Below are 112831 nucleotides of genomic sequence, written 5' to 3'. Positions count from 1 at the left end.
AGGAGATCGCCACGCCGCCACTGCGGCGGGGTCGCAATCCCAGCGGCGCGAAGCGCGTTGCGCTCGAAGAATGGCGTCTCATACGCGATCGACAGGGGCTGGCGCTCAACGAGGGTGAGCCCCAGTCGCTTGGCTAGGGTGATCGCAGCCTGGCGATCAGTTGCTGCGGTCGGTCGTGCGCCATCCGGCGGCAGGCTGATAAGCACGAAACCGCCAAGGCGACAGGCGTGGGCTGCTGCGGTGAGCATCGGTCGGACGAAATCAAGATACCAGGGTGGATCTAGAAGAACTGCATCGGCGCTGTCCCGCGGAAGGCCACCGGAGCAGAATGCGATCGCGAGCGGCGAACCGGTGGCGCGGTTGAGCGCGACTAAGCGGTCGGTGACACTGTTCGGCTCGACTAGAAGTGACATTCGGCGGCTGATCGGCAGGGTGAGCGCCTCTGCCGCCAGCCCCGGCGTCCCGAATAGCAGGACCTCGCTGCCGTCAGGCGTCAGGTCGGCGGCATGGTTGAGCAAAGCGCGCGAAGCATCGGCGGTGAATCGCCACTCGTAATCGAGCGGATGCGGCAACGGCAGCAGCGAACGGCCCTCGGCGCCGCTCGGCGAAACTGGCTTCGCCTCTTGGCGGGCCGTGGCATACAACGCTGGGTCGATGGCGCGGCTTGCGGCGAGGCGCTCGAGCGACGCCAGTAGCTCTGTCGGATATACGCCTGGCAATCGGCGTAGGAGCCCGGTGTAATCGGCAATTCCGTCGGCCACCGCGTCAGTGATCCAGGTTTCGACCTTGCTACTGAAAAAAGCATGGGACGCCGTGCGTCGAGAGACGATCATGTCGGCCTCGTCTTCAAGGGCACGTCGCAGATTGGGAGTGCGCGCTGCTCGGCCTCAAAGCGCTGCTGCAGCTCGTCAATCCATGCGGCAATCGCCTCCTCCTGTACAGAGAGGCTACGCTCGCGGGCCTCATCTCTTGCTAGTCGTTGCTCAACAGGCGTGAAGACCTGTATCCGCAACGGGATCACGCGAAGGGGGAAGTTGGGGTCGATCGCTTGGAGCCGATCCACGAGGTTTGAGACGTCCTGGCGGACTCCGTCCGCGTGCGGAGAGGTCAAAGTGACATAGCCATAGACGTCGAGTCCTAGGCCGAGCACGCGCCGCAGAATGTCGAATTGCCGGTCATAGTCCTCCGGAGCGGCGCGTGTGTTGAAGGCGAATGACCGGGCGTCGAAGCCCTTGACGCAACAGACCCGGCCGTAGTTTCGATAGCCCTGAACCTGGGTAAGCTCTTCGCGCGAGAGGGAGTCGAACAGATAAGTGGTGCTAAGGTTATCGTCGGTCCACAAATAGGTGCTGTCGGCGAGGCCTGCATCGGTGAGTGCACGCATCATCCACGGCGTCCATTCAGGGACGAGGTCGGGCGAGCCACCCGACAGGTCGATGATCCGCGGTGGGTCGGGGATCTGCTGATACAGGGCGACCAACTCGTCAGCGGTGAACCAAGCCGATTGCTTGGGATCGGCCTTCAGCAGCTCCTCGGGCACGAAACAGTACCAGCAGCGCCAGGCGCAGGCTGCGTTCTGGAAGACGAGCGCCGTCATCATGTCGGGAACCGGCGCGATGCCGAGTGTGCGGCAGGCGGGCGCAATCGGAAGCGGATTGGCTGGCCAACTTTCAGCCGTGGCCATCCGGAAATGCCGCACACGGCCATAACCGTTACAGTTGGCCGGGAGCGTGAGATCCATCTCCTGACCAGATCCCGCCAGGCGGGAGATCAGGACGCGTCGGCCGTCGACATCGATCGCGCGCGCCCGGAGGCGCGCTGCAAAGCGGGGGGTGTCGATCGGCTTGGTCGCGCTGATCACGGATGCGAGCCCTCCGTCTGGGGCGGCAAGCCGCGCCGCCGACGCGGCACCTCGATCGGCTCGTCGGCGAGATCGGGCAGTTTCTCATCGAGAAAGAGGTCGACGAGACTCACGCAATAGTCGAATTCGGTCTCGGACAGCGGTCGGCCCTTCGGGATGTCGTGCCAATATTCGAGGCAAGTCCGGCAGCAGGTGGCGGTGGCGTGCTGGGCGTAACAGATCGCGTTGCCTTCCAGGGGCGTCTGACGGCCATCGCGGGGCGGCTCGGCGACGGCGAGATATTTGCGCAGCCGGTCGCGCGCGGAATCCTTAAGCTGGTCACGACCCTTGCGCTGTGCATGCCTCATCGCCGCGTCATCGACTGGGCGATGGAAGAAGTGATGGCGGATCATCTCGTGCTGGAGCGCTTCAAATGTATGCGCCGCGTCGCCTCTGTCGCGGCGATGCAGCCGCTTCCAGTCAATGAGGTTGGCGCCGCAAGCGCGGCATTTCCCGCGCTGATCCGGCGTCATCTTTTTCAGCTGCTTGAAGCAGTGGAGATCGTTGTCGCAGTCGGTCGACGTGCACTTGATGTCGAGGGGCGGCGGCTTCTGGAACTCGGCCATTTCAAACCTCAATGAAGGGCGCGATCGAGCAGCTGCCGATCGAGCTCGTTGTCGATTTCGTAGGGAAAGCGTTCGACGAAGACGTCGCGCGCGATTGTCCAGGGGTCACCGTCGTCGGCCTGAAGATTGGCCGCCGTGCCCCACCAATTCACGCCTTGCCAGGAGAGCCGAAAGGCGAGGTAGTTTGCGAGTGCGCCGACGCTGACCCCGTTGTTCGCCGCGATGGTGGGAACGACGCTCTTCAGCCGCTCTACGGAATTGCGGGCCGCTTGAACGCAAGCCTGAGCGAGGGTCTCAGCCTTACCGTCGAGCACGACCTCACCGGCAAACTGACTGGCGGCGATCTCCTCATCTGAATTACGCCGCTCGGCAGAGGTTTCGTCTGCCTCGATCACCTCCAGCGCTTCAGCTTCAGGGCGCTGGCCAGCGTGGAAAAGCTCGTGCAGGAGATCAAACAGCCAGCGCGCCTCGTGCTTCGAGGTTTGCTTTAACACGACGACGTTGCGTCCCTCGTAGCGCCAGCATGCGCCGTGGAAGGCGCCGCGGTCGCGGAGCGGCAGCACGACAACGCCCAGGTCCCAGGCGGTGTGAAGTGCGCTTCTGAGATCGACAGTCTCGTGCTGATCCAGGATGCAGCGATGCATAGCCGCCGCGTCGATCGGGATTTCGCTCTTTGGTAGCGAACGCGCACCTTTCAGCGCGACGACCGCCAAGTAGTTGGCGTAGGCGGCATAGAGGCTGGTCGACGCGCGCGCGCGATTAGCAGGCATTTTGAACCGCGCTTCGGCCGCGGCAAAGCGCGGCGCGATGAGCGCCTGTGCTCCAAACATGTTGTCGCGAGTCCAGCCAAACACGCGCTCTAAAACCGCGCCCGCTTTTGAAGTCAGCGCATAGTCGTCATCATCGCTTCCAACTTCGCCACTGGCACGGGCGGCGTCGGGCGAAGGCAGCAGCCGTGATAGTAAAAAGTCGCGTTCGAGCCCGACCTGCCGCAACTTGCTGACCAGCCCGCCAAAGCTGTTCGGCGCAACCGGCAGCAGGATGTCGTTCTTGATGCGAACGCCGAGCGCGTTCGCGATCTCGCGCAGACGCTGATAGCTGGCGGACGCGTAGCGTTCCGCCTCGTAGCGCTGAATCTGCTGCTCCTTCAGGCCAAGCCGGTCGGCCAGCGCCTTTTGGCTTAATCCGCCGGCAATGCGTGCTTTGATGAGGCCATCGGCCAACTCGTCGAACGAGTTGATAGAGATAACCGAAAGATCGGCTGACTTCAGACGATCATATTCAGCGATCTCGGCCTGAAGGTCAGCGAGCTGACTTTCCATTGCCTCGCGCTCAGCCTGCAACAGACGCGGATGCACATCTGCACGCGCCGGCGCCCTGGCAAGTTCGCTGATCGCCTTGCGGAAGCGATCAGCTTCGCTGCGAGTGATCTTGTACTGCCGTTCATTGGTAATCATGGCAGGCTCCCAAGGTCGATGTTGACCACGCCCTTCGGCACCCCGTTGCGGTCCTTCATGAAGAAGTCGCGGTAGAGGATGCCCGGGGCGGCTGACGCAGTCGCCGGAAAGAGCTCGCCCAGATACTTGGACTTCATCGCAGCGCGTGCGTTTGTGAAGTCGAGCAGAACGGGATCGAGTCGGTAGGGATCAACCCCATTGGTATCCCAAGCTCCATCATAGTCCTCCGGCAGGTCCTTTAATGAAACGAAGCTTCCGTCGAGCAGAACCGAACGGCAGCCTGCACCCGCAAGGTTCTGTAGCGCCGCCAGTAAGCCGCCAACCAAGCGTGCGCGATGGCCGTTCAAGCTAAAGCGAGGCGCAACCTCGCTCCAGGAAGCGTCGTGCACACCGAAGGGCAGGTAGCCGGTCAAAGGATCCGCATCGGGAAGCATGACACAACAATATCGTTGTGTCTGATGTTCGTCAAGCGTTCTGGTCGTCGACAATTGGTGGGGTCTAGCCGCAGCCAAACATCTAAACTGAGCAAGGCCGCTCGATCCGACGGCTGAGTCCTGCTACGTATGAATGACGGTCCTTTCGGACATCCGTGTGAGTGATGCCGGGCAGCCAAGAAGCTGGGTCTGCGGGCCGGTTGACCTCGATAGATGCCGGAACCACAAAAATATTTTTCTGGCAGTTTTCTTAAGGAAATCAAAAGCGTAGCATTCTGACGGCCTCTCAGTCGGAAGATGGCCGTCAAAATGGGTGCTTATTATAGGATTTTCAGAGACTTATGAGAACTTCAGACAATCGAATGGGGCAGTGACGAGAAACGGATAAAGGGGGCAGGGATTGGCGGCAATGGCGTAGAATTTCGCAGCGCATCGCCGTGCCATCAGAAACGTTGCCCGCTTTGCAGAAATACTGAAGGATTGTTGCTTCCTTTGCTGTTGCTGACTGGACGCTCACTCAGACTTTACCAAACTGGCTGCAATTTTACTCAGAATCCTGTCCAGCGTTTCCATCTCGTCGTCGGATATGCCTGCCCAGGTTTGATCGTGCAGCCGATCCGCCTCATGGCGCAGCAGCGGCACCAGTTGATAGGCCGCGTCGCGAAGATGCACCTGCCACACTCTGCGGTCAGTGTGATGCGGTCGCCTTTCCACCAGGGCCAGTTCTTCAAGGCGGTCGATCGCCTGTCCGACCGTGGCGCGCTCCAGGTCAAGCAGGCGGGCTAGATCTGATTGGGTCAGGCCCTGTTGCCGGAGAAGATAGGCAATGATCCGCCATTGCGTCCTTGTCAGCCCGGTGTGGGCGATGCGGCGCTCAAAGGCTTGTCGCAGGGCGCGCGTGATCTCCTCCATCCGGAAGATGATGTCGTCACGCGGCGTCAGCAACGGCTGGGCCGGGTCCTGTTTTGTCGAAATCGCACGCAGCGGCATATCGTCATCATGCTCGGGCATTGACGATATGGCAAGGCGCTTTATTGTAAGGCGATATACAGAAAGACGTGTGCTTGATTCAGCGGATCATATTCTCCGGAGCCGAAGGGCAGTTGCTCGCGGCGGATGCTGTTGGGGAGGCTGGCTCACCACCGGTATTGCTGGCGCATGGCGGCGGGCAGACACGGTTGAGCTGGCGCCGCACGCAGGAACGGCTCGCGGCTGCGGGATTTCGAGCCATTGCAATCGATCTGCGCGGTCATGGCGAAAGCGACTGGGCGCCTTCGGGCCATTATCGCATCGAGGATTTTGCAGACGATCTTCTTCGCGTGGCGGACCGGCTGGGCACGCCCCCCGCGCTCGTCGGCGCCTCGCTGGGCGGGCTGTCCGGGCTGATTGCCGAAGGCGAGATCAGGCCGGGCAGCTTTGCCTCGCTCACCCTCGTCGACATCGCGCCCAACATGGAGCCCGCCGGCGTTGCTCGGGTGATGGGCTTCATGGCGGCCCATCTTGAAAGCGGCTTCGCTTCGCCCGAGGAGGCCGCCAACATTGTTGACATCTATCGCCCGAGGGAAGGCCGGCGGACACCGGTAGAGCGGATCGCGCCCTATCTGCGGGAGGGCGCCGACGGGCGCTGGCGCTGGCATTGGGACCCGCGCTTCATCACCTCGGTGATGTCGAGCCGGGGCGAAGCCCGCATGGAGCGGCTTGGCGATGCAGCTGCAGGGCTTTCCTGTCCAGTGCATCTGATCCGTGGCGGTTCCAGCGATCTGGTGTCGCCAGAAGGGGCGGGGGCGTTCCTTGAACTTGTGCCGCACGCCCGCTTCACCGACATCGCCGGCGCCGGCCACATGGTGGTGGGAGACCGCAACGATGCGTTCGCCGAAGCCATCGTGGGTTTTCTCCGCGACGCACAGACTCGATCGGAAACTGCAGATGTCCGTTGACCGGAGCGCCTTGACCACCATCGAAGGGTTGCAGGCGGCGCTGCACATCGCCCCCTTCCATCGCTGGCTGGGCCTAGATCTCGTGTCGGCATCACCGGCGGGCATCGTGATCGCCATGCCGTGGCGCGACGATCTGGTGTCGAATCCGGCGATCGGCGCGGCGCATGGCGGCGTGCTCGCCTCGCTCATCGATCTGGGCGGGCTCTATGCCGTGCTGGCGGCCGGTGGTCTCGCGCAGGCGACAGCTGATCTTAGGGTCGATTATCATCGCCCGGCATTGGCAGGCCGAATTCTGGCGCGAAGCCGGGTCGTCAAGATCGGCAAGCGGCTGAGCGTCGCCGATACAACGGTAGAAAGTGAAGCCGGGGACCTGCTGGCGTCCGGCCGGGGAGCCTATCTTGGTGCTTGATGCTGTGTGGAAACGGAATGCTGCGCGTGCCGCTGGTCTGTGCGCGGCCATTCTGGCGCTAGCCGGCTGCTCGTCGGAGCCCAAGCCGGAAGATGCGCCGGCGGCTGCGCCCCGGGCGATCGAAGTGCAGGCCGCTCCTGCGCGCGCCGAGCAACTGTCCCTACCGGTGCGCGCATCGGGCACGGTTGCTGCGATGCAGACGAGCAACGTGACCGCGCTGGTAGAAGGGCCGGTGGACCGCGTGTTCGTGCGCGTCGGCGACCGCGTCAGCAAAGGTCAGCCCTTGCTGCGCATCAGGCAGGCCGATTATCAGCGCCGTGCCAGCGAAGCCGAAGCGGCCGTGCGCCTGGCCGAGGCCGAGGCGGTGCAGACCGAGCGGGCCTACCAGCGGGTGCGGGAACTGAAAGCAAGCGGATTTGCGCCAGCCGCCCGGCTCGACGAGGCGGAAGCCGCGCGCGACGTGGCGCGCGCCCGCCGCGACCAGGCCCGTGCGGCGCTGGCGACGGCGCAGCAGGCGCTGGCCGACACCGTCCTGCGCGCCCCCTACGACGGCGTCGTCACCCAGCGCATGGTGGACGAGGGCATGTTCCTCAACAGTCGCTTCTCGATGGGCGGGCAATCTGCGGCGCTGCAGCTGCAGGAACTGCGCGTGGTGGCAGCCATCGTCGCCGTGCCCGAAGCCCGAGTGGCGGACCTGCGCAAGGGCCAGCCGGCGCGGCTGTTCATCACCGGCCAGCCCGAACCGCTGCCCAGCGAAGTCTACATCATAAACGATTTCATCGACCCCAAGGCGCGCACGGTGGAGGTGCGGCTGCCGGTGCGCAACCCGGGCTATGCGATCAACAGCGGTGTGTCGGTAGTGGCCGAGATCATCACCGACCCGGTCGAGGCGATCATCGTGCCGCGCCGTGCCCTGCGCGGAGACGGTGCCAATGTGCATCTGTTCGTGCTGGCAGGTGACACGGTCCGGCGCCGCGCGGTCAAGACCGTCGATGTCGATCTTGACCGCGTGCGGATCCTGGAGGGCGTGGCGGCCGGCGAGAAGGTCGTGCTCGATCCGCCGGCCACGCTGGCTGATGGGGCAAAGGTGCGCGTGCGCGCGACAGATGCGCGGCCGGGTCCTGCGGCCGGCAGCGCGCCGGGCGCGCGGTAGGAGGGCGCCGCCATGTGGCTTGCTGATGTCTCGATCCGCCGACCGGTGTTTGCGACGATGATGATCGGCGCGCTGGTTGTGTTGGGCCTGATCAACTTCACTAGGCTTGGCGTCGATCTCTTTCCGCGTGTCGAATTTCCCTATGTCTCGGTCAGCACGTCGCTGGAAGGCGCGGCGCCGGGCACCATCGAAACCGAGGTAAGCGATGTTCTGGAGGAGGAGCTGAACAGCATCTCCGGCATGCGCCAGATGCGCTCGGTGAGTGCCGAGGGGCTCTCCCAGGTGTTTCTCGAGTTCGAGCTGGAGGAAGACGGCGATGTGAAGGCGCAGGATGTGCGCGACAAGGTGAGCATCGCCCTGCGCGGTCTGCCCACCGACGCGGACCCGCCCGTGGTCGAAAAGGTCGACCCGGACGCCAGCCCGATCCTGTCGATCATGCTGTCCGGGGACATGCCGATCCGCGAACTCACCACCTATGCCGACGAGGTGGTGAAGGAGCGCATCCAGCGTGTGCCCGGCGTCGGCTCGGTCACCCTGGCCGGGGGGCGCGAGCGAGAGATGCGGATCTGGCTGGATGCCGCACGCATGCGCGCGGTTGGCGTGACAGCCGACGATGTGGTGCGGGCGGTGCGCGGCGGCAATGCCGAACTGCCCGGCGGCCGCCTGGAGATCGGCGGCGCGGCGCGGGAACTGGGCGCCCGCACCATGGCCGAGGCGCGCGCGCCCGAGGAATTCGGGGCCATTATCGTCCAGTGGCTGCCCAACGGCGCCGCCGTGCGTGTTCGCGACGTTGCCCGGATCGAGGATGGCCAGCAGGACGAGCGCAGCTTCGCCCAGTTGAACGGTGCGCCGGGGGTGGCGCTCGAGGTACGGCGCCAATCCGGGCGCAACACCGTCGAGGTCGCCCGCGCCATCCGCGCCGAGGTGGAGGCGCTGGCGAAATCAGCACCGCCGGGCGTCAGCATGGTTGTCGCGCGTGACACGTCGCGCTTCATCGAATCCTCGATCAAGGACGTGCAGTTCGAAATCGCCGTTGCCATCGTGCTGGTGGTGCTTGTCACCTTCTTTTTCCTGCTGAGCTGGCGGGCGACGATCATCGTCACGCTCGCCATTCCGACCTCGTTGGTCGCCACCTTCATCGCCTTTGGCGCGTTCGATCTCACCATCAACATGATGACGCTGCTGGCGCTCACTGTGGCGATCGGTCTGCTGGTCGACGATGCGATCGTGGTGACCGAAGCGATCCAGCGCGATATCGATGAAGGTGCCGATGCGCGCACGGCGGCCTTTGCCGCGACAAAGCGCGTGGCGCTTGCCGTGCTCGCCGGCACCTTCGCCACGCTGGCGGTGTTCGTGCCCATCGCCTTCATGGAAGGCATCGTCGGCCGCTTCTTCTTCCAATATGGCCTTGCCATCGTCTTTTCGGTCAGTGTTTCGCTACTGGTCGCCTTCACCCTCACGCCGATGCTGGCAGCCCGCCTGCTGAAGGCCGGCGATCATGGCGGGCCGTGGCTGGCGCGCATCGAAGCCTTCCACCAGGGAACGGAGCGCCGCTATGCCCGTATCGTGCGCTGGGCGCTGGAACGGCGCCGGCTGGTGATGGCTATCGCCCTGGGCAGCCTGGTCGTGGGCGGCGTGGCGGCCTCCATGGTGCCATCAACCTTCATGTCGTCCACCGACCGCAGCGAGTTTCTGGCGACGGTGAAACTGCCGCAGGGCACGGGCATCGCCGGGGCGCGCGCGGCGGCGGCGCGGGCGGACGCCGCGCTGCGCGCCATCGATGACGTGAAGCTGGTGTTCGTGACGGTTGGGGCCGGCAGCCGCCAGCGCAGCAATGAACTGGAGTTCTACATTGCCATCACGCCCAAGCAGGCGAGGTCGATCCACCAGATGGAGGTGATGGACAAGGCCCGCGCTGCGCTGCGACAGGCCATTCCCCAAGCCAACGAGATCGTTGCCTCGGAAGTGCCCTGGGTTTCAGGCGGTGGCATCGGGCAGGCTGCGATCGAGCAGGTGGTGATGGGCCGCGATCTGGCTGAGGCCGAGGCCTATGCGGCAAGGCTGGTGGCGGCGATGAAATCGCGGCCGGAGTTCGCCGACGTCCGGTCCAGCTATGAAGGCGGCCGGCCGGAACTGCAGTTGCGCATCGACCGCACGCGGGCTGCCGATCTTGGCGTTTCGGCGCGCGACCTTGCCAACTCGACCCGGATTCTTTTGGGCGGCGTGGAGGCCGGCACGTTTGAAGAAGGTGGCCGTCGTCACGATGTGAGGGTGCGCCTCGAAGAAGCGCAGCGCCAGTCGCCTGACATGGTGGCAACCCTGCAGACCCGCAGTCTTGACGGCCGGCTGGTCGATCTGGGCCAGGTGGCCGATCCGCGCATCGGGACCGGCCCCGTGCAGATTGACCGCCAGGACCGGGGCCGCAAGGTCTCGGTGCTGGCCAACAGCGCTACCGGAGTGTCGCTGGGGGCGGCCGTGAATGCCATGGACGCCCTCATTGCGGCCAATCCGCCGCCGCCTGGGATCGAACTGGTTCTGGAGGGGCAGGCGCGCCGCATGGCGGAAACCGCAACGGCTATCGGCTTTGCCTTCCTGCTGGCGCTGATCGCGCTCTACATCGTGCTGGCCAGCCAGTTCGACCGCTTTGGCCAGCCTTTCCTCATCATGTTGACGGCACCCCTGTCATTCTCGGGCGCCTTTATCGCCATGCTGATCGGCGGGCAGGAAATGAGCCTGTTCGGCCAGATCGGGCTGCTGGCGCTGATGGGCATTGTGATGAAGAATGGCATCCTGCTCGTCGACCGCGCCAACCAGCTTGTGGAGGACGGGCTTTCGCAGGCAGATGCAATGGCGCAAGCTGCGCCGGAACGGCTGCGCCCGGTGCTGATGACGGCTTTCGCCGCCATTTTCGGGATGATCCCGGTGGCGCTTGCTGCGTCCGATGGTTCCGAATGGCGCAATGCCATGGGCTTCATCGTGATCGGCGGCCTCATCACCTCGACAATGCTGACGCTGATCGTTGTCCCGGCCGCCTGGATGCTGCCGGAAGATGTCGCGCGGCTGTGGCGGCGTACGATAACGCGGAAAGATGCGGGCAAGAGCGATGCGAAGTCGGTTGCTACCCCTGCACCGGCCGAAGGCACGGGTCACGATGAGGCCGCCTTGTCTCCTGCACGCGCCCGCGCGGCAGAGACTGCCTAGCGGCCAGCGCCGCCGCAAGGGCAAGGAACCCGCTGGACCGTGCCCGACCGGCGCTGTCGGACGTTGTCCTAATCGACGGGTGACGGTCCTTTTTCAGCATGGCCGAGGTCGCAGTCGGTCCAAGGAATCCGCTTCCGTCGCGGAATAGCCAGCGATAGATGCTGGACTCGCCAAAAAAATTTCGTGCTGATTTTCTCAATGAATTCAATAGTGCAGCGATCTGGCGGACCACAGGCCGGCCAGCAGGGCAGGAAAGTTCAAATAGGCGTTTAAAGACAGACAGTTAGGGCATTGTGGAACAATGGAGTGGGAATAATTTTTGCCCATCCGGGCATATCCAATAATACGCCATGATGCGAAATAAGTGACTGAAATATATAAATAAATATCTCTGAATCTTTCGGCATCTATCGCTGGGTTAGCCTCCGAAATGACGGTATGGCTGACGGTATGGTGCATCTTGTCTCAGCCGAAAATCGCATATACCGTCAGGGTCAAGAGAGCTTCTGACGGTATATTTTTTGGCGTAACATCCTGTAAAAACGGGGAAAATATCCGATCAGAAGGGCCATTTATGGCCTGACTGTTGATTGTCGCTGAGAGTTGACCCGGGAGGGTTATAAATTTCCACTGAGATTTGACCCATGTTGAACTCATCCCTGGCTTTGATGAGCGAGGGATCATGGAGTGTTGGACATGGCGTTATTGAGCATTATTCGGCGCTGGCATTTGCGCGATCATTTACCGATCCGGGAGATAGCGCGACGCACGGGACTATCCCGTAATACCATCCGTAAATATCTGCGTGCAGGGACTGTGGAGCCCCGGTTCAAGGTGCCGGAGCGGCCGAGCAAGCTGGATCCGTTTGCCGAACGATTATCGGCATGGCTGAAGCGGGAGATGGGACGCCCGCGCAAGCAGAAGCGCACGATGAAGCAGTTGCACGCCGATCTGGTCGCGCTGGGTTATGACGGTTCCTATGGCCGGGTTGCTGCCTTTGCACGAGCCTGGCGCGACGATTACCGGCAAGCGCAGCAGATGAGCGGTCGCGGCACCTATGTGCCGTTGGCGTTCGCGCCGGGAGAAGCGTTCCAGTTCGACTGGAGCGAGGACTGGGCGATCATCGACGGGGTACGCACCAAGTTGCAGGTGGCGCACTTCAAGCTCAGCCACAGCCGGGCCTTTCTGGTGCGGGCCTATTTGTTGCAGACGCACGAGATGCTCTTCGACGCCCATAATCACGCGTTCCGTGTGCTGGGTGGCGTTCCGCGCCGGGGCATTTACGACAATATGCGCACCGCCGTCGACAAGGTCGGGCGCGGCAAAGAGCGGACCGTCAATGCCCGCTTTCTGGCGATGGTCAGCCACTACCTGTTCGAGGCCGAGTTCTGCAACCCGGCAGCAGGATGGGAGAAAGGCCAGGTCGAGAAGAACGTTCAGGACGCCCGCCATCGCCTGTGGCAACCTGTCCCTCAGGCTGAGAGCCTTGATGCGCTCAACCTGTGGCTCGAACAGCGCTGCAGGGCCTTGTGGCAGGAGATACCGCACGGGATCGAGCCGGGTTCGGTCGCGGACGCGTGGGCCGACGAAGTGCAAAGCCTGATGCCGATGGGCAGGCTGTTCGATGGCTTTGTGGAACTGGGCAAGCGCGTCTCGCCGACCTGCCTCGTCCATCTGGACCGGAACCGCTACAGCGTACCGGCATCCTTCGCCAATCGGCCCGTGTCATTGCGGATTTACCCTGACCGTATTCTGGTCGCTGCCGAAGGTCAGGTGATATGCGAGCACCAGCGCATCATCGATCGGTCGCATCATCTGCCGGGCCATACTGTCTATGACTGGCGCCATTATCTCGCCGTCGTCCAGCGCAAGCCCGGAGCGTTGCGCAACGGTGCGCCGTTCCTCGAGATGCCCGATGCCTTCCGGCGGTTGCAGACGCATCTGCTGCGCACCCCTGGTGGCGACAGAGAGATGGTCGAGATCCTGTCACTGGTGCTCCATCATGACGAACAGGCCGTGCTGACTGCGGTCGAACGGGCACTGGAGGCTGGCGTCCCGACCAAGACCCATATCCTCAACCTGCTGCATCGGCTGCTCGACGGAAAGCCCACCGCTACGCCGCCGGTGACGGCACCGCAGGCATTGAGGCTGGTCAGTGAACCAATGGCCAATGTCGAACGCTATGATGCGCTGCGTCGGGAGACACGCCATGCGTCATGATCCTGCCAGTGGCGCTATCGTCGTGATGCTCCGAAGCCTTAAGATGCACGGTATGGCACAGGCCGTTACCGATCTCATGGCACAGGGATCGCCGGCGTTCGAAGCCGCCGTGCCCATGCTCTCACAGTTGCTCAAAGCCGAGACGGCCGAACGGGAGGTGCGCTCCGTCGCCTATCAACTCAAGGTCGCGCGGTTCCCGGCCTATCGCGATCTTGCCGGCTTCGACTTTGCCAGTAGCGAGATCAACGAGGCGCTGGTTCGTCAGCTCCATCGTTGCGATTTTATCGACGTTGCCGACAATGTCGTGCTGGTTGGCGGCCCGGGCACCGGAAAGACCCATGTCGCCACCGCGCTCGGTGTGCAGGCCATCGAACATCACAGGAAGCGGGTGCGGTTCTTCTCCACTGTCGAACTGGTCAACGCCCTCGAACAGGAAAAAGCGCAAGGCAGGGCCGGACAGATCGCTAATCGGCTCGTGCACTCCGATCTCGTGATCCTCGATGAGCTGGGCTATCTGCCGTTCAGTGCATCAGGCGGCGCATTGCTGTTCCACCTGCTCAGCAAACTCTATGAGCGCACCAGCGTCGTCATCACCACCAACCTCAGCTTCAGTGAATGGGCCAGCGTGTTCGGCGATGCCAAAATGACCACCGCTCTCCTCGATCGCCTCACCCATCACTGCCACATCCTCGAAACCGGAAACGACAGCTTCCGCTTCAAAAATAGCTCTGCCCAGCAGGCAAAACCAGAAAAGGAGAAAACATCATCTTGACCCACAGGACGTAACCGAAACATATATCCGAGACGGGTCACTTCTCAGTGAAAATCCCGGGTCAACTCTCAGCGACCATCAACACGCTCGGCCTCCTTGGCCATGTCGCCCTTCTTCAGATGGTCGATGAGCTGGGCAGCCCGCTCGCCCGCACCTTCGCGCACGGCTTCGAGGATGCGGGGCTTGGTGACGCGGCCGAGATAGTTGCCGACCGTCGGCCTCCAGCCCGCCGCCACCATGTCGAGGCCGGTGGCTCGTGCCAGCCGGTCAGCCTGCGAGAGGCGCACGTCCAGCCCATGCTGGCTGACGCCCGATCCGCTGAAGGGATTGGGCCGCTCGAACAGGGCGTTCACGCCGTAGCTGACGCAATGGGCGAGCAGATCGAGGCGCGTGCCGGGGTCGAGCAGGGACAGCCAGTCCCACAGAGCCTGGTCATCGTCGGGAACGTGATTGCCCCAGCGCTCCTGTCGCTCGGCGACCTCGCGCGCGGGTGGGCTGTCCTTCAACTCCTCGGACTGTGCCGAGAAGAAGATATGATTGACGCGGGCCTCGAGGCAGCCGGCCGGTGCGGTGCGCCGGAAGGTGTCGCTGACCAGCTTGTGCAGCAGCATGGTCATGGCGACGTCGGGATGTTCCGCAACCGCGTTGCGCAGCGCCAAGGTGCGATGTGCGGTCAGCTCGATGACGAGGCGCTCGGGCAACGGCTTGATGCCGTCCTCCTCATCGTCCTCCGGCTCCGCGGGCTGGCCGCCGATGGTGATGACGGCGCGTTGAACGGCGGGCGCGGCCTGCTGGCCCGCTTCACCGTCAACCTCCTGCGCATCTCTGCCTTCGGTCTCGACGGGACGTTCATCCTCGGGACGGACATAGCCGCGATCCACCGACAGCGAGCCGTCGGCATCGAGGCTGATGAAGACGCCGGCGACGGCGATGTCGGCCGGATCGTAGATCGTCGGGCGCTGCTCGAAGGCGTCGAGGGCCTGTTCGATCTCGCCGAGACGTGCGTCGATCTCGTCCGGCAGCTCGTCGGCTTCGGCATATTCGGCTTCGAGTCGGTCGTATTCGTCGCGCAGCGCTTCGCGGGTGGCGCTCTCCTCCTCGGTCAGGTCGACCGTGACGCCAGCCAGTTCGCGAAGCCCATGCTCGTGGCCGTAGGGAAAGCTCAAGGCGGCCTCGACCCATTTCCAGCCTTCGCTCGCGATCTCGTCGGCGGTGGTCTTCAGCTTCTCGGCCACCAGGCGGTCGAGCAGGGCCGGATCTTGCAGCCAGCCACCATCGTCCGACTGGAACAGGTCGCGCAGCACGACGCCGCCGGCCGCCTCATAAGCCTCGACGCCGATGAAGACGGCCCTTTTGTCGGAGGCGCGTACCGAGGTCTCGGTCAGCATCCGGCGGATCTGATAGGGCTCCTTCTGCCAGCTATCCTTGACTGCCTCCCAGACCTGTTCCTGACGGGCATGGTCGGAGCTGACGGTGAAGGCCATGAGCTGTTCGAGCGTCATGCCGTCGTCGGCATAGATATCGAGCAAAGTCTGCGAGACGGAGGCGAGGCGCAGGCGCTGCTTCACGACATTGACGCCGACGAAGAAGGCTGCGGCGATGGCTTCCTCGGTCATGCCCTTGTCGCGCATGGCCTGGAAGGCGCGGAACTGGTCGAGCGGATGCAGCGGCGCGCGTTCCATGTTCTCGACCAGCGAGACCTCGTCGACCAGGATGTCGCTGTTGGCGTCGCCGACGACGCAGGGCACCGGTGCGGTCTTGGCCAGGCGCTTCTGCTTCGCGAGCAGTTCGAGCGCGCGATAGCGACGGCCGCCGGCGGGCACCTCGAACATGCCGCTCTCGGCGCCATCGGCGTCGAGGACGGGACGGACATGGAGGCTCTGGATGAGACCGCGCCGGGCGATGGACTCGGCCAGCTCCTCGATCGAGACGCCGGCTTTGACGCGCCGGACATTGGACTGGCTCAGCACCAGCTTGTTGAAGGGGATGTCGCGCGCCGACGACAGGATGATCTTCTGAATGGCAGTTGCCATGTTCGTTACTCCGCGACGGGCGGCCGGGAGCCTTTCTCTCGACCTCCAACCCGTCACGAAGCGAAGCGCCGCCCTCTCACTCTCGGAGGGCAGCGCCAGGCGGGCGGCAAGGCGTCAAGCCGGAAGCCCGCTTCTCCGCCTTTCAGGTTTTCAGGCTCGTTACGCCGCCTGTCGTTCGTGGTCGGCTGCATCGACGTCGGCGCCCGGCAGGAAGTCGAGCAGCCAGTCGGCCGCCTTGCTGGCCTGGGAAGCGGCGCGCACGATGGCGCGATTGTCCTCACGCAGCACCTCGAGTAATCGCGAGGTGTCGATAATGTGAAGGAACGCAGTTTCAGTGTCTGAAATGCGCAGAATTGCGACGTTATCTGACGGGCTTTGCTCCGCATTATTTCTCGACGAACCTCTGCGGTCGTTTGACCAGCAGAGGAGCCGTCAATGCCGAATACCGATTGCGAACTGATCTCCGAACTCAGATCCGTACTGACCAGCCAACGATACAGCCCGGTGGTGGCCGGGAACTACTGCGCCTATGCGCGCGGGTTCCTCGACTATCTTGCCCGGCGCAGCATCCCGATCGCGGAGGTGACCGAGGCGCAGGTGGGGTACTATTTGCACCATGCGATCACGATGTTCCGCAAACGTCATGGCCGACCACCAGGGCCGTGTTGGCACTCCATTCCGCGTTCTGGAATCCACGCCCTACTGCGGCTTGCACAGGGCCGTTGGCCACCCGCGCCCAAAGCGACATGTGCTGCTGACACGCTGCGCTTTACGATTTGCGACGAATACGAGATCTGGCTGCGCGAGGAGCGGGGCCTTGCGGAGCGCAGCATCTACGCATTGATGTGGGAAGGTCGGAACTTCCTGACCTGGCAGCTTGATCGATGCGGCGTCGACAGCCTGGTGGAAATGAGCGTCGGCGACATCGACCGTTACATGGATATGCGCAGCCCGCACCAAACGCGCAAATCGGTGAAGGACGTGGCGGAGCGTCTTCGCTCGCTGTTGCGTTATCTGCACCGTACGCGCCGCACCGCAATCGACTTGTCGCCGCACGTCATCGCCCCGCTATTGTATGCCTATGAAGGGGTGCCCTCGATCCTGGAGCGCGATCAGATCGCCGCCGTTCTGGAAACCGCGAGCAAAGACACAACGCCTATCGGGCTCAGAGATCAGGCGATCCTGCAACTGCTGGCGACTTATGGTCTGAGGTCCGGCGAAATCCGCAATCTGAAGATCGAGGATATTGACTGGCGGACGGAATCGATCCGCATCCTCCACACCAAGACCCGTGCCTGTTCCTATCTGCCGTTGATGGCTCCGGTGGGCGAAGCCATCCTCAGCTATCTGCGCTCGGGACGACCGCAGACCGACGCCCGCGAAGTGTTCGTGCGGACCCGTGCACCCTATGGAAGGCTCCGGGTGCTGCATAGTGCCGTCTTCCGGCGAATCCGGGATGCCGGGGTCAAGCCACCGGGGAAGTGTGGGCCACACATCTTCAGACATGCCCGCGCGGTCGAGATGCTGCGCGCCTCGGTCCCGCAAAAGGTGATCGGCGATATGCTGGGTCATCGTTCGACGGAATCTACCGCTCCGTATCTCAAGCTGGCAACCGAAGACCTGCGGGCCATCGCGCTCGACGTTCCGGGATCGGAGGTGCTGTCATGACGCCATGGCCCGATCCCGAACGACTGTTGATCGCGCGCTATCTCGCGGACCTTGGCCTGCGCAGCAAGAACAGCCGCACCTATTACAAACAGGTGCTCTACAGCTTCCAGGACGTCGCCGCGCGCCACACCGAACTCGGCCAAGATGTGCTGGTAGCCTGGTTGCGGGCGTGGTCCGACCGTTGGACAGCGACGACGCTGCTCCACCGCACCCGCATTATCGACCGGTTCCTCGATCACCTTGTGCAAACCGGGGCGATCCACCGCAATCCCGTCGTCGTCCTGCGCAAGGAGTGCAACGTCAAGCAGTGCATGCCGGTCTGGCGCGCTCTGGCTTCACGCGATCCAGAACAAGCCCTTGCCGAACTGCATCAGCCCAAACCGTTCGGCAGCGTGCTGGGCGCGATCATGGCCGAGCACGTTACGCTGATGCGCAACAGGGGGTACAAATATACCACGCAGCCTGTGTGGCTTTTGCGGTTCGACCGGTTCCTACAGCTGAACCCGGCGCTGCAGGATGAACCGATCGGGGTGATGCTCGAACACTGGGCGGCGGCGAAGGCCACGCGCAATCATCCTGCCGAATGCGAAAAGCTGAAGCGCGTCCTTGCGAAGATACTCCGCCACCGGGATCCGTCGATCCCACCGCGCCGACCGGACCCACGTCCGGGGAAGGAAGTGGCCAAACAATGGCGCAAACCTCATATCTATACGCCCGCCGACGTGCAGCATATGCTCGACATTGCTCGCTCTTACCCCTCTCCGCGAGCGTCGCTTCGCCCGTTGAGTGTCTACACGATGCTTCTGCTCGCCTATTGCGCGGGCCTGCGGCGCAGCGAGGTTGCCCGCCTTGATCTGGGGGATGTTGATCTTCAGGGCGGCACGATCACTATACGGCAGACCAAGTTCTACAAGACAAGGATACTGCCGCTGCCCGACACTGTGATGGCCGAACTTCGGGCGTACATCGATGTGCGGCGTCGCGCGGGTGCCCCGCAGGATCCGAGGTCAGGTCTGTTCTGGCACGAGCAGCGGAGCGGCCGCTATACGAAGCAAGCCGTCGCCTGGCTGCTCGTTGACGTCATACGCCGTGCCGGGCTGAAGCCACCGCAGGGGCGAACGGGACCGCGTTTGCACGACCTGCGCCACTCGATGGTCGTGAACCGGATCCTCGAATGGTACAGGACGGGCATCAACCCGCAGGACCGTCTGCCATTCCTCGCGACCTACCTCGGCCACCGGGATATCAACTCTACGCTGGTCTACATCACGGTCACCCAGGATCTGCTGCATTACGCAAACGAGCGGTTCCGCATGGTGGGCGCACCTTGCCTCAGCATGGAGCGGGAGGTGCAGACATGAGCAAGGCCAACCCGTTCCCGGTACTGATGCGCGCGTTCTTCTACGAATGGCTGGTCGAGCAGCGCAACGCATCCATCCATACAGTCCGATCATACCGCGATACCTGGCGGCTGTTCTTGCGGTTCGTCGCACAGCGGGCTGGAAGGAAGGTGGCTATGATTACGATGACTGATCTGGCCGCAAGCGAGGTCTCCGCGTTCCTCAGTTACGCTGAACATGAGCGCGGCGGCACGATCGGCACGCGCAACTGCAGGCTTGCCGCAATCCGCAGCTTCTTCCACTTCGTGGCGACCAGGGATCCTGCATCGATCGCGCAATGCGTCGAAATCCTCAACATACCCGTCAAGCGCACGCCGGTATCGGAGCCCTGCTATCTGGATCCGGCGGAAGTGACGGCAATTCTTGCCCAGCCTGACCGTTCGACGCTCGAAGGCATGCGCGATCATGTGCTGCTCTCGTTCCTCTACAACAGCGGCGCACGAATACAGGAAGCGCTCGACTTGTGCCCCGAAGCAATCCGGTTCGAAAGTCCGAGCTGCGTGCGCTTGACCGGCAAGGGACGGAAGGAACGCATCTGCCCGCTCTGGCCTGAAACAGCCTTGCTGCTGAAGAAGCTGCTCGAACGGCAACCACGGGCGCCTGACCAACGGCTGTTCGTTAACCGCTATGGCGAACCGCTCAGCGCGTCGGGCGTCCGATTCAAGCTTGCCGCCTACGTAAAGGCGGCGACCGAAGCCACACCAACGCTGCGTACCAAGCACGTGACGCCGCACGCCTTCCGGCACGCCACCGCCGTGCACCTCATATCTGCGGGCGTCGATGTTACAGTCATCCGCAGTTGGCTCGGCCACGTGAGCCTCGACACGACCAACCACTATGCCAGGGCCAATCTTGAAACGAAGCGAAAGGCCCTGGAACAGGTCGCCGTTCCGACAACACCCGGCGGTCAGCCTTCGTGGAAGCGCGATACAAGCGTGCTCGCCTGGCTCGACACGCTTTGAAATAATGTGAAGGAACGTTGGCAGGAAACCCCAGAACTCGGCCAATCTGGCCGCGTTCCTTCACATTATCGACACCTCGCGATTAGCCAGGTTATGGCGAGGTGAGCATAACGCCAGCCAGGAGCCGATATAGTCGGCATGGCGGACGGTGGGTGTGATGCCGAGCGAGGCGCAGCAGAAGGCCGCGTTGATCTCGGCCACATATCCTGACAGTCCAGCCCCAATCCGGGGTTCGAGGAAGAAAACCATCGGCTGCCTCCAGCACTGCCCAAAAACCGCATCGGCCTCCCCCGAGGCGGGGGTGGGCGGCGAGAGCGACCGAAGAGGCCCGTTCGAGCGGCGGGCTGCACCCGCAGGGGCGAAATGAAATGGAGCAGCCCGGCGAAGCCGGGGCTTGCAGCCCGCCGTGGCGGGCCTAGCAGGGAGCGCCGACCACCTCCGCGTCGGAAGGGAGGCCCAAAAAGTAGCGCCGCCGCGTCAGCGGCGTCCGCAGATCAGGCGGGCGACAGCCCGCTATCGTCTTTCGCGACAGGCTGCCGCCCGCCCGCGGGCGAGCACTGGTGACGGATCGTGCGCGGCGTCGCCTAGAGCATGTAGCCGATATCCGAGGCGCCGGTCGGATAGGCAAACATGGTGGAGCGTAGATCGGCCGCGGTGAGGCCGTGGCGGATGGCCAGGCCGAAAAGGTTGATCACCTCGTCGGCGTTCGGCCCGACGAGATGCGCGCCGAGGACGAGGTCCGTCCGCTCGTCGATCAGAACTTTGTGGCCATAGACCGGCTCGGCGAGCCGGCGGGCGGTGAACCAGTCCGGCGTCGAGGCCGCGTTAACCCGGAACTTGAGGCCGCTGCGGCGCGCCGCCTCTTCCGAAAGCCCGACGGCGGCGATCGGCGGCACGGTGAAGGCGACGCTCGGAACACCGCGATAGTCGGGCTCGCGCGATGGACCTTGCAGGAGGTTCGCGGCGACGATCTTCGCGTCGTGGCTCGACACCGGGGTCAGGGGCGGCCCGACGCCGGCGGCGTCACCGGCGGCATAGACCCGCGGGTTGGAAATGCTGCGCAGATGCGCATCGAGCTGCAGTCGTCCGTCTTGCACCGCGACCTGCCCGGTGGACAGGTCGAGGCTGCCGAGATCGGGACGACGCCCGGCAGCATGAATGACGAGATCGCAGGCGACCTCCAGGTCCGGCGCTCCCTGGCGAGAGGCACGCACCTGCAGGCCGTCCCCGTTCCGCTCGACCCGTGTGACCGCGGTGCCGGTCTCGATGCGAATGCCGAGCGCCGTGAACCGCGGTGTGAGCCAGCCCACCAGGTCGGGATCGAAATGCGGCAGCAGCCGGCTAGCGCGCTGCAGGATCGTGACTTCGGCGCCGGCACGTGCGGCCAGATGCGAGAACTCCGCGGCGACATAGCCGCCGCCGATCAGCACGATCCGGCGCGGCAGCGTCTCCAGCTCGAGGAAAGCGTCGCTCGTGCTGACCAGCTCCTCGCCTGGAATGCCGAGCGGGATCGGCCCCGCGCCGGTTGCGATCAGGATATGCTGGGCCTGCAACGTCCGACCGTCGACCGCGACCGCGTCCGGGCTTGCGAAGCGCGCTAGCCCGTGGAAGGCGTCGACGCCCAGCTTGGCGTAGCGGCGTTCCTGCTTGGCGGGGACCGGATCGGTAAAGCTGCGCTTGAACGCCATCAGGCTCGGCCAATCGATCGCCAGGTCGCCGCCGACACCATGTCCGGCCATGCGAGCGGCGGCATCGATCGCCTCTTCGCCGCTGACCAGCATCTTCTTGGGATCGCAGCCCCGTAGCGCACAGGTGCCGCCGAACGGGCGGTGGTCGATGACGGCGACGGACCATCCGGCGGCGCGGACCTGGCCGATCGCGACCTGGGCGGCTGTTCCGCTGCCGATGACGATCAGGTCGTAATGGGCCATGGCAATATCCCTCCGAGCATCGGTGCAAAGATCGCGCGGCCGACCTGGAGGGCCTCGCGCAGGGTCAGGCGAATGCCGTCGCGGGCGGTCACGGAACCGTCCATACGCCAGGCTTCAAGATGATCGGCATGGCAGAAGAAAGCCTGCTGAGTGCAGAGCGAAGACGCTGCACAGCCGCCGGTGTAGCGATGACCGGACCAGACGAGAATCCCCTCGGGCACGACGTCGCCCAAGGTGCAGCCCCGGTCGTGGACATGGATCGCAAGCGAGCGCCGGCATTGGCGGCATGACGAGCGGATGAGGCTGGCGTGCGGTGCGATCGTGCAGATCCCCAGCGCGTCGAGGGCGCACATGGCTCCCATCGTGATACCCGCGGCCTCCACCTGATGCTCACTGGGAGCATCGGTGAAAGGATAGGCGCCGCTCACTCGGCCGTCGCCGTCGAGGACCACGAGATCGCGTCCGGCGAGCCGGTGGAGCGCTGCGGCCACGTCGCCGGGCGGGAGCGCAACCGCGGCAGCGATCTCCACCGGCGCCGGCGCGTGGCCCTGGGTGACATAGGCCCGGAGGATGGCACGCCGCACCTCGTCCTCGGTGCTGTCGATGCCATGCCACCTGCGGCCGATAAATGCCGCGAACAGCGCTGTCAGGGCCGAATGGGCGCTTGGCGCGGTGACCGCAGTCCAGTCCGGGACGACGGTGCCGTCGGGGAATGCAACCGTCGGTTCAGGGGCAGCGTCAGCGGGGGTGGCAAGCGTCACGGCTTGTCTTCAGCCGCAGCAGGACGCGCCCTTGCCCTCGATCTGGATCGGCGGACACGGAACGTCGCCATAGGAACAAAAGACGCAGCAATCGCCCTGCTTGGGCTTGAGGACCGCGCCGCAGCCCCGGCAGTCATAGAAAAACTGGCATGCGTTGGTCGGCATCGTCTCGGTCGCCTGATGTCCGCAGTGCGGACAGGTCAGGGTCGAGTGCAGCTCCGGAACGACGTCAGACATAGCTATAACCCGCCCAGAGCAGTGCCGCGCCGACCAATAGGCCGGCGAGAGTGAGGATGCGCGTCCAGCGCGGCGTGCACACGCCGTCCGGGCCGCAGCGCATGGCGGCGAGTTGCTGGCGCAATAGCAGCGCGGCGCCGGCGACGAGGCATAATGCGCCGATCACGAGGAGCGGCGTGCGATAGGGCGCGGAGACGACGGCCACGCCGCTGAGCCAGGCCGCGCCGATGCCGGCGGATGCCAAGAGGATCGGCAGTGCGCAGCAGGCAGCGACGCCGAACGCGGCGGCGATCCCCGCCAGGGTAAGCGCGGCGGTACTTATCCCCTTGGGCGGGCTTGGTGTCTGGGTCACGGGCGACTCCTTGTGGCGGGCATGCAGCTATCCTACCATCTGTAGCGACTACAGACTCAAGAGGTATTTTGAAGATGGCCGCAACCGCCGCGATCCAGATCGGCGAACTCTCGCGCCGTACCAGCTGCAACATCGAGACGATCCGCTATTACGAGCGGATCGGGCTGCTGCCCGTTCCGCCGCGGCGGGGCCGTTACCGCAGCTACGGTCGGGAGGACGTGGCTCGCCTGGGCTTCGTGCGCCGTGCGAGGGAGCTGGGCTTCACCCTTGACGAGGTGCGCGCCTTGCTCGGACTCGCGGCCGGCGGCCAGGCCTCCTGCACCGAAGTCCGCGAGCTCGCGGCGTCGCATCTGCAGGATGTGCGCGCGCGGATCGCGGACCTCAGGCGGATGGAACGGGTTCTGGCAGACTCGGTGCGAGCCTGCGATGCCGGTCAGGATCCGGGCTGTCCGCTGCTTGATGCGCTCGGCGCCGAGGTGCGGGCCGCGTGAGCGTCACGGCTGCTGGGCGTGCATCCAATCGGCCGCCGCCTGCGCCTTGCTGGCCGCAGTGAAGATCGCGCGGCTGTCGTTCTTCAGCACCTGAAGTAATCGCGAGGTGTCGATAATGTGAAGGAACGCAGTTTCAGTGTCTGAAATGCGCAGAATTGCGACGTTATCTGACGGGCTTTGCTCCGCATTATTTCTCGACGAACCTCTGCGGTCGTTTGACCAGCAGAGGAGCCGTCAATGCCGAATACCGATTGCGAACTGATCTCCGAACTCAGATCCGTACTGACCAGCCAACGATACAGCCCGGTGGTGGCCGGGAACTACTGCGCCTATGCGCGCGGGTTCCTCGACTATCTTGCCCGGCGCAGCATCCCGATCGCGGAGGTGACCGAGGCGCAGGTGGGGTACTATTTGCACCATGCGATCACGATGTTCCGCAAACGTCATGGCCGACCACCAGGGCCGTGTTGGCACTCCATTCCGCGTTCTGGAATCCACGCCCTACTGCGGCTTGCACAGGGCCGTTGGCCACCCGCGCCCAAAGCGACATGTGCTGCTGACACGCTGCGCTTTACGATTTGCGACGAATACGAGATCTGGCTGCGCGAGGAGCGGGGCCTTGCGGAGCGCAGCATCTACGCATTGATGTGGGAAGGTCGGAACTTCCTGACCTGGCAGCTTGATCGATGCGGCGTCGACAGCCTGGTGGAAATGAGCGTCGGCGACATCGACCGTTACATGGATATGCGCAGCCCGCACCAAACGCGCAAATCGGTGAAGGACGTGGCGGAGCGTCTTCGCTCGCTGTTGCGTTATCTGCACCGTACGCGCCGCACCGCAATCGACTTGTCGCCGCACGTCATCGCCCCCGCTATTGTATGCCTATGAAGGGGTGCCCTCGATCCTGGAGCGCGATCAGATCGCCGCCGTTCTGGAAACCGCGAGCAAAGACACAACGCCTATCGGGCTCAGAGATCAGGCGATCCTGCAACTGCTGGCGACTTATGGTCTGAGGTCCGGCGAAATCCGCAATCTGAAGATCGAGGATATTGACTGGCGGACGGAATCGATCCGCATCCTCCACACCAAGACCCGTGCCTGTTCCTATCTGCCGTTGATGGCTCCGGTGGGCGAAGCCATCCTCAGCTATCTGCGCTCGGGACGACCGCAGACCGACGCCCGCGAAGTGTTCGTGCGGACCCGTGCACCCTATGGAAGGCTCCGGGTGCTGCATAGTGCCGTCTTCCGGCGAATCCGGGATGCCGGGGTCAAGCCACCGGGGAAGTGTGGGCCACACATCTTCAGACATGCCCGCGCGGTCGAGATGCTGCGCGCCTCGGTCCCGCAAAAGGTGATCGGCGATATGCTGGGTCATCGTTCGACGGAATCTACCGCTCCGTATCTCAAGCTGGCAACCGAAGACCTGCGGGCCATCGCGCTCGACGTTCCGGGATCGGAGGTGCTGTCATGACGCCATGGCCCGATCCCGAACGACTGTTGATCGCGCGCTATCTCGCGGACCTTGGCCTGCGCAGCAAGAACAGCCGCACCTATTACAAACAGGTGCTCTACAGCTTCCAGGACGTCGCCGCGCGCCACACCGAACTCGGCCAAGATGTGCTGGTAGCCTGGTTGCGGGCGTGGTCCGACCGTTGGACAGCGACGACGCTGCTCCACCGCACCCGCATTATCGACCGGTTCCTCGATCACCTTGTGCAAACCGGGGCGATCCACCGCAATCCCGTCGTCGTCCTGCGCAAGGAGTGCAACGTCAAGCAGTGCATGCCGGTCTGGCGCGCTCTGGCTTCACGCGATCCAGAACAAGCCCTTGCCGAACTGCATCAGCCCAAACCGTTCGGCAGCGTGCTGGGCGCGATCATGGCCGAGCACGTTACGCTGATGCGCAACAGGGGGTACAAATATACCACGCAGCCTGTGTGGCTTTTGCGGTTCGACCGGTTCCTACAGCTGAACCCGGCGCTGCAGGATGAACCGATCGGGGTGATGCTCGAACACTGGGCGGCGGCGAAGGCCACGCGCAATCATCCTGCCGAATGCGAAAAGCTGAAGCGCGTCCTTGCGAAGATACTCCGCCACCGGGATCCGTCGATCCCACCGCGCCGACCGGACCCACGTCCGGGGAAGGAAGTGGCCAAACAATGGCGCAAACCTCATATCTATACGCCCGCCGACGTGCAGCATATGCTCGACATTGCTCGCTCTTACCCCTCTCCGCGAGCGTCGCTTCGCCCGTTGAGTGTCTACACGATGCTTCTGCTCGCCTATTGCGCGGGCCTGCGGCGCAGCGAGGTTGCCCGCCTTGATCTGGGGGATGTTGATCTTCAGGGCGGCACGATCACTATACGGCAGACCAAGTTCTACAAGACAAGGATACTGCCGCTGCCCGACACTGTGATGGCCGAACTTCGGGCGTACATCGATGTGCGGCGTCGCGCGGGTGCCCCGCAGGATCCGAGGTCAGGTCTGTTCTGGCACGAGCAGCGGAGCGGCCGCTATACGAAGCAAGCCGTCGCCTGGCTGCTCGTTGACGTCATACGCCGTGCCGGGCTGAAGCCACCGCAGGGGCGAACGGGACCGCGTTTGCACGACCTGCGCCACTCGATGGTCGTGAACCGGATCCTCGAATGGTACAGGACGGGCATCAACCCGCAGGACCGTCTGCCATTCCTCGCGACCTACCTCGGCCACCGGGATATCAACTCTACGCTGGTCTACATCACGGTCACCCAGGATCTGCTGCATTACGCAAACGAGCGGTTCCGCATGGTGGGCGCACCTTGCCTCAGCATGGAGCGGGAGGTGCAGACATGAGCAAGGCCAACCCGTTCCCGGTACTGATGCGCGCGTTCTTCTACGAATGGCTGGTCGAGCAGCGCAACGCATCCATCCATACAGTCCGATCATACCGCGATACCTGGCGGCTGTTCTTGCGGTTCGTCGCACAGCGGGCTGGAAGGAAGGTGGCTATGATTACGATGACTGATCTGGCCGCAAGCGAGGTCTCCGCGTTCCTCAGTTACGCTGAACATGAGCGCGGCGGCACGATCGGCACGCGCAACTGCAGGCTTGCCGCAATCCGCAGCTTCTTCCACTTCGTGGCGACCAGGGATCCTGCATCGATCGCGCAATGCGTCGAAATCCTCAACATACCCGTCAAGCGCACGCCGGTATCGGAGCCCTGCTATCTGGATCCGGCGGAAGTGACGGCAATTCTTGCCCAGCCTGACCGTTCGACGCTCGAAGGCATGCGCGATCATGTGCTGCTCTCGTTCCTCTACAACAGCGGCGCACGAATACAGGAAGCGCTCGACTTGTGCCCCGAAGCAATCCGGTTCGAAAGTCCGAGCTGCGTGCGCTTGACCGGCAAGGGACGGAAGGAACGCATCTGCCCGCTCTGGCCTGAAACAGCCTTGCTGCTGAAGAAGCTGCTCGAACGGCAACCACGGGCGCCTGACCAACGGCTGTTCGTTAACCGCTATGGCGAACCGCTCAGCGCGTCGGGCGTCCGATTCAAGCTTGCCGCCTACGTAAAGGCGGCGACCGAAGCCACACCAACGCTGCGTACCAAGCACGTGACGCCGCACGCCTTCCGGCACGCCACCGCCGTGCACCTCATATCTGCGGGCGTCGATGTTACAGTCATCCGCAGTTGGCTCGGCCACGTGAGCCTCGACACGACCAACCACTATGCCAGGGCCAATCTTGAAACGAAGCGAAAGGCCCTGGAACAGGTCGCCGTTCCGACAACACCCGGCGGTCAGCCTTCGTGGAAGCGCGATACAAGCGTGCTCGCCTGGCTCGACACGCTTTGAAATAATGTGAAGGAACGTTGGCAGGAAACCCCAGAACTCGGCCAATCTGGCCGCGTTCCTTCACATTATCGACACCTCGCGATTAGCCAGGTTATGGCGAGGTGAGCATAACGCCAGCCAGGAGGCGATATAGGCGGCATGATCGGGACGCGGATCGTGCGCGATGCCGAGGTCGGCAAGCAGGAACGAGGCGGTCAGCTCGGCGGTCGCTTCCTCCATCGCGAGCGCGTCCTTGGTCCACCTGGCGCTGAAATCCCGGTCGAGCCGATGCGCCGCGCCGCTGGCATGGGCACACTCGTGGATATGGGTGCCGTAGAATCCATGCGCGCTACGGAAGGTTGCGAAGTGCGGCATGTAGATGCGGTCTTCGCCGAGATGGTAATAGGCGCTGCTCGACCCGTAGACCGTGTCGATACCGAGCGCGGCGATGAAGGCCTCGGCGGCCGCAAGGCGCTCGCTCTCGGGCAGGACCGGCCCGGGCTCGGGCGCGTAGCCGTCGACCTGATCGGCGTTGAACAGGCTGAACGCCCGGGCGAAGAGCCGCCGTCCCTTGCCGCCATCTTCGTCATCCTGCTCGTCGTCGCGCCGGCTGATCTCCTTCCAGAGGACGCCGAGGCTGGCCTGCTCGCCCTTGCGGACCTGGGCGCCGCGGTCCTGCCACTGACGATAAGTGCCCCAGACCCCGCTCGCATAGCCGCCGCCATAGGCCGCCGCCCAGAGCGACACCGTGTTGATGCCGCGATAGGGCTTGCCGCTGGCGATGTTGGTCGGCCGGGTGACATCGGCGCCGCTGTGATGCCATGGCATGCGCCAGTTGCCCGTACCGGCTTCGATCGCTGCAAGGATCGCCTCGGTGACCCGAGTATAGACGTCGGCTCGTACCTGAGTTGGCATGATCTGAACTCCGCTTGCCCGTCGGGGGCCATCCCCGGCGGCGGAGCTCGACTAGCGCCGGGCACAAGCGCGGTTGCGCACCCGTAGGGCCGCAGCGAAGCGGAGGACGGCAACGCCGTTGCGCCAGCGCGCCGACCGGCGCAGAGCTTCCGCCGTCAGCCGGGGTTGGCCTCCGGCGGCGCGGGGCCGATGGCGTCGATCACGGTAGTGAGCCGGTTGATCTCGGTGGCGAGTGCATGGCGTTGAAGATCCGACAGACGTCGTTCGCGCAGCAATGCCCTGGCATCATCGGCCGCGCGTTCCCAAGCTGGCCTGTGACGGGCGGTGATGCAGGCGTTGGGACAGCGGGTCGGCTCGCACAGCGCCGTGAGCGGCTGCTTGGGATCGGGGGTGGTCACGCGCTTGAGGCAGAGCGCGGTGGCGGGATCGAAGAAGCAATCCGCGAGGAGGCCGACATGGAGGGTTCGCGCGACGCTGGCGAGCATGACACGTAGCCGGGAGCGGTCGGCGATCATGGCGGGCAAGGGCCCGAGCTGCACGGCCGCATCGTCGAGCGTCCGCGCGATGCGTGGTCCCGCCGGCCCCGCGAGTGAGGCACCGCCCTGCCGCCGGTCGAAATAGTCCAGCAGGTCGCCCTGCTGACCGAGCCGGCGCTGCGCCTCGACCTCGGCGCGAAACCCCGATGCGCTGGTTCCGGCATAGCCCTCGAAAGCGGCGACCGAGGCGTGCTTATACTGGATCATGCCGGCGATGGTGCCGAACGGACGGTTGGCGATGTGCCATGCGATGGTGCGGCGGAACTGCCGCGTCGTTATGCGCCACGGCTTGCCACCGGGTCCGGACGGGATGACCGGCACATCAGGGCTGCCGAAGGCAGCGTTGAGGTGGTCGCGGAAGGCGTTGAGTTGGCGGACCACCTCGCTCGACAGATGCGTCTTGGTGGCGGCGCCGGGGCGTAGCACCGGCCAGAGCGTATCGCTGCCGCTGGCGCGCGTCGGTCTTGCCGACAGGCGTTCAAGCACCGCTATCGCGTCTGCGACCGGCTCGATCGTCACCCAGCTCGCCGCCTCGCCCATGGTCGACCGACGCTTGTAGATGGTCGATCGAATGCGATGCCGCTCGACCAGGCCATCCTCGCTGCGCGCGATCGAGAGGCACCCCCGCCGCATCGCCTGCACCTCGCAGTCGCGCATGCCGGTGAGGTAAGCGCACACTATATAGGCGGCCGCCTGAAGCATCCGTTCCTCTTGTGCGAGCGTCTTCGCATCGAAGCGTGCGCGCCATGGCCGACCGCTATCGGGATCAATCGAGATCGGCGTGTCCATGCCGCCCACTTCGACGCCCAGGTCGGCGGCAGCGGCTTCGATCAGGGCGGAGACGCCCTTGGCGAGTCCGAAATGCATGGCCGGTTCCGCCTCAGCATCGACACCGGCATGAAGATGGAGAAGATGGACGTTGATCGGCGGCGTCGCTTCTCCGGTGCGGGGATCGGTGCGCGTGACGCCGTTATGCGCGGTCGTCCAGATCGGCACGCCGCGGCCTTGCCGGGCTCGACGCGCGATATGGCGCTCGAGGCGCGCGCGCTGCCGCAGGCGGCGCTCTGCGCCAGGCAGTCCGCGCTCGGCGGCAAGCAGCCGGGCGCGGCGCGCCTCGAGCCGATCCAGCGCGGCCCGAGCCGATAGAATATCGTGCGCGAAGACGGTGACGTAGCGCAATGACCAGGCGAGCAGTGCGGCGATGACATCTTCCGGAAACCGCGGGGTACGGTTCTCAACGACGTGCCGATAGCCTGCGACGCGGGCGGGTGCCTGTCCGGCCCAGGGCTCAAACGCGAGGCCTCCGCCAGCGAGGCGGTCACGATAGTGATAGAGATCGGAAACCACTTCGAGGAGGTGGCCGACTATGACGGGTCGCCGGGCAGAATCGTGGCGAAGATGCCTGGCATAGGCATCGGCCAGCGCCTGATCGATGCGGCCAAGGTCGAGCCCTCCAAGCGTCAGGCGCGCGAAGGCGAAGAACCGGCGTGCGCGGTTGAATGCCTGGCGGATGCTCGCCGGCGGCAGCTTCGGGCGGTAGCCGGGAAGATCGACGTTGAGGCGGGCGTAGAGATAGGCACGCATCGCCGCCTGCACATCGGCATGTTCGAGCACGTCGAAATGCACGGTGACATGGCAGCGCCGCGCGTTCTCGCGGAACACGGCGGGACCGAGATCCCAGCTTGAGTCGCCGACCCGCGACAGCTCTTCGCGGGCGTGGCCCGCCTTGAGCGGCGCAGTGGCCAGCACGGGCCGATCGTCGAACGCGGGTGCGCGGGCATGGGCGGGCGTGATCATGCGCGTGCTTCCGGCGGCAGATAGAGCCGCTCGCTCTCCATCTGCCAGCGCGCATCGGCGATAACGGCATCGGAGAAGACCGGCAGGACCTGGGTCGTGATGCGGGAATGGACGCGGCCGAACTTGGCCGCCCAGTCGCTCGCCGGGAGGCTCGGTCGCTGCTCTTCGACGAACGCGAGGAAGGCGAGGATCGCGGGAAGCTTGCGCGCGGTGATGACGGCGTTGGGGCAATCGAGGCAGCCCCAGAAGGGCTGCGCGCAGGGTGAGCCGGCCTCGGAGAAGGGGCTGCTATGGAAGCCCGAGCAGGCGGCGAGCCAGACATCCTGTTCGCCGTCGAGCAACGGCCCCACCGTATCGGCCGACATCAACGGCGCCGCCTGCTCGGGCGCTTCGCGCAGCGCCTGCTCGGCCGTGGGCGCGAGGACGGTCGGCATCGCGGCGGCGACCGCCTCGCGAAAGGCATCGGCGACGGCCGCCTCGTGCAGGGGCCGGAGCGACGGCAGGTCGGCATAATGGCGCGCCGCGACCTCGCGCGTGTGACCGACCGCGAAGCGGGCCATGTGCCCCTCGGTCTTGGTGTACCACAGCGCCTTGTGGGTCTTGCGCAGCCGGGAAAGCAGCAGATGCAGCGGCTTGCCGTTATCGTCGACAATGCCACAGCGGCGAGCCCAGGCGGGGAGCGGATACTTGAGGTCGACTATGCCGGCGCGAAGGCCGCCGACGTTGTGATAGGCCCACAGGCAATCGCCGGGCAGGTGCTCGCGGGCAGCCGCCGTGGCGTCGATCAGGCGGCGGATCAGCCCGCCCGGCGTGCCGCCACCGCCGTCGCGGATGCGCATGCTCTTGTGCTCGGCGCCGCGAGCCCGGCGCTTCAGATAGCGCAGCTCCACCGTGCCGGCATGGGCATTGGCGAGACAGTCCACGGTCAGCGTCTTCAGGCACTCGGGCTCAAGGCCCGTCTCAAGCGTGAGCAGCACGAGCAGCGCCGGCAGGTCGCGCGCGAGCAGATGATGCCGGCCATGCAGGTCGTCGATGAGCGTCGCGGTTGGCAGGTTGCGGCGCATGCGCATGAAATAAAGGCTCTTCAGCTCGGGCTGGTCTGCGACGATAAAGCCCTGCCGCGCGATGATCGCTTCGACATCGGCGCGGGCGGCGGTGATGGCCGGATCACCCTCGTCGGTCCGATCGTCGGCGCCGAGACGGCGGAACATCGCTTCGACATCGGCTCGCGCCGCGTCGCGCAGCGCGCGGGCGACGAAGGGGCTGTAGGCATCGCGCGGGGTCGAGCGGCCCGCCGAAGTGGCCAGCGTGTAGCGCAGCCGCTCATGCAGCTCGGGTGCGATCCGATCGGGCCGGTCTGCTTCGATCGCGCGCAGTGTGTTGATGATCTTGCTGACCGTCATGTGACGGTGGATCGCGCCCATCCCACGCCGTTCGAGCGCGGATGCGAAACCATCGATATGGACCGCGCGCAGGTCGCTGACGCCAACCACCTTCAGTCCTTCGTCGGCAAGCCAGGCGAAGAAGTGACGATAGACCTGGACATACTGCTTGATGACGCTGGCCGCACCGATCGGTCCCCCGAGCGCGGCCGACCGACGCAGCGCACCGGCAAAGGCGATGGCGAGCGGGCGAGGATCGAGCGCGGTCATATCGACCAGGACCGTCCCGCCATGCCGCGCCTCGATGGTGAACTTGAGGCCGAACACCGGATCGGGCTGCGGTCGCTCCGGCGTGATGGGCGCGAAGGCGACAGGCCGGCCCTTGCGGGGACGCTCGCTCATGCGCCCTGCGGTCCCGGCAACAGCGCCAGCAGCTCCTCGACGGCCGCATCCACCGTATCGGCGCGGGTCGCGATATGGTCGAGATAGACATAGGTGGTGGCGAGGCTCGCGTGGCCGAGCAGGCGTTGCACCTGTTGCAGCGGGTCGCCCAGGATCAGCCGATAGGTCTCCACCGGCCCCACCGGCAGTGCGGCCTCGCGCAGTCGCTGCTGGATCAGCAGAGCGAGCATATGGACTGCGAAGGTGTGGCGAAGCTGGTGCGGGCTGATCGACAGCGGGAAGCCGTTCTCCTCGCACCGCTTGCAGGCCCGGGTGAAGATCACCTCCCACGAGTTGGGGCGGACAGGCTGCCCGACCTCGGTCAGCCATAGCGCCACCGGCTCGCGGGGCGTTCCATCCTCGTCGCACAGGATCAGGCGGCATCGTTCCTCCGGGGTGCAGACATCGCGCATGCGGTCGAGACCGGCGCGGGTGACGTGGATCGGTCGCTCGAACCTGGCCGCACCGTCGCGCGCGGCGAACTTGGTCACGCCCGCGGCGCGCTCGACGGCGACATAGGCGGTGATCTGACGAAGGAGCCGGCGCGGGACCAGGACGCTGCGTCCGCGGTCGCCCTTGGTGAGCGGCGGCGGCAGGCGCAGCCAAAGCTGCTGAGCCTGATCGTGGTCGTGATCGATGGCCGCAAGCTCATCGGCGAGCAGGCCCGACGCCTCTTCGAGACGCAGGCCGGTTGTGACGAGAAGATCGGCGAACAGCGCGTTGCGCAGCCCGTTGCGATCGCGAGCGCCGGGGCGTTCCGTACCGTCAAGGGCGAGGCCGCGCAGACCGACGTCGCGGAAAATGCGGTAGTCGTCCATCGTGACGAACCGCACATCCGATCGCTTGGCAGTGCGTTCATAGGCGTCGTTGCGCGCGGCGATCATGCCCCGACGCCCCCCATGCGCCGGTCGCCATATAGCGCGCCGACTGAACGGCGCTTCGGCAATCAGCCCTTGGCTCTTACCCCAGCGGTAGAGGCGATCGAGGCTGGCGACTGCCCGGTTCCAGCTTGCCGCGCTGATCCGCTGGGCGGCGTCGCCGCGCCGCCGCGCGCGGTGATAGGCGGTCACATCGTCGCGGGCCGCGTCCCATATCGTCGTGCCGCAGGCATCGAGGAAGCGAAGCCACACCGCAACGTCATAGGCGTAGGCGCGCAGCGAATGGCGCGAGCGGATCCCCGCTAGCGGCAGGTCGACAAAGAAGCGGTCGAGATCGGGATCATAGAGAGCGTCTCCCCGCAGGATCAGCGGCACATGCGCGTCGAGCCCCCTGGCGTCGCGGCGCTCGCAAACGGTAATGATCGACACCGGCACGAAACCCTCCCCCCCGGACCCCCCACCCGGAAGCTGACCTCACACCGATGCGCCCTATGGCCCGGCAGTTATCAGGCTGGCCTCCGCCAGCTCTTGGGTCAGCGCTACGGCCAGCCTGATAACTGCCTACCGTGGGCGTCCATCGCCGACCTTACTGCAATGTTGCGGGCGGCGCAGACTGTCCAGATAAGGCGACCAGCTCCTCGAAGGCGTATTTCTTCGAGCCGAAGGAACCCGAGAAATCGCGGTTCATGCGCGAGGGGTGGCCCGTGGCGTGCCCCAGCTCGTGCAGGGCTGTCCTGTGCCAGTTGATCGGCTCGAAATACGCCTGGGGCGGCGGCACCTGCACATAATCGAGCGCTGGGACATAGAAAGCGCGGTCCCCGCCGATGCGGAAGTCGATGCTGGTGGCCCGGATCAGGGCCTCGACCTGCGGCTCGATGAGGCCGGGCGGAGGTGGGGGAGCGACAACGGCGACATCCTCCGGCAGGCCGTCGCATTGCGCCGCGTTGAACACCGTGAATCGTTTGAGAAACGGGATCGCGGCAGCTTCCTCGCCGGCCTCGCGGGCGCGGCGCTTCTCGTCCTCCGGGGTGAAACGGTCGGCATAGACGACGGTGGTGCCGCGTTCGCCCCGGCGGACATTGCCGCCGAGTGACACGGCCTGGCGGAAGGTGAGCCAGCTCTGGCCGGGAAAGCCGTGCTGGATCACCGCACCCCAGAGGATCAGCACATTGATCCCCGAATAATGCCGCCCGGTCGCGGCGTTCCTCGGCATGGCGAGGGGCGCCTTGACCGAGGCCGATCCCCAGGGCTGGACCCAGGGGAAGCGGCCCGCCTCCAGCTCGGCGATGATCTTGCCGGTGATGTCGTCGTAAAGGCTCGCCCGATCCGAGCCGGGGCGTGCGCTGGCGTCTTTCCTGAACATCGCGGTTCTCCGCGACGGGCGCCGGAGACCTCTTCTCCAGTCCTCAACCCGTCATGGAAAACCCGGTCTGCACTCTCACTCTACCCGGGGCGTTGCGGGGCTCTCCCCGCAGAAGGGGTGGGCCGAGACCCCGGCTCGGCCGCAGGGGAAGGCCTTCCCCCCTTATCCGGTCCTGTCCCTTCTGAAGGGTTCCTTGAAAACTGTCAGAAAACCACGTATTTTTCTAACAGGAGAAAGACTATGACTCGGCTGACCGAACAGATTTTGTCGCATGCGACGGGCCTGCCCGAAGGCGCTCCTGTGTCCGCCAAGAGCCTGCTGCACCTCGGAAACCGGGCGGCCGTGGATCAGGCGTTGTCGCGCCTGACGGAGCGCGGGCAGCTCATCCGCGCCGGTCGTGGCGTCTATCTGCGCCCCATTACCAGCCGGTTCGGCACGCGCACGCCTTCGGTCGAGCAGGCTGTCGAGGCCCTTGCCACCCAGAAGGGGGAGGTCATCGTCTCGAACGGCGCCGCCGCGGCGAACGCCCTTGGCTTGACGACGCAGGTGCCCGTCCGCTCGGTCTATCTGACCTCCGGGCGCAGTCGAAAGATGCACCTTGGCAAGCAGGTCGTTGAATTGCGGCACGCGCCGCGCTGGCAACTGGCCTTGGCCAACCGGCCGGCAGGGGAGGCCGTGCGGGCGCTGGCCTGGCTCGGCCCGGAAAAGGCAGAGGCCGCGCTCAAGACATTGAAGCGGAGTATGCCGCCTGGTGCGTTCGGCGAACTGGTCGCCGCCGCGCCGCAGCTTCCGACATGGCTCGCGCAAAGCGTTGGCAGGGTCGCGTATGAACCGAGAGAAATGACGAGATGATGCCTAGAAAGATCGAACTTCGCACGGGAGGGTGCAATGGCTGAAACTCAAATAGAATGGACGGACGCGACATGGAATCCTGTTGCCGGCTGCTCGATCATCTCTGCCGGCTGCACTCATTGCTATGCCATGGAGATGGCTAAGCGCCTTGAGGCCATGCACATCCAGAAATATGCCGGCCTGACCCGCAAGAGCGGGCAGAGATCGGTCTGGAATGGTGTTGTGCGTGAGGATCGGGATGCGCTCGCGATTCCCTACGCTTGGCGCAAGTCGCGCAAGATTTTCGTCAATTCGATGAGCGACCTGTTCCACGAGCAGGTCACGGACGCCTTCATTCTCGATGTCTGGAAGGTAATGCGTGAGACGCCACGCCATAATTATCAGATTCTGACGAAGCGGCCCGAGCGCATGGCGGAACTGGTCGCCACCAAGATCGGAGAGGTGCTGCCGAACGTCTGGCTCGGCACGAGTATCGAAGACGGGGACGTGGTGGGCAGGATCGATGCCCTCCGTGCTGCGCCGGCCGCGATCCGTTTCATATCGTTTGAGCCCTTGATCGGGTCTGTGGGGACCGTCGATCTGCGCGGCATCCATTGGGCTATCGTGGGTGGGGAAAGCGGGAAGTCAGCCCGTCCCATCCGGGAGGAATGGATCGACGAGATTTATGTCCAGTGCCTGTCGGCTGGTACGGCCTTTTTCTTCAAGCAGTGGGGGACCTGGGGCAAAGACAACAAGAAGCGATCGAAAAAGGCGAACGGCCGCGAATATCGCGGTCAGACCTGGGATGAAATGCCCACGGCGGCGCAAGCGTTCGCGTGATCGTCAGATAGGCTCGGGGGGGATGCTATGGTTGAGAAGCGATACGAGTGGGCTGACGGCGCAAAGCTTGAGGAGCATTCGCGGCGCAAACACAAGATTCTCCGTGAATATTGCTTCGATTACCTGACCGTTCGCTGCAAGCTGCCGCAGCAGGAGCGTTTTCGGCTGGCCATCGTCGATGGCTTCGCCGGGGGCGGCCGCTACCAGTGCGGGACATCGGGCTCGCCGTTGATTTTCATCGAAGAGTTGAAGCGAGCCACCGAGGCCGTGAACACGCATCGCGCGGCACAGGGCTTGAACGCGATCGAGGTCGAGTGCCTGCTGGTCTTCAACGATGCCAGCCGTGATGCGATCGAACTTCTAAAAACGCATGTGGCGCCGCTCCAGGCCGACATCGTCGCGACCTGCCCGAAGCTCCATCTGCGCGTCGAGTATCTCAACGAGTTTTTCGAAACCGCCTATCCCAAAATCAAGCGTTTCCTGGAGCAAGGGCGCTATCGCAGCGTGATCTTCAACCTGGACCAGTGCGGCCACAGCCATGTCGAGCGGAATACGATTCTTGACATCATGCACTCGTATCCTGCGGCCGAGATCTTCTACACCTTCGTTATCAGTTCGTTGCTGGCGTTCCTCCAGAAAGACCAGCCGGAGCGCCTGCGTGCGCAACTCGATCATCTCGGTCTCGCCAGCGGCGATGTCCAGGCACTGGACGGGTTGATGAGCCAGAAGGATTGGCTCGGAACCGCAGAGAAGATCGTCTTCGACGCTTTCCGGCTTTGCGCGCCCTATGTGAGTCCGTTCTCGATCAACAACCCTGGCGGCTGGCGCTATTGGCTGATCCACTTCGCCAACGCTTATCGGGCACGGCAAGTTTACAACAATATCCTCCACGACAATGCCAGCCTTCAGGCCCACTTCGGCCGATCGGGCCTCAACATGTTGTCCTATGACCCGCGCCATGATGAGGGGATGCTCTATCTCTTCGACGACAATGGCCGTGCCTCGGCCAAGACCCAGCTTCTTGATGACGTCCCCCGTCTCGTGACTGAAGCTGGTGATGCCATGTCGGTGATGGAGTTCTATGAGAGCATCTACAACGTCACGCCGGCGCATGCCGATGACGTCCATGCCGCGATCATCGAGAACCCCGATCTTGAGGTGATCACGCCAGCCGGTGGCGAGAGACGCAAAGCGAACACGATCGGCGTCAATGACATCATCAAGGTGAAGACCCAGCGCAGCTTCTTCCCGATGTTTCTGGATGCCGGAAGGAGCCCACAGGGGCGGAAGGAATAGTTATCGCCATCATCCTGAGGCCAGCCAGGTTGGCCAGGCACTAGTCAGATTTTGCCTTCTACCGAGAGAATGGTAAGGTATGTTTCCGGTTGTTCCGCGTTCACATGGCCACCATGACCTTGACATAACTCGTCAAATATGACAAATATGGCCCGATAACTTACCAGATTTGGGGCATTGTCATGGGCTCTCCAAAGGTCGGACCAGCCCTCGAAAGGCTTGGCCAGGACATTCGAAATGCGCGGCTACGGCGCAGTATTGCGGTTGCGGACCTGGCCATGCGGGCCGGAACATCGGCCAGTTCTATCGCGCGGCTCGAAAAGGGCGACCCTGGCGTTGCTATTGGGACGCTTGCGGATGTGCTGGTAGTCCTCGGGCTTCTCGAGCGGCTGGCCGATCTGATCGATGTCCGCAAGGATGACCTGGGGCTTGCGCTTTCTAACGAGCGCCTGCCGCAGCGAGGCAAGTCTTTCGCGACGAGGATCAGAAAGCAAAAGGCCAAGTCGGATCCGACGCGCGCGCTCGATGACGTGGTCGATCCTGACGGAGCGTCGTTCTGATGGCGGAGTTTGCTGCCCAGGTTGTTCTTGGCGACAGTCGTGTGCCCGTCGGTCAGCTGCGTTTCACAGCAGCGGGGCCGCGGCAGTTCTCGACCTTTGCCTATGACGCTGCCTGGATAGAAAATCCCCGGGCCTTTGCCGTGCAGCCGGATCTTCCCCTGGAAGGCGGCCCTTTTCATACGTCGGGCCAGCCGGGGAACATGCGTGATGCACTGGCGGGCGTCTTCGCCGATGCCGCGCCGGACAGTTGGGGACGGCGCCTTCTCGAACGTGCCTATGGCAATGGTCTGAGCGAGTTTGAGTATCTGACGCTGTCCGACGACGCTTGTCGTCAGGGCGCACTGCGATTTCAGGGCGACGATGGAGAGATCATTCGTGGTAAAGCGGGTGACGCCGTGCCCCGCCTCCTCGAGCTGGAAGCGATAACGGCCATTGCCCGCGCCTATGAGCAGGGTAAGGAGATCTCTGCTGAAGAGATGCAGGCGTTGGCGGGCGCGGGCGGTTCGGGCGGCGCCCGGCCGAAGGCCAATGTCCAGGACGGCGATACGCTATGGTTGGCTAAATTCACCTCGGTCCACGATCAGCAGCCGATCGAAAGGGTCGAGGTCGCGACGCTTCGGCTAGCCCAGGCTTGCGGCATTCGCACGCCTACGGCCAGGCTGGAACTCGCCGACACTCCCTTTCCGGTCGCGCTGATCCAGCGGTTCGACCGGCGAGGCAGTTCCCGGATTCCCTATATCTCGGCGCGCACGGCACTTGGGAAGACCGGGACGGAGTTGGGCTCTTATACGGAGATCGTCGATTTTATCCGTGCCTATGGCGCCGATCCCAAAGCCGATTTTCGCGAACTTTTCCTGCGCCTGATTTTCACGATCCTCGTGTCCAACAAGGACGATCATCTGAAAAACCATGGCTTCCTTTATGTTGGAGGAGGCCAATGGCGGTTGTCGCCCGTGTTCGATGTGAACCCCGCACCGGATCGAAATCCGCACCTGGAAACTGCTATCCTGGAGGGCGGCGCGCATGATCGGTCCATCGCGCTCGCGCTTGAAGCCTGCGAGTTTTTCGAGCTCCCGCCCGAGGAAGCGAGGCAGATCATTCGCGATACCGCACGGCAGATATCGGAAGGCTGGCGTGAGACTCTGCGTCAGGTGGGCGTGTCAGGTGCATTGGCGCGGGATTACGAACCGGCGTTCATGAACGCGGAGACCGAGCTCGCGCTAGGCATGTAGTCAAATATGACCGACGATCGATCAATATCAGTCAGATATGGGGATTTGAAACGATGCTGCTGTCGGGCCGGCTTAACGGCGGGTTGAAATGGTAGATCGAAGCGGCGGTTTGACGTGCTTGGGAGCCAAGAGCGCTTAAGAAGGAATCCTTCTACGAGGATGGCAAACCGGCTCATGAATCGATACGATAAAGTTGTCGCGAGCATGTTCGCCATTCGTACTGCTCAAATGGCATCGGCTTCGTCACCGGCGATAGATGGCGAAGTCTTTCCCATGCCAATGAGCCGAAAAAAGCCAATGTTTTCATAAGCGGTAGCTTTTCGACGGTAAGGGTGACGGTATAATCATTCTTGAAAAAATTTTTTCGCTTTGTTTTTCAATTAGATAGGCCATTCAGCCGATAATTGAGTGGGAATGACGCGGGGCGCGCGCGATGGCTATCGGGGTAGGCTGATCTTCTGACCTTGGCCTTGCCGCCGCGGTGCGTTAGGATGAGGTTTCTGCCAACCGGACTGCCCCCGTCTTGAAACCGCGCTTGTTTCTCTCCGTAGTCGCTGCCCTTGGTGGGGCACTGGCCTGTGCCGGTTGCAGCGACAGCGATGATCAGCCAGTGCGGGTGAGCGCGATCGGCTCGCCGCGCGAATTTGCCGCGCCGCTGACTCATGCGGATAGCCGCGCAGGTCAGATCATGCTCGCCGCCACCGCGCGCGGGCTGGTCAGCGTCGATGCCGACGGAGCGGTCGTGCCCGCGCTGGCTCAACGCTGGATCGTGGTGGATGACGGGAAGAGCTATATCTTCCGTCTGCGCCGGGCGCGATGGGCCGACGGCGCGAAGGTCGACGCGCGCGAGGTCAAACGGCTGTTGCAGGCGCGGATGCGCCCGTTGCTGCGGCGGGATCCTTATGGGCCGCTCGCATCGATCAACGAGATCCGCGCGATGACGGACGATGTGCTGGAACTGAGGCTCAAGGCGGCTCGGCCCAATGTCCTTGCGGCACTTGCGGTACCGGACATGGCGATCGCGCGCGGTACAGGCGGCTCCGGCCCTTATCGCAAGCGGCAGGAGGATGACGCGGGCGGCTCGGTCTGGCGTTTGCAGCCGATCACCGCCGTAGGCGCGCTGGCGGAAGAGGCGCCACAGCGAGAGATGCGCACCTTGCGCGCGGAGCGGGCGGCCAAGGCAATCGTGCGTTTCCGGGAAGGGGAGGCTGATTTGCTGCTGGGCGGCACGCTTGCAGAGCTGCCCTATCTTTCGGTCGCCCGGGTGAAGGACGGCTTTATCCGCTTTGATCCGGTGCAGGGCTTGTTCGGGTTCGCAGTGGCGAAGGACAGCGCGCTGCTGAGCGACCCGTCGCTGCGCCGCGCGCTGGCGATGGCGATAGACCGGACGGCGCTGGTCAGCCGCTACGCTGTCGCCCGCTGGAAAATCGCAGAGCAGATTATGCCCGCGCAGCTCAATCTCCCGAGAATTCCGACCGCTCCGGACTGGGCGGCGCTCCCGCTGGAGCGGCGGCGGGAACTGGCTCGCGATGTCGTCTCGCGCTGGCGCCTGCAACAGGGCGGCGCGCCCTTTATTCTCTCGATCTCTCTGCCGAGGGGGCCGGGCATGGAGATATTATTCGCAGAACTGCGCAGGCAATATGCGGCTGTGGGCGTGGTGCTGCGCCGGGAAGACAAAGGGGCAGACCTGATCCTGATCGATGAGGTCGCGCCCTATGACAGCGCCTCCTGGTATCTTGGTCGGCTGAGCTGCGCGGCGGGTGTGCAGTGCGACCCGGCAGCAGAAGAACTGTTGCGGGCGTCGCTCGATGCGCCTGACATGGCCGAGCGGCTCGCGCTGCTGGGTCAGGCCGAACCGCTGATCGTCGCACATGGCGGGTTTATCCCGCTAGCGCAGCCGGCGCGCTGGTCGCTGGTGAACGGACGGCTGGATGGCTTCACGCCCTCGCCGCGAGGGATACATCCGCTTGACCGGCTGATGAAATAGCCGCGCTCAGGCTGGCGCTGCGGCCTCGCGCTGGGCGATGAGCGCTTCGTCTATCTCCTTCGCGCGCTTGAAGGTAGGCCGCGCGGTGATGCCCGCAATATAATCCGCAAATGCGGGGCGCGGGGCGAGCATGCCGAACGTGGTGAGGAAGTTGATCATCGAGCCGACATAGACGTCCGCTGCGCTGAAGCTGTCGCCCGCGACATAGGTCTTGCCCGCCACCGCCTTTTCCAGCGTGTCCGTCGCGCGCTCGAACGTGCCATAGCCGAACATCGCCTGCTTGTCCTCGGGCGGAATGAAGCCTGCCGCCTGGTCGGCGAACGCCGCTTCGATCGGCCCCGCGGCAAAGAATATCCAGCGATAATAATCGGCCAGCGCGCCACCCTTCGGCTTGAGGCCCGCCTCGGGATATGCTTCGGCCAGGTAGACACAGATGGCCGCCACTTCGGTGACGATGTTTCCCTTGTGAACGATCGCGGGTACCTTGCCCATCGGGTTGATTGCCAGATAGTCCGCGCCCTTCATCGTCGTGCCATAGTCGAGGAGCACAGTTTCGTAAGGCACGCCGAGCTCCTCCAGCATCCAGCGGACCGTCTGCCCGCGCGACATCGGATTGGTGTAGAACGTCAGATCGGCGGCCATGACTCGGTGCTCCTGTAGGGGAAGAATCGCACCATCATGCCGTTTCACGCGCAAAAGAAAAGGGCGGCCATTGGCCGCCCTTCTGTATTATGCTGAGCGCGGGTCAGGCGGCAGGTTTAGGTGCCGCCTTGCCTTTCGCCTTGGAACCGCCCTTGCCTTTGGCGACGCCATCCTTCTTGGGCTTGCCGGTGCGCGGCGCGGCGGGCGTGACCTCGAACGTGAGCGCGTCGTCCTTGAGGCCGACCACCACTTCGCCGCCGTGCACGAGCTTGCCGAACAGCAGCTCTTCGGCGAGCGGCTGCTTGATCTTCTCCTGCATCAGGCGGCCCATCGGGCGGGCACCATAGAGCTTGTCATAGCCCTTGGCGGTGAGCCACTGGCGCGCTTCGTCAGACAAGGTGATGTGCACGTCGCGGTCGGCCAGTTGCAGCTCGAGCTGGAGGACGAACTTGTCGACCACGCGAGCGACCACCTCGGTCGGCAGATAGCCGAACGGCACGATCGCGTCCAAACGGTTGCGGAACTCCGGCGTGAACAGCTTCTTGACCGCCTCGTCGCTCGCATCCTCCTTGCTGATGACATCGCCGAAGCCGATGCCCTCGCGCGCCATGTCGGATGCGCCCGCGTTGGTCGTCATGATAAGGATGACGTTGCGGAAGTCCACCGTCTTGCCGTGGTGATCCGTCAGGCGACCATTGTCCATCACCTGCAGCAGGATGTTGAACAGGTCCGGGTGCGCCTTCTCGATCTCGTCAAGCAACAGCACGCAGTGCGGGTTCTGGTCGATCGCGTCGGTCAGCAGGCCGCCCTGATCATAACCAACATAGCCCGGAGGCGCACCGATGAGGCGCGAGACCGAATGCCGCTCCATATATTCGGACATGTCGAACCGCTGGAGCGGGATGCCGAGCAGGGTCGCGAGCTGGCGCGCTACCTCGGTCTTGCCGACGCCGGTGGGGCCGGAGAAGAGGTAGTTGCCGATCGGCTTGTCCGGATCGCGCAGGCCCGCGCGGCTGAGCTTGATGGCCGAGCTGAGCACCTCGATCGCCTTGTCCTGCCCGAAGACGACGCGCTTCAGATCCTGCTCGATGGTGGCGAGCACCGTCTTGTCGTCGCTCGACACCGTCTTGGGCGGGATGCGCGCCATCGTCGAGATGACCTGCTCGATCTCCTTCGGGCTGATCACCTTCTTGCGCTTTGAGGGTGGCACCAGCATCTGCATCGCGCCGACCTCGTCGATCACGTCGATCGCCTTGTCGGGTAGCTTGCGGTCGTTGATGTAGCGGGCAGAAAGCTCCACCGCCGCCTTCAGCGCATCCGCTGTATAGCGGACATGGTGATGCTCCTCGAAGCTTGGCTTCAGACCGGTGAGGATCTTGATCGTATCGTCGATCGTCGGCTCGTTCACATCAATCTTCTGGAACCGGCGCAGCAGCGCGCGATCCTTCTCGAAGTGGTTGCGGAACTCCTTGTAGGTGGTGGACCCGATGCAACGGATCGTGCCACCCGACAATGCCGGCTTGAGCAAGTTGGACGCATCCATCGCACCGCCCGAGGTCGCGCCCGCACCGATCACGGTGTGAATCTCGTCGATGAACAGCACCGCGTCGGGCATTTTCTCCAGCTCGTTGACGACTGCTTTCAAGCGCTCCTCGAAATCGCCGCGATAGCGCGTGCCCGCGAGCAACGCGCCCATGTCGAGCGAATAGATCACGGCTGGTTTCAGCACATCGGGCACATCACCCTCGACGATCTTGCGGGCGAGGCCTTCCGCGATCGCGGTCTTGCCGACGCCGGGATCACCCACATACAGCGGGTTGTTCTTGGAACGGCGGCACAGGATCTGGATCGTGCGGTCAACCTCGGCAGTGCGGCCGATCAGCGGATCGACCTTGCCCTCCATCGCCTTCTCGTTGAGGTTGACCGTGAACTGGTCGAGCGCGCTGTCCTTCTTGTCCTTGGACTGCTGCTGTTGCTTCTTGTCTTCCTCGCTTGCCTTGGCTGCCTGCGGCTCGGGCGTGGAGGTGACACCCTTGCCGACGCCATGCGAAAGGAAGGAGACGGCGTCGAGGCGGCTCATGTCCTGCTGTTGCAGGAAATAGACGGCATAGCTCTCGCGCTCCGAAAACAGGGCGACGAGTACATTGGCGCCGGTCACTTCATCCTTGCCGGAGGATTGCACATGCAGGATCGCCCGCTGTACCACGCGCTGAAAGCCGCTGGTGGGCGAGGGGTCCGTATCGCTGTCGACCTTGAGGCTGTCCAGCTCGGTATCGAGATAGTGGGTGACGGCATCGGTGAGCTCGCCCATGTCCACGCCGCAGGCCTGCATCACGCGCGAGGCGTGCTCGTCATCCACGAGCGCGAGCAGGAGGTGTTCCAGCGTCGCATATTCGTGGTGGCGCTCTGCGGCATGGCCCAGCGCGTTGTGCAGCGTGGTTTCAAGGGCGGGGGCAAAGGACGGCATATTCGTTCTCCCGGCATCCAAGTGGGATGCCATTCACCACTATGTCGGCGCACCGGAAGCCAGCTTCAAGTGCCTGGCCGAACGCATTGTCCTCTCCGTGTCGGCGTGTGCGCCATCGGGGAGGAGGCAAGCGCGCGGTCATTTCCTGAATAGGGCCTCTGCGCTTGCCTTATGGTTAACAGATTGGTTTATTTTCGCCCGCGTGCGAATTATTTCGCCTTCCAGCAATGCGATACGGTCATGCAGCTCGGCGACGGAGAGCGGATCGAGATCCTGCCGGGCCAGCAGGGCGAGAGGATCATCCGCCTTTCTTGGAAGATTGTCATCCATATCCATGGGGATGTTGTTGACCCGATCCACGGTCCTGTCAATAAGAGCTTATGACATTGCAAGTCATCACCAAGGAGATGCGCGCCATCGGCTTTGAAGCGCCGGGCGGGCCGGATGTGCTCATCGCAACGAGCGCGCCCATCCCCGTACCGAAGGCGGACGAGGTGCTGATCCGCGTCCATGCCGCGGGGGTCAACCGCCCCGATGCGTTGCAGCGGGCGGGCAAATATCCGCCGCCGCCCGGCGCCTCTCCGTTGTTGGGGCTGGAAGTGTCCGGCGAGGTGGTGCAATTGGGCGCGGAGGCCGAGCAGTCGCTGCTGGGTCAGAAGGTGTGCGCGCTGTGCAACGGCGGCGGCTATGCGGACTATGTCGCCGTGCCTGCCGGGCAATGTCTGCCTGTGCCGGATGGCTATGACATGATCGAGGCGGCAGCGTTGCCCGAGACGCTGTTCACCGTGTGGACCAACCTGTTCGAACGGGCTTACACGGTGGAGGACGACACTGTGCTGGTGCACGGCGGCACGTCCGGCATCGGCACGATGGCGATCCGCCTGTGCAATCTGTTTGGCGTCAAGATCATTGTCACCTGCGGGTCCGACGAGAAGTGTGCCCAGGCGCTGGAATGGGGCGCGGACCACGCCATCAATTATCGTACCCAGGATTATGTCGAGGCGGTGCGCGCCATCACCCATGGACGTGGTTGCCAGGCGATACTCGACATGGTGGGAGGGGATTACCTGCCCCGCAACCTGCAGTGTCTCGATATTGAAGGCCGGCATGTGTCCATCGCCGTTTTGGGGGGCAGCCGGGCGCAGATTTCCATTCCGGACATCATGGCCCGGCGGCTGACGCTGACCGGATCGACGCTGCGCCCGCGCTCGAACACGTTCAAGGCGTTGGTGGCGGACGAGATCGCGCAGCATGTCTGGCCCTTTGTCGAGCAGGGCAAGCTGCGCCCGGCGATGGACCGCGTCTTCGCGCTGGAGGATGCTGCCAGCGCCCACGCGCGGATGGAGGCAGGCGAGCATTTCGGCAAGATCGTGCTTAAGGTGGCCTGACCAGGGTCCCACTCCGCTTCCCCCTTGCCCTGCGCACGGGTTTCGCATAAGATTGTCCATCATGCGGCCACCCTGCCTGGGTGGCCCTTATCATTTCTAGTTCCGGAGCATGGATCATGTCCCACCCGCTGATGCCCCACGCCACCGCCGCCTGGCTCATCGAGAATACCGGCCTCACCTTCCCCCAGATCGCAGAGTTCTGCGGCCTGCATATGCTGGAGGTGCAGGCGATCGCGGATGAAACCGCGAGCACGCGCTACACCCCGCGCGATCCCGTCCGCGCGCATGAGCTGACGCAGGATGAGATCAGGAAGGGCGAAGCCAACCCGGATTACGCGCTGAAGATCGCCAAGGGCAACGAACCGGCCCGCCGCACCAAGGGGCCGCGCTATACGCCTGTTTCCAAGCGGCAGGACAAGCCGGACGGCATCGCCTGGATCCTGCGCAACCATCCGGAGATTTCCGATGGTGCGATCGGCCGCCTGATCGGCACAACCCGCACTACCATTGCCGCAATCCGCGACCGCTCTCACTGGAACATCTCCAACATCACCCCGAAGGACCCGGTGACGCTGGGCCTGTGCTCTCAGCGTGAGCTGGACTCGATCGTCGCCAAGGCAGCGAAGAAGGCCGGGCTTGAGGCGCCGTCCGACACGCGGCTCGATGGTGCGCGCGCCGCGCTGATCGAGGAGTTGCGGCGCGAGCGTGATGACGCCCATCGCCTGGAGGGTGAAACGCAGGGCGAAGTGGCCGACATGCCCGTGCCTACGCCCGCCTCCTCTGCGGTCGATCTGCGCGCCGAGGCCGACCGCCTTTTCGAACGCTGAGCCCTGCCACTGCGGGCAAAAAAAGAGGGCGGGGTTATCCCCGCCCTTTCAGTTTCGCTGTGTTGAAACGTGTCAGCCAACGAGGCTGAGCGATTTTGCGATGCCGTAGAGCGAGGTGGCGGTCAGTACGACGCCGACGAGAAGCAGGAGTCGATTGGCGGGGATATGCTTGGCGAGCATCGCTCCGAGCGGCGCGGCCACCACGCCGCCGATCAACAGGCCGAGCGTGGCCGTGGTGAACGTTTCCCAGCCGAGGTGAAAGAGGAAGGTGAGGCTTATGGACAAAGTCAGCAGGAACTCTACGGTGTTCACCGTGCCGATGGTCATGCGGGGGTTGCTGCCCTGAAGCAGCAGGTTCGAGGTTACGACCGGCCCCCATCCGCCACCGCCCGTGGCGTCTAGAAAACCGCCGAACAGGCCGAGTGGCGTGACGATACGCGGGTCTTCCGTGCGCCGGATTACATGGGTGCTGCGCCAGATCAGCCACAGCCCGATTGCGGTCAGATAGCTCTGTACATACGGCTTGATCGCGCTGCTATCGACATTGGAAAGCAGATAGGCGCCCACTACGCCACCGATGATTCCCGGCACCGCCAATTTGGCGAATAGCTTCCAGTCGACATTGCGGTGGTAGATGTGACTGAGGCCGGAAATGGCGGTGGTAAATGTTTCTGCCGCGTGCGTGCCTGCTGACGCAGCTTTGGGCGGCAAACCGATGGTGAGCAACAGGGTGGTCGAGATAACGCCATAGGCCATGCCGAGCGCACCGTCGATCAATTGGGCAGCGAAGCCTATCAGAATGAACGGCAACAACACCGGCAGATATTCCCAGATCGCGTCCATCAACATCTCCCCTGTTTTGGCGCCGAATCGAATGTCTATCCAATAAATAGAAAATATTGCAGGCGCGAGTCAAATTTCTATCGAAGTGGTAGAGAAGATGGTTATCGAGGAGTAACGCATTGAAATTGAATATATCTATTGTCCGAGACTGGCGCGCGCACGATAAGGCGTGGGGATTATACGCCGCACAGAGGGGTTAGGCCTCACATGAAGCTGTAAGGATCAACGTCGACGCTTACGCGTACACTGTTGGGCCAGCTCGCTTGATCGAGCCATGACCGGATCGCTTCCTGCACATTCACGGCCCGGGCGGCATGGACCAGCAGGCGGTGGCGATAGCGCCCTCTTAGCTGCGCCAGCGGGGCGGGTGCGGGGCCATAGACGTGGAAGCCGTCGTGTTGGGGCGCGCTTTTGCCCAGCCGCCGCGCCGTCTCGGCGGCGGCCTCCGCGCTCTCGCTCGAAACGATGATCGCGGCGAAGCGGCCATAAGGCGGCGCTTCGGCGTGGCGGCGACTTTCGGCTTCGGCGGCATAAAAGCGCTCGGCATCGCCAGAGAGCAGCGCCTTGATCACGCCTGCGCCCATCATTCGGGACTGAATGAACACCCGCCCCGGCTTCTCGCCCCGGCCCGCGCGCCCCGCGACCTGGCTGATCTGCTGAAAGCTCCTTTCCGCGGCCCTCAGGTCTCCGCCCTCCAACCCCAGATCGGCGTCGATCACGCCGACCAGCGTCAGGTTGGGAAAGTGATAGCCCTTGGTGACGAGCTGGGTGCCGATGATGATGTCGACCGCGTGCCCCTCCACCGCAGCGACGAACTCCGCCACCTTTTCGGGTGACCAGAGCGTGTCGGAAGTCACGATGGCGATGCGCGCCTGCGGAAACAGCGCCTTCGCTTCGTCCGCGATGCGCTCCACACCCGGGCCGCAGGCGACGAGCGCGTCTTCCTCTTTGCATTCCGGGCAGGCGCGCGGGCTGGGCATCACATGGCCGCAATGATGGCAAGCGAGCCGGTGCGTGATCTTGTGCTCGACCATCCAGCTCGTGCAGTTCGGGCATTGAAAGCGGTAGCCGCAATGGCGGCAGAGCGTGAGCGGCGCATAGCCGCGCCGGTTGAGGAACAGCAGAGCCTGCTCGCCGCGTTCCAGCGTCTCTTCAATGGCCGAGACCAACGGCGGCGCGATCCAGCGTTGCCGGTCGGGGGGAGTTTCGAGCAGGTCTATGCCGACAATCTCCGGCATCTGCGCGCCGCCGAAACGCGCGGCGAGCTTGATCTCCTCATAGCGGCCGAGGCCCACCTGATGGCGGGTTTCCAGCGCGGGCGTTGCAGTGGCCAGCACCACCGGGCACGCCTCGAACTTGCCGCGCATCACCGCCACATCGCGCGCGTGATAATGGACGCCGTCCTCCTGCTTGAAGCTCGTCTCGTGCGCCTCGTCCACCACCAGCAGGCTTAGCCGAGGGAAGGGCAGGAACAGCGCCGAGCGTGCCCCGACAACGACCTGCGCTTCCCCACGTGCCACCGCATTCCATGCGCGCCGCCGCTCGCTCTGCTTGAGGCCGCTGTGCCAGGCGACGGGCGCGACGCCGAAGCGCGCCTCGAAGCGCTTTAGAAACGGCTGGGTCAGCGCTATTTCCGGCAGCAGGACGAGCACCTGGCCGCCTGCGCGCACCGCCTGCGCGATCCCCTCGAAATAGACCTCGGTCTTGCCCGATCCGGTGACGCCGTCGAGCAGGAAGGTGTGAAACGCCTGCGCGTCCACCGCCTGCATGATCCGGTTGGCGGCAGCGCGCTGTTCCTCATTGAGCGAGGGCGCGGCGTGATCGGGCAGCGGTGCGGGGTAGGCGGCGTTCGCGCTCGCCTCCACCGCCATCAAAGCGCCTGCCTTGATCAGGCCGCGAATGACCGCGACGGAAACCCCGGCCTTGTCCGCCAGTTCGCTGACAGATGCCTGAAATGCGCCGATGCGCTCCAGTGCCTGCGCCCGCTGGGGCGTGAGGCGGGCGGGCAAAGCATCCGAAAGCCGATATTCCGTGATTACGCGCTCTCCCGCTGCTGCCCCGGAAGGCATGGTCATGCGCAGAACGGCGGCGAGCGGCGCCATGTAATAGTCTGCCACCCACTCCACCAGCCGCCGCAGCGGCGCGGGCACGGGCGGCACGGGCAGCGCAGCGATGATCGGCCGCAGCTTGCCTTCGGGTACGGGATTGCCTTCGGGCAGGCGATCCTTGTCCCATACCACGCCAATGATGCGGCGCGGGCCGAGCGGAACCTCCACGATACTGCCCGGTCCAACCCCGTCCAAATCCGGCGGCACACGATAGTCGAGCGGTCCCAGCGCGGCGTTCAGGATCAATACACGGACACGAGTCATCATGCGGTATGTAAAGACTGCGCGCGCAATAAAAACCCGCTTCCTTTTCGGCGGCAAAAGAACGAGACTTGGTGAGGTAATAATGGAGAGTGCTATGGAACGCAGGCAATTCCTCAGTGGTAGTTCGGCGTTGGCGCTATTGCTGCTCGGCGGATGTTCGCAAGGCCTGGGTTATAGCCTTACCGAGGCGATACGGCGCTTGCTTTCGCTCTCGTCACAGCGGGCGCTGGCGCGGCTGATGGCGCCCGGCGGCTTTTACGACAGCCAGGTGGCGCGGATCACTTTGCCCGATCAGCTCGGCGGCAATGGTACCGGGTCGATGATCAGTCGCGTGCTGCTCAATGGACTGGTGCGGGACCGCTTGCTCAGGCAGGTCAACCGCGCGGCAGAGCGCGGGGCTGAGCGTGCCGCGCCGGTTATCGCCGACGCGATCCTGTCCACCTCGCCGCAGGATGCTGCCGCGATCATCAAGGCGGCGGGCACCCCGGCAGCTACCAACCTGTTGCGGCAGCATATGGGCAACACCCTCGTTGCCGCTATCCTGCCCGGCATAGACGAAGGCCTTCGCGTGTTCGACAACGAGGTGGTGACGGAGGCCTTGCGTGCCGCCACCGGCATCAACTTTGCGGGCCTGCGCGACGATGTGACCCGCAAGGCATCTGACGCGATCTATGCCGAGATCGGGCGGGAGGAAATGGCGATCCGCGCCGATCCGCGATCGACCGGTGACCCAATGCTGATCGCAGCGCTGACGGCGGCGAGCGCGTTGTAGCAACGGCCCGCGTCCGGCTATAGGGTGCGGCGACTCGCATTGCCGCAGAGAGAGGGGCGCATCCCATGAAGTTTTTCGTCGACACCGCAGACACCGCAGACATCCGTGACCTCGCCGCCACCGGCCTGCTGGATGGCGTGACCACCAATCCTTCGTTGATCGCCAAGTCCGGGCGGCAGTTTCTGGAGGTGGTGAAGGAGATCTGCGCGATCGTTGAAGGTCCGGTCTCGGCAGAGGTCGTTGCGCTCGATCATGAGACGATGATGAAAGAGGCCGAGATACTGCGCAAGCTGGCCGACAATGTCTGTATCAAGGTGCCGCTCACGGTCGATGGCCTCAAGACCTGCAAGGCGCTGACTTCTGACGGAACGCAGGTGAACGTAACGCTTTGTTTCTCCGCCAATCAGGCGCTGCTTGCCGCCAAGGCCGGAGCGACCTTCATCTCGCCGTTCGTCGGGCGGCATGACGACAATGGGTTCGACGGCATGCAGCTCATCGAGGACATCCGCCTGATCTACGACAATTATGATTTCAAGACCGAGATACTGGTCGCGAGCGTGCGCCACTCGGTCCATATCCTTCAGGCCGCGAAGATCGGCGCTGATGTGATGACCGCGCCGCCCGCCGTCATCAAGTCGCTGTTCAACCATGTGCTGACCGAAAAGGGCATCGCCGGGTTCGTGGCGGACTGGGCGAAGACGGGGCAGTCAATCCTGTAACGCGGTGCGTTAGCCCAGAGACGCGCACCGCGCCGCGACCGCTGCAAGATCGCGCGCGAAGGCGGCTTCCTCCTGCTCGCGAATGGCATCGGGCACGCGCAGCAGATAGCTGGGGTGCACCGTGATCCAGAGTTCACTGCCATCGGCCAGGGCGATGGCGCGCCCGCGTTCGCGCTGGATGCTCGGCGTGCGGCCCAATATGCCACGCGCGGCCGACGCGCCCAACGCCACGATCAGGCGCGGTTTTACGAGCGCGCGCTCCGCGTCGAGCCAAAAACGGCACGTGTCGATCTCGCCCGCCGTGGGCGTCTGGTGGATGTGGCGGGGGCCGCGCGGCGTGAACTTGAAATGCTTGACGGCATTGGCGAGGTAGAGCCGGTCCCGCTCCAGCCCCGCGCGCTTCAGATGTCGATCGAGCACCTGCCCCGCCGGGCCGACGAAGGGTCGCCCGGCCAGTTCCTCCTGATCGCCGGGCTGCTCACCAACCAGCATGACGGCGCTGTCGGCTGGTCCCTCGCCCGGCACGGCGCGGGTGCCGTTGCAGCCGATCGGGCAGCGAGTACAAGTAGAGACCGCGCTGGCCACCGCGTCGAGACTGTCAGGCTGCTCCATCTCGAAACTGTCCTCACCCTGCGCGATCATCGCCAGCTCCCGGTTGCGCGCATCGGCGATCAGCGGGCCGATCAGCGCCGTCTCCGGCATGTTTTTCCAGTATCGGCGCGGCATTTCCTTCAGCATCGCCTTCACCTTCAAACGGGCGGGGTTGAAAATGGATGCGTAATAACGCTTCCACAGATCTTCCAGCGGGTCCCCTTGCGGTGCGTCGCGCGCGCTGGCGCCCGGCCCTTCCAATAGCTGCGCACCATCCCAGTGGATCGACAGTTCGGGGGTGAGGATTGACCAGCGCATCGCGGCGAAGCGATCGGTGAAGAAGCGCGCGTTGGCGCGGACGATGTTATGATCCGGCTCGAACCAGGCTACATAATGCTCGCTCGCGCCATCCTCGCTTTCCACCAAACGAAAGCGGACGAACGCGCGCATCTTGTGAATGTCCCGCCGTACCTCCTTTGCCATGGCGGCCATGCGGCGCACATTGGCGTCGGCCTGGTCTTCCATCAGACGCGGCTGGCGCTGCAAGCGCCAGAGCACCCGGTACAGCAGGGCGAATCGTTCCGGGTCGCGATGGCATATGACGCTGCGTGCCTGCTGGAGGAAGGCGCGGCTGGCGCGCGGTGGCGGCGCATCTGCGGCGGCGGGGAAGGGCGCGCTCGCGAGCAGGCCCAGCAGGTTGCCCGTCTCTCCCGGTTCACTCCACATCACCCGCTCTGGCGCTACCCGCGCCTGCATAAGCGCGCGCGCATGCGCGCGCCACGCCTCGAAATCGTCCGGCGCGTCCATCTGCACCGAGACGGTTGCGTCCGCCTCTCGCGCCGCCGTCATGCAAACAGTTCCAGCTGCTCGCTCGGCTTGGGCTTGACCAGCGAAACCAGATCGGCCCGGTCGGTCAGCAGCGTCGGTCGCCAGTCTGCCGCGACGATGAACGGCCGCAGCTTGGCAATCGAGACGGTAAAGCGCGCGATATCGTCCAGCCGCAGAGTCCGATGGCGGCGCGAGGCGAGGATCGACTGCACCGCCCGCGTCCCCAGCCCTGGCACGCGCAACAGCATCTCTCTCGGCGCGCGATTGACGTCGACCGGGAAATGCTGGCGAAACTTCAGTGCCCAGGCGAGCTTGGGGTCGATATCGAGCGGGAGCATCCCGTCCGTACCCGCCGCCTGCTGCACCTCACTGGCCGAATAGCCGTAAAAACGCATCAGCCAGTCCGACTGATACAAACGATGTTCGCGCACCAGCGGCGGGCGCTTCAACGGAAGGATTGCGCTGGCATCCGGGATCGGGCTGAACCCCGAATAATAGACCCGGCGCATGCCATAGGCGCCGTACAGGCTGTCAGCTCTGGTGATGATGTCGGTATCCGATGCCCCGTCCGCACCGACGATCATCTGCGTCGATTGCCCGGCAGGTGCAAAGCGCGGAGCATGACGAAATCGTTTGCGCGCGTCCTTAGCCTCGACGATCGCGCCATGGATCCGACCCATCATCCCCTCGATCCGGCCGGAGTCCTTGTCCGGCGCCAGGCGGCTCAATCCGGCCTTTGTGGGGAGTTCGATGTTGACGGAAATCCGATCCGCCCACAGTCCTGCATGCGCGACCAATTCCGGGTCGGCCTCTGGGATGGTCTTCAAGTGGATATAGCCGCGAAAGCCGTGATCCTCACGCAGACTGCGCGCCACTTCGATCATCTGCTCCATCGTGTGGCTGGAGGATTTGACGATGCCGGACGAGAGGAACAGCCCCTCGATATAATTGCGCTTGTAGAAGCTCAGCGTGAGGTCGACCACCTCCTGCGGTGTGAAGCGCGCGCGCCGCACGTTGGAGCTTTTGCGGTTGATGCAATAGTGACAATCGAAAATGCAGTGGTTGGTCAGCAATATCTTGAGGAGCGAAATGCAGCGGCCATCGGGCGCATAGGCGTGGCAGATGCCGTTGCCGGTGGTGGAGCCTATCCCCTTGCCATCGCGGCTGGTGCGACGCGCGGTGCCGGATGAGGCGCAGGAGGCATCGTATTTCGCGGCATCGGAAAGGATTTCCAGCCTTTTCGGAAGTGGTATCTCGCGCATTTGTTCTTTTTATGTTCTTTTGCGCATGCGCTCAAGGCGGCGGTAAGTAGTTTGCGACGAACGGAAAAACTCTGCGGTGAAAACTCGCGCTAGAACGGCTATGGAGGGACAACCTCGCATAACAAAGGGTGAGCCATTGCCGCAGAGAGCGCAAAAGCGGGTGGTCCGGCTCAGTCTGGCGGGCGTGATTTCCAGTTTCGTGTTGGTTCTTCTGGCATTCTATTTCGTGGTGCGGGGTTTCGATGCGAACGAGCGCGCCGACGCGCTGGTGGCTCATAGCTATGATGTGAAAGACACGATCTCCGACATAAGCCGGTACATGGAGCGGGCAGAAGCAGCCCGTCGCGGCTATCTGCTCGATCGCAATCCCGCGAGGGTGGAAACGCTTAAGGACAGCGTGGCGCACCTTGCACCCAATATCGAGCGACTGAAGAGCAAGACCGTGGACAATCCGGAGCAGCAGGCGCGTATCGAGGCGCTGCACCCGGTAATCCAGGCACAGCTGGACGATATGCGCCAGACCATCCTCCTCGCCCAGCGAGGTGATATGGAGGGCGCGGTGGCGCTCTTCAGGAAGCAGGCTGAGTTGCAGCGGCTTGGCACGATCCGAAGAATCGCCGGCGAGTTTGAGAATACCGAAAACCGGCTTTTGGCATCGCGGGGCGCCATGGAACAGAGCGCCCTGGAAAGATTACAAACTTATCTGGGCTTGGTGGTCATAGCTCTGCTCTTTACCGGGGCGGCGACGTATATGGTGCTGAGCCGCCACTCGCGGGAATTGCTGGCGAGTCGCATGACGCTGGCGGGGCTGAACGAAGGCCTGGAAGCGGCTGTCGCCGAGCGCACAGCGGACTTGAGGCGGGCAAACGAGGAAATCCAGCGGTTTGCATATATCGTCAGCCACGATCTGCGTTCGCCGCTCGTCAATGTCATGGGATTCACCGCCGAGCTCGCGCGTGCCGACCGGGAGATCTCCGAGTTTGTGGACGAGGTCGACTCCGCACAACCGGGCCTTGTTCCCGACGCCGTCAGGGCGGCGGCTAAGGAGGACATGCCCGAAGCTATCGGCTTCATCCGCTCCTCCACCCAGAAGATGGATCGGCTCATCAACGCGATTCTCGTCCTCTCGCGCCAAGGGCGCAGGGCGCTGGCGCCCGAAATGCTCGATATGGACGGGTTGTTGTCCACGGTGGTTGATACCCTTTCCACCTTGCGAGACGAGAGCAACGCAACCATCAAGATCAGGACGCCATTGCCGGCCCTGAAGCATGACCGGCTAGCTGTGGATCAGATATTTTCCAACCTGCTGGAAAACGCGCTGAAATATCGGCGGCCGAATGTTCCCGGGCGGATCGAGGTGCGGGGCCATGCCAAGGGCGGGCGTGCGATCTTTGAAGTTGAGGACAATGGCCGCGGGATCGAGGAAAAGGACCGCGAACGCATCTTCGAACTCTTTCGCCGCTCAGGCGTGCAAGACAAGCGCGGAGAGGGGATCGGCCTTGCGAACGTCAGGGCGCTGGCATACCGCCTGGGCGGAACAATAGAGGTGCGATCGGTGTTTGGCGAAGGTTCGACTTTCGTTGTGAACTTGCCACTCGAATATGTTGACGATGGAAAGATTGGGGAATGACGAAACATAAGCCGGTCCAGATCGTGATGATCGAGGATGACGAAGGGCATGCTCGTCTCATAGAAAAAAACATCCGGCGTGCCGGCATATCGAATGAGCTCGTACATTTTACGGATGGGACCGCTGCGCTCGACCATCTGGTCAATGCCCCGAATGGCCCGGCCCTGAATGGGCCTGCGCTGGTCCTGCTTGACCTCAATCTGCCCGATATGAGCGGCACGGATATCCTTGCGAGGATCAAGGCTGATGAGCGGCTGCACCGCGTGCCGGTGGTGGTGTTGACGACGACCGACGACAAGCGCGAGATTGCGCGCTGTTATGATCTGGGCTGCAACGTCTATATTACCAAGCCCGTGAATTACGAAAGTTTTGCCGATGCGATCAGGCAGCTGGGCCTGTTCCTTTCGGTTATCCAGCTTCCCGATGCTACAGAGGGCTGATGGATCAGCCACGCCGCATACTTTACATTGATGATGATCCCGGCCTGTGCCGGCTTGTGGAAAAGCTGCTGGGCAGGCGGGGGCATCATGTCGTCACCGCGCCATCTGGTCGCGAGGGGCTGGCCCGCGCTGCCTCGGAAGATTTCGAACTGATCGCGGTCGATCATTATATGCCGGAGATGGACGGCCTGGAGACCTTGAGGGCGCTGCGGGCGCTCCCCGGCTGCCCGCCGATCGTCTATGTCACAGGGTCGGAAGAGAGCAAGGTCGCCGTCGCCGCGCTCAAGGCCGGGGCCTATGACTATGTTGTGAAGTCGGTAGGCAGTGACTTCGTCGAACTGCTGGAACAGGCCTTTGCCCACGCCCTGGCGCGCGTGCGGCTGGAGCGGGCAAAGGAGGAGGCGGAGCGGCAGATGCGCATCGCCAACGATCGGCTTTCCGCCCTGCTGCACGAGGCCAACCACCGCGTTGCCAACTCGTTGCAACTCGTCATATCGATGATCGGGATGCAGGCGCGGATGGTGACGGATCCCGCAGCCCGCCTTGCGCTCGCCGACACCGAACGGCGCATCCGGGCCATCGCGATGGTGCATCGCAAGCTCTACACGTCCGAAAACGTGACCAGCGTGGTGATGAGCGACTATCTGGAGGCAATTGTGGAGGAGCTGCGCAATTCGTGGCTGTCTTCCGATCGCCGCACTCACATCTCGCTCAGCGCCGATCCCATCGAGCTGAAGACAGACAAGGCGATTTCCCTTGGTGTGGTGGTTTCCGAGCTGGTTTCGAACGCCGGCAAATATGCCTATCCGCCCGAGAAGGATGGCGAGGTGCGGGTGCGGTTGTTCGCGCCCGAGCCGGGGCAGTTCCAGCTGGTGGTGGAGGATGATGGCATCGGGATGACGCCGGACCTTGTCCAGGGCACGGGGTTGGGTTCACGGCTGCTGAGCGCTATGGCGCAGAGTCTGGGATCCCAGATCAGCTATGATGAATCACACAACGGATGCCGCGCGGTTCTGACTGCTCCCGTGTAGGCATCTGCTGCGCGGTTTACTCAGGCTCTTACTGTGGATGAGACCATGATCCACGTTTCAGACGATTCAGCCTGAAACGATCACGGTCTAAGGAGTTGAACTCGCCACCGGGATCGCTGCAGGCGCGACCGTCGCCTGAGCGCCATAGCGCGCTTCCCATGCAGAAAGCGCGGTCCGATACTGATCGTAGCTGTTGAAGAAATCGAGATAGAGCTTCTCGATCCGCGCCAGTTCCAGCACAGACCGCGCCTCCAACTCCTTGGACGGAACGGTGCCCAGCGGCGGCCCCAACGCCAGCATTGTATCGCACAAGGCGGGAAGCACGGGCGGAAGCGAGAAATAGTTGTATACCTGCGTCTGAAAGATCTCGCGCTTCCGGATGTAGTCCGCGCCCTGCTCTTTCTTGAACTGCTTGTCGAGGTCCTTGTAGACGGTAGCGAGCAGCTTTTTGTTGCTCTTCAGGAATGCGGCATATTGTGCCGCGATCGGCTGGTGCACCGGTTTCTGGCAGCTGAGCGCGGCGACATTGTAGGCCGAGCGCAGGTTCCAAAGAGCTTGCCCGCCGGAGACGCCATAGTTGATCGTGAGACGCGTGCCATCGGGCGCGAGCGGAGGCACTGCAAGATTGGGTGCGGCGCCCAGCGGAGGCAGCGGCCTCGGCGGGATAAGGACCATCGGCGGAGGCGCGGGCGGAGGTGGGGCGACCGGCTTGGTTGCACAGGCAGCGAGCGCGGCGAGCGTACCGGTCAGGCAGAGTCGGGCTGCGCCCCGGCCCACTATCTTTTGGTTCATTGCGTTCCTTCCCTGGTGGCATCCGCTCATGTCATGCGTTCCGCTGGCGACGGCGCTTGCCGCTCCGCTTAAAAAAGGGCGGTGCCCGGTTCATCTCAAATGCGGTCTGGCATCAGAATAATCAGACGAAGCGGCTGTCGGGAATATGAACAAAGCGCATCGCGCCGCTCCATCCATCGCATCGGCGCTCATCGCCCACCCACATCCTTGCGCTTTTTACCCTTTGATGTGCGCTGCGCCGCCGCCTGCGCGCCTTGCAGCACCGGGCCGCAATCGGCTGCCTTCGCGTCACCGAAATCTACGAATGCGAGGATGCCTGCCAGTGGGGAGAGCCCCAGCCCCAGCCCCAGCGCCGCCCCGCCGCGCGTGAGCAGTTCTGGGCTGATGACCTGCATGCCGGGCGCGGCAAAATAGCCGTTTACCCCGATCGGAGACTGGGCGGAGAACAGGCTGAATTTCTTGGCGTCGGCACGCAAAGACAGGTCGAGGCTCTCATCGCGAAAACTGAAGCCGCCGCGGCCGAGCATCACATTCTTGCTGGTGTCGATAAGGATCGGGTCGGCGACCGCCACCCCGTCCCGCACCGTGAACGCCACCAGGCCGCAGTTGATCTGGATAGGGTCCTTAAGCCGCTTTTGGAACATGCGCTGCACAAACACGCCGATGTCCAGCTCAGACAGCTGGACATTGCGTGCCCACATCGTGCCCTTGGGAATGATGATGGCGATGCGCCCGGTGGAGGTCGCAAGCGAATCGTGGACTGTGTCCCCTCGCCCTTTCAGCTCCACCCGGGCCTTGATGGTCCCGGAAGTGCCGTTTTCCTCCACGCCCCAGCGAGAGAGCAGCTTGCCCATCGGCGTAGGCGAGAGGCGGATGTCGTAATCCGTCAGCACCGGCGTGGAGCGTGCGTTGACGATGATGTCTGACGAGACGAACCCACCGGACATATCGAAGGTGAACGGCGAGAGCTTCATCAGCGAATGATCGAGCTTCAGTGTCAGGTCGACATGCGAGATTGGAACGTTGTCTGCGCGGATGGTGCGCACCTTGTACCGCACGTCCGCGTCATAGCGGGACAGGGCCTCGGCGCGCAGCGGGGCATCGGGCAGCACGCGAGGTGCGCCGTTCACACGGGTGACGACAGCATCTGCACCCATGCTGTCGATACGGTCTGGATCATAGCCGACCATCGGCCCGACATCGCGAATGTCCATCACCTGCGTCGTCAGGTCAGCGTCGATGAACAGCCGGTCATTGGGTGTCGAAATGCGCATTGCGCCTGCGAGATCGCTGTCCCCGAACCGGCCCTTCAACCCGCTGAATTTCCATATTTTGTCTTCATACACTAGCCGGGACGAGAAACGATAGGCGCGTGTTTCCGGCACCGCGATGCCGAGCAGGCCGAATGGCTCGGCGAGATTGCTCCCGCGCAGCCGGAAGGCCAATTGCGCCCCCTCGAACTGTGTGGCGCCGGGGAGCAACCCATCGACCGCCAGCCTGTCACGCGCGGCGCGTGCGTTGAGCAGGAAATGGGTCTTGCCGCCCTGGACGGTCTCGTTGGGTGATAGAATCGCGCCGTCGAGCGTGAAGGGCCGGCGGCGCAGGGTGCCGGAGCCCTGGAACCCCACGGCCTCCGCGATCCTCTTGTCGCGCGAGGCGACCGTGCCCACCGCGATCCTGGCAAAAAGGAAGTTGCGCGGATCGGTGTAGCGCACCGTGGTGTTTGTCACCTGCGCCCGCACGATATCGGGCAACTCCAGCGGTTCGCCACGCTTGTCAGGATCGCCCATCGTCCAGTTGTTGCGTTTTCCGTCAGCCGACCAGGCAAGGTCAAGCGCTGCGCCATCGACGTTGAGCCGTTTGAACAGGCGCTCCCCAAACAGCAGGCGAAAGGTTGCGATGCGCGCATCAACATGTCGGCTGTCAAGGAGATAGCGGCGGCCCACCCAGCGCGGGTTCGCGATCGTCATATCGTCGGCCACGAACTTGATGGTGACGGGATCAAGATAGAGCTGGAAGTCGCCACCCACGCGGACTTCACGCCCGAGCATGCCGCTTGCCACCCGCTGAAACGTTCCCTTGAGGAAACGCCCTTTGGTCACATATTGGAACAGCCACAGCACTGCCAGCACCAGCAACAGATAGACTATCCACCGCAGGGGACGAGGAACGCTTTTCCTGCGATCCCAGAAGCGCGCATGCTTGCGCAGCGGGTGGATGTCGCTTTGGTCGCTCATTTTTACTGAACGATTGCAGTGACAAAATGTTGCGGCGCGCCGCGGAGACAGCCTCGCGTGCAAAGTACAGAGCTTAGCTGATGCTCAGCAACGCATCCCGAATCTGTATCTGGTTGTATGGCTTTTGCAGAAACGGAATCCCGCTGAATTTGGGGTCCAGCCCCTCCTGATTTGGATATCCGGATGCGAAGACAAACGGGATGCCGAGGGTGAGCAGCGTCTCCGCTATGGGGAGGCTTGTTTCCCCCTCCAGATGCAGATCGAGCAATGCGACATCGAAGCTGTTATTTTTGAGGAGGTCGAAAGCCTCCGCCACGGAGCTGGCGATGCTGACCTGCTCGATGCCTATTGCGAGCAGCGCATCCTCCGCATTCATCGCGATCAGCATGCTGTCTTCGACGAGCAGCGCATGAGAAAGGCTGAGACCATTGGTTTCTGTCGTCATGAGCAGGTCTCTGTCAGGCTAGCTGAACCGAAATAGACCATGTCAGGGAACTGACAGGCAGATCGGATTGTTCGACGCGTTGCCAGGCAAAAAGTCGGGGCTGGCGTGCTGACTGACGGATTGAGCATTCGATGAGCACGCTTTCCCGGCGATGACTGGCCGACGGGCCTCGCTCCGCCAAGGGCCAGGGTCCGCCGAAGGCCCTCTTTTGCACACATGGGGCGCCGGGTATGCGCACAAGTGAGCATAACGGGCGCAGGAGAAAAATATGGATCTAGGGAGCAATCTGCTGGCGGCGTTGCGAGAGCAGGATCTTGCCAGGATCGAACCCCATCTCCAGCCGTTGAAACTCTCTGCAGGCGATGTAATCTACGATCCCGGGGACGAGGTGCGCCACGCCTATTTCCCTCTGGGCAGTGCGATGGCGTCCTTTCTGATCCCGATGAAGGAAGGCGAAACCGTGGAAACTGCGATGGTCGGCCGGGAGGGGGTCGTCGGCGGGATCGTGAGCAACGGTCTTTTGCCTGCCTATGCGAAGTGCAGTGTGATGCACGGTGGCGACTTTTTGCGTTTGCCCTCGATTGTGCTCGACGAAGCGAAACGGCAATCGGTGCACATGGGCAATCTCTTCGCGCGCTATGCCGATTGCCTGGTCGCGCAGATTTTCCAGTCTGTCGCCTGCAACGCCCTGCACAGCATCGAACAGCGCGCGGCGAAATGGCTGCTCTTTGCCCTGGACCGCACCGGCAGAGACGAGCTGGTGCTCACCCAGCAGCAACTGGGATCGTTGTTGGGGATCGGACGCAGCTATGTAACGCGGGTGGTCGCGCGCATGAAAGCCAGTGGCGTGATCGAGATCGGCAGAGGGAGGGTGCGAATTCTCGATCGACACCGGCTCGCTTACCTGAGTTGCGACTGCAACCTCCTTGTGGCCGAGCATTTCGATATTGTGTTGCGTGGGGTCTATCCCGACGGTGCGTGAGGCGCCGGGTGGGAAGAGAGCGGAATCGGCTGGGCCAGAAGACCGGTTGCGCCTTCGCTCAGTGCGAGCTTGTTCAGTTCCTCCACCAGCGCGCACTGCCCCGGTATTACGCGCTCGGCGGAAACACGCGCATCTCCCGAGCAGGGAACAACCAAACAGCCGCCCTCCGCGAAGTTGGCCTTCGCCTTATCGGAGAGAGGCCCGTCATAGCGCAGCAGGCGAAACAGGGGGCCATCAACAAGCAGATATTCTCCTCGCTCCGGCACATGACGGTGCCGCGGATCGGCATAGGGCACAGCCGCCGCAACGTCGACAGCCTCGTCGAGATGGAGCTCCCTGGGCCTACCATAGTCGTAAAGACGATAGGTGATGTCGCTGTTTTGCTGGACTTCAATCAGGCTGATACCAGCACCGATGGCGTGCACGGTATTGGCGGGAATATAGAAAAAATCACCCGGCTTCACGTTGCGCCAGACCAGCCGCTGCTCAATCGAACCGTCCAGCGCAGCTTGGCGCAAGGCGGCTGCATCCAGTTGCTCACGAAATCCTATGCCCAATTTTGCACCCGGTTCGGCCCCCAACACTAGCCAGCACTCCTCTTTGCCCTGCCTGCCAAGCCCGCGCTCCAGCGTCTGTTTGTCGGAAGGATGCACCTGCACGGACAGTTTCTCGCCCGTGAAAATATATTTGACCAGCAGAGAGTCGAGCGCTGAGGGCGGCTCGAACCACACTTCGCCGATGCGAGCATCGGCCGCACCGCCGACCCATTTGGGCAAGGCGGTGCGGCCCCACGGCTTTTCCACAGTGCGAACGGGGAGGAGGGCGCTCAAGCGGGTATCGTGGCGCGATCTTCCTCGTGCGCTTGGCCCGCATCCTTGCCTATCAGCTTATAAGCGACGGCTTTGAGGAAACCGCCAGTGCTCGCGCGCCAGACCTCGAACTCCGGCGGAGTGAACCGCAACAGCACCAGATCGGGGTCGGAGCGCCCCTGGTCATAATAAGTGGCGGCCATCGGCGTCCACAGCTTGTCGATCATCGCCTGATCGTTAACAGCGGCGATCGGGCCCATGGCGCTGGCGAGTATGCCATTGTCCTTGGACTGGAAGGTGAAGCAGGCTTGACTGGTTCCGGCCAGCACTTCTCGACCGATGCCTTCACCGCGCGAGGCGAAGAAATAGACGGAGCCGTCCTTGATGTCCTCGTCGGTCTGTGCCGTCATCGGTCGTGCCGGGGCATTGCCGGTGCCGATTCCGGCGAGCATGACGACGCGAGAGTCATCAAGCACTTTCCAAAATTCCTCTGTCAGCTCTGCAATATCTTCGTGATCCATGGGGATGCTCCTTGCATGAGGGTGGCGCCACGGGCGCGTGGCGCGCATGCAAGGGATAACCCGGCGTCGATCCTCCGGTTCCGGCTTTGGCCCCCGGGTTGCGCCGAACCGTGCGTCAGGCGGCCTACCTTTTATAAGGGTCGCTTCCCCACGGAAATGATGCGACATCCGACAACCTCGGCGAACGCACAACGGGCGTGGGTGCCGCCTAATTCAGCACAAACCAGCCGCGTGCTCACCGACTGGCTCGCTCAATCTGCGCAATGTCGATCGGCTGGGCATTCAGAGACAGGCCTCCCGATACAGATGGCCTCAACCCGCATCAGGGCAGGTGCCTCCGGTTATGTCATGAGCTGGAGAAGGTCCGATATCGAGACGGAAGCAAAGCCAACGGCGCTGTCGGAAATGCCGTAGGGCACCAGCAATTTGTCACCGACCTTCATCACGCCGCACGTGTAGACGACATTGGGCACATAGCCGGAGCGGTCCGCATTTTCCGCTGTAAGCACAGGGTGACGCGTACGGCCGATAACCTTCCATGGCTCATCGCGATCCAGTAGGGCACAGCCAAGCGCATATTTGCGCATCGCACCCACGCCATGGGTGAAGAGCAGCCAGCCTGCATCGGTGAGGATAGGCGACCCGCAATTGCCGATCTGGATGAACTCCCACGGATATTTCGGTTCCATCAGGAGAACACCCTCGTCGTCCCAATGATCACAGCGGTCGGATGTCAGTAGGAACAGGTTCTTTCCGTCCTGCCGCCCCACCATCATATAGCGCCCATCGACCCTTTGGGGGAACAGCGCCATGCCCTTGTTGCGCCCGGCCGCGCCGGTGATCGGCTCGAGCACGAAGCTGCGGAAGTCCTTGGTGCGCAGGAGTTCGGAGCGGATCGAGCTGCCGGAATAGGCCGTGTAGGTGCCGATCCACTCGACTTCCCCGTTGTCCTCTTCGAAACGGACCAAGCGCAAATCTTCAAGCCCACCGCGCTGCTGCTCCGTGATCGGGAAGATCACGGTGTTGGACAGGTTGCTCTTGGGGTTGCGGTGGACGGTGACGGCGGCGTCGCTGTCGGTGAGTGAGGCGTCGTCCAGCTCAACAGAGGTCGCGAACGCGCTCTGCGGCCACAGCTCGAAGCTGCCGTCGGGATAGGCGATGCCCTCGCGGAAGGCGATGGTGCTGATATGCCCCTCGCCCACGGCGCGCAAGCTCATCACGAAACGGGCCGCCCCGTCTTCCATGCCGCTCTGGTCCGGATGCGGCACGATCGACGGATTCATCAGCGCCGCGGCGGCATAGGTATATTCATGGCAGAAATAGGCGCCAATCAGCCGTTTGCGGGCGCGGGGCAGCCCGGCATCTTCGAGGCCCAGCATGGTCTCGACCTCTGCGTAACGCTCATCGAACATCGCCTCGGTCTGCCAGTGGCGATCGGCAAAATCCTGAACCACGCGCTCATATTCTTCCCGTGCATCGCTGTCGGACAGCGCGCAGATGTCCTTGACGAGGCGCATGGCGCGGTCGCTCGGCGCACTGGCAGATTGCCAGCCGAGGTGGAACGGGCGCAGCACGACCCGCGAAGGGTCAGCATGCAAGCGGGTCTCAAGAATGCGCAAGGGCGACGGGCTTGCCTGTGCTTCTCTCAATCAACATCCTTTCCAAGCCATCGGTCTTGGCATTGCTCAGCATCTCTATCAGCGAGGCGTAGGCCAGATGGAAGGCAAGAATGGACTCGGCCCCACAATTTTCATTTACCCCCCTTCGATTCACCCCGTCGCGGCAGCGCCCGGTTTTGAGATCGGCCAAGGCCTCTCCCCGGTCGTTCGCTCCGAAATACCAGCGATAGGCAATAAGCCCATGATCGATCCAGCGCCGGTCTCCCGTAGCCAGGAAGGCGCTGTGTGCTGCTTCCACGCTGGCTTGCGCTTCAAGCGGCTGCTGGTCGAACGGATACTGTTCGTATTCCTTTTGAAACGTGTCTGATCCGACCGGACGGAAATGGCCTTGGGCGGCGGTCTGGCGCTCGGCAATCCACGCAAGCGTCTCCAACCCGGCTTGAAGCCAATCCTGCCGACCGAACGCGCTTCCCGCCTCGATCAGCGCCTGCGGGAGGCGCGGATTGTCATAACCCAACACAGCCTCGAACCACGCCCAGTTCGGGCGGCGCGAATGGTGGAGCAGGTGAGCCAGCATGGCGCCCCCGCGCTCCAACAGGGCCTTCGCCCCAACATGGCCAGGCTCCGCGCTCAGCATATGCACCGCGCCCAGCATCGCGAAGGCGATGGCGCGGGGCGAATCGACCTTGGCGAAACCGGGCAGGGCGGTCTCGAACCAGCGGCGACCCCAAGAGCGGATGTCGGCGTCTGCTGCGCATGCGGCGGTGTGTCCTAGCGCCCAGATTGTGCGCCCATTTGAGTCCTCTGATCCAGCGTCTTCGCACCATGCCCGGTCGAAGGCCATGAAGTTGCGGAAAACCTGCTTGTCCGGGTTCCAGGCGTGCTGGATGAAACTCGCGAACACAATGCTCCACCGCGTGCGCTCCGAAGGGATAATGTCCCGCACCTGGTTCATCAGAATCAGCGCACGCGCATTGTCGTCAATGCAATAGCCATGCCGTCGGTCCGGCACGATGCCGATGCCATGCTGTAACATGCCGGTGTGATCGCACATCGTCCAGACTCCGGCCAGCGAAGGCGCGGCAGTGACCGGCGGTGGCGCGACCCGACGGTTTAGCGTGTTGCGGACAAGCCCTGCGGATGCTGCCGCGAAGTGCGGCCAGATCGTCTTGCGCCCCGCAGCAAAGGCACGTTGCTTGGTACCGTTGAGTTCGTCGGCATCGTCCAGCAGGCGGTTGACTGCCTGCGCAATGGCTTCGCTCGATTTAGGCTCCACCAGCACGCCGGCACCATCTGCCAGCAGCTCGCGCGCATGGACATAGGGCGTAGATACCACAGCCTTACCGAGCGCCACCGCATAACTCAACGTACCGGACGTCGCCTGCTGGAGATTGAAATAAGGCGTGAGATAGATGTCGCATGCTTCAAGCTGATCCAGCAGCTCGGGCGTGTCGAGGAAGCGGTTTTCCCATTGAATATGGTCCGCCACCCCCAGCCGCTCGGCCAATGCCTGCAAACCGTCACGATAGCCTTCGCCCTGTTCGCGCACGAGGTTGGGATGCGTTGCGCCAACGATACGATAAATGGCGTTCGGATGGCTCGCGACGATGGCAGGCAGTGCTTCGATCGCGTTTTCCAGACCCTTGCCGGGGCCGATCAGCCCGAATGTCATCAACACCTGCTTGCCGGAGAGGTTCAGCCGCTCCTTCATCAGCTCTTCCCGCCCGAAAGGTCGATCCGGTGCGCCGTGGGGGATGACTTCAACCAACGTTGCGGGAGCATGGAACTGGTCCACAAGCAGATCGCGCCCATGTTGCGACATGACCATGATGCGCGAAGCCCGGGTCACCAGGTGCTCGGTGATGCGGCGCTGGTTGTCTGAAGGCGACTCCAGCACGGTGTGGAAGGTCACTATCAACGGCGCGGCAAGACGGTCCACGAAATCGCACACCATCTCCCCGTCGGGGCCGCCGAAGATGCCAAACTCATGCTGTAGCCAAACGGCATCGTAGCCTGCCGCATTGATACGCTGCGCCGCCTGCGCATAGGAAGCGGGACTGTCGCAGTCGATAAACCCTGTGACCGCTTCATATTGTGCGGCGTTCACTCGTGTATCCAGCGCATAGACCTGCGCAGTGATTTCCGGCTGGTGGATCAGCAGCTGGTCGAAAATGTCCTTGGTGAATGTTGCGATGCCGCATTTTCGAGGGGCAAAGGTGCCAATCAAGGCGATGGCGCAACGGGTATTCGTAGCGCGCTCAACACGTGAAGCAGCAAAAGGGATAACGCGTTCCGTCTGGCTCGGATGGGAGGGAAATCTGCTATCCGGAATGTCGTGCTCCATGATGAAAATCCCGTGCTGGACAGTAACATAGGTTCAAACATTTGCCGGGGATTAAGGTTCCGCCGCAGTGCGGTATAGAACGTGGCACAAAGACGGTTCGCCGCAGCACAGCAGAAAGCAAACCTAAGCCGATGAGCGTGCCGCTCGCCGATCGTCAGCTGCCAACGATCGTTCCGCCGTTGGGATGCAACACCTGCCCGCTCATGTAGCTCGAGTCCTCGCAGGCGAGGAACAGAAAAGCTGGCGCGACTTCATTGGGCTGTCCCGGCCGACCCATCGGCGTACTCTCGCCGAAGTGAGCGAGCTTGTCCTTCGTCGCTCCGCCAAAGGGGTTGAGCGGAGTCCAGATGGGACCGGGCGCTACCGCATTGACGCGGATGCCCTTGTCGACGAGGTTTTCGCTTAACGAGCGCGTGAAAGCCGTGATCGCTCCCTTGGTGCTGGAATAATCCAGCAGCTCCTTGGAGCCTTGATACATGGTGACGGATGTGCAGTTGATGATGGCCGCGCCGGATTGCAAATGGGGCCGGGCCGCCTGCGTCATGAAGAACATGCCGAAGATATTGGTCTGGAAGGTCCGGCGCAGTTGCTCCTCGCTTATGTCCTCAATATTTTCATCGGGGTGCTGTTCCCCCGCGTTATTCACCAGGATATCGAGCCTGCCGAACTTTTCGATGACCTTGGAGACCGCATCTTCGCACATCTGCGCAGATCCGATATCCCCTTTGCACAACAGCGCGTCGCGCCCTTCGGCTTCAATGATGCGCCTGGTTTCTTGTGCATCTTTATCTTCAACGAGGTAGACGATCGCTACATTCGCGCCCTCACGCGCAAACAACGCGGCGACTGCCCTGCCGATACCGCTGTCGCCGCCGGTGATGAGCGCGACCTTGCCCTCCAGGCGGCCAGAGCCTGGATAACGCGGCTGCCACTCCGGTTTTGGTTCGAGCTCGCTCTCGTTGCCGGGGAGCGCGTCCTCGTGAATCATTTCGTCGAGGTCGGCCATGATCAGTTCTCCAATCGGGTTACTTGACGCGTGCCGGCTTGCCCTTGCGCTTGGTGCTGGCCAGCTCCTCCAGTTCTTTCTCGCTCATGGATTTCTCCATCGAGCGCGAGGCGCCTTTGAGGGCGCCCTTCTTCGTTTCGCCGCGCTTGGCGGACAAGGCGGCCCCCGCCGCCATCTGCTCGGCTTTCGATTTTGCGGGCATCCTATTCTCCTGAACCTCGACTATTGCTCTGGGCGGGTTAGGCGGTAACGGGGGGTCTAACGGCAAGTTCCTCGGGATATTCGGAAACCGTGGGCGACGAGACGAACCGGGGGCCTTTGGTGGCCAAGCGTTGCTACCCCTTGTTGCGCTGGTTCTCGGGGTAATCTTCCGGTGTCACCCGTCCGACGACCGGGCGGTCTTCCACATCCTCCTGCGGTTGCCCCCCGCCGGTGCGCGCATCCTTGGTCCTACCCGGAAGGATATCGCCGAGCGGGCCTTCCTTTTCCTTTGCCGGTCGCGCGTTGGCGCGGCCGCTCGGTTTGGAATGATCGGTCACGGTCCATTCTCCAATAATGCCGTTTTTCAGCTTTCAATCGACCAGCCTGACGAAGGTTCCTGCCGATCCGCCCCGGGATACATTCAGACCCATTTTTCCTTCTCATATCCGGAAGGTGGCACCGCAGATAAGCGAGGCGCTCCGATGATCGTCAGATGGTGAGGTAAGCTCCGGCGTTTCACGCGGCGGTCTGGGTGAGGCCGGCGGGCAGCAGCGCCAGCCGACGCAGTGCCTCCATGTTCTGGATGCTCAGCCATTTCGAGCGCAGATCCATTACCCTGTGTTTACGCAGACCCTGTAATACGCGGTTGACATGGACGGATGTGAGGCCGCCGATATCGGCGATATCTATTTGTGTCAGCGGCATCGCACACTGGTTGCCATAGGTGAGACCGGCGGCCTTCATGCGGTCAAACAGATCGCAGAACAGCCCTGCGAGCCGTTCGGTTGCGCTTTTTCTGCCAAGGCTGACGATCCATTCGTTCTGCCGATCGAGCATCGTTACCAGCGCCTGAAGCACCAGAGCGCTTGCGCCGGTGTCACTCATCGGCTCGCTGTAGGCACGCACAGTAGTCAGTGCGACTATCGGTTGGCGCGGCGCCTGACCCAGTCCCCATTGCGGTTCGCAATATTCGCCGGGAAGGAACAGGGCTGTGATCTGCCTGCGTCCATCGGTCAGCAGGCGAAAGCGACACGCCCATCCCTCCACCAGCTTCAAATAGGCATGCGGCGTTTCTCCAGGTTGCACCAGATACTGGTTCGGGCGAAACTGCCTGATCTCGGCTGCGGACGGGGATGGGAAATGTTTCATCGCATGTCCCGTTCACCGGCGATCAACTCCCCGGTCCCCAAAGTGCTACACCGCACTTGAAGCCACTGGGATTTTGAACAGGACGGGTGATGTCGACCATCAGATGAGCGGATAGCTCAGGCCATAATAGCCATAGACCGTACGACCATAGTCATCGGTATATTCCGGGCTGTCGTCGCCATTATAGCGGGGTGCATTGTCGAGCTGATCCCGCGTGAGATTGACGACATAGCCACCCTTATCGGTGTCGTAAGTCAGCATGTTCCAAGGAAGCGGATACCGATCTGTGCCGAGGCCGAACAGCCCACCAAATTCCAGCACCGCATATTCGGCTGTGCCAGAGCGCTTGTCGACCATGAAGTTCCTGACAGTGCCCAGCCGGTCGCCCTGCGGATTATAGACTGCCGTGCCCTCCACCTTGTCAGAGGCGATCAGGCGCTGTGTCTCGTTGGTGTCAAGTTGATCTGCCATGGGTTACTCCTGCGAGGCTTTGAGGATGAAGATGGCCGCCCCTTCAATGACGCAGGCTCATCATCTGTTGGGCTGGTAACGGGGGGGTGGCACGGGGGTTCCGCATCTCGTCTCAAATCGGGACGGTATGCGACGGGCTGTACGATAGCCAACGGCAGAACGCATTTTCACAATGCGGGCCGGTGCCAACGGCCGGAGCAAAATCGCTAAACCAAGTTAAGAAGGGGAAATTTCGCCACCACGTTGCGTTTGCGGTTTCGGTCTCATTTCAACCATAGCGACGCCCAATTCGGGCTGGGAGAGTTTCTGATGACGCATCGATGGAAAACAGGGGCATCGCTCCCGTTACTAGGGCTGGCGCTTTTCACGCTTGCAAACTGCAATGGCCGGGAAAACGAAGAGAACAACAGCACCGTCTCTTCTGCGGGTAACGCAATGGAGAATATGGCGACCGCTGCCGGTAACGCCATAGAGAACACGGGGCAGGCAATGATGACGACCCCAACCGCCCAGGAATTTGCCGATCAGGCAGCAAAGAGCGACGCTTTTGAAATTGCCGCCGCCAAGCTGGCCGCCACCAATGCAACATCCGCTCAGGTCAAGGACTTCGCTCGCATGATGCTCGCGGCGCATACGGAGTCTACCACAAAGCTGAAGGCGGCGGCCTCCTCCTCAAGCCCGGCTGTTTCACCTAGTGCTGAGCTGACCGGTGATCAGCAGGACGACCTGACCGAACTGCGCGGCATGAAGGGCGCAGCGTTTGACGAGGAGTATATCGACGGGCAGGTCGATGCGCACGAAGATGCGCTGGCGCTCATGCGGAAATATGCCGCTGACGGCGCCGAAGGGCCTCTTAAGTCTGCAGCGCGGGAGATGGTGCCGATCATTGAGCAGCATCTTACCCGTGCGCGAGAGCTGGATAAAACCAGCGGCTGACCATTTCGGTCGTCCAGCTTCGTTTGGATGTAGCGGCGAACATTTCCCGATGGTGTGGCGTTGTTTCCGCACCGGTGCATGTTCGGGAGGTGCCTGATGAAGAAATATGCTTATGGCTGGATAACAGCCGGGTTTTTTCTGGTCTCAATTGTCGGCCACTGGGTTTTCGGTTGGTATGCGTTCGTCGACGAAGCGCAAGAGCATCATCAAACGGCGGAGGTATCTGCTTATCTGGTGGAGATGGGGCGAGATACCTTTGAAAACTGGCAGTCGGAATTTCTGCAGCTGCTGTGGCAAGTGCTCGGCCTCGCCTATTTTCTTTATGTCGGCTCGCCATCATCCAAGGAGAACGACGACCGGCTCGAGGCGAAGATTGACGAGCTCATCCGCATGACGGCCGGTGAAGAAAAAGCGCGCGCCCTGATCGGCCAGATCGACGAACGGTATCTCCGGGTAGGTGGCCATGCCAAGCCGCACGGCCATGGAGATGTCGGTCATGAATGAAGGCAGCCTCTCGCTGGCATCGGGTGGGGTGAATCGCATCGTCGACCAGTTGCCTGACGATGTGGAGGCGGCGGTAAAAGACCTGTTGGCAGTCGCATGCGAGCGCGACGTGACACTGGCAACGGCTGAGAGCTGTACCGGCGGCTTACTGGCTGCGCTGCTTACAGATGTGGAGGGCTGTAGCCATGTCTTTGAGCGAGGGTTCGTGACCTATACGGAAGACGCCAAGACCGAAATGCTGGGCGTAGACCGGCAGCTCATCGATGCAGAAGGGGCGGTGAGCAAGGCAGTCGCGTGGGCAATGGCCGAGGGCGGCCTCAAGGCCAGCGAGGCGGACATCGTGCTCGCGGTCACGGGCTTTGCCGGGGAGGCGGGGCCGGAAGGTGAGGCGGGTCTGGTGCATCTTGCCTGCGCCCGGCGTGGCGGCTCTCTCATCCATCGCGAGGAGCATTTCGGCAATGTGGGGCGTGGAAGGATCCGCATCCAAACAATCCGCGTAGCGATTGAGATGATGCGGGAGGCGATGAGATAAGCGGCAGCGCTTAACAGGCCTGCGGGCCATTTCTAACATAGGTTACCGGCTCCACCCATCGCACGGAACGCAACCCGGCCTGCCGCGCTGTAGTGCTTCAACCGAAAGCGGCACATCTTACTGGCCGCAAATGGAGCGAAAACATGAATGATAGCGAGAGAAAAGCTGCCGGCATCGGGCTGGCTGCAGTGTTGACCGCGGGGGCTGCCGCAGCCGCGCTGGCGATGGCTCGCCGCAAGCGCGAGGCGGCGCACGGCAGTCCTGACAGCGCGCCTGGGCGGACCGCGCGACGAAATTTTGGCGATTATGATGTTGAGGGGCGTTCGGTCACGATTGCGCGGCCTCGGCAGGAGCTGTTCGAATTCTGGCGCGATTTCCAAAATCTGCCGACCTTTATGGAAAACATCGAATCCGTTGAGCACACCGGCCCGAAACGCACGCTCTGGCGGATCAAGGCGCCCGGCGATCTCACGGTCGATGTCGAGACCGAGATCGCCCGCGAAATTGAAGGCGAATTGATCGCCTGGCGCTCGGTGCCGGGTTCGGACATCGACACCAAAGGCAGGGTTGAATTCCGCGATGCTCCGGGCGAGCGGGGCACTCGCGTCACCGCCATCGTCGCCTACGATCCGCCGGGGGGAGCCATCGGAAAAGCCATCGCCAAGATGTTCATGCGCGAGCCTGCCATCCAGATGCGGCATGACCTCAAGCGGTTCAAGATGCTGATGGAGACCGGCGAGATCGCCACCTCGGCCCGGCGGCGCGACGCAACACGCGCGGCCAAGCAGGAAGAACAAACCCGTCACCATGAGAAAGAGGAGGCCTGAACGATGCGCGCACTCACCTGGCATGGCAAGCACGACGTGCGGGTCGACACAGTGGACGACCCCGAAATCATCAACCCGCGCGACGCGATCATCAAAGTCACCTCGACGGCGATCTGCGGCTCTGACCTTCATCTCTATGACGGCGTGATACCGGGCATGAAGTCCGGCGACATACTGGGGCATGAATTCATGGGTGAAGTGGTGGAAACTGGCCCCAAGAGCAGCCTCACCAAAGGGCAGCGCGTCGTGGTGCCCTTCACGATATCCTGCGGGGCCTGCTTCTTTTGTGAGCAGCATCAATATTCGGCCTGTTCCAACAGCAACCCGGTGGAAAAGCAGGACCTGGCCGCACCTGTCTATGGCCATGCGATGGCAGGATTGTTCGGTTATTCACACATGACTGGCGGTTATTCGGGTGGGCAGGCGGAATATGTGCGCGTCCCCTTCAGCGACATCGGCCCGGTGGTCATTCCCGATGGCATGGACGATGAAGATGTGCTGTTCCTGTCTGACATCCTGCCCACGGGGTGGATGGCTGCGCTGAATGCCGAGATCCAGCCGGACGACACTGTTGCGGTGTGGGGATGTGGCCCGGTGGGTCTGTTCGCGGTGCAGAGCGCCTTGCACATGGGCGCTGCGCGCGTGATCGCCATCGATCACTGGCCGCACCGGTTGGAGCTGGCACGCGGTCTGGGCGCTGACGTCATCAACTTCCGCGAGACGGACGTGCGCGAGGCGCTGATGGAAATGTCGGGCGGGCTGGGTGTCGATGCGGTGATCGATGCCGTTGGCATGGAGGCACATGGGTTTGCGATCGACAATATGCTCGACACGGTGAAGCAGAAGGTCGGCATTGGCGCAGACAGAGCTTCGGCGCTGCGGCAGGCGCTGCTCGCCGTGAGGCGGGGCGGGCGGGTTTCCATTCCCGGCGTTTATGGCGGGCTGGCCGACAAGTTCCCGCTCGGCGCTCTCATGGAGAAGGGCCTCAGCCTGCGCACCGGCCAGACCCATGTACAGGCCTATACCGCCGAGTTGCTGGAGCTGATCCAGCAGGGCAAGCTCGACACTACTTTCCTTATCAGCCACAGACTGCCGCTGGAGGATGCGCCACGCGGCTATCAGTGCTTTCACGACAATCAGGACGAGTGGACCAAGGTCATTCTGAAACCCGGAATGAAGATGGCCGCCTGAGCGCTTTTCATCGCGGAGCAAAAAGGGGAGACATAGCGATATGTCTCCCCTTTCTTTGGTCGATGGGAATGAGATCAGACCTGGACGGTGTCGAATGTTCTGACTTCAGGGCGCGGCAGTGACTTTTTGTACTGGGCGGTCAGCTCTTCCTTGCGCGCGGCGAGCTGCTTGCCCAGCGCTGCCAGATCGAGGTCGCTCTTGCGCGCCTGCGAGAACATGCCCTTGAGGAACGCCTCTTCCTCGTGGACATGATGCTTGATCATCTCGGAGAGCACCGAAATTTTCGCATCATAATATTCGCCTGAAGGTTTCCCCTGCTTGATCTCCGCGATAAGCACCTTGGCGCTGTCATGTTCGACATAGGCCTCGGGCAGCAGATCCTCTTCGACCTTGCCCTTGCAGGCGGGGTAGAAAATCTCCTCCTCAATCTGGGTGTGCACCGTGAGTTCGAGGCAGATTTTTTCCGCCAGCTTGCGCTTTTCCGCTGCGCCTTCCGCGTTTTCATATTCGGAAAAGAGATTTTCGACCTCGCGGTGGTCTGCCTTCAATAGGGCGATTGCGTCTTGGGTAGCCATGAATGTTCTCCTGCTATGATTGGGAACTGAAACGCATGTGTTCAGAATTCAGCCGTTCGCGGCGATGGCCCGAACAGGCAGCACGCCTCCAGCTTGGCTAAGCACACTCGGCTCCTTGGCCGCAGCAAAGCGTCGCCGATATGTTGCGAGCGCCTGCCCGACCACCTGATCCATATTGTAGTATCGATAGGTTGCGAGCCTCCCCACAAACACCACGTCTGGCCGGGCAAGCGAGAGCGCCTCATATTTTTTGAACAACGCCTGATTTTCCGCGCGGGGGATTGGATAATAAGGGTCACCCTCCGCGCTGGGAAATTCGTAGGTGATGCTGGTCTTCGGCGCGTCTTGGCCTGTCAGATGCTTGTATTCGGTGATGCGGGTATAGGGCACATCAAGGCCGGGATAGTTGACGGTCGCCACTTTCTGAAACCGGGGAGCGTCGATCGTCTCGTGCTGAAACTGCAACGAGCGGTAAGGCAGCTTGCCGTAACGATAATCGAAAAACTCATCGATCGGCCCGGTGAACACCAGCTGGTCATGCGGGTAGGCCGCCTGCGCTTCGCTGTAGTCGACTCCGAGCAGGACATCGATATTCGGATGATCGAGCATTTTCTCGAACATCTTGGTATAGCCGTGCTTGGGCATCGCCTGAAAGCTGTCGGTAAAATACCGGTCGTCACTATTGGTGCGGGTGGGAACACGTGACGTGACGGACTTGTCGAGCTCCGACGGGTCCATGCCCCATTGCTTCCGGGTATAGCCCTGAAAGAACTTGCGATACAGATCCTGCCCGACGCTGGCGATCACGACGTCCTCGGATGTGAGGATTTCCTGTACCGGCTCCGCGCGGGAAGCGAGATAGGCGGCGGCGTCCTCGTCAGTCTTGAGGTCGAGACCATAGAGCATGTTGAGCGTCGTGCGGTTGATCGGCATCGGTACTTCCATGCCATCAACCGCCGCGAGCACGCGATGCTCATAGGGGCGCCAATCCGTGAAGCGCGAGAGATAGCGGACGATCTCGTCGCTATTGGTGTGGAAGATGTGCGGCCCATATTGATGGATGAGGATGCCTGCCTCATCGAGCCGGTCATAGGCATTGCCGCCGATGTGCGGTCGCTTGTCCACCACCAGCACGCGCTTGCCAGCATCATTGGCGAGCCGCTCGGCCATGACGGAACCCGCGAAGCCCGCTCCAACGATCATCACGTCATAGGCTTTGGGCCGTTCCCCTGACCACACCACAGGCGACACGATCGGGTGCACATGGGCTGGGTGGCCCAGAATGGCCTCTATCTGCTCGAGCATCTGGTCGACCGTGCGGTCCCAGCTCAGTTCGGAAAGAACGCTGTCGACTTCCACCAGCCATTCGGAAGCGGGTGCGGCGGAGAGCTGCAGCGCCGCATCGCAGGCGGCGGCAAATGCGTCAGCCGTGTCAGCAATCGCAACCGCCTCCAAGCCACCATAATGGCGGATCACGTCGGTAATCGGCGTCGAAACGACCGGGCAGCCCGCAGCCAGATATTCAGGGGTTTTGGTGGGGCTGATAAAGCGCGTCGCCTCATTGATGGCAAACGGCATCAGGGCGACATCCCAGCCGCGCAGGTAATCCGGCAATTCGGCGTAGCTTTTGCCTCCAAGATAATGGAGATTGGAACGCTGGGGCAGATCTTCCTCGCGGATTTTCACAACCGGGCCGACGATGACAAACGACCAGTGTGGGCGCGCGTCTGCTACTGCTGCCAGCAGCTCGAGATCCATGCGCTCGTCCACCACGCCATAGAAACCGAGACGGGGATACGGAAGTGCTGCCTGATCGGCAGGATCAACACCGGGATCCCGTGCCTGGGCGAAATGGCCGACCTCCACGCTCGAGGGAAACGGATGAATATTGGCATGCCGTTCCTTCTTCGCTTCATAAAGGCTGTAGCCGCCGGTGAAGACGAGGTCTGCCTGCCGGAGCAAGTCCTGCTCCAACGGTATTAGGTCGGCAGGCGCATTCTTGAAGTTGGCCAGCTCGTCCATGCAGTCATAGATGATGCAATCGGCGACAAGATGCTCCGAAAACGGCAGCATCATCGGCGTATAATACCAGCATACCAGCGGATTGTCGGCGCGCCCTGCCATGTAAACATCCAGCTGAGCCTTGAGGATCTGCTGTTCCCGCTCGGTAGTCAGACTCCCCGGCAGATGCGGGGTTGCGACCATCACTCCCGTGGTCGGGCACCTGTGAACCTCCAGGCGGGCCTCGCTCAGGCCATCGGGATAAACCGGTTCCTCCCAGAATGTGACCGCATGTTGCTCTGCGAAACGGCTCATCAGATGTTGCGGACGCTGATAAACGAAGTTCCATCGCAGATGGCTGAAGCAAATCAGGTCGAAAGAGCCAACGGCGTGACTATTTTTGCGGGCACGCGCAGTCGCTGCCCAAAAAATCGGGAGATCATTCATGAATGGAAACCTCTTGGGTGGTGCTAGGGTAACCTTCCACCCGGCCTCGCGGTTCCGCGGCCCGGCGCAAAGGCACCATATTTCGGCGCTTGACGCTGACAGGCCGGGCGGCTCCACGTTAAAACGTCGGAGGATGCAACTATCCGACCCGCTTCTGGTTATGTGCAGTGGGTGGCGCTGCCCGGAAGGGATGCGATGCACGATTTGGAATTATGGGGCGGCCCGGAATGCACGGTCAATCGGGTGGGAGACCGCTATCGGGACCAGATTGTCGCGAGCGGCCATCATGAGCGAGCTTCTGATATCAGCCTTATGGCCGACGTGGGTTTCGCTGCAGTGCGATATCCCCTGCTGTGGGAACGGATAGCACCCTACAACCCTGATGAAAGCGACTGGAGCTGGACCGACGCTCAGCTCGACTTGCTCCGGTCACGCGACATCCGCGTGATTGCAGGGCTGATCCATCACGGCAGCGGGCCGGTTTACACCGATATACTGTCAGATGATTTCGCGCCGGGACTCGCCCGTCATGCGCGGAATGTGGCGGAGCGATATCCGTGGATTGAAGACTGGACGCCGGTCAATGAACCCGTGACCACCGCCCGCTTCTGCGCGCTTTATGGGCTTTGGTATCCCCACGTGCGTGACGAGGCATTGTTCTGGCGCGCGCTGCTGAACCAGATCGACGGTGTACGGATGGCGATGGAAGAAGTGCGTCGGGTCAATCCCGCCGCGCGGCTGGTGCAGACGGACGACCTCGGCCGGACTTATGCCACAGCCGCCTTGCGTGAACAGGCCGCCTTCGACAATTCACGTCGGTGGATGGGGTGGGACTTGCTGTGCGGCATGGTCGTGCCCGGCCATGCTCTGTGGCGGCGCCTGTGCAGCTTCGGGCTGGAAGCGCGCTTGCGGGCGATCGCGGAGGCTCCTTGCCCGCCCGACGTCATCGGCATCAATCATTATCTCACCAGCGACCGTTTTCTCGATCACCGGTTGCAACGTTACCCGGCGCACAAGCACGGCGGCAACGGGCGCCAGCGCTTTGCCGATACCGAAGCGGTGCGGGTGCTGGACCCGCCGCCGCCGGGCCTGCGTGGCGTCACCCTTGAGGCATGGGACCGCTATCAGCTCCCGCTGGCAATAACAGAAGTGCACAATGGCTGCACGCGAGAGGATCAATTGCGATGGACGGCGGAGGCGTGGGAGACAGCCCGAGACCTCCGTCAGGAGGGCGTCGATATCCGCGCGGTCACGAGCTGGTCACTGTTTGGCAGCCATGGCTGGAATACGCTGCTCACCGCCGAGGGGCGCTATGAGGCGGGATCGTTCGACGTGAGCGGTCCCGCTCCCCGTCCTACCGCTGTCGCGGGATTGTTGCGAGGATTGGGTGATGGCCCTGTTGTTGGCCATCCTGTGCTCGAAGGCGCAGGATGGTGGCGCAGGCCGATCCGCCTGCTCCATCTGCCCGCGCCGCGCCCTGCTCCGATCCGCGAGCATCTGAGCGCGCCAAGCTGGGCGGCGAGGACCCGCCGCCCGTTAATGATCCTGGGGGCGACTGGAACTCTCGGTCGTGCGATCGCCGCCGCCTGTCGCCATCGCGACATCGCCCATGTGCTGACCGCGCGCGATCAGCTCGATCTTGAGAGCCCGGGCGGAATTGCGTGCGCGCTTGATGCGCATCAGCCATGGTGCGTCGTCAACGCAGCGGGCTGGGTGCGCGTGGACGAGGCCGAAGCGCATGCAGACGCATGCTATGCCGCCAACGCGGCTGGCGCGCTGCGGCTCGCCGAAGCCTGCGCTGCGCGGGGCATCCCTACGGTCAGCTTCTCCAGCGATCTGGTGTTCGACGGGCAGGCGGAGCGCCCCTATCAGGAGAGCGACGCCGCAATCCCGTTGAACGTCTATGGCCGCTCCAAACGCGAGGCGGAGGAGGCTATTCTCGCCCTTTCAGGAAGCCACCTCATCGTTCGCACAGCGGCTTTCTTTTCAGCGATGGACCCGCATAATTTCGCTGTTCATGCTCTTCAGGCGCTGGCATTGGGTAACAGCTTCAGCGCCGCCGACGACCATGTCGTCTCGCCCACATTCGTACCCGAGCTGGCCGATGCCGTGCTCGACCTTGCCATAGATGGCGCAGATGGCCTCTGGCACCTGACCAACGGCGAACCTGTGAGCTGGGCGGCGTTCGGGCGGAGGCTGGCGGATGCCTGCGGCGTCGGCAGTGAGGGGATCGAGTCGGTCCCCGGCGCGTCGCTGGACTGGGTGGCCCCGCGCCCGCCTTATGTGCCGCTCACGAGCGAGAAGGGCAGGCTGATGGGGTCGCTAGACGATGCAATTGCGCATTTCGCCCATCTGCTGCGCGAGACCCGCCCCGATCTGGTCTGAGCATCGTCTGTGTCAACGCTGCGTCGCTAATCTATAAATAAGGAATTTCAGCTATTTATGCGGTGGACCGTGCTCATTCACCGCAAATACAATATTGCGTGGATAGAATGCGATCCGGTAAAACAGCAATGGGTTAGGTTGGGGATTTTGACCATGAGGATCGTGAAAGACTATATCGAGATTACCGATTACACTTCGCTTGATGCGCTGATCGACACGTTGGTGTCGCTGCGGCAGACGCTGGGCGAGGACGCGGGGGCGGAACTTCGTCTGCGAGGGGATGATGTGTTCGGGCGCACGCTGAGCATCTCTTACATGCGACCGCTGACGGAAGAGGAGGCTGCCTGCGAAGGCCGCTATGCCCATCTGTGTGAGCCCATTGGCAACCGCTTGGATCTGGCGGCTTAATCGCCCCAGACGCTGAGCTGCTGCTCAGGCGGCAACCGTAAGCGGGTCACCCGGCCCGCTTACAGTGCTTCTTGGTGCATGATCAGGTGACAGTGCTGCCCGGCGTTCAGGCAGCGACGTCGTAGGGCACGATCTCGCCTTCGAGATACAGCGTGCGTGCCTTGGAGCGGGAAAGCTTGCCCGAGGATGTGCGCGGCAGCGTGCGCGGTGGGATCAGCTCGACCACGCAGTTCATGCCGGTAATGGCGCGCACCCGGTCGCGTATCTGATCGCGCAGCTTCGCGCGCTCTTCCGCATCAGATGTGCGGCAATGCACCAGCACGGCGGGTGCTTCCTCGCCGCCCGGCGTGGTGATGGCGAAGGCGGCGATATCACCCTGCTTGAAACCGGGGAGTTGCTCTACCGCCCATTCGATATCCTGCGGCCAGTGGTTCTTGCCGTTGATGATGATCATGTCCTTGGCGCGGCCGACGATGTAGAGATAGCCGTTCGACATATAGCCCATATCGCCCGTATCCAGCCAGCCGTCCGCCATGCAGGCTGCCGTGGCTGCGTCATCGCGGAAATAGCCGACCATCAGCGACGGTCCGGTTGTCCAGACCTTGCCGATCTGCCCATCGGGCAGCGGCGTGCCGTCCTCCTCGCGAATCTCGACCGTCATGTTCCGCGCCGGCCTGCCGCAGTTTACGATGGCGCGATAGCGCTGTGGACGCCCCTCCGCAGCGTCTCCGCCGGAAAGATCGGTCTCCCCGACCAGCTCGACAACGATCCCTTCGCCCGGCGGCATGATGGTTACGGCAAGCGTCGCCTCGGCCAGCCCATAGCTCGGCAGGAAGGCGGAAGGCTTAAAACCGGCATCGGCAAACGCATCGACGAAGCTCTGCATTACATCGGGGCGGATCATGTCCGCGCCGTTCCCCGCAAGGCGCCAGCGTGACAGGTCGAACCGCTCTGACGCCTTCATCTGGCTCGACATGCGGCGCGCGCAGATATCGTAACCGAAGGTAGGCGAATAGCTGATCGAGGTGCCCTCGTTGCGGCTGATGAGATCGAGCCATGCGAGCGGGCGGCGCGCGAAGTCCTCGGTCTTGAGATAATCCACCGTCACCTGGTTGGCGACAGGCGAGAGGAAGCAGCCGACAAGGCCCATATCATGATACCACGGCAGCCAACTAATGCAGCGGTCGCTCTCCTGCACCTGCATGCCGTGGCTGTGTGCCGCAAGGTTGGACAGCAGTGCCTTGTGGGTTACGGCGACGCCGTGGGGAAAACGGGTCGAGCCGCTGGAATATTGCAGATAGGCGATTTCGTCGGTGCTTGCCTGCGGCAGGGTGCAGGGTGCAGCGTCACGAGCGATGAAATCCTCGAACGCGATGCCCTCCACGCCGTTTGCGGCTGCCGCCGCCCCCGCCATCTCGGCCAGTTCGGCGGGATAGAACAGGATCTTGGGGTCGCAGCTTTGGAGCTGGACGGAAAGCTGGTCGATGTAGCTGTCCTTGCCGCCGAAGCTGGTGGGCAGCGGAAGCGGCACCGGCCATGCGCCTGCATAGATGACGCCGAAGAACATCTGCGCAAACTCAACGCCGGTTTCAGCCACCAGTGCGATACGATCCTGCGGCTGGATGCCGGCGGCTATCAGCCGATAAGCGCAGGCAAGCGCATCAGAGCGCAACTCGGAATAGGGGTAGGGCCGGGCGAGATTACCGCGCGCATCATGAAAATTGAGGCCACGCGCGCCGGTGGCGGCGTAATCGAGGGCCTCGCCCATCGTGGCGAAGTCTGAGAAGCGGCGGGGCAGGCTGTCATGCGTGGGCAGCGGACGTAGTGCGGTTGCCCCCTTCGAGGCGGCAGCGGCGTCGGGCCGCGTCAATACGGCGCTGTCAGTCATCTCGTTTCCGGCCAATTCCAGTCCCTTCATATGCGACCCCGAACAGCTCATATGGCCATTTCGGCATGCTTTACGCCTCTAGCGCATAACTCAAGTTCAAATTCGGACGCGACTGTGGCACAAAAGTGGCGCATGGCACGATATCGCGCCCAAAACAAGCGACCTGCGCTGGATGAGGCGGCTCTGAGGGAGCTGGCTTTGGCTTATGTCGGGCGGTTCGCGACCAGCGGAGCGCGGCTGGAGCGCTATCTTGCGCGCAAGCTCCAGGAGCGCGGCTGGGCTGAGGCGCGGGAGCCGGATGTCGCGGCATTGTGCACCCGTTTTGCGGAGCTGGGCTATCTCGACGATGCCGCTTATGCGCGGATGAAGGGCGCGGCGATGGCGCGTCGTGGGCTCGGCGCGGGGCGGATCAGGGGCGCGCTGGCGGCGGACGGCATCGCGGAGGATGCCCGCGCCGCCGCGCTGGACCAGGCGCAGGCCGGACGGTGGGATGCGGCGGATACGCTCGCCCGCAAAAAGCGCATCGGCCCCTATGCGCTGGAGTTGGCCGATCGAGCGGTGCGGGAAAAACAGATTGCGGCGTTCGTGCGCGCGGGCCATGACTTCGCCACCGCGCGCGCCTGGGTCGATGCGGCACCGGGTGAATTTCCCGAACGGAGCGAAGAATGAGATTGTCCGCCATCGCGCTGGCCCTGTGCGCCCTGACCCTGGCCTGCTCGCCCGCGCAGGACAAGGGTGATACCGCGCCAGCGCCCACACAGTCGACAGGCGCCGGGCAGCATCTCGATAAGGTGCCGGTGCTGATCCACCACCAGGATGGCCGGGCGCCGACCCGGCTTGCCATAGAGCTTGCGCTGTCCGCAGAGCAGCAAGAGCGCGGACTGATGCACAGAACGGACCTCGCACCGGGCGACGGCATGCTCTTTCCGATGCTGCCCGCGCGGATGCCAGCTTTCTGGATGAAGGACACGCCGACATCGCTGGACCTGATTTTCATCACTATGAATGGCGGCATCGCGCGTATCATTGCCAACGCCCGCCCCTATGACCGCACTCCTCTATTCGCGGAAGAACCGGTGGCCGGCGTGCTGGAGCTGCGCGGCGGCGACGCGGCCCGGTTGGGGATCAGGGAGGGTGATCGCATAAGCTGGGGCCCCTGCACCGACAGGCCGGCCGTCAAACAGGCGACGGTGGATCAGGCCAGTTTCTGCCCCGCCGCAGACTAGAAGCCGCTTGCCAAGCGCCTTTGCGCGGCTTAATCCGCGCCTCATGGGACTGCTCAAGAACATCTTCACCTGGTGGGAAGGCGCCACCATCGGCACCGCGCTCTTTTCGGCCATCAAAGGCCGACGGGTGGGCGAGGATCATATGGGTAATGTCTATTATGAGGGCGGCAGGGGGCTGGACGGCAACCCGCGCCGCTGGGTGATCTACAACGGCTCCAACGACGCGAGCCGCGTGCCCGCCGAATGGCATGGCTGGCTGCACCACAGTATTGAGGGCGCGCCGGAGAGCTTTCTGCCCCCGCCGCGCGTCTGGGAGGCGGATTACACGCCGAACCAGACAGGTACGGCGAGCGCCTACCGCCCGCGCGGCGCTATCGAGGCCGGGGGGCTACGTGCCGCCGCGACCGGAGATTATGAGGCATGGACGCCCGACAGGTGAGTCTGCGGGCTGTGCGTCATGCCGCGCCGCTGCTCGGGCTTATCGCGGCACTGGCCGGTTGCGGCGATGGCGCGAATCAGCTGCCACAGGGGGACGCCTCGCGCCCGGTCGCTGCGGATGGTTCCCCACTTTCTCCTGAAGCCTTGAGCAATATGGCGGGCGTGACCCCGATGGCGCAGCGGGTGGCTGTGGTCGGCCTCTTGAACAAGCGCAACGGCCTTACCCGCGATCTGACGATGAAGCCGGGGCAGGCACTGCGTGTGGGCGATGCCATCGTGCGGCTGCGGGCCTGCGAGGCGACCGCCCCGTGGGAAGGCGAGAAGGAAGTCGGCGCGTTCGTTCAGCTCGATGTGCGCACTCCCCGCAAGGAAGAATGGCGCCGCGTTTTCTCCGGTTGGGTATTCCGCGAACGGCCGGAGCGTAACGTGGTGCAGCACCCGGTCTACGACGTCTGGGTGAGGAGCTGCGCGATGAAATGGCCAGATACCGGTCCCGATACGGTCAAGGTGGGCGACAGATCCGGCGCGAATGCCGATGCCGCCTCAGGCCCCGGCCCTGCAGACAACAGCGTCGACTCGTCGGCGAGCGAAATGCCGGACAGCGCTGTATCCAACAGCGCGCGGTAATTGCGCTGGCTGATCTCGATGGCGCCCAGCGAGCGCAGATGATCCGTCATGAACTGGCAATCGAGCAGGGTCATGCCACCCAGCCGCATCCGCGCCACCAGCCACGCCAGCGCAACCTTGGAGGCATCGGTGCGACGCGAGGCCATGCTCTCGCCGAAGAACGCACGGCCCAGCGCGACCCCATAGAGCCCGCCGACAAGTGTATCACCTTCCCAGCATTCCACCGAATGCGCAAAGCCGAGGGTATGCAGGCGGGCATAGCTCGCTTCGATGGCGTGATTGATCCATGTGGTCGGGCGGTCGGCCGCGGCCTCTGCGCAGAGTTGCACGACGCCGCGAAAATCCTCGTTCACGCTGACGCGGAATCGGTCTGCCCGCACCGTCTTTGCCAGCGAGCGGGAAAGGTGGAACTCATCCAGCGGCAGGACTGCGCGCTGCTTGGGCTCCACCCAGTAGATTTCGTCCGCGTCGCGGTCGTCTGACATCGGAAAGACGCCGATAGCATAAGCGCGCAGCAGCAGAAGCGGATCGATCAGCATGTTCGCCCCGGTGTGGCAGAGCCAATGCGTGCTTCCAAGGGGTATTTCCGGTTGCGCTGGCTGGTTTGCACGGCTAAGGGACGCCCCTTCGCCAGCCGAAAGTGCAGGAGTGTAGCTCAGCTGGTAGAGCGTCGGTCTCCAAAACCGAATGCCGGGGGTTCGAGTCCCTCCACTCCTGCCAAAACTTGCGCTTTTGCGAGTGCGGGGCTAAGGCGTGGCGATCGTCGCGAAGAGGCGGCTTCTATCCGGCCATGAAGGACCGGAGGGAGGCTTGTCGCTTCGCGGTTTGGTGTTTGTGTTGGAACAGGTGGGTTTAGCGTGGCGAAGTCCAGTCCCGGCGAATTTTTCAACCAGGTCAAGGTTGAAGCGCGCAAGATCGTCTGGCCCACCGGGCGCGAGACGATGGTGACGACGGTGATGGTGCTGATCATGACCACGCTGCTCGGCCTGTTTTTCTTCGGGATCGACAGCTTCTTCGGCTGGGTGGTCACGCTGCTGCTCAACCTGGCCTCAGGTCAGGGATGAGCGAAACTGGGGTATTGGAACGGAGCACTATGGCGCGCTGGTATATCATTCATGCCTATTCGGGCTTCGAGAACAAGGTTCGCGACTCGATCCTGTCCGAGGCGGAGCGCCTGGGCCTGTCGCAGCTCGTCGAATCGGTGGAAGTGCCGACCGAGACCGTGACCGAAGTGCGCCGCGGCAAGAAGGTGCAGTCCGAGCGCAAGTTCTTCCCCGGCTATGTGCTGGCGAAGCTGGCCATGAACGATGACGTATATCACCTTGTGAAAAATACGCCGAAGGTGACGGGTTTCCTCGGTTCCTCGGGCAAACCACAGGCGATTAGCGAGGCCGAGGCCGCGCGCATCCTCAACACCAAGGAAGAAGCCGCCGCTGCGCCCAAGCACAAGATTTCCGTCAACTACGAGATCGGCGATCAGGTGAAGGTGACGAGCGGCAACTTCGCCAGCTTCACCGGCACCGTCGAAGAACTCGATTTCGACAAGAGCCGGGTCAAGGTTTCCATCTCCATCTTCGGTCGCGCCACGCCGTTGGAGCTGGCGTTCGAGGATGTCGAACTGGCGAAGTAGTTTAAAGAGATTTCCGGGGTAACAGCCGGGGATAAGCGCGGGAGGATGCCTTCGGGTTTCCGTCAACACCGCTAAACTTGAACCGGGCCAAGGCGTGGCGACGCGCGGCGGCCCACATATAGAGTGAGTGACACATGGCTAAGAAGATTACGGGCTATATCAAGCTCCAGGTGCCTGCGGGCGCCGCCAATCCTTCGCCGCCGATCGGCCCGGCTCTGGGTCAGCGCGGCGTCAACATCATGGAATTCTGCAAGGCGTTCAACGCGCAGACGGAAAAGATGGACAAGGGCACCCCGCTGCCCACGATCATCACCGTCTATGCCGACCGCAGCTTTTCCTTCATCACCAAGCAGCCGCCGGCCACCTACCTGATCAAGAAGGCCGTGAACCTCAAGTCCGGATCGAAGGAGCCGGGCAAGGTTTCCGCCGGAAAGATCACCCGCGCACAGCTCGCGGAGATCGCGCAGGCGAAGATGGCCGACCTCAATGCCAACGACATCGAGGCCGCTACGAAGATCATCGAAGGCTCCGCTATCGCGATGGGCCTCACTGTGGTGGAGGGCTAAGGACATGGCAAAGCTCAGCAAGAAGGCAAAGGCTCTGGCCTCCAGCATCGACCGTGACAAGCTGCACGGCGTTGACGAGGCGATCGCACTCATCAAGAGCAACGCGACCGCGAAGTTCGACGAGACGGTCGAGGTCGCGATCAACCTCGGCGTCGATCCCCGCCATGCGGACCAGATGGTGCGCGGCGTCGTCACGCTTCCGGCTGGCACCGGCAAGACCGTGCGCGTCGCGGTGTTCGCCCGCAACGAGAAGGCCGCCGAGGCAACTGCTGCCGGAGCCGACGTCGTGGGCGCCGAAGATCTGCTGGAGAGCATCCAGGCCGGCAATATCGACTTTCAGCGCGTGATCGCCACGCCGGACATGATGGGCCTCGTCGGCCGCCTCGGCAAGGTACTCGGCCCCAAGGGACTGATGCCGAACCCGAAGCTCGGCACCGTGACGCCCAATGTCGGCGAAGCGGTGAAGGCGGCGAAGGGCGGCCAGATCGAGTTCCGTGTCGAGAAGGCGGGAATCATCCATGCCGGCCTCGGCAAGGCGAGCTTCGCGGAAGGCGACCTACGTAAGAACTTCGACGCGTTCGTGGATGCCATCGTCAAGGCGAAGCCGAGCGGCTCCAAGGGCAAATATGTCCGCAAGATCGCGCTCAGCTCCTCGATGGGCCCCGGCGTGAAGGTGGACGTGGCCCAGGTCGGCGGCGTTGTCTGATCTTGACCCCAGCGGGGTGATCCCCCGCTGGCTCATGTTTCAAACCCCCTCGGGCCGTACCTGAGGGGGTTTTTCGTTGCGTGTGTATTTCGCGGAGGAGCTGTACCGTGCACGGGTCGGTGATGTGTCGGTGGCTGGTCAAGGTCATCCGCACGCTGAAATGAATTGATCTGGCCGACAAATCATGCGCTGTTCCATGCCGGATTCGGCGGGGGAGCGCATGGAGAACCCATCATTCAGGGATATGGTCCGCCTGTTCGGGCGGATCGGTTGCCTCAGCTTTGGCGGCCCGGCGGGGCAGATTGCGCTGATGCACAAGGAGCTGGTGGCGGAGCGCCAGTGGATCGGCGAAGAGCAGTTTCTGCGCGCCTTGAACTTCTGCCATCTGCTGCCCGGCCCTGAGGCTCAGCAGCTCGCAACCTGGATCGGCTGGCGGCTGCACGGTGTGCGTGGGGGGCTGGCGGCGGGCAGTCTGTTCGTACTGCCGGGCGCGGCCGTGATGCTGGCATTGTCGATCATCTATGTTTTGGCGAGCGGGGTCGGCTGGGTCTTCGCTCTGTTCCTCGGCGTCAAGGCGGCGGTGCTGGCGCTGGTCGTGCAGGCGGTGTTACGGATCGCGGGGCGGGCACTCACTACCCCGTTCAAGCGCATACTTGCCGTGGCGTCCTTCATTGCCGTGTTCTTTTTCAATCTACCCTTTCCGGTAGTGGTGCTGGGCGCAGGCGCGATCGGCATGATCATTGCCGCGTGGCGACCTGAATGGCTGGCGCTCAAGGTCGCGTCTGAGGGCGGCGGGGCGTCGGCGCCGACGCGCGTGTCGGGCACGATGCGGATCGCGGCGATCCTGATCGGTGCCTGGGCGCTGCCTTTCGTTGCCATTGCGCTTACAGTCGGCCCGGACCACGTACTGATGCAGATCGCCGCCTTCTTTTCGCGCCTCGCGGTTGTCACATTCGGGGGGGCCTATGCGGTACTCGCCTATATGGCGCAGGAGGCGGTGCAGACCTATCACTGGCTGCGCCCCGGCGAGATGGCCGACGGGCTGGGCCTTGCCGAAACCACGCCCGGCCCGTTGATCATGGTGACGCAGTTCGTCGGTTTCCTCGGGGCCTATCGCCTGCCCGAGCCCTTTTCGCCGCTGGTGGCGGGCATGTTGGGCGCGCTGGTGACGACATGGGTGACGTTCGTGCCCTGCTTCCTCTGGATCTTCACCTTCGCGTCATGGATTGAGCGCCTGGAGCATGCAAAGCGGCTACAGGGCGGGCTGGCGGCGCTGACAGCGGCGGTGGTCGGCGTGATTGCCAATGTCGCGCTGTGGTTTGGGGTGCATGTGCTGTTCTGGCGCGTTGGCTTGGTCCGCTATGGCCCGCTGCGTTTTATCGTGCCGGATGTGCACAGCCCCAATCTCACGGCGATGGTGCTGGCGGCGCTGGCCTTCGGGCTGCTGTTCGTCGGGCGGATAGGGGTGGTGGCGATGTTATGTCTGTGCGGCATGGCTGCGCTGATGCTGCGCGTATTCATGCATATGTGAGCGGCGAGGCGCTCGGTCTTAGCGCTTGGCCAGTCGTCGCTCGATCGCCTGCCAGAGATATGCGAACTGTTTCGCAGCCGGGCTAGTGGGCGCGAACTCGCCGATCGGCTTGCGGCGCGCGGCCATCTGCTCGACCGCGCTTGCCATCGGCACGGCGGGCCAGTTGGGATTCTCCTCCGTCGCGGTGCGATGCAGGCTGCGGCGGCGGTCGACCATCGAATAGACCGGCAGGATCGGGGAATGGCCATCGCCGCGTTGCACCAGATAACGCGCCACCTCGCCCAGCGCGCGCTGGGACAGGGGGGAGGGGATCACGGGCACGATCACGATATCGGCAGCGCGCAACACCTGTTCTGACGTTTCGGTGAGGCCGGGCGGGCAATCGAGGATGATGCGGTCGTATCGCTTGGAAAGGCCTTCGATCAGCTTCGCCAACCGCTTTTTCTTGCCCAGCTCGAAGAAGAGCCGATCCAGCCCGCGCAGCGATGTGTCTGCCGCGATCAGGTCTATCCCCTCCACCGTCGACGGGCGGATCAGCGCCTCGACATCGACATCCTTGCTGAAGATCGCCTGCGCCTCGTCTCGCCCCTTGGCGTTGGCGGAGAGCATCCAGGTCGCGGCCGCCTGTGGGTCGAGATCCCACAAAAGCGTGCGGCGCGCGCTGTTCTTCGCAGATGCCCACGCGAGATTGACCGCGAAGGTCGTCTTGCCAACGCCGCCTTTCAGGGAATAGACCGCGATGGTCGCCAAATCGTCGCCCTTGCTCATGCTGCAGATGCTAACGCGCGAACGGCGCGTTCCGCAAGAGCTAGATCAGGTGAATGTTACCGGCCTGTGACACCGTGTGTCACAAAATCTCGCGCACCACATCCTGCGGGCGGCAGAAGCGCACGCCTTTGTCTGTCTCCACGAACGGGCGGTTCACATAGGCGGGGTTCGCAGCCATTTCATTGAGGATGGCGTCATCCTCCATATCGGGCAGGCCGCGCTCCTCTGCGTCAGTGCCCATCTTGCGAATGGCCTGCGCCGGGGTGACGCCCGCGTCACGGAACAGCTGGACCAGCTTGTCGCGCGTATAGGGGTTCTTGAGATATTCGATGACGGTGAGGTCAACGCCCGGCGTCTCCTCCAGGATCGCCAGCGTCTTGCGCGAAGTGCCGCAGTTGGGATTATGCCAGATCGTCGCTTTCATGCCTTGTCTTCCTTCATGAGCCAGCCGGACAAAGCCACCGCCGCGCCCGCGCCCAGCAGCTGCATCAGGACGAATGCGGGTGCATCGACCGGGCGGATGCCCGAGAAACTGCCGGTCAGCGTGCGCGCCAGCGTGACTGCCGGATTGGCGAAGCTCGTAGAACTGGTGAACCAGTAGCCTGCCGTGATCCACGCCGCAACCAGCGCGGGTAGAGCCTCCGCCCGATAATGCAAGCCAAGGCGGATGGTGAGCAGCAGGCCAAAGGTGGCGACCGCCTCCCCGAGCCATTCGCCCTGAGTCGCTCGGGCATGGACGCCCTGCTGCACAGGCTCCAGCCCGAACATCGCGTGTGCCAGCATCGCGCCCAACACACCTCCGGCCACCTGCGCGAGGATGACCGCGCCGCGATTGTGCCTGCGGTCCAGAAACAGCGTCACTGCCGGGTTGAACTGTGCGCCGCTGATCGGGCCGAGAAGCGATATGAGCACATAGAGCACCGCCGCTGTCGCCGCTGTGTTGCCGAGCAGGGCGAGCGCGTCATTCCCACCGCTGAGCCGGTCTGCCATGATGCCAGAGCCGATGACGGTCGCCACCAGCAGGGCGGTGCCGAGCAGTTCGGAGGCGAGGATGCGTTTCATGGCAGAGCCATTCATCGCAAATGTTACAGTTTGATGACATTTTGTGTTTGGGCAGGCACCGCATATCCGAACGCTGCGAAGCTGCCTGTTTCGGATCAATTATCCTTCGCCAGCCACTCTTCCAGCCATTTGATGGTATAGTCGCCGTTCTGAAATTCGGGATCGCGCAGCAGCTTCTGGTGCAGCGGGATGGTGGTTTTCATCCCCTCGATCACATATTCCTCTAAAGCCCTCTTCAGGCGCATGATGCAGCCCTCGCGCGTGCGGCCATAGACGATCAGCTTGCCGATCATGCTGTCGTAGTAAGGCGGCACCCTGTAGCCCTGATAGAGTCCGCTATCGACGCGCACATGCATGCCGCCCGGCACATGATAGCTGGTGACGGTGCCGGGCGAGGGCGCGAAGGTCTGAGGGTCTTCGGCGTTGATGCGGCACTCGATGGCGTGGCCCGTGAAGCGCAGGTCCTCCTGCGCGACCGAGAGCGGCCGCCCCTCTGCCACCCGGATCTGCTCACGCACCAGATCGACGCCGGTGATCATTTCGGTGACGGGGTGCTCAACCTGAAGCCGCGTGTTCATCTCGATGAAGTAGAACTCGCCGTTTTCCCACAGGAATTCGATCGTGCCCGCGCCGCGATAGCCCATATCGGCCATCGCTTTGGCGACGATGCCGCCCATGCGATCGCGGTCGGCGGCGGAGATGACGGGGGAGGGGGCTTCTTCGAGCACCTTCTGGTGGCGGCGCTGAAGCGAGCAATCGCGCTCTCCCAGATGAATGGCGTTGCCCTCGCCGTCGCCAAACACCTGAAATTCGATATGGCGCGGGTTGCCCAGATATTTTTCCATATAGACGGTGTCGTCGCCGAACGCCGCCTTGGCTTCGCTGCCGGCCTGTTGGATCGAAGTTTCGAGCTGGTCCTCGCTCTGCACCACCTTCATGCCGCGCCCGCCGCCGCCGGACGCGGCCTTGATGAGCACGGGATAGCCGACCTCGTGCGCGAGCTTTTTGGCTTCGGCCAGATCCGTGATCGCGCCATCGGAACCCGGCACGAGTGGCAGGCCGAGCGCGCCTGCCGTGCGCTTTGCCTCCACCTTGTCGCCCATGATGCGGATGTGCTCCGGCTTGGGGCCGACGAAGATCAGGCCATGCGCCTCGACGATTTCGGCGAACTGGGCGTTTTCGGAAAGGAAGCCATAACCCGGGTGGATGGCGTCGGCACCTGAGATTTCGGCGGCGGAAATGATATTGGCGATGTTGAGATAGCTGTCGCGCGCCGCCGGAGGGCCGATGCAGACGGCCTCATCGGCAAGGCGCACATGCATTGCGTCTGCATCCGCCGTGGAGTGCACCGCCACGGTCTTGATACCCATTTCATGGCAGGCGCGGTGGATACGCAGCGCAATCTCGCCGCGATTGGCGATGAGCAGTTTCTCTATGCCCATGGTCAGCCTTACTCAATGACCACGAGCGGTTGATCGAACTCGACCGGCTGGCCGCTCTCGACCAATATGGCCTTCACCGTTCCAGCCGCGGGGGCGTGAATCTGGTTCATCACCTTCATCGCCTCGACAATAAGCAGCGTGTCGCCCGCCTTTACCTGATGCCCGACATGAATGAACGGCGCTGCCCCCGGCTCGGGGGACAGATAGGCGGTGCCGACCATCGGCGATTTGACCGCATTTCCCGCAGATGCCGCAGGGGCAGACGCGGCGTCGGCTTGCGGCGCGGCAGGTGCTGCGGCGGCCTGCGGTACGGGAGCCGGAGCATAAACCGGCGCGCCTGATGCTACCTGAACCTTCCGCGCGACGCGGATCTTGCGGTCCCCGTCTTCAACCTCGATCTCGGTGAGGTTGGTCGAGTCCAGCATATCCGCCAGTTCGCGCACCAGATTGACGTCGATCTGCATTGCGCCCTTGTCTGCTTTGTCGTTCATATGCCCTCTGAATAGGATATTTGGCGATTGCGCCTATTGCGGATTGGCGCAGAGCGCAACCGGTTAAAGCTCCAGCGCTGCCTCAAGTGCCAGCATGTAGGACAACGGCCCAAAGCCCGCGATGGTCCCCTTGGCGCCCATGCCGACATAGGATTTGCGACGAAACTCCTCGCGCGCATGGGGGTTGGAGAGGTGCACCTCTATCACAGGCACGGTGATGCTGCGGACAGCATCGAGCAGCGCCACCGAGGTGTGTGTCAATCCGCCGGGGTTGAGGATCACGGCATGCGCGCCGCTTGCCGCCGCCTCGTGCAGCCAGTCGATCAGATGTCCCTCATGGTTGGACTGGCGAAATTCGAGCTCGACATGCGCACGCGCGGCGACATCGCTCATTCGCTCTGCGATGTCGTCCAGCGTGTCATAGCCATAGATTTCCGGTTCCCGGCTGCCCAGCAGATTGAGGTTGGGCCCGTTGAGCACCCATATTGTCCGGTCTTCTGCCATGTATTCCCCTGTCCGCGTGCAAGAGCGGTTGCGATGCACGCCTAAGCGTCCCTATATGCAGCGTCTTGATATGGCGGTTTTGGCGGAAGGTCTAGAGTTGAGCATTGACGGGAATATTTCGATCCGGATCAATGGCGAGCATCGCCGGGTGCGCGAGGGGCTGAGCCTTGCCGCGCTGGCGAGCGAACTGGGCTTTGTGCCGGAAAAGATCGCTGTCGAGCGCAACCTCGAGGTCGTGCCGCGCTCGACCCTGGCACAGGTCATGGTCGAGGATGGCGACGAGCTGGAAATCGTGCACTTCGTAGGCGGTGGCGACCATGCGGCGGCGGTGACGGAGGACAGCTGGAGCGTTGCGGGCAAGACCTTCCGCTCGCGCCTGATCGTGGGCACCGGCAAGTATAAGAGCTTTGAGCAGAACGCCGCTGCCGTAGAAGCGTCCGGCGCGGAAATTGTTACGGTGGCGGTACGTCGCGTTAATGTGTCTGACCCCAATGCGCCAATGTTGACTGACTATATCGACCCGACGAAGATCACCTATCTGCCCAACACTGCGGGTTGCTTCACCGGCGAGGAAGCGATCCGCACGCTGAGGCTGGCGCGCGAGGCGGGCGGCTGGGAGCTGGTGAAGCTCGAGGTGCTGGGCGAGGCGCGCACGCTCTACCCCGATATGGTCGAGACGCTGCGCGCGACCGAGGTGCTCGCGAAGGAAGGTTTCAAGCCGATGGTCTATTGCGTCGACGACCCGATCGCGGCGAAGCGGCTGGAGGATGCGGGCGCGGTGGCGATCATGCCGCTGGGCGCGCCGATCGGTTCGGGCCTCGGCATTCAGAACAAGGTGACGATCCGGCTGATCGTGGAGGGTACATCGCTCCCGGTATTGGTCGATGCGGGCGTCGGCACCGCGTCCGAGGCTGCGGAAGCAATGGAGCTGGGCTGCGCTGGTGTGCTGATGAACACTGCCATCGCCGAGGCGAAAGACCCGGTGCTGATGGCCCGCGCGATGAAAGCCGGTGTGGAGGCGGGCCGGATGGCTTACCTCGCCGGGCGTATGGGCAAGCGCCTGTATGCTGACCCGTCAAGCCCATTAGCAGGGCTAATCTGACCGGCCGGGCGCGCGGCCAACCGCTCGTCGCAACTGCCGGAACATCGCCCTGACATCGTCCGTTTTCCTTTCGTTCCCAACGAAGGAGACGAACGATGGGTGAGTTGATCGACAAGGCAAAAGGTGCTGCGAACGAGGCCGTTGGCAAGGCAAAGCAGCAGAGCGGCAATCCCGATACGCGCGACCGTGGTGCGGCGCAGGAAGTCAAGGGCAAAGCCCAGAAGGCTGCTGGCAGCGTGAAAGGTGCGTTCGGCAACAAAGTCTGACGGCCTTCCTGTTACTCCCGATGAAGGGCCGTTCCGATGGGACGGCCCTTTCATTAAGATGCTAGGGGCGTTGACATGGCGCGAATATCCAGCTGGCCCGCGCGTTCGAATATGTGAAGGATGAGTGGGTCAGTCTCCCCCGCGCGGATCGCAACCTGAAACTCGACCGGCGGAATGTCCATCGCTCCAGGAACCAGCGCCAAAGCGCCGTCCTCAAGCGCCTGTCGGACCATCGAATGCGGAAATATGCCGATCCCGCCGCCCGCCGCGACAATGTCGATCATCATGCGCGCATTATTGCACAGATTTACGGAGCGGGAAGTGATGCCCGAAGCGGCGATCGCCTGTTTCATAATGTGATAGAGCGGAGAGTGGCTGGAGAGTGACCATATCGGGAAGTTTGTTGCGTTCCCCTGTGCCTCGATCGCGCCAATCGTGGTCGGGCTGGCGAGCAGGAGCAGGTCCACCGCGCCGATCGAGGTGGTCCGAAGCGCTGGATGGGCGATACGCCCCGCTCCGAAGACAAGATCGGTCCTGCCGGTAAGTATCTGCTGGATAAGATCAGCTGTCAGTGCGATCTCTATCTCTAGCGAGAGATTGGGCCATGTCCTTTGCAGCTCTGCTACAAAGCCAGGTAGACAGCTGGCCGCCGCAATTTCTCCCGCGCCGATGCGCACGATACCTGCCGTCTCCGCCGTATCTCCAGCGCTATGCAGCAGGCTCTGGAAGCCCGCCATCAGGGGTTCGCTTTCACGCACCAGTTGCCGCCCGGCGGGTGTCAGCGTCATTGTCCGGCCTTCCCTGCGAAAAAGAGAGGTGCCGAGATGATGTTCCAGCTCACGCACCCGAGCGGAGATGGCGGGCTGGGTCGTCTTGAGCCGCTCCGCCGCAGCCCCGAACGTGCCTAGCCGAGCAATCCATAACAGTGTCTCGATATGGTAGAATGCAATTCTATTGATAGACATTACTTATCAATATCACAAAATATAAATCATTGGTAATGATGATTGTCGTCGGCTATGACAATGTCTGCGCGTGAACCCAAGGATCCCAATGTCAAAAAAACTCTTTCCTGACGCTGCAGCGGCGCTCAATGGCCTGCTCAAGAATGATATTCTCATCGCCAGCGGTGGCTTTGGCCTATGCGGTATCCCGGAACGGCTGCTCGATGCTGTGCGCGACAGCGGAGTGACGGGCCTGACTTTCGCAAGCAACAATGCGGGCATCGACAACGAAGGCATCGGCAAGCTGCTGCGCACCCGGCAAGTGAAGAAGATGATCTCTTCCTACGTGGGCGAGAACAAGGAGTTCGAGCGGCAGTATTTGGCTGGCGAGCTGGAGGTGGAATTTTGCCCTCAGGGGACGCTGGCAGAGCGTATGCGCGCGGGCGGAGCGGGCATTCCCGGCTTCTACACCAAGACAGGTGTCGGCACGCTTGTCGCCGAGGGGAAGGAAGTCAAGAATTTCGACGGGCAGGATTATGTCCTCGAGCGCGGAATCGTCGCCGATCTTGCGCTGGTGAAGGCCTGGAAGGCTGATGAAACCGGCAACGTTGTATTCCGCAAGACTGCACGCAATTTCAACGTGCCTGCCGCCACTTGCGGCAAGGTCTGTGTGGTGGAGGTGGAGGAAGTGGTACCCGCCGGCAGCATCGATCCCGACAGCATTCATCTGCCGGGTGTCTATGTGCAGCGCATGATCGTCGGCGCTCCCTATGACAAGAAAATCGAGTTCCGGACCACGCGTAGCAGGGAGGCCGTTTAAATGACGACGCATGATGGCCTGACCCAAGGTTGGACCCGCGACCAGATGGCCGCCCGCGCCGCCAAGGAGCTGCAGGACGGGTTCTACGTCAACCTCGGTATCGGCATCCCCACGCTGGTGGCGAACCATGTGCCTGCCGGCATGACCGTGACGCTGCAATCTGAGAATGGCATGCTCGGCATCGGCCCGTTCCCGTTTGAGGGAGAGGAAGACGCCGACCTTATCAACGCCGGCAAGCAGACGATCAGCGAGCTGCCCCACTCCGCCTATTTCGATAGCGCCCAGAGCTTCGCGATGATCCGCGGCGGCAAGATCGACCTTACCGTATTGGGTGCAATGGAGATTTCGGAGGGCGGCGACATCGCCAACTGGATGATCCCCGGCAAGATGATCAAAGGCATGGGCGGCGCGATGGATCTTGTCGCCGGTGTCAAGAAGATCATCGTCGTCATGGAGCATTGCGCCAAGGATGGCAGCCCGAAGTTCATTCCGGCCTGCACCCTGCCGCTTACCGGCAAGAATGTGGTGGATATGGTTATCACTGACCTCGCTGTGTTCGCCCGGCCCGATCACAATAGCCCATTCCGGTTGATTGAGACCGCGCCCGGCGTCACGCCCGAGGACGTCGCCGCCAGGACGACGGCCCACTACATCCGCTAGTTTCGCTTGGCCGACGGCCAGGCATACGAGCCTGCACGGGGTCGAGCCGCTCGCAAGGGCGGCTCGACTTTTTGTGCCGCCCGCGCGTCGGCAACACTATATAATATGTAAGACTATCGTGCAGAAAACCCCGCCGTGCGTTGACTCTTGGCCCTTATCCGTTATTGCGCTGCGGCATCGGGTTAACCTGCTTTGACCGCCGGTTGATGGGCGGGGGCGATACAGATCAGGCAAGGCTGCTCCGCGCGGCTCGCCTTCACGGTCGGTCGCTCCACTCATCCTCCCCATCCGGCCCGGCCCAGGCACTTTTTGCGATGGAGAAGCACGCAATGACAGCAATCGGACAGGACTCTCTGGGCACGCGCCAGACGCTTAGCGTCGGCGGCAAAAACTACGCCATCTACTCGCTCAAGAAGGCGGCGGAAAAGCTTGGTGACGTTTCTCGCCTCCCCTTCAGCATGAAAGTCCTGCTCGAAAATCTGCTGCGCTTCGAAGATGGCGGGTTTACCGTTTCGACGTCCGATATCCAGGCGGTAGTCGACTGGCAAAAGAACCCCAGCGAATCTTCCAACGAAATCCAGTATCGCCCGGCGCGCGTGCTGCTGCAGGACTTCACCGGCGTGCCGTGCGTGGTGGACCTTGCCGCCATGCGCGATGCGATCGCGAAGCTCGGTGGAGACACCAGCAAGATCAACCCGCTGGTACCGGTCAACCTCGTGATCGACCACTCGGTCATGGTCGATGAGTTTGGTCACCCCAAGGCGTTCGAGCAGAACGTCGAAATCGAATATCAGCGCAACATGGAGCGCTATGACTTCCTCAAATGGGGCTCCAAGTCGCTCGCCAATTTCTATGCGGTGCCGCCGGGCACCGGCATCTGCCATCAGGTCAACCTTGAAAATATCGCTCAGACGGTGTGGACGAGCGCAGACGCCAGCGGAGAGATCGTCGCCTATCCCGACACCTGCGTCGGCACGGACAGTCACACGACGATGGTGAATGGCCTTGGCGTTCTTGGCTGGGGCGTTGGCGGCATTGAGGCCGAGGCGGCGATGCTGGGCCAGCCGGTTTCCATGCTCATCCCCGAAGTCGTCGGCTTCAAGCTAACCGGCACGCTGAAGGAAGGCGTCACCGCGACAGACCTCGTGCTCACCTGTACCAACATGCTGCGCAAGCATGGCGTGGTGGGCCGCTTCGTCGAATATTATGGCCCCGGCCTTGCCGCGCTGACGCTGGCCGATCGCGCGACGCTCGCCAACATGGCGCCCGAATATGGCGCGACCTGCGGTTTCTTCGGCATTGACGACAAGACGCTCGATTATCTGCGCCTCACCGGCCGCACCGAAGAGAATATCGCGCTGGTCGAGGCCTATGCCAAGGAACAGGGCTTCTGGATCGACCCCGCTGTCGAGCCGATCTTCTCCTCCACGCTGGAACTGGACCTCGGCAGTGTCGTTCCCTCGCTCGCCGGACCGAAGCGGCCGCAGGACCGGGTCGACCTCAACGAGGTGGACGATGTGTTCGCCAAGGACATGGCCGAAACCTACAAGAAGGCCAATGCGCGCGTGCCTGTTGAGGGCAAGGACTTCACCATCGGCGACGGCGACGTCATGATCGCCGCGATCACGAGCTGCACCAACACGTCGAACCCCGGCGTGCTGGTCGCCGCCGGTCTTGTCGCTAAGAAGGCGGACGAGCTGGGTCTCAAGCCCAAGCCCTGGGTCAAGACATCGCTGGCTCCCGGATCCCAGGTCGTCACCGATTATCTGAACAAGGCAGGTCTGCAGACCCACCTCGACAATGTCGGCTTCAACCTCGTCGGCTATGGCTGCACCACCTGCATCGGCAACTCCGGCCCTCTAGCGGACCCGATCAGCAAGGCGATCAACGACAATGGCCTCGTTGCCGCCGCCGTGATCTCCGGCAACCGTAACTTCGAGGGCCGCGTTTCGCCTGACGTGCGCGCCAACTTCCTCGCCAGCCCACCGCTGGTCGTCGCCTATGCGCTGAAGGGCACGGTCATCGACAATTTCACCACCACGCCGATCGGCCAGGGCAAGGACGGGCAGGACGTGTTCCTCAAGGACATCTGGCCGACCAACGAGGAGGTCTTCTCCACCATGGCGGGCTGCATGGACCGCGCGATGTTCCAGGCACGCTATGCCGACGTCTACAAGGGAGACGCGCATTGGCAGGCGATCGACGTCACCGGTTCGGAAACCTACCAATGGCGCGCAGGCTCCACCTATGTCGCCAATCCGCCCTATTTCGAGGGCATGAGCATGACGCCCGCCCCGGTGCAGGACATCGTCGGCGCCAAGCCACTCGCGATCCTGGGCGACTCGATCACCACCGACCACATCTCGCCCGCCGGCAACATCAAGGCGGACTCGCCCGCCGGCAAGTGGCTGATGGAGCATCAGGTGAGCAAGGCGGACTTCAACAGCTATGGTGCGCGGCGCGGTCATCACGAGGTGATGATGCGCGGCACCTTCGCCAATATCCGCATCAAGAACGAGATGGTGCCGGGCATCGAGGGCGGCATGAGCCGCTATGGCACCGAAGTCGCGCCGATCTATGACGTCGCGATGAAGCACAAGGCCGATGGCACGCCGATGGTCGTCATTGCGGGCAAGGAATATGGCACCGGCTCCAGCCGTGATTGGGCTGCGAAGGGCACCAACCTGCTGGGCGTGCGCGCGGTCATTGTCGAGAGCTTCGAGCGCATCCATCGCTCCAACCTCGTTGGGATGGGCGTGCTGCCGCTGCAGTTCAAGAACGGTGAGACGCGGGAGAGCCTCGGCCTCACCGGCGACGACACGTTCACGATCACCGGCGTGGCGGACCTTCAGCCGCGGCAGGACGTGACCGTCGTCGTGACGCGCAAGGACGGCAGCGTATTCACCTTCACCGCGCTGTGCCGGATCGATACGGCCAACGAGGTCGAATATTTCCGCAACGGCGGCATCCTGCACTATGTGCTGCGCAAGCTGGCGTCATAAGCCAGCTAGGCGTCGTTAACGAAACAGGTGGCGGGGCGAGGCTTGGCTTCCCCCGCCATTTTCTTGGAGAGATATATGAGCGGGATAGCTATCGAGGCTGCGGGCTGGATCGGCGCAATCTGCGTGTTCGCGGCTTATGTTGCGCTATCTACGGGGCGCCTCACCGGAAAATCAGCGCTGTTTCACTGGCTCAACATGGTTGGGGCGGTCGGCTTCGTCATCAATACATGGGCGCACCGCGCCATCCCCTCGATGGTCCTCAACATCGTCTGGGCAGGAGTGGGTGCTTATGCACTGCTCAGGATTATGCGTCACAATCAGCCTTGAAAGGGAATGTAATGTCGGTTCTGATCGAGGCGGTAGGCTGGGGCGGGGCTAGCCTTATTCTGAGCGGTTATATCGCCAACTCCAACGGCTGGCTTGACCGTCAGGACTGGCGCTATCAGCTCCTGAACCTTGTCGGCGCCTGCTCCTTCGTCGTCTATACCGCCGCGCACAGCACTTGGGCCACGATGACGCTGAACGGCATCTGGGCCTGCGTGGCTGTCGTAGCGCTGGTCCGCATTTTGCGCGGCGAAAGGCGCAAAGTTTCGGCGGAATAGCCTATTTCTTTATCGGGCAGGTGCTCAGCCCTATCAGGCTGTAAAGCGGGCAGGTGCCGAATAGCCCGGTGACCAGCGGCACGATGCCGATCCAGCTCCACGGCACCAGCTTGCCCGTGACAGCCAGCGCGATCAGCACCAGCCCCAAGATGATTCGCAGCGCGCGGTCTACACCCCCGACATTGCTCCTGAACATATTCGTTCTCCTTCCTGCCGCAACGGTAGAAAGGCGCTGAGGTCGTGCAATGATCTGGGTCAAGAGCGCAGATTGTGGCGCGCTTATCGCTCCTTGGTAGCGCTGAATTTTACCTCAGGGTTGCGCTCCTGCTGATAGCCGACGTCCCAAGCCGATTTCGCTAGGAACACGGGGTTGCCGTCTCGGTCTTTGGCGAGGCTGGAGCGGTTTATGTCAGTAAAGCTCTTTAGCGCCGCATCCGTACCGGACAACCAGCGCGCGGTATCGAACGGCGACGCTTCCAGCACCGCCTCGACCTTATACTCCGCCTCAAGCCGCGAAATCAGCACCTCGAGCTGGAGCTGGCCCACCACGCCGACGATCCACTGGCTGCCGATCTCCGGGTAGAACACCTGGATCACGCCTTCCTCGCTGAGGTCATCCAGGGCCTTTCGGAGCTGCTTGGTCTTGGTCGGGTCCTTCAGTGCCACCCGGCGCAATATTTCGGGCGCGAAGTTGGGCAGGCCGGTTATGCGCACGTCCGCCTTTTCGCTGAGCGTATCGCCCACCCGCAGCGTGCCGTGGTTGGGAATGCCGATGATGTCGCCGGGATAGGCCTCGTCCGCCAGCTCCCGGTCCTGCGCGAAGAAGAGGATAGGGGAGTGCACCGCCATCGGCTTGCCGGAGCCGGAAGGTGTGAGCTTCATGCCGCGCTTGAACCTGCCCGAGCACAGCCGCATGAAGGCGATACGGTCCCGGTGTTGCGGGTCCATGTTCGCCTGCACCTTGAAGATGAATCCGGTGACGTCCGCCCGCTCCGGCGAGATCGGCGCGGGCTCGGCCGGTTGCTCGCGCGGAGGCGGGGCGAAATCGGCGAGTGCATCGAGCAGCTCTGTCACGCCGAAAAGCTTGAGCGCGGAGCCGAAATAGACCGGCGTCAGGTCGCCATGGCGGTATGCGGCAAGATCGAACCCCGCGTAGCCGCCCTGCGCCAGCTCGCCTTCCTCGCGCAGGCGGGCAAGGCCACCGGCCGAAAGCGCGCTCGCCAGCCCACCGTCGTTCAGCCCGGAGAAGGTGGCGGCCTTGCCCTCGAACTCCTTCGAAGCCCCGGTCGGCTGGCGCAAAATGCCGGTCGCAAAATCGAAGATGCCCTCAAACTCGCCACCCATGCCGACCGGCCAGCTCATCGGGCAGACATCGAGCGCCAGCGCATCCGCCACCTCATCGAGCAGCGCGAACGGATCGCGCCCCTCGCGATCCACCTTGTTGACGAAGGTGATGATCGGCACGTTGCGCAGGCGGCACACCTCGAACAGCTTGCGCGTCTGCGGCTCAATGCCCTTGGCTGCATCGATAACCATCACCGCGCTGTCGACGGCCGTGAGCGTGCGGTAGGTATCCTCCGAAAAGTCCTCGTGGCCGGGCGTATCAAGCAGGTTGAATACGATCGGGTTGCCATCCCTGTCCGGCCGCTCGAACGTCATCACTGAACTGGTGACGGAAATGCCGCGCTGCTGCTCGATCTTCATCCAGTCCGACCGAGCGCGCCGGTTCGCCCCGCGCGCCTTGACCTCGCCGGCCAGGTGAATCGCCCCGCCTTCAAGCAACAGCTTTTCGGTAAGCGTGGTCTTGCCCGCGTCCGGGTGGGAAATGATGGCGAAGGTGCGGCGCGAAGCGATTGTCATGGCCCCGCGCCATAGAGGCTGAGGCGCTGGTTTATCAACGCATTTCGACTCTGCGTTTATGGGCTTGGCGATGGGGAGGTATACCCCGCTGTGGCCGGTCGGCGTGAGGAGGCAAGGAGGATGGGGCGGGCTGCGGGTTCGGAGAAATCATAAATCAACTGCGTGCGAACATGGTTCAGCGTCATCAGCGCGAAACCAGGCGGTACACCCGCGACAAATTATCCGCGCACATGATTTCCCGTTTGCAATGCCCGCCTCCCCATGCTACCGGCCCCGCCTCGGCAGCGCAAAGCCGCCGATTGCAGGCCCTTAAGCCGCATATGGACGCATAGCTCAGTTGGTAGAGCAGCTGACTCTTAATCAGCGGGTCCTAGGTTCGAGCCCTAGTGCGTCCACCAAATTTTCAATGACTTAGAGGTGATTTGAGTGCTGTGCCTTCCGGCGGGGCACCAATGGGGCATCACATTGTGCTCTGCCCTCAGCTGGGGCACTTCGCGGCGGAAGCGATCGATCCATCTATCTGCCTATGTCCGGAAGGCACGGTCAGAATCGGTGGGAAACTCCTTCCCCCATTCGCGCCGCATGGTCGTGTCCCAGGTGGTGGTGTAGGAACCGTCGATCCACGGCAGGATCAGGTATGTGTCAGGTGGCCAGTGCTGGCAGGCTGACAACGGGGTTATGGCTCACCGAGCCGATTGTTTCCAGCGTCATGTAGCGGCGCGATACGGCCCACTCGTCATTTTGCTCCAGCATCAGCGCGCCGACGAGGCGGATCACGGCGGCATCGTTGGGGAAGATGCCGATGACGTCGGCTCGCCGCTTGATCTCCTTGTTCACCCGTTCCAGCGGGTTGGTGGAGGCGATCTGCGCCCAATGGTCCTTCGGGAGCGCCATGTAGGCGAGCACGTCCTCGCGCGATGCGTCCATCATGTCGGCCAGCTTCGGGAACTTCTCGCGCAGGGCATCGGCAACCTGCCCCCACTGCTGGTGCGCCGCTTCAGTCGTCTCCTGCGCGAAGATCGTCTTGATCATGGCGATGACGGCAGGTCGCTGTTTGGGTGCAGCGTGTGCCAGCGCATTGCGCATCCAGTGTACACGGCAGCGTTGCTGGCTCGCGGCGAACACCTTGCTGGCGGCGGCGCGCAGCCCCTTGTGATCGTCGGCGATGACCAGCTTCACTCCGCGCAGGCCGCGATCCGCCAGCGAGCGCAGGAAAGCTTTCCAGAAGGGCTCCGCCTCCGAAGGGCCGGTGGCAACGCCCAGCACTTCGCGGCGGCCATCGGTGTTGACCCCGACAGCGATTATCGCCGCCGTCGAGACGATCCGCCCGCCCTCGCGGACCTTGAGGTAGGTAGCGTCGATCCACAGCTAGGGCCACTCGCCCTCAATCGGCCGCATCAGGAAGGCGTTCACCCGCTCGTCGATCTCGGCGACCAGACGGCTCACCTGGCTCTTCGACACACCGCTGGCGCCCATCGCCTTGACCAAATCGTCGACCGAACGGGTCGAGACGCCATGGACATAGGCCTCCTGAATCACCGCCGCCAGCGCCTTCTCGGCCGTGCGGCGCGGCTCAAGAAAGCTCGGAAAGTAGCTGCCTTTGCGCAGCTTCGGGATCGCCAGGTCGATCCGCCCGGCGCGCGTGTCCCAGCCCCGTTCCCGGTAGCCGTTGCGGTGGTTCATTCGCGCCGGGCTGCGACTGCCGGCGGGCGCACCCGTTCTCGCCTCAATCTCCATATCCATCATGCGCTCGGCCGCAAACGCCAGCATCTCGCGCACCAAATCACTATCCGCCCCTTGCTCAATCAGCTCAACAAGGGCCATTCTGTCGTCGGTCATCGTCTTCTTCTCCAGGTTCAAGTTCGCATCCGAACCCTACCAGAAGATCGACGGTGGCCACCCCTTCAGGGAAACCTCCCTACACCACCACCTGGGACACGACCCGCTGCATATTCTCGTGAACACCCAGTCGCTAGGGCATTTTCAAGAGGACCGGAAACGGTCATCGGGTCGGAAAATGCGGCAAAAGACAAGAGCGTTTCCACTGATAGTGAAAACGCCCTCGCCAAACTTACCCTAACCGGAGACCGGAATTAGAACCGCAGTCCCGGGGCGGTTCTAATCGACAGGTAAAGTGGGGGATAAAATCCGCTTAGCAGAGCCGGGAGCCGGAGGCGTGCGCAGCGCGGTTACTTCGAGGGGCTCCTATAAGCAGGTTCTGCTTAGTTACGGATGAAAGCGACAGCGCCTTGGATGATCGTCAGGTCCACTCGTTCCGCCGTAAGATCGCGCAGGACTTCGTGCCATGTACCATTGCATAGGATCAGGTCAGCCGGCCGGCCTGGCGCAATCACTCCTGAACAATAGAGCTTGAGCGCGCGCTCCGGGCTGATGCGCTGGGATATTCCAATCGTCTGTCCCCCAGCGGTCAGGCGGTCGCGCGCCGCTCGCATCGCAATCCACGGATCCAGTACGCCATAAGGTGCGTCAGAACCACCCAGCATAGGAACTCCTGCACGAGCCAGGCTGCCCGCAGGGTAGAGGTGCTCCCAATGCTCTGGTGGAATTTGCGCAAGGTACCGGTCCCCTCGACCATAAATAAAGGACGGGTTCGTCACCACCGTTAGGCGGGCCGCAGCAACGGCCGAAATCAATTCCGGTGTCATCAGCCCGCCATGCTCGACGCGATCTCCGGGGCGGGCGGCACCTGCCTCCTCCAGCGCAGCAAGATAGAGCGCTAGTTCCGCTTCTGTTACGCAATGCGCCGCGACACCCCGCCGCTGTGCACGGGCAATCGCGATAAGCGCCGACATCTCGGACAGCAAAGGCGGATCACGCTCATCAATCATCACCTTGAGAGCGCCGAGCGAGTATCCGTGACCGGCTGCGAGCCTGGTCCCTCCCATCAATACCAGCCGTTGCGGCACTTGGCCCGCAAGATACAATGCCTCTTCAGGCCCGTTGTGCGCTGTCGCATCGGTCACCCCGGTCAGCCCGACGGCAGACATTTCCGCGCCCAAGGCCGAAATGTCCGGCTCCGCCAGCGGCAGAGCGCGGCGGAGCCACGCGTCCTCGCGCCAGAAACGGCCATTTGGCCTGCCCCCCGCATCCCGTTCCGCGCCCGGCGGCAATGTAATGTCGCCAATGAGCCTAAGGGCGGCAGTGTTGAGCACCCAAAGCGCCCCGGTGCGGTCTGTAAGGCGGAGGGGGCGCGACGGTTCCCAGCTGTCGAGCAAGGCGGCATCCGGCAACCCGGCTGCGCGCTCGTCATAGTCCACTGCACGCACTATCGGACTGCCCGATTGTCTCAAGGCCGCCATCACGGCCGACTCGTTGACCAGATTGGCCAAGCTGACGGATTGCCGCCGCGCGGCCGTGGCGGCAAGATGCAGATGATGGTCGTGCAGGCCCGGAAGAAGCGTCCCGCCATGTCCATCGATCTCCTCACCCTTCAGAGACAGGTGACTGGAGATCGCAGCGATCCTGCCGCGGGAAATGGCTATATCCACCGCGTCAACGCCCCAGGGGCGCACGTTACGCAATATAAGCACTAGCGGGCGTACGCAGCTGCGACGCGGGACATCGCCATGTCGATGAGTCCGGTCGCACCGGATAGCACAGCGAGTGCGCCTTCAAGCCCGGTCAACGGATCCGCTAGCGCATCCCCGCGAAAGAGCGGCTGGTCGCCGCGCCAGGTCAACAGCCCGCCTGCTGCTGCACAATCATCCCCAAATCCAACCCGGCACCCTCCACGCCCGGCGAAACCATGCGCGGAAATGGCCACCCACCTTGGTGGGACGATGCCCCGGATGCCTAATCCCAATCGCATCAGTGCGGCGGGCCGCGCGGAGGTTACCAACACGTCTGCATCGGCAACTTCGCGCAGGAGAGCCTCGCGACCCTGCTGGGTCCGCAAGTCCAAGGCCAGGAGCGTCTTTCCCGAATTGATGCGCCTGTCGAGCTGAGGTGAAGCATTCGGGGTCGGGTCCGGCCTTCCCACGCTCAAGATGCGTACCACCTGCGCCCCCGAAAGCCGAAGCAATGCTGCGCAAAGAGGGCCAGCCCAAAGCGCCGACAAATCAACAACTTTGCGCGGAACATAGTCGCCATCAGAGGGGGGAAGGGTTTGCGGCTCCGCCTCGCCGACTACGGAAAGGGGAAGGTGCAGTTCGACGCCGCGATGGAGCACCTCCTCGACATCTTGACCGCAAGCCCAGCTCACGATCGAGCTCCAGCCATTCCCGCCGTTGTTCGTCAAGGCAGGAACGAGATCCCAATCGTCCGGCCTAGAAAGATTCAGCGCGATCCATCCGTCCCGGCAACGCACCAGGCGGCAACAGCCGTTGGACGATATGACCCCCGGAACACCCAGACCTCCCGGGGCATCGCGATCAAGCAGGTCGGCAATCGACCAGCCAAAACGTCCCAGCCGTTCCTGCAATCTGGAGATCAACCGATAAGTCCTTGTATCAAGCCCCAATCCAGCGCTTGCGCTGTGCCAACACGAAAACCTCCCAAGGCCATCCACAGCAGCCTGTGTCGTCCGATCGCGCGCGCAAAAGTTACGGTACCGCCTGCCCCCGGGATCAACCCCATCTGCAACTCCGGCAACTGAAAGTAAGTTTCGGGCGCAGCCAATCGTCGCGCGGCGGCCAAGGGTATCTCGGCACCCGCCCCTATGCAACAGCCGTGCAAATGCACTTCGGACCGGTCGCCTATCAAGTGCAGCGCCCGAGAGCAGCTTCGCAAGGTACGGATCACATGGGCAGCAGCCAAATCCTTGGCCGTGCCGAATTCATAGAGCGCACCCCCGGTGGAAAAGCAACGGCCATTGGCCCGCAAGACAAGACGTGGGCCACTCGGATCCTCCAGAACATTTACCAGAGCCTCGTGAAGCGCGTCACGCATGTGTGCGGTCATTGAATTTTGATTATTAGGTGAGTTCAGAATGAGTGTAACAAGATCATCGTCACGTTGGTAGCAGACGGGGTAGGGGGCCTGGTCGCCCTGGCTAGTGCGCCTTCTTGAAGCCAGCCAGTTTGCAAACTCGCTGCCGCCCAAAAGAACCGAATAGGCCAATGACTCGAGTTCCAGCGCGTAATCGAACGCCAGCCCTTCCCCCGCGCGCAATATTCGCGCGAGGATTGCAGTAGCTATGGGGTTTTGCGCTGCAGTGGTCGTCGCCCTGGCCAGTTGTGCGTCCATGCGCTGCGGAGCCACGCTGACCCACGGTGCAGGGGCATCCGGTAGCGTCGTCACCATCACGTCATAGTCATGAGGATCCAGTTCAGGCAGTCGCGCGCTGCGATCGACTACCAGACGCACTCCTTCTGGCGGTAACGGCTGCTCCGCGGTGAGCAGCACCAAGGGCGATCCCCAAAGAGGCGAGACTATGGAAGGGTCAGTTATGGAACATTCACCTCGTTTCACGGCATATCTTTGCATTTCCGTCACAATGTGCAGTGTGGCCCGAGTGAACCACTGCAAACTGTTCAGAAGTGATTTTATTCGAGACGGACAATTATATCGAGCGCTTTTATGGCGCAGCGGCCTCCGGAACGGTCAGAGCAATTCAGGCAGTGTGCCGCTTCTGTTCATTTCAGCGTCTTGAAACTGTTTGTACGGCGCAATCGCCCCGGCGCTCAGACCAGTGCCATCAGACTGGCATTGCCTCCCGCTGCCGTGGTGTTGATGGAGGTGGAGACTTCCTCGAGCAGCCAGTCGAGCGCGAAGTTCGGATCGGCCGGGGGGAGGACATGGATAGGGACGATCGGCCCGGAGCGATCCGCAATTGCCTGGGCATTGCGTAGTATCTCGGCGTCGTTGCCTTCGACCAACATGGCTGAAACCGGTTCGCGGGTGTCCCGAACACGCTGTCGGACGGTGGCGGGAAGCTCGGCAAGGACAGGGCGCAAATGTTCGTCGGCATCGATGGCGATGGCGTTGCCCGTCGCAAGGGCGGCGGCGATGTGGTGGAACAGACCATGGCGGGTGGCGGGACGCAGCAGGATAGTGCCGCGCGGATGCAATGCATAGACATTGCGTTCGCCGACCGGGCCGGGAAGGTCCACCTCCCACCCAAGCTTCGATCGCGCGCCCAGCGCTCTTGCCTGCGTGGCGAGCCTGTCCTCGCCCTGCGCTTCCAGCCAATCGGCAAGATCCGCAAGGGCAGGGTCGATGCCGGTGCCTCCGGGCTGATTGGGCGCACCCTGCACCAGCCGCTTCAGGTACAGCGGCCCGCCCGCCTTGGGTCCAGTGCCGGAAAGGCCGCGCCCTCCGAAGGGCTGCACGCCGACGATGGCGCCGATGACGTTGCGGTTGATATAGAGATTGCCGGCCTTGATGCGGCGCGTGACATGCTCGATAGTGTCGTCGAGCCGAGTATGCAGGCCGAAGGTGAGTCCATAGTCAGTGGCGTTGACCGCGTCGATCAGCTGGTCGAGGTCAGCGCGCCGGTAGCGGATGACATGCAGCACCGGGCCGAAGACTTCGCGTGTCAGATCGGCGATGCTGTGCAGCTCGATGATGGTCGGCGCGACGAAGGTGCCGTGCGTGGCTTCGGGCGGCAGGTCGAGTTGCTCAACCGGGAGGCCCTTCGCGCGCATCGCATTGATATGCAACTTCCAGATCCAGCAGCACGAGAGCGGCGCCAGCGCGGGCACGATCAACGGTGCAGTCTCGGCGCTGCGCTTCTTCTATACGGTCACGCTGCGACGGCGTGATCTGGCGCGCGGTCTGGTCGCGACCCGCCGCCCGGACAATGTGCGCGAGGTCTTGAGCGTCGAGGAGGCGGCCCGCCTGCTCGAGGCCGCACCGGGCATCAAGTACAAGGCGGCGCTGGGCGTGGCCTATGGTGCCGGCCTGCGCGTGTCCGAGGTCGCGTATCTCAAGGTCGATGACATTGACAGCAAGCGCATGCTGATCCGCGTCGAACAGGGCAAGGGCGGCAAGGATCGCAATGCCATGCTTTCCCCGCAGTTGCTGGAACTGTTGCGGCTGTGGTGGCGCGAGGGCAAGCGGCGTGGCGTGATGTTCCCGCATGGCTGGCTGTTCCCGGGTCGCAGCTACACCGACCCGATCTCGTCGCGGCAGCTGCATCGCGCCGTGAAGGAAGCCGCCGAGGTCGCCGGGATCAAGCGGCGCATCAGCCCTCACACGCTGCGGCACAGCTTTGCCACCCATCTTCTCGAGCAGGATGTGGATATACGCGTTATCCAGGTGCTGCTGGGCCATAGCAAGATCGACACCACCGCGATCTACACCAAGGTCTCCACCCGCACGATCCAGGCGGTCGCCAGCCCGCTCGACCGGATCATCGCGCTGATGGAAGGCAAGCCGCCTCCCGGCTGAGCCGGTGCGCCCCTCGCTCGAGGTCGCCGACATTTTCCGCAGCGCTGGTCCAGCATATCGGACCGCCCATGCCGGGCATCTGAGCCTCAACCAACTGAAGGTGATGACGGCGATCGAGAACTGTCGCACTGCTGCGCTTGGCGGTCATGTCGAGGCCTGCGAGGACTGCGGGCATTGGCGGATCGCCTATAACAGCTGTCGCAACCGGCACTGCCCCAAGTGTCAGGGTGCAGCGGCGCGCACATGGCTGGCGGAACGTGAGGCCGATCTGCTGCCCGTGGGTTACTTCCATGTCGTCTTCACGCTGCCCGCCGAGATCGCCGACATCGCGTACCAGAACAAGGCGGTGGTCTACGATCTGCTGTTCAAGGCGGCATCAGAGACGATGCTCACCATCGCTGCCGATCGCAAACATCTCGGCGCCCGTATCGGGATCACCGCCGTGCTCCACACATGGGGCTCGGCGATGACGCATCATCCCCATGTGCACATGATCGTGCCGGGTGGCGGCATCTCGCCTGATCACATGCACTGGATATCCTCACGCCCTGCGTTCCTGCTGCCGGTGCGTGTGCTGGGCAAGCTGTTCCGCCGCCTGTTTCTCACCCGGCTGCTGGCACTCTATGAGGCGGGAAGGCTCAACTTCCGCGGGAACAGCACGCATCTCGCTGACCGGCGGGCGTTCCTGCTCCATCTTGCGCCGGTCAGGAAGAAGCGCTGGGTGGTCTATGCCAAGCCGCCGTTCGCCGGGCCGCAGGCCGTGCTTGCCTATCTGTCGCGCTATACGCACCGCGTCGCGATCTGCAACCGGCGGCTGATCAGCTTCGACGAGCGCGGCGTCACGATGCGCTACAAGGATTATCGTCGTGCCGAACCCGAGCGGCAGCAGGTCATGACCATCAGCGCCGATGAATTTATCCGGCGGTTCCTCCTTCACGTCCTGCCGCGGGGCTTCCATCGCATCCGCCACTACGGCCTGCTCGCTGCCTCGTCACGCAAAACCAGCCTCGCGCTTGCCCGCACGCTGCTCGATGTCGCGACACCGCCGAGGGATCCGCCCGAGGAGACCGAAGATTATCGCCCACCATGCCCATGCTGTGGCGGCCACATGATAATCATCGAGACGTTCGAACGCTGGCGGCAACCCCGCGCGCCGCCAACATCAGTTATGCTGATCCGGGAGCTTGCGTCATGACCCGGCATGGCTCGCCCAGCAAAACGATCACTGTCACTGCGACTTGGTCGGTGAGGCAGTGCACGCCAATCCCAAACTCGATCCTGACACCGAGCAAAAGGCCCAACGAAACACACACCAATCGCAATCTGACGGTGCTCGACATGGCGATAATCGGATCCCTGACAGCCCTCCCAGCTTGGCAGCGCCTGCCAGGCAGATCCAGCCCAAAGCCCTTTTACCCATAGACCGGTGCATGGGGCCCGCGGGTTCCTCCATGTTAGAATTTCGTACGCCTCCGGCACCCGAAATCCTTCGACATTGCGGTCGTTCGCCAGCCCAAAGCTGGTCGTTGAAACCCGCCCTTGGTTCATCCATCTGTCGGGGCGGAGCGATCGACCAGCGTTGGGACATTACCCCCGACCGGCGCCGCGACGGGCAACATCCGGTTGCTCCGACACCGGCCATTCGTGGATCCGCTTAACGGCTTGGCATGCAAGTTGGAGGGCGACCTTGCTTCGTGGCGTCAAAATGATCAGATTGAGCGAAGCGAACCAAACAGGGGGCAAAGGCTACTAATGAAGTCAGCCATTCGGCAGTTTGTTACCGATTATCTCGGAGAAGTTGTGGCCGGAGACGCCGCTGTGTTTGCGGGCGCCGGTCTTTCAGTTCCTTCTGGGTACGTAGACTGGCGGGAGTTGATACGCCCGCTTGCCGAAGAACTTGACCTCAAGATCGACTTCGAAACCGACCTGATCGGAGTGGCGCAGTTTCACGTGAACGCCAACGGCGCCAATCGAGATCGGCTTCATAAGGCCGTGATCGAAGCAATTTCCCCCACGAATCCACCCACGTCGAATCACGAGCTTCTCGCGCAGCTACCAATTCGCACTTGGTGGACCACTAACTACGATAAACTCATTGAAACCGCCCTGCGAAGCGCCGGAAAAATCGTTGATGTCAAAAGTGCGGTACCGCAGCTGGCAACTAGCCGCCCCGGGCGCCAAGCGACGTTGTACAAGATGCATGGCGATGTTGACCGGCCGGACGAAGCCGTGGCGACTCGCGATGACTACGAACGTTATCAGACCGAGCGAGGTGCCTTAATAAGTGCGCTAGCGGGTGACCTTGTTTCCAAGACTTTTCTTTTCCTGGGTTTCAGCTTCACTGATCCTAATTTAAGTCACGTCCTTACGCAGGTCAGGCTGACCTTCAAGAGCAATCAACGCAGGCATTACGCCGTTTTCAGGAAGCGGACGAAGCTGCCGGATGAGACAGACGAGCAATTCAAGCACCACAGCCTGCGCCAGGATCTCGTAATTGAGGACCTCAAGCGCTTCAACGTGAAAGTCCTTGTGGTCGACGAGTATGCTGAAATAACCGAGTTTCTTGCGGAACTCGTAGCCCGTTATCGCCGCCGGACCGTGTTTGTTTCCGCGAGCGTGGCTAACTTCGAGCCATGGGGAAAAGAGGCGGTTATGGAGTTCGCGGAGACGCTCGGACGTCGACTGATTTCAAGCGGCACTCGTCTCGCAACCGGTATTGGCCTGGGTTTCGGCGATGCACTATTGTCGGGAGCGTTACGGGAGGTCATGCAATCCGACAGCAGTATTGAGGAAAATCTAGTCCTTAGGCCGTTCCCGCAGAGCGGCAACCCAGAGCAGAGAGCTGCTGTCTGGAAGAAATACCGTGAGGAGATTACCTCTCACGCGGGAATCGCAGTTTTCTTGTTTGGGACCAAACAAGGCGACGATGTCGTGGTCCTGGCCGACGGAATGGAAAAAGAGTTTGAGATTGCGCGAGAACAGGGTCTCGCAGTCGTGCCGGTCGGGGCAACTGGAGGCATGGCGAAAGAGCTTTCAGATCGAACGCTCGTCGATCCGGCTCAGTTCATTCCCGAACTCGGTGAAAACGGCCCGTCCCTCATTCAGGCTATAGCGGAACACACTAACGATTTGTCCGGCTTGATCGAACCGTTGATCTCGGTCATCCGTAAGCTACAGGGAGGCAACACCAGCTAATGCGCAAGGTTTTTTTCAGCTTCCACTATGCACGCGATGTGCGTCGTATCCAGCAGGTACGCAATTCGTGGGTCGTGCGCGAACGCGGTGCAGCGCCGCCGTTCTATGACGCTGCCGATTTCGAAGACGCTAAGCGCCGCGCGGGCGGTATCCAAAAGTGGATTGATGATCAGCTTGCTGGTTGTTCCGTGACTGCAGTCCTC

105 protein-coding genes, 2 tRNA genes and 4 pseudogenes (2 of these 111 only partly in view) are annotated in these 112831 nt (G+C 62.8%); 56 read left to right on the top strand and 55 right to left on the bottom strand.

Going from position 1 to position 112831, the window contains the following annotated elements:
* From OOT33_RS15855 to OOT33_RS15830, 6 genes are all read right to left on the bottom strand, one after another.
* A protein-coding gene (locus OOT33_RS15855) for a hypothetical protein (RefSeq protein ID WP_307750984.1) crosses the window boundary here: on the bottom strand, positions 1-833 show its 5' portion. 496 nt of this gene lie to the left of the window's left edge; the window shows 833 of its 1329 coding nt (coding positions 1-833); the start codon lies at positions 831-833; the stop codon falls past the left edge of the window.
* Positions 830-1861: a radical SAM protein gene (locus OOT33_RS15850; RefSeq protein WP_307750982.1), complete on the bottom strand. Its 1032-nt coding sequence runs from the start codon at positions 1859-1861 to the stop codon at positions 830-832. The genes OOT33_RS15855 and OOT33_RS15850 overlap by 4 nt, the downstream gene beginning before the upstream one ends.
* Positions 1858-2466 (bottom strand): DUF4186 family protein, encoded by a 609-nt coding sequence (locus OOT33_RS15845; protein WP_307750981.1) that lies wholly within the window; start codon positions 2464-2466, stop codon positions 1858-1860. The genes OOT33_RS15850 and OOT33_RS15845 overlap by 4 nt, the downstream gene beginning before the upstream one ends.
* A gap of 8 nt (positions 2467-2474) precedes the next feature.
* Positions 2475-3923, bottom strand: coding sequence for a helix-turn-helix domain-containing protein (locus OOT33_RS15840; protein ID WP_307750980.1), 1449 nt, complete (start codon positions 3921-3923; stop codon positions 2475-2477).
* On the bottom strand, positions 3920-4357 hold the full coding sequence (locus OOT33_RS15835; protein WP_086116895.1) for a hypothetical protein: 438 nt from the start codon (positions 4355-4357) through the stop codon (positions 3920-3922). Before OOT33_RS15835 ends, OOT33_RS15840 begins: the two co-directional genes overlap by 4 nt.
* 513 nt (positions 4358-4870) lie before the next feature.
* A complete protein-coding gene (locus tag OOT33_RS15830; protein WP_296539240.1) occupies positions 4871-5368 on the bottom strand; it encodes a MarR family winged helix-turn-helix transcriptional regulator in 498 nt (165 codons plus the stop codon).
* Between the two features lie 53 nt (positions 5369-5421).
* Here OOT33_RS15830 and OOT33_RS15825 point away from each other — a divergent pair, with 53 nt between their 5' ends.
* The 6 genes from OOT33_RS15825 to istB all read left to right on the top strand — a co-directional run bounded on the left by OOT33_RS15825 (position 5422) and on the right by istB (position 14049).
* A complete protein-coding gene (locus tag OOT33_RS15825; RefSeq protein ID WP_086116896.1) occupies positions 5422-6294 on the top strand; it encodes an alpha/beta fold hydrolase in 873 nt (290 codons plus the stop codon).
* On the top strand, positions 6284-6703 hold the full coding sequence (locus OOT33_RS15820; protein WP_086116897.1) for a PaaI family thioesterase: 420 nt from the start codon (positions 6284-6286) through the stop codon (positions 6701-6703). The genes OOT33_RS15825 and OOT33_RS15820 overlap by 11 nt, the downstream gene beginning before the upstream one ends.
* Before the next feature lie 4 nt (positions 6704-6707).
* Complete coding sequence (locus OOT33_RS15815) at positions 6708-7856, top strand: efflux RND transporter periplasmic adaptor subunit (RefSeq protein ID WP_307750978.1); 1149 nt, start codon at positions 6708-6710, stop codon at positions 7854-7856.
* 12 nt (positions 7857-7868) lie between these two features.
* A complete protein-coding gene (locus OOT33_RS15810) occupies positions 7869-11057 on the top strand; it encodes an efflux RND transporter permease subunit (RefSeq protein WP_086116899.1) in 3189 nt (1062 codons plus the stop codon).
* A 696-nt stretch (positions 11058-11753) separates the two neighbouring features.
* Positions 11754-13277, top strand: coding sequence for an IS21 family transposase (istA, locus tag OOT33_RS15805; protein WP_307748224.1), 1524 nt, complete (start codon positions 11754-11756; stop codon positions 13275-13277).
* Positions 13267-14049, top strand: a complete 783-nt coding sequence (gene istB / locus OOT33_RS15800; RefSeq protein ID WP_307748225.1) for an IS21-like element helper ATPase IstB — start codon at positions 13267-13269, stop codon at positions 14047-14049. Before istA ends, istB begins: the two co-directional genes overlap by 11 nt.
* 68 nt (positions 14050-14117) lie before the next feature.
* Here istB and OOT33_RS15795 read toward each other — a convergent pair whose 3' ends face one another.
* Complete coding sequence (locus tag OOT33_RS15795; RefSeq protein ID WP_307750976.1) at positions 14118-16082, bottom strand: ParB N-terminal domain-containing protein; 1965 nt, start codon at positions 16080-16082, stop codon at positions 14118-14120.
* Between the two features lie 159 nt (positions 16083-16241).
* Positions 16242-16370, bottom strand: a complete 129-nt coding sequence (locus tag OOT33_RS15790; protein ID WP_307750975.1) for a hypothetical protein — start codon at positions 16368-16370, stop codon at positions 16242-16244.
* Between the two features lie 147 nt (positions 16371-16517).
* Between OOT33_RS15790 and OOT33_RS15785 the strand changes: the two genes are divergently transcribed.
* Genes OOT33_RS15785 through OOT33_RS15775 form a run of 3 tightly spaced genes read left to right on the top strand, consistent with a single transcriptional unit; the run spans position 16518 to position 20112 of the window.
* Positions 16518-17750 carry a tyrosine-type recombinase/integrase gene (locus OOT33_RS15785; protein WP_307749248.1) on the top strand — a complete coding sequence of 411 codons (1233 nt, stop codon included), beginning with the start codon at positions 16518-16520 and terminating at the stop codon, positions 17748-17750.
* Positions 17747-19111: a tyrosine-type recombinase/integrase gene (locus OOT33_RS15780; RefSeq protein ID WP_307749247.1), complete on the top strand. Its 1365-nt coding sequence runs from the start codon at positions 17747-17749 to the stop codon at positions 19109-19111. Before OOT33_RS15785 ends, OOT33_RS15780 begins: the two co-directional genes overlap by 4 nt.
* Complete coding sequence (locus OOT33_RS15775) at positions 19108-20112, top strand: tyrosine-type recombinase/integrase (protein ID WP_307749246.1); 1005 nt, start codon at positions 19108-19110, stop codon at positions 20110-20112. The genes OOT33_RS15780 and OOT33_RS15775 overlap by 4 nt, the downstream gene beginning before the upstream one ends.
* A 60-nt stretch (positions 20113-20172) precedes the next feature.
* Here OOT33_RS15775 and OOT33_RS15770 read toward each other — a convergent pair whose 3' ends face one another.
* The 5 genes from OOT33_RS15770 to OOT33_RS15750 form a co-directional block, all read right to left on the bottom strand.
* Positions 20173-20361: a zincin-like metallopeptidase domain-containing protein gene (locus tag OOT33_RS15770; protein WP_307750974.1), complete on the bottom strand. Its 189-nt coding sequence runs from the start codon at positions 20359-20361 to the stop codon at positions 20173-20175.
* Positions 20362-20696: 335 nt separating this feature from the next.
* Entirely contained in the window at positions 20697-22043 is a 1347-nt protein-coding gene (locus OOT33_RS15765; RefSeq protein ID WP_039574902.1) for an NAD(P)/FAD-dependent oxidoreductase, read from the bottom strand.
* Entirely contained in the window at positions 22025-22804 is a 780-nt protein-coding gene (merB, locus tag OOT33_RS15760; protein WP_025549114.1) for a mercuric reductase, read from the bottom strand. The genes OOT33_RS15765 and merB overlap by 19 nt, the downstream gene beginning before the upstream one ends.
* 9 nt (positions 22805-22813) lie before the next feature.
* Positions 22814-23041: a GDCCVxC domain-containing (seleno)protein gene (locus OOT33_RS15755; protein WP_025549113.1), complete on the bottom strand. Its 228-nt coding sequence runs from the start codon at positions 23039-23041 to the stop codon at positions 22814-22816.
* Positions 23034-23393 (bottom strand): hypothetical protein, encoded by a 360-nt coding sequence (locus OOT33_RS15750; RefSeq protein ID WP_017184393.1) that lies wholly within the window; start codon positions 23391-23393, stop codon positions 23034-23036. The genes OOT33_RS15755 and OOT33_RS15750 overlap by 8 nt, the downstream gene beginning before the upstream one ends.
* Before the next feature lie 74 nt (positions 23394-23467).
* Here OOT33_RS15750 and OOT33_RS15745 point away from each other — a divergent pair, with 74 nt between their 5' ends.
* From OOT33_RS15745 to OOT33_RS15730, 4 genes and pseudogenes are all read left to right on the top strand, one after another.
* Entirely contained in the window at positions 23468-23884 is a 417-nt protein-coding gene (locus tag OOT33_RS15745; protein WP_017184392.1) for a helix-turn-helix domain-containing protein, read from the top strand.
* Between the two features lie 237 nt (positions 23885-24121).
* Positions 24122-25355: pseudogene (locus OOT33_RS15740) on the top strand (site-specific integrase).
* Complete coding sequence (locus tag OOT33_RS15735) at positions 25352-26716, top strand: tyrosine-type recombinase/integrase (protein ID WP_307749247.1); 1365 nt, start codon at positions 25352-25354, stop codon at positions 26714-26716. The pseudogene OOT33_RS15740 and the gene OOT33_RS15735 overlap by 4 nt, the downstream one beginning before the upstream one ends.
* Positions 26713-27717 (top strand): tyrosine-type recombinase/integrase, encoded by a 1005-nt coding sequence (locus tag OOT33_RS15730; RefSeq protein WP_307749246.1) that lies wholly within the window; start codon positions 26713-26715, stop codon positions 27715-27717. The genes OOT33_RS15735 and OOT33_RS15730 overlap by 4 nt, the downstream gene beginning before the upstream one ends.
* Positions 27718-27777: 60 nt before the next feature.
* Here OOT33_RS15730 and OOT33_RS15725 read toward each other — a convergent pair whose 3' ends face one another.
* The 5 genes from OOT33_RS15725 to OOT33_RS15705 all read right to left on the bottom strand — a co-directional run bounded on the left by OOT33_RS15725 (position 27778) and on the right by OOT33_RS15705 (position 35008).
* Positions 27778-28611 (bottom strand): ArdC-like ssDNA-binding domain-containing protein, encoded by an 834-nt coding sequence (locus OOT33_RS15725; protein ID WP_307749253.1) that lies wholly within the window; start codon positions 28609-28611, stop codon positions 27778-27780.
* A 155-nt stretch (positions 28612-28766) separates the two neighbouring features.
* The gene (locus tag OOT33_RS15720) at positions 28767-30944 is read right to left on the bottom strand and encodes a hypothetical protein (RefSeq protein WP_039574906.1); all 2178 of its coding nucleotides are present in this window, start codon (positions 30942-30944) and stop codon (positions 28767-28769) included.
* Positions 30941-32728, bottom strand: coding sequence for a hypothetical protein (locus tag OOT33_RS15715; RefSeq protein WP_205499360.1), 1788 nt, complete (start codon positions 32726-32728; stop codon positions 30941-30943). The genes OOT33_RS15720 and OOT33_RS15715 overlap by 4 nt, the downstream gene beginning before the upstream one ends.
* Positions 32725-34074 carry a site-specific integrase gene (locus OOT33_RS15710; RefSeq protein ID WP_039577820.1) on the bottom strand — a complete coding sequence of 450 codons (1350 nt, stop codon included), beginning with the start codon at positions 34072-34074 and terminating at the stop codon, positions 32725-32727. The genes OOT33_RS15715 and OOT33_RS15710 overlap by 4 nt, the downstream gene beginning before the upstream one ends.
* A 157-nt stretch (positions 34075-34231) precedes the next feature.
* Entirely contained in the window at positions 34232-35008 is a 777-nt protein-coding gene (locus tag OOT33_RS15705; RefSeq protein WP_307750973.1) for an ArdC-like ssDNA-binding domain-containing protein, read from the bottom strand.
* Positions 35009-35248: 240 nt separating this feature from the next.
* On the opposite strand from OOT33_RS15705, the gene OOT33_RS15700 reads away from it, so the two are divergent.
* The 6 genes from OOT33_RS15700 to OOT33_RS15675 all read left to right on the top strand — a co-directional run bounded on the left by OOT33_RS15700 (position 35249) and on the right by OOT33_RS15675 (position 41754).
* Positions 35249-35860, top strand: coding sequence for a DUF6088 family protein (locus tag OOT33_RS15700; RefSeq protein WP_307750972.1), 612 nt, complete (start codon positions 35249-35251; stop codon positions 35858-35860).
* Between the two features lie 36 nt (positions 35861-35896).
* On the top strand, positions 35897-36679 hold the full coding sequence (locus OOT33_RS15695; RefSeq protein ID WP_307750971.1) for a DUF5131 family protein: 783 nt from the start codon (positions 35897-35899) through the stop codon (positions 36677-36679).
* Positions 36680-36706: 27 nt separating this feature from the next.
* Entirely contained in the window at positions 36707-37975 is a 1269-nt protein-coding gene (locus tag OOT33_RS15690; protein ID WP_307750970.1) for a three-Cys-motif partner protein TcmP, read from the top strand.
* Positions 37976-38157: 182 nt separating this feature from the next.
* Positions 38158-38535: a helix-turn-helix domain-containing protein gene (locus tag OOT33_RS15685; RefSeq protein WP_307750969.1), complete on the top strand. Its 378-nt coding sequence runs from the start codon at positions 38158-38160 to the stop codon at positions 38533-38535.
* Positions 38535-39767 carry a HipA domain-containing protein gene (locus OOT33_RS15680; RefSeq protein WP_307750968.1) on the top strand — a complete coding sequence of 411 codons (1233 nt, stop codon included), beginning with the start codon at positions 38535-38537 and terminating at the stop codon, positions 39765-39767. Before OOT33_RS15685 ends, OOT33_RS15680 begins: the two co-directional genes overlap by 1 nt.
* 535 nt (positions 39768-40302) lie before the next feature.
* A complete protein-coding gene (locus OOT33_RS15675; RefSeq protein ID WP_307750967.1) occupies positions 40303-41754 on the top strand; it encodes an ABC transporter substrate-binding protein in 1452 nt (483 codons plus the stop codon).
* A 6-nt stretch (positions 41755-41760) separates the two neighbouring features.
* On the opposite strand, the gene OOT33_RS15670 is transcribed toward OOT33_RS15675, so the two are convergent.
* The 3 genes from OOT33_RS15670 to OOT33_RS15660 form a co-directional block, all read right to left on the bottom strand.
* Positions 41761-42396, bottom strand: coding sequence for a glutathione S-transferase N-terminal domain-containing protein (locus OOT33_RS15670; protein ID WP_307750966.1), 636 nt, complete (start codon positions 42394-42396; stop codon positions 41761-41763).
* Between the two features lie 103 nt (positions 42397-42499).
* A complete protein-coding gene (gene clpA / locus OOT33_RS15665; protein ID WP_307750965.1) occupies positions 42500-44863 on the bottom strand; it encodes an ATP-dependent Clp protease ATP-binding subunit ClpA in 2364 nt (787 codons plus the stop codon).
* A gap of 138 nt (positions 44864-45001) precedes the next feature.
* Entirely contained in the window at positions 45002-45199 is a 198-nt protein-coding gene (locus OOT33_RS15660) for a DUF1192 family protein (protein WP_307751023.1), read from the bottom strand.
* A 44-nt stretch (positions 45200-45243) separates the two neighbouring features.
* Here OOT33_RS15660 and OOT33_RS15655 point away from each other — a divergent pair, with 44 nt between their 5' ends.
* Together OOT33_RS15655 and OOT33_RS15650 are read left to right on the top strand one after the other, a co-directional pair.
* Complete coding sequence (locus OOT33_RS15655) at positions 45244-46251, top strand: zinc-binding dehydrogenase (RefSeq protein ID WP_307750964.1); 1008 nt, start codon at positions 45244-45246, stop codon at positions 46249-46251.
* A 131-nt stretch (positions 46252-46382) separates the two neighbouring features.
* Positions 46383-47078 (top strand): DUF1013 domain-containing protein, encoded by a 696-nt coding sequence (locus OOT33_RS15650; RefSeq protein ID WP_307751022.1) that lies wholly within the window; start codon positions 46383-46385, stop codon positions 47076-47078.
* A 72-nt stretch (positions 47079-47150) separates the two neighbouring features.
* Here the strand turns inward: OOT33_RS15650 and OOT33_RS15645 are convergent, their stop codons facing one another.
* Positions 47151-47921 carry a TSUP family transporter gene (locus tag OOT33_RS15645; RefSeq protein ID WP_307750963.1) on the bottom strand — a complete coding sequence of 257 codons (771 nt, stop codon included), beginning with the start codon at positions 47919-47921 and terminating at the stop codon, positions 47151-47153.
* Between the two features lie 203 nt (positions 47922-48124).
* Positions 48125-50296, bottom strand: a complete 2172-nt coding sequence (locus OOT33_RS15640; RefSeq protein WP_307750962.1) for a primosomal protein N' — start codon at positions 50294-50296, stop codon at positions 48125-48127.
* 91 nt (positions 50297-50387) lie between these two features.
* On the opposite strand from OOT33_RS15640, the gene OOT33_RS15635 reads away from it, so the two are divergent.
* Together OOT33_RS15635 and fsa are read left to right on the top strand one after the other, a co-directional pair.
* Positions 50388-51065, top strand: a complete 678-nt coding sequence (locus OOT33_RS15635) for a DUF4197 family protein (RefSeq protein ID WP_307750961.1) — start codon at positions 50388-50390, stop codon at positions 51063-51065.
* A 65-nt stretch (positions 51066-51130) separates the two neighbouring features.
* Positions 51131-51784, top strand: coding sequence for a fructose-6-phosphate aldolase (gene fsa, locus OOT33_RS15630; RefSeq protein WP_307750960.1), 654 nt, complete (start codon positions 51131-51133; stop codon positions 51782-51784).
* 9 nt (positions 51785-51793) lie between these two features.
* On the opposite strand, the gene OOT33_RS15625 is transcribed toward fsa, so the two are convergent.
* On the bottom strand, positions 51794-53224 hold the full coding sequence (locus OOT33_RS15625; protein WP_307750958.1) for a UdgX family uracil-DNA binding protein: 1431 nt from the start codon (positions 53222-53224) through the stop codon (positions 51794-51796).
* Positions 53221-54465, bottom strand: a complete 1245-nt coding sequence (locus tag OOT33_RS15620) for a putative DNA modification/repair radical SAM protein (protein WP_307750957.1) — start codon at positions 54463-54465, stop codon at positions 53221-53223. Before OOT33_RS15620 ends, OOT33_RS15625 begins: the two co-directional genes overlap by 4 nt.
* A 160-nt stretch (positions 54466-54625) precedes the next feature.
* On the opposite strand from OOT33_RS15620, the gene OOT33_RS15615 reads away from it, so the two are divergent.
* From OOT33_RS15615 to OOT33_RS15605, 3 genes are read left to right on the top strand one after another with little or no spacing between them, the layout of a single operon-like run.
* Positions 54626-56095, top strand: a complete 1470-nt coding sequence (locus tag OOT33_RS15615) for a CHASE3 domain-containing protein (RefSeq protein ID WP_307750956.1) — start codon at positions 54626-54628, stop codon at positions 56093-56095.
* Positions 56092-56535, top strand: coding sequence for a response regulator (locus OOT33_RS15610; protein WP_307750955.1), 444 nt, complete (start codon positions 56092-56094; stop codon positions 56533-56535). Before OOT33_RS15615 ends, OOT33_RS15610 begins: the two co-directional genes overlap by 4 nt.
* On the top strand, positions 56535-57566 hold the full coding sequence (locus tag OOT33_RS15605) for a response regulator (RefSeq protein WP_307750954.1): 1032 nt from the start codon (positions 56535-56537) through the stop codon (positions 57564-57566). Before OOT33_RS15610 ends, OOT33_RS15605 begins: the two co-directional genes overlap by 1 nt.
* Positions 57567-57653: 87 nt before the next feature.
* On the opposite strand, the gene OOT33_RS15600 is transcribed toward OOT33_RS15605, so the two are convergent.
* The 3 genes from OOT33_RS15600 to OOT33_RS15590 form a co-directional block, all read right to left on the bottom strand.
* Positions 57654-58358: a hypothetical protein gene (locus tag OOT33_RS15600; protein ID WP_307750953.1), complete on the bottom strand. Its 705-nt coding sequence runs from the start codon at positions 58356-58358 to the stop codon at positions 57654-57656.
* Positions 58359-58546: 188 nt separating this feature from the next.
* Positions 58547-60595: an AsmA family protein gene (locus OOT33_RS15595; RefSeq protein ID WP_307750952.1), complete on the bottom strand. Its 2049-nt coding sequence runs from the start codon at positions 60593-60595 to the stop codon at positions 58547-58549.
* Between the two features lie 73 nt (positions 60596-60668).
* Positions 60669-61040 (bottom strand): response regulator, encoded by a 372-nt coding sequence (locus OOT33_RS15590; protein ID WP_307750951.1) that lies wholly within the window; start codon positions 61038-61040, stop codon positions 60669-60671.
* A gap of 268 nt (positions 61041-61308) precedes the next feature.
* Between OOT33_RS15590 and OOT33_RS15585 the strand changes: the two genes are divergently transcribed.
* Positions 61309-62022: a helix-turn-helix domain-containing protein gene (locus OOT33_RS15585; protein ID WP_307750950.1), complete on the top strand. Its 714-nt coding sequence runs from the start codon at positions 61309-61311 to the stop codon at positions 62020-62022.
* Here OOT33_RS15585 and OOT33_RS15580 read toward each other — a convergent pair.
* The 9 genes from OOT33_RS15580 to OOT33_RS15540 form a co-directional block, all read right to left on the bottom strand.
* Entirely contained in the window at positions 62004-62852 is an 849-nt protein-coding gene (locus OOT33_RS15580; RefSeq protein WP_307750949.1) for a class I mannose-6-phosphate isomerase, read from the bottom strand. The two genes, OOT33_RS15585 and OOT33_RS15580, sit on opposite strands and share 19 nt — an antisense overlap.
* Positions 62849-63352 (bottom strand): pyridoxamine 5'-phosphate oxidase family protein, encoded by a 504-nt coding sequence (locus tag OOT33_RS15575; protein WP_307750948.1) that lies wholly within the window; start codon positions 63350-63352, stop codon positions 62849-62851. Before OOT33_RS15575 ends, OOT33_RS15580 begins: the two co-directional genes overlap by 4 nt.
* A gap of 341 nt (positions 63353-63693) precedes the next feature.
* The gene (locus OOT33_RS15570) at positions 63694-65001 is read right to left on the bottom strand and encodes a glycoside hydrolase family 130 protein (protein WP_307750947.1); all 1308 of its coding nucleotides are present in this window, start codon (positions 64999-65001) and stop codon (positions 63694-63696) included.
* The gene (locus tag OOT33_RS15565) at positions 64958-67198 is read right to left on the bottom strand and encodes a glycosyltransferase (protein WP_307750946.1); all 2241 of its coding nucleotides are present in this window, start codon (positions 67196-67198) and stop codon (positions 64958-64960) included. Before OOT33_RS15565 ends, OOT33_RS15570 begins: the two co-directional genes overlap by 44 nt.
* Positions 67199-67469: 271 nt before the next feature.
* The gene (locus OOT33_RS15560) at positions 67470-68321 is read right to left on the bottom strand and encodes an SDR family oxidoreductase (RefSeq protein WP_307750945.1); all 852 of its coding nucleotides are present in this window, start codon (positions 68319-68321) and stop codon (positions 67470-67472) included.
* A gap of 19 nt (positions 68322-68340) precedes the next feature.
* Positions 68341-68523, bottom strand: coding sequence for a DUF3008 family protein (locus OOT33_RS15555; protein WP_307750944.1), 183 nt, complete (start codon positions 68521-68523; stop codon positions 68341-68343).
* A 133-nt stretch (positions 68524-68656) separates the two neighbouring features.
* A complete protein-coding gene (locus OOT33_RS15550; RefSeq protein WP_307750943.1) occupies positions 68657-68860 on the bottom strand; it encodes a hypothetical protein in 204 nt (67 codons plus the stop codon).
* Between the two features lie 178 nt (positions 68861-69038).
* Positions 69039-69671, bottom strand: coding sequence for a helix-turn-helix domain-containing protein (locus OOT33_RS15545; RefSeq protein ID WP_307750942.1), 633 nt, complete (start codon positions 69669-69671; stop codon positions 69039-69041).
* A 99-nt stretch (positions 69672-69770) separates the two neighbouring features.
* Positions 69771-70142 carry a PRC-barrel domain-containing protein gene (locus OOT33_RS15540; protein WP_307750941.1) on the bottom strand — a complete coding sequence of 124 codons (372 nt, stop codon included), beginning with the start codon at positions 70140-70142 and terminating at the stop codon, positions 69771-69773.
* A gap of 309 nt (positions 70143-70451) precedes the next feature.
* On the opposite strand from OOT33_RS15540, the gene OOT33_RS15535 reads away from it, so the two are divergent.
* From OOT33_RS15535 to OOT33_RS15515, 5 genes are all read left to right on the top strand, one after another.
* The gene (locus OOT33_RS15535) at positions 70452-71078 is read left to right on the top strand and encodes a DUF4142 domain-containing protein (protein WP_307750940.1); all 627 of its coding nucleotides are present in this window, start codon (positions 70452-70454) and stop codon (positions 71076-71078) included.
* Between the two features lie 96 nt (positions 71079-71174).
* Positions 71175-71582, top strand: a complete 408-nt coding sequence (locus tag OOT33_RS15530; protein ID WP_307750939.1) for a DUF6766 family protein — start codon at positions 71175-71177, stop codon at positions 71580-71582.
* Positions 71575-72114: a nicotinamide-nucleotide amidohydrolase family protein gene (locus tag OOT33_RS15525; RefSeq protein WP_307750938.1), complete on the top strand. Its 540-nt coding sequence runs from the start codon at positions 71575-71577 to the stop codon at positions 72112-72114. The genes OOT33_RS15530 and OOT33_RS15525 overlap by 8 nt, the downstream gene beginning before the upstream one ends.
* Positions 72115-72257: 143 nt before the next feature.
* Positions 72258-72941: an SRPBCC family protein gene (locus OOT33_RS15520; protein WP_307750937.1), complete on the top strand. Its 684-nt coding sequence runs from the start codon at positions 72258-72260 to the stop codon at positions 72939-72941.
* Positions 72942-72944: 3 nt separating this feature from the next.
* The gene (locus OOT33_RS15515) at positions 72945-74132 is read left to right on the top strand and encodes an alcohol dehydrogenase catalytic domain-containing protein (RefSeq protein WP_307750936.1); all 1188 of its coding nucleotides are present in this window, start codon (positions 72945-72947) and stop codon (positions 74130-74132) included.
* Between the two features lie 74 nt (positions 74133-74206).
* On the opposite strand, the gene OOT33_RS15510 is transcribed toward OOT33_RS15515, so the two are convergent.
* Both OOT33_RS15510 and glf read right to left on the bottom strand, forming a co-directional pair.
* Positions 74207-74707, bottom strand: a complete 501-nt coding sequence (locus tag OOT33_RS15510; RefSeq protein ID WP_307750935.1) for a hemerythrin domain-containing protein — start codon at positions 74705-74707, stop codon at positions 74207-74209.
* Between the two features lie 48 nt (positions 74708-74755).
* Positions 74756-77023 carry a UDP-galactopyranose mutase gene (gene glf / locus OOT33_RS15505; RefSeq protein ID WP_307750934.1) on the bottom strand — a complete coding sequence of 756 codons (2268 nt, stop codon included), beginning with the start codon at positions 77021-77023 and terminating at the stop codon, positions 74756-74758.
* A 327-nt stretch (positions 77024-77350) separates the two neighbouring features.
* On the opposite strand from glf, the gene OOT33_RS15500 reads away from it, so the two are divergent.
* On the top strand, positions 77351-79540 hold the full coding sequence (locus OOT33_RS15500) for a family 1 glycosylhydrolase (protein ID WP_307750933.1): 2190 nt from the start codon (positions 77351-77353) through the stop codon (positions 79538-79540).
* Between the two features lie 153 nt (positions 79541-79693).
* On the top strand, positions 79694-79948 hold the full coding sequence (locus OOT33_RS15495) for a hypothetical protein (protein ID WP_307750932.1): 255 nt from the start codon (positions 79694-79696) through the stop codon (positions 79946-79948).
* Between the two features lie 106 nt (positions 79949-80054).
* Here the strand turns inward: OOT33_RS15495 and OOT33_RS15490 are convergent, their stop codons facing one another.
* A complete protein-coding gene (locus tag OOT33_RS15490) occupies positions 80055-81836 on the bottom strand; it encodes a fatty acyl-AMP ligase (protein ID WP_307750931.1) in 1782 nt (593 codons plus the stop codon).
* Positions 81837-81968: 132 nt separating this feature from the next.
* Between OOT33_RS15490 and OOT33_RS15485 the strand changes: the two genes are divergently transcribed.
* The 4 genes and pseudogenes from OOT33_RS15485 to OOT33_RS17950 form a co-directional block, all read left to right on the top strand.
* A complete protein-coding gene (locus tag OOT33_RS15485; protein ID WP_307750929.1) occupies positions 81969-82505 on the top strand; it encodes a RecX family transcriptional regulator in 537 nt (178 codons plus the stop codon).
* Positions 82502-83062, top strand: coding sequence for a DUF192 domain-containing protein (locus OOT33_RS15480; protein ID WP_307750928.1), 561 nt, complete (start codon positions 82502-82504; stop codon positions 83060-83062). Before OOT33_RS15485 ends, OOT33_RS15480 begins: the two co-directional genes overlap by 4 nt.
* 43 nt (positions 83063-83105) lie before the next feature.
* Positions 83106-83501, top strand: coding sequence for an NADH:ubiquinone oxidoreductase subunit NDUFA12 (locus OOT33_RS15475; protein WP_307750926.1), 396 nt, complete (start codon positions 83106-83108; stop codon positions 83499-83501).
* Positions 83483-83908: pseudogene (locus tag OOT33_RS17950) on the top strand (DUF2155 domain-containing protein); the annotation flags it as partial. The gene OOT33_RS15475 and the pseudogene OOT33_RS17950, both read left to right, overlap by 19 nt.
* A 35-nt stretch (positions 83909-83943) precedes the next feature.
* Here the strand turns inward: OOT33_RS17950 and aat are convergent.
* Positions 83944-84666, bottom strand: coding sequence for a leucyl/phenylalanyl-tRNA--protein transferase (gene aat / locus OOT33_RS15465; RefSeq protein WP_373690590.1), 723 nt, complete (start codon positions 84664-84666; stop codon positions 83944-83946).
* Positions 84667-84771: 105 nt separating this feature from the next.
* Here aat and OOT33_RS15460 point away from each other — a divergent pair.
* From OOT33_RS15460 to chrA, 6 genes are all read left to right on the top strand, one after another.
* Positions 84772-84847, top strand: a tRNA-Trp gene (locus OOT33_RS15460).
* 137 nt (positions 84848-84984) lie between these two features.
* Positions 84985-85191, top strand: coding sequence for a preprotein translocase subunit SecE (gene secE / locus OOT33_RS15455; RefSeq protein WP_307750925.1), 207 nt, complete (start codon positions 84985-84987; stop codon positions 85189-85191).
* A gap of 29 nt (positions 85192-85220) precedes the next feature.
* Positions 85221-85757, top strand: a complete 537-nt coding sequence (gene nusG / locus OOT33_RS15450; protein WP_307750924.1) for a transcription termination/antitermination protein NusG — start codon at positions 85221-85223, stop codon at positions 85755-85757.
* A 134-nt stretch (positions 85758-85891) separates the two neighbouring features.
* Entirely contained in the window at positions 85892-86323 is a 432-nt protein-coding gene (gene rplK / locus OOT33_RS15445; protein WP_307750923.1) for a 50S ribosomal protein L11, read from the top strand.
* Between the two features lie 4 nt (positions 86324-86327).
* On the top strand, positions 86328-87029 hold the full coding sequence (gene rplA, locus OOT33_RS15440; RefSeq protein WP_307750922.1) for a 50S ribosomal protein L1: 702 nt from the start codon (positions 86328-86330) through the stop codon (positions 87027-87029).
* A gap of 220 nt (positions 87030-87249) precedes the next feature.
* The gene (gene chrA / locus OOT33_RS15435; protein ID WP_307750921.1) at positions 87250-88560 is read left to right on the top strand and encodes a chromate efflux transporter; all 1311 of its coding nucleotides are present in this window, start codon (positions 87250-87252) and stop codon (positions 88558-88560) included.
* Positions 88561-88578: 18 nt separating this feature from the next.
* On the opposite strand, the gene OOT33_RS15430 is transcribed toward chrA, so the two are convergent.
* From OOT33_RS15430 to aroQ, 6 genes are all read right to left on the bottom strand, one after another.
* Complete coding sequence (locus OOT33_RS15430) at positions 88579-89328, bottom strand: AAA family ATPase (RefSeq protein WP_307750920.1); 750 nt, start codon at positions 89326-89328, stop codon at positions 88579-88581.
* A 79-nt stretch (positions 89329-89407) separates the two neighbouring features.
* Positions 89408-89752 (bottom strand): ArsC/Spx/MgsR family protein, encoded by a 345-nt coding sequence (locus OOT33_RS15425; RefSeq protein ID WP_307750919.1) that lies wholly within the window; start codon positions 89750-89752, stop codon positions 89408-89410.
* Positions 89749-90390, bottom strand: a complete 642-nt coding sequence (locus OOT33_RS15420; protein WP_307750918.1) for an aquaporin — start codon at positions 90388-90390, stop codon at positions 89749-89751. Before OOT33_RS15420 ends, OOT33_RS15425 begins: the two co-directional genes overlap by 4 nt.
* A gap of 95 nt (positions 90391-90485) precedes the next feature.
* Positions 90486-91832, bottom strand: a complete 1347-nt coding sequence (gene accC, locus OOT33_RS15415; RefSeq protein WP_307750917.1) for an acetyl-CoA carboxylase biotin carboxylase subunit — start codon at positions 91830-91832, stop codon at positions 90486-90488.
* 8 nt (positions 91833-91840) lie between these two features.
* On the bottom strand, positions 91841-92323 hold the full coding sequence (gene accB, locus OOT33_RS15410) for an acetyl-CoA carboxylase biotin carboxyl carrier protein (RefSeq protein ID WP_307750916.1): 483 nt from the start codon (positions 92321-92323) through the stop codon (positions 91841-91843).
* A 63-nt stretch (positions 92324-92386) separates the two neighbouring features.
* Positions 92387-92827, bottom strand: a complete 441-nt coding sequence (aroQ, locus tag OOT33_RS15405; RefSeq protein WP_307750915.1) for a type II 3-dehydroquinate dehydratase — start codon at positions 92825-92827, stop codon at positions 92387-92389.
* A gap of 55 nt (positions 92828-92882) precedes the next feature.
* Here aroQ and thiS point away from each other — a divergent pair, with 55 nt between their 5' ends.
* Together thiS and OOT33_RS15395 are read left to right on the top strand one after the other, a co-directional pair.
* Positions 92883-93929, top strand: coding sequence for a sulfur carrier protein ThiS (gene thiS, locus OOT33_RS15400; RefSeq protein ID WP_373690589.1), 1047 nt, complete (start codon positions 92883-92885; stop codon positions 93927-93929).
* A 95-nt stretch (positions 93930-94024) separates the two neighbouring features.
* Positions 94025-94195: a CsbD family protein gene (locus tag OOT33_RS15395; RefSeq protein WP_307750914.1), complete on the top strand. Its 171-nt coding sequence runs from the start codon at positions 94025-94027 to the stop codon at positions 94193-94195.
* Positions 94196-94248: 53 nt separating this feature from the next.
* On the opposite strand, the gene OOT33_RS15390 is transcribed toward OOT33_RS15395, so the two are convergent.
* The gene (locus tag OOT33_RS15390; protein WP_307750913.1) at positions 94249-95160 is read right to left on the bottom strand and encodes a LysR substrate-binding domain-containing protein; all 912 of its coding nucleotides are present in this window, start codon (positions 95158-95160) and stop codon (positions 94249-94251) included.
* 88 nt (positions 95161-95248) lie between these two features.
* On the opposite strand from OOT33_RS15390, the gene OOT33_RS15385 reads away from it, so the two are divergent.
* From OOT33_RS15385 to OOT33_RS15365, 5 genes are all read left to right on the top strand, one after another.
* On the top strand, positions 95249-95959 hold the full coding sequence (locus OOT33_RS15385; RefSeq protein ID WP_307750912.1) for a 3-oxoacid CoA-transferase subunit A: 711 nt from the start codon (positions 95249-95251) through the stop codon (positions 95957-95959).
* A complete protein-coding gene (locus OOT33_RS15380) occupies positions 95960-96619 on the top strand; it encodes a 3-oxoacid CoA-transferase subunit B (protein WP_307750911.1) in 660 nt (219 codons plus the stop codon).
* 329 nt (positions 96620-96948) lie between these two features.
* Complete coding sequence (acnA, locus tag OOT33_RS15375; protein ID WP_307750910.1) at positions 96949-99621, top strand: aconitate hydratase AcnA; 2673 nt, start codon at positions 96949-96951, stop codon at positions 99619-99621.
* A 75-nt stretch (positions 99622-99696) separates the two neighbouring features.
* Positions 99697-99948, top strand: coding sequence for a hypothetical protein (locus OOT33_RS15370; protein ID WP_307750909.1), 252 nt, complete (start codon positions 99697-99699; stop codon positions 99946-99948).
* Between the two features lie 11 nt (positions 99949-99959).
* Positions 99960-100223: a hypothetical protein gene (locus OOT33_RS15365; protein ID WP_307750908.1), complete on the top strand. Its 264-nt coding sequence runs from the start codon at positions 99960-99962 to the stop codon at positions 100221-100223.
* A gap of 1 nt (position 100224) precedes the next feature.
* Here the strand turns inward: OOT33_RS15365 and OOT33_RS15360 are convergent, their stop codons facing one another.
* Together OOT33_RS15360 and OOT33_RS15355 are read right to left on the bottom strand one after the other, a co-directional pair.
* Positions 100225-100419 (bottom strand): DUF2892 domain-containing protein, encoded by a 195-nt coding sequence (locus OOT33_RS15360; RefSeq protein WP_307750907.1) that lies wholly within the window; start codon positions 100417-100419, stop codon positions 100225-100227.
* An 83-nt stretch (positions 100420-100502) separates the two neighbouring features.
* Positions 100503-102083, bottom strand: coding sequence for a peptide chain release factor 3 (locus OOT33_RS15355; protein WP_307750906.1), 1581 nt, complete (start codon positions 102081-102083; stop codon positions 100503-100505).
* A gap of 322 nt (positions 102084-102405) precedes the next feature.
* Here OOT33_RS15355 and OOT33_RS15350 point away from each other — a divergent pair.
* Positions 102406-102481 (top strand) — tRNA-Lys (locus tag OOT33_RS15350).
* Positions 102482-102725: 244 nt separating this feature from the next.
* On the opposite strand, the pseudogene OOT33_RS15345 reads toward OOT33_RS15350, so the two are convergent.
* From OOT33_RS15345 to OOT33_RS15325, 5 genes and pseudogenes are all read right to left on the bottom strand, one after another.
* Positions 102726-103922 (bottom strand): annotated as a pseudogene (locus OOT33_RS15345) (IS256 family transposase).
* A gap of 383 nt (positions 103923-104305) precedes the next feature.
* Positions 104306-105592: an amidohydrolase family protein gene (locus OOT33_RS15340; protein WP_307750904.1), complete on the bottom strand. Its 1287-nt coding sequence runs from the start codon at positions 105590-105592 to the stop codon at positions 104306-104308.
* 41 nt (positions 105593-105633) lie between these two features.
* On the bottom strand, positions 105634-106536 hold the full coding sequence (locus tag OOT33_RS15335) for a CoA transferase (RefSeq protein ID WP_307750903.1): 903 nt from the start codon (positions 106534-106536) through the stop codon (positions 105634-105636).
* Positions 106533-107447, bottom strand: a complete 915-nt coding sequence (locus OOT33_RS15330) for an enoyl-CoA hydratase-related protein (RefSeq protein WP_307751018.1) — start codon at positions 107445-107447, stop codon at positions 106533-106535. Before OOT33_RS15330 ends, OOT33_RS15335 begins: the two co-directional genes overlap by 4 nt.
* Before the next feature lie 278 nt (positions 107448-107725).
* Positions 107726-108700 (bottom strand): annotated as a pseudogene (locus OOT33_RS15325) (aldehyde dehydrogenase family protein); the annotation flags it as partial.
* On the opposite strand from OOT33_RS15325, the gene OOT33_RS15320 reads away from it, so the two are divergent.
* From OOT33_RS15320 to OOT33_RS15305, 4 genes are all read left to right on the top strand, one after another.
* On the top strand, positions 108693-109433 hold the full coding sequence (locus tag OOT33_RS15320; RefSeq protein WP_307750902.1) for a tyrosine-type recombinase/integrase: 741 nt from the start codon (positions 108693-108695) through the stop codon (positions 109431-109433). The pseudogene OOT33_RS15325 and the gene OOT33_RS15320 sit on opposite strands and share 8 nt — an antisense overlap.
* Positions 109434-109437: 4 nt before the next feature.
* Entirely contained in the window at positions 109438-110628 is a 1191-nt protein-coding gene (locus OOT33_RS15315; RefSeq protein WP_307750901.1) for an IS91 family transposase, read from the top strand.
* A 557-nt stretch (positions 110629-111185) separates the two neighbouring features.
* Positions 111186-112628, top strand: coding sequence for an SIR2 family protein (locus OOT33_RS15310; protein WP_307750900.1), 1443 nt, complete (start codon positions 111186-111188; stop codon positions 112626-112628).
* Positions 112628-112831, top strand: the start of a protein-coding gene (locus OOT33_RS15305) for a TIR domain-containing protein (protein WP_307750899.1). The gene runs 270 nt beyond the window's last position; the window shows 204 of its 474 coding nt (coding positions 1-204); the start codon lies at positions 112628-112630; its stop codon lies off the right edge, out of view. Before OOT33_RS15310 ends, OOT33_RS15305 begins: the two co-directional genes overlap by 1 nt.

Source organism: Sphingobium sp. DEHP117, from assembly GCF_030867385.1.
In the GTDB taxonomy this organism is placed as follows: domain Bacteria; phylum Pseudomonadota; class Alphaproteobacteria; order Sphingomonadales; family Sphingomonadaceae; genus Sphingobium.
Note: the sequence above shows the minus strand (reverse complement) of the source record. Positions and strands in the feature narration are given on the sequence as shown.

Excerpts from the sequence above, each read along its gene's own strand:
- OOT33_RS15845 (WP_307750981.1), bottom strand. The coding sequence starts at position 2,466 with ATGGCCGAGTTCCAGAAGCCGCCGCCCCTCGACATCAAGTGCACGTCG.
- OOT33_RS15840 (WP_307750980.1), bottom strand. The coding sequence starts at position 3,923 with ATGATTACCAATGAACGGCAGTACAAGATCACTCGCAGCGAAGCTGAT.
- OOT33_RS15835 (WP_086116895.1), bottom strand. The coding sequence starts at position 4,357 with ATGCTTCCCGATGCGGATCCTTTGACCGGCTACCTGCCCTTCGGTGTG.
- OOT33_RS15830 (WP_296539240.1), bottom strand. The coding sequence starts at position 5,368 with ATGCCCGAGCATGATGACGATATGCCGCTGCGTGCGATTTCGACAAAA.
- OOT33_RS15820 (WP_086116897.1), top strand. The coding sequence starts at position 6,284 with ATGTCCGTTGACCGGAGCGCCTTGACCACCATCGAAGGGTTGCAGGCG.
- OOT33_RS15810 (WP_086116899.1), top strand. The coding sequence starts at position 7,869 with ATGTGGCTTGCTGATGTCTCGATCCGCCGACCGGTGTTTGCGACGATG.
- istA (WP_307748224.1), top strand. The coding sequence starts at position 11,754 with ATGGCGTTATTGAGCATTATTCGGCGCTGGCATTTGCGCGATCATTTA.
- istB (WP_307748225.1), top strand. The coding sequence starts at position 13,267 with ATGCGTCATGATCCTGCCAGTGGCGCTATCGTCGTGATGCTCCGAAGC.
- OOT33_RS15795 (WP_307750976.1), bottom strand. The coding sequence starts at position 16,082 with ATGGCAACTGCCATTCAGAAGATCATCCTGTCGTCGGCGCGCGACATC.
- OOT33_RS15785 (WP_307749248.1), top strand. The coding sequence starts at position 16,518 with ATGCCGAATACCGATTGCGAACTGATCTCCGAACTCAGATCCGTACTG.
- OOT33_RS15780 (WP_307749247.1), top strand. The coding sequence starts at position 17,747 with ATGACGCCATGGCCCGATCCCGAACGACTGTTGATCGCGCGCTATCTC.
- OOT33_RS15775 (WP_307749246.1), top strand. The coding sequence starts at position 19,108 with ATGAGCAAGGCCAACCCGTTCCCGGTACTGATGCGCGCGTTCTTCTAC.
- OOT33_RS15770 (WP_307750974.1), bottom strand. The coding sequence starts at position 20,361 with ATGGTTTTCTTCCTCGAACCCCGGATTGGGGCTGGACTGTCAGGATAT.
- OOT33_RS15765 (WP_039574902.1), bottom strand. The coding sequence starts at position 22,043 with ATGGCCCATTACGACCTGATCGTCATCGGCAGCGGAACAGCCGCCCAG.
- OOT33_RS15755 (WP_025549113.1), bottom strand. The coding sequence starts at position 23,041 with ATGTCTGACGTCGTTCCGGAGCTGCACTCGACCCTGACCTGTCCGCAC.
- OOT33_RS15745 (WP_017184392.1), top strand. The coding sequence starts at position 23,468 with ATGGCCGCAACCGCCGCGATCCAGATCGGCGAACTCTCGCGCCGTACC.
- OOT33_RS15735 (WP_307749247.1), top strand. The coding sequence starts at position 25,352 with ATGACGCCATGGCCCGATCCCGAACGACTGTTGATCGCGCGCTATCTC.
- OOT33_RS15730 (WP_307749246.1), top strand. The coding sequence starts at position 26,713 with ATGAGCAAGGCCAACCCGTTCCCGGTACTGATGCGCGCGTTCTTCTAC.
- OOT33_RS15725 (WP_307749253.1), bottom strand. The coding sequence starts at position 28,611 with ATGCCAACTCAGGTACGAGCCGACGTCTATACTCGGGTCACCGAGGCG.
- OOT33_RS15720 (WP_039574906.1), bottom strand. The coding sequence starts at position 30,944 with ATGATCACGCCCGCCCATGCCCGCGCACCCGCGTTCGACGATCGGCCC.
- OOT33_RS15715 (WP_205499360.1), bottom strand. The coding sequence starts at position 32,728 with ATGAGCGAGCGTCCCCGCAAGGGCCGGCCTGTCGCCTTCGCGCCCATC.
- OOT33_RS15705 (WP_307750973.1), bottom strand. The coding sequence starts at position 35,008 with ATGTTCAGGAAAGACGCCAGCGCACGCCCCGGCTCGGATCGGGCGAGC.
- OOT33_RS15700 (WP_307750972.1), top strand. The coding sequence starts at position 35,249 with ATGACTCGGCTGACCGAACAGATTTTGTCGCATGCGACGGGCCTGCCC.
- OOT33_RS15695 (WP_307750971.1), top strand. The coding sequence starts at position 35,897 with ATGGCTGAAACTCAAATAGAATGGACGGACGCGACATGGAATCCTGTT.
- OOT33_RS15690 (WP_307750970.1), top strand. The coding sequence starts at position 36,707 with ATGGTTGAGAAGCGATACGAGTGGGCTGACGGCGCAAAGCTTGAGGAG.
- OOT33_RS15685 (WP_307750969.1), top strand. The coding sequence starts at position 38,158 with ATGGGCTCTCCAAAGGTCGGACCAGCCCTCGAAAGGCTTGGCCAGGAC.
- OOT33_RS15680 (WP_307750968.1), top strand. The coding sequence starts at position 38,535 with ATGGCGGAGTTTGCTGCCCAGGTTGTTCTTGGCGACAGTCGTGTGCCC.
- OOT33_RS15670 (WP_307750966.1), bottom strand. The coding sequence starts at position 42,396 with ATGGCCGCCGATCTGACGTTCTACACCAATCCGATGTCGCGCGGGCAG.
- clpA (WP_307750965.1), bottom strand. The coding sequence starts at position 44,863 with ATGCCGTCCTTTGCCCCCGCCCTTGAAACCACGCTGCACAACGCGCTG.
- OOT33_RS15660 (WP_307751023.1), bottom strand. The coding sequence starts at position 45,199 with ATGGATATGGATGACAATCTTCCAAGAAAGGCGGATGATCCTCTCGCC.
- OOT33_RS15655 (WP_307750964.1), top strand. The coding sequence starts at position 45,244 with ATGACATTGCAAGTCATCACCAAGGAGATGCGCGCCATCGGCTTTGAA.
- OOT33_RS15650 (WP_307751022.1), top strand. The coding sequence starts at position 46,383 with ATGCCCCACGCCACCGCCGCCTGGCTCATCGAGAATACCGGCCTCACC.
- OOT33_RS15645 (WP_307750963.1), bottom strand. The coding sequence starts at position 47,921 with ATGGACGCGATCTGGGAATATCTGCCGGTGTTGTTGCCGTTCATTCTG.
- OOT33_RS15640 (WP_307750962.1), bottom strand. The coding sequence starts at position 50,296 with ATGATGACTCGTGTCCGTGTATTGATCCTGAACGCCGCGCTGGGACCG.
- OOT33_RS15635 (WP_307750961.1), top strand. The coding sequence starts at position 50,388 with ATGGAACGCAGGCAATTCCTCAGTGGTAGTTCGGCGTTGGCGCTATTG.
- fsa (WP_307750960.1), top strand. The coding sequence starts at position 51,131 with ATGAAGTTTTTCGTCGACACCGCAGACACCGCAGACATCCGTGACCTC.
- OOT33_RS15625 (WP_307750958.1), bottom strand. The coding sequence starts at position 53,224 with ATGACGGCGGCGCGAGAGGCGGACGCAACCGTCTCGGTGCAGATGGAC.
- OOT33_RS15620 (WP_307750957.1), bottom strand. The coding sequence starts at position 54,465 with ATGCGCGAGATACCACTTCCGAAAAGGCTGGAAATCCTTTCCGATGCC.
- OOT33_RS15610 (WP_307750955.1), top strand. The coding sequence starts at position 56,092 with ATGACGAAACATAAGCCGGTCCAGATCGTGATGATCGAGGATGACGAA.
- OOT33_RS15605 (WP_307750954.1), top strand. The coding sequence starts at position 56,535 with ATGGATCAGCCACGCCGCATACTTTACATTGATGATGATCCCGGCCTG.
- OOT33_RS15600 (WP_307750953.1), bottom strand. The coding sequence starts at position 58,358 with ATGAACCAAAAGATAGTGGGCCGGGGCGCAGCCCGACTCTGCCTGACC.
- OOT33_RS15595 (WP_307750952.1), bottom strand. The coding sequence starts at position 60,595 with ATGAGCGACCAAAGCGACATCCACCCGCTGCGCAAGCATGCGCGCTTC.
- OOT33_RS15590 (WP_307750951.1), bottom strand. The coding sequence starts at position 61,040 with ATGACGACAGAAACCAATGGTCTCAGCCTTTCTCATGCGCTGCTCGTC.
- OOT33_RS15585 (WP_307750950.1), top strand. The coding sequence starts at position 61,309 with ATGGATCTAGGGAGCAATCTGCTGGCGGCGTTGCGAGAGCAGGATCTT.
- OOT33_RS15575 (WP_307750948.1), bottom strand. The coding sequence starts at position 63,352 with ATGGATCACGAAGATATTGCAGAGCTGACAGAGGAATTTTGGAAAGTG.
- OOT33_RS15560 (WP_307750945.1), bottom strand. The coding sequence starts at position 68,321 with ATGGCCGACCTCGACGAAATGATTCACGAGGACGCGCTCCCCGGCAAC.
- OOT33_RS15555 (WP_307750944.1), bottom strand. The coding sequence starts at position 68,523 with ATGCCCGCAAAATCGAAAGCCGAGCAGATGGCGGCGGGGGCCGCCTTG.
- OOT33_RS15545 (WP_307750942.1), bottom strand. The coding sequence starts at position 69,671 with ATGAAACATTTCCCATCCCCGTCCGCAGCCGAGATCAGGCAGTTTCGC.
- OOT33_RS15540 (WP_307750941.1), bottom strand. The coding sequence starts at position 70,142 with ATGGCAGATCAACTTGACACCAACGAGACACAGCGCCTGATCGCCTCT.
- OOT33_RS15535 (WP_307750940.1), top strand. The coding sequence starts at position 70,452 with ATGACGCATCGATGGAAAACAGGGGCATCGCTCCCGTTACTAGGGCTG.
- OOT33_RS15530 (WP_307750939.1), top strand. The coding sequence starts at position 71,175 with ATGAAGAAATATGCTTATGGCTGGATAACAGCCGGGTTTTTTCTGGTC.
- OOT33_RS15525 (WP_307750938.1), top strand. The coding sequence starts at position 71,575 with ATGAATGAAGGCAGCCTCTCGCTGGCATCGGGTGGGGTGAATCGCATC.
- OOT33_RS15520 (WP_307750937.1), top strand. The coding sequence starts at position 72,258 with ATGAATGATAGCGAGAGAAAAGCTGCCGGCATCGGGCTGGCTGCAGTG.
- OOT33_RS15515 (WP_307750936.1), top strand. The coding sequence starts at position 72,945 with ATGCGCGCACTCACCTGGCATGGCAAGCACGACGTGCGGGTCGACACA.
- OOT33_RS15510 (WP_307750935.1), bottom strand. The coding sequence starts at position 74,707 with ATGGCTACCCAAGACGCAATCGCCCTATTGAAGGCAGACCACCGCGAG.
- glf (WP_307750934.1), bottom strand. The coding sequence starts at position 77,023 with ATGAGCCGTTTCGCAGAGCAACATGCGGTCACATTCTGGGAGGAACCG.
- OOT33_RS15500 (WP_307750933.1), top strand. The coding sequence starts at position 77,351 with ATGCACGATTTGGAATTATGGGGCGGCCCGGAATGCACGGTCAATCGG.
- OOT33_RS15495 (WP_307750932.1), top strand. The coding sequence starts at position 79,694 with ATGAGGATCGTGAAAGACTATATCGAGATTACCGATTACACTTCGCTT.
- OOT33_RS15490 (WP_307750931.1), bottom strand. The coding sequence starts at position 81,836 with ATGACTGACAGCGCCGTATTGACGCGGCCCGACGCCGCTGCCGCCTCG.
- OOT33_RS15485 (WP_307750929.1), top strand. The coding sequence starts at position 81,969 with ATGGCACGATATCGCGCCCAAAACAAGCGACCTGCGCTGGATGAGGCG.
- OOT33_RS15480 (WP_307750928.1), top strand. The coding sequence starts at position 82,502 with ATGAGATTGTCCGCCATCGCGCTGGCCCTGTGCGCCCTGACCCTGGCC.
- OOT33_RS15475 (WP_307750926.1), top strand. The coding sequence starts at position 83,106 with ATGGGACTGCTCAAGAACATCTTCACCTGGTGGGAAGGCGCCACCATC.
- aat (WP_373690590.1), bottom strand. The coding sequence starts at position 84,666 with ATGCTGATCGATCCGCTTCTGCTGCTGCGCGCTTATGCTATCGGCGTC.
- nusG (WP_307750924.1), top strand. The coding sequence starts at position 85,221 with ATGGCGCGCTGGTATATCATTCATGCCTATTCGGGCTTCGAGAACAAG.
- rplK (WP_307750923.1), top strand. The coding sequence starts at position 85,892 with ATGGCTAAGAAGATTACGGGCTATATCAAGCTCCAGGTGCCTGCGGGC.
- rplA (WP_307750922.1), top strand. The coding sequence starts at position 86,328 with ATGGCAAAGCTCAGCAAGAAGGCAAAGGCTCTGGCCTCCAGCATCGAC.
- chrA (WP_307750921.1), top strand. The coding sequence starts at position 87,250 with ATGGAGAACCCATCATTCAGGGATATGGTCCGCCTGTTCGGGCGGATC.
- OOT33_RS15430 (WP_307750920.1), bottom strand. The coding sequence starts at position 89,328 with ATGAGCAAGGGCGACGATTTGGCGACCATCGCGGTCTATTCCCTGAAA.
- OOT33_RS15425 (WP_307750919.1), bottom strand. The coding sequence starts at position 89,752 with ATGAAAGCGACGATCTGGCATAATCCCAACTGCGGCACTTCGCGCAAG.
- OOT33_RS15420 (WP_307750918.1), bottom strand. The coding sequence starts at position 90,390 with ATGAAACGCATCCTCGCCTCCGAACTGCTCGGCACCGCCCTGCTGGTG.
- accC (WP_307750917.1), bottom strand. The coding sequence starts at position 91,832 with ATGGGCATAGAGAAACTGCTCATCGCCAATCGCGGCGAGATTGCGCTG.
- accB (WP_307750916.1), bottom strand. The coding sequence starts at position 92,323 with ATGAACGACAAAGCAGACAAGGGCGCAATGCAGATCGACGTCAATCTG.
- aroQ (WP_307750915.1), bottom strand. The coding sequence starts at position 92,827 with ATGGCAGAAGACCGGACAATATGGGTGCTCAACGGGCCCAACCTCAAT.
- thiS (WP_373690589.1), top strand. The coding sequence starts at position 92,883 with ATGCAGCGTCTTGATATGGCGGTTTTGGCGGAAGGTCTAGAGTTGAGC.
- OOT33_RS15395 (WP_307750914.1), top strand. The coding sequence starts at position 94,025 with ATGGGTGAGTTGATCGACAAGGCAAAAGGTGCTGCGAACGAGGCCGTT.
- OOT33_RS15390 (WP_307750913.1), bottom strand. The coding sequence starts at position 95,160 with ATGTCTATCAATAGAATTGCATTCTACCATATCGAGACACTGTTATGG.
- OOT33_RS15385 (WP_307750912.1), top strand. The coding sequence starts at position 95,249 with ATGTCAAAAAAACTCTTTCCTGACGCTGCAGCGGCGCTCAATGGCCTG.
- OOT33_RS15380 (WP_307750911.1), top strand. The coding sequence starts at position 95,960 with ATGACGACGCATGATGGCCTGACCCAAGGTTGGACCCGCGACCAGATG.
- acnA (WP_307750910.1), top strand. The coding sequence starts at position 96,949 with ATGACAGCAATCGGACAGGACTCTCTGGGCACGCGCCAGACGCTTAGC.
- OOT33_RS15370 (WP_307750909.1), top strand. The coding sequence starts at position 99,697 with ATGAGCGGGATAGCTATCGAGGCTGCGGGCTGGATCGGCGCAATCTGC.
- OOT33_RS15365 (WP_307750908.1), top strand. The coding sequence starts at position 99,960 with ATGTCGGTTCTGATCGAGGCGGTAGGCTGGGGCGGGGCTAGCCTTATT.
- OOT33_RS15360 (WP_307750907.1), bottom strand. The coding sequence starts at position 100,419 with ATGTTCAGGAGCAATGTCGGGGGTGTAGACCGCGCGCTGCGAATCATC.
- OOT33_RS15355 (WP_307750906.1), bottom strand. The coding sequence starts at position 102,083 with ATGACAATCGCTTCGCGCCGCACCTTCGCCATCATTTCCCACCCGGAC.
- OOT33_RS15310 (WP_307750900.1), top strand. The coding sequence starts at position 111,186 with ATGAAGTCAGCCATTCGGCAGTTTGTTACCGATTATCTCGGAGAAGTT.